Genomic DNA, 83,231 nt, shown 5'->3' on the forward strand with positions numbered 1-83,231 from the left:
AGCAACCTGGCGAACGTGTACACGACCAACGCGTACAGCGGTCAGTACGACTTCGTCAACCTGGGCCTGAAGTCCACGAAGTAAACCCGGCACACCCGCCGAACGGCACGAAAGGCAGGTGAAGGCCGGCGCGGCGTGACCGCGGGCCACCGGACAACCTCCGGTGGCCCGCGGTCCGCGGCGGGCCGTAAGCCGTGTTCACTTACCTCATCAGGCGGCTGATCGCCGCCGCAGTGATGCTCGTGGTCATCATCCTGGTGGTCTTCAGCATCTTCTTCCTTGTCCCGAAGTGGGCGGGCGTCGACATCGCCACGAGCTTCGTGGGCAAGCAGGCCGACCCTGCCGCCGTCGAGGCCGTGCGGGAGAAGCTGGGTCTGAGCCACCCGATCTACATCCAGGTCTGGGACTTCTTCAAGGGCATCTTCGTAGGCCGCACCTACTCGGGCGGCGGTGACGTCACCCACTGCGCCGCGCCGTGCTTCGGCTACTCCTTCCGCAGCGAACAGGCCGTCTGGCCGGTGCTCACCGACCGATTCCCGGTGACCCTGGGTCTCGCGCTCGGTGCCGCCGTGCTGTGGCTGGTCTTCGGTGTCGCGGCGGGTGTCCTGTCCGCGCTCAAGCGGGGCAGCCTGTGGGACCGCAGCGCGATGGTCGTCGCCCTCGCCGGTGTCTCGCTCCCCATCTACTTCACCGGTCTGCTCAGCCTTGCGATCTTCAGCTACGGACTGGGCTGGATCGACGCCCAGTACGTGCCCCTCTCGCAGAGCTTCACCGGCTGGCTGGGCGGCATGATCCTGCCGTGGATCACCCTCGCCTTCCTCTACGCGGCGATGTACGCACGCATCACCCGCGCCACCATGCTGGAGATCCTGGGTGAGGACTACATCCGCACGGCCCGAGCGAAGGGTCTCAAGGAGCCGGTCGTCATCGGCAAGCACGCCATGCGTTCGACCATGACGCCCATCCTCACCATGCTGGGCATGGACCTCGGCGCCCTCATCGGCGGCGCGGTCCTGACCGAGACCACGTTCAGCCTCCCCGGCCTCGGCCAGAAGGTGCTGGACGCGATCAAGAACCAGGACCTCCCCTTCATCCTGGGCGTCACCCTGATCACCTCGCTCGCGGTGATCGTCGCCAACCTCGTGGTGGACTTCCTGTACGCCGTGATCGACCCCCGAGTGAGGCTCGCATGACCGAACTCAGCAAGACCGGAGCCGTGGGCGAGCCCACGGACGCTTCGCCGGCCCCGTCCGCCTTCCTGGAAGTGCGCGACCTGAAGGTGCACTTCCCGACGGACGACGGCCTGGTCAAGTCCGTCGACGGGCTCAGCTTCCAGCTGGAGAAGGGCAAGACCCTCGGCATCGTGGGCGAGTCGGGTTCCGGCAAGTCGGTGACGTCGCTCGGCATCATGGGTCTGCACACCGCCGGCCAGTACGGCAAGCGCAAGGCGCAGATATCCGGTGAGATCTGGCTGAACGGCACCGAGCTGCTGTCGGCCGATCCCGACCATGTGCGCAAGTTGCGCGGCCGCGACATGGCGATGATCTTCCAGGACCCGCTGTCCGCGCTGCACCCGTACTACACGATCGGTCAGCAGATCGTGGAGGCGTACCGCATCCACCACGACGTCGACAAGAAGACCGCCCGCAAGCGGGCGATCGAGATGCTCGACCGGGTGGGCATCCCGCAGCCGGACAAGCGTGTGGACAACTACCCGCACGAGTTCTCCGGCGGTATGCGCCAGCGCGCGATGATCGCGATGTCGCTGGTGAACAACCCCGAACTGCTCATCGCGGACGAGCCGACCACCGCCCTCGACGTGACCGTCCAGGCGCAGATCCTCGACCTCATCCGTGATCTGCAGAAGGAGTTCGGCTCCGCGGTCATCATCATCACCCACGACCTGGGCGTCGTTGCCGAGCTGGCCGACGACATCCTGGTGATGTACGGCGGCCGCTGCGTGGAGCGCGGTCCGGCGGAGAAGGTGTTCTACGAGCCCCGGCACCCCTACACCTGGGGCCTGCTCGGCTCGATGCCGCGCCTGGACCGTGAGCAGCAGGAGCGACTCATCCCGGTCAAGGGCTCGCCGCCCTCCCTGATCAACGTCCCGTCCGGCTGCGCCTTCAACCCCCGCTGCCCGTACGCGGACATCCCCAAGGACGACGTCACCCGCACGGTCCGCCCCGAGCTGACCGAGGTCGGCAGCCGGCACTGGGCCGCCTGCCATATGAGCCAGGAGCAGCGGGAGCGTATCTGGACCGAAGAGATTGCGCCGAAGCTGTGAGCGAGAACCCCAAGGACGCAGCGGTGACCATCCCCGCGCAGAGCGGCGGTGCCACCCTCAACAAGGACGCCGCCCCCGGCGAGACCCTGCTGAAGGTGACCGGGCTCCAGAAGCACTTCCCGATCAAGAAGGGCCTGCTCCAGCGGCAGGTCGGTGCGGTGCGCGCGGTCGACGGCATCGACTTCGAGGTCAAGTCCGGTGAGACCTTGGGCGTCGTGGGCGAGTCGGGCTGCGGCAAGTCGACGATGGGCCGGCTGATCACCCGGCTGCTGGAGCCGACCGCCGGAACGATCGAGTTCGAGGGTAAGGACATCACGCACCTCGGGGTGAGCGGGATGCGCCCGCTGCGCCGCGATGTGCAGATGATCTTCCAGGACCCGTACTCGTCGCTCAACCCGCGCCACACCATCGGCACCATCGTCGGCGCTCCCTTCCGGCTCCAGGGCGTTACGTCCGAGGGCGGCATCAAGAAGGAAGTGCAGCGGCTGCTGTCGGTCGTGGGTCTCAACCCCGAGCACTACAACCGCTATCCGCACGAGTTCTCCGGCGGTCAGCGCCAGCGCATCGGCATCGCCCGCGCGCTCGCGCTCAACCCGAAGCTCGTCGTGGCGGACGAGCCGGTCTCCGCGCTCGACGTGTCGATCCAGGCGCAGGTCGTCAACCTGCTCGACGACCTCCAGCAGGAGCTGGGCCTGACGTACGTGATCATCGCGCACGACCTGTCGGTCGTCCGGCACGTCTCGGACCGGATCGCGGTGATGTACCTCGGCAAGATCGTGGAGCTGGCCGACCGCGAGTCGCTGTACAAGGCGCCGATGCACCCGTACACCAAGGCGCTGATGTCGGCGGTGCCGATCCCGGACCCGAAGCGCAAGTCGGCGAAGAGCGAGCGCATCCTGCTCAAGGGCGACGTGCCCTCGCCGATTTCGCCGCCGAGCGGCTGCCGCTTCCACACGCGGTGCTGGAAGGCGACGGAGATCTGCAAGACCACCGAGCCGCAGCTGCTGGAGCTGAAGCCGGGCCAGCGGGTGGCCTGCCACCACCCGGAGAACTTCGAGGACCAGGCCCCGCAGGACACGGTCCTGCTGAGCGTGGCCAAGGAGGCGGCCGAACTGGTCGCCGACGAGGTGCTGGCGGAGTCGGCGGAGACGTCGGCGGCGGTGGCCGCGGAGGTGCAGGCGGAGGCGGAGGCGGCCGAGGCCGCATCTGCGGAGACCACCGAGGCTGCCGAGGCTGCTTCCGAGGAGCCGGACGCGTCGGGGGAGTCGGAAACCGACGCTCAGAAGTAAAGAGAAGAACTCACCGCGGCGTTGCCCCGGTGACCGGATCTCCGGTCACCGGGGCAACGCAGTTGGTGCGTCCCTCGGACCGACGAACCGTCAGGAGTCAATCAGCCGGTAACACATGACAAGTTGGTAAAGTCATGTGCATGACTGAACGGGGGAGCGCAGAGTCGGGCGTGTCCGCTTGATCGGCAGCACGCTCGAAGGGACGACTCATGGCACTCTCCCGTTCGGCACGATTAGGGGTCCTCGTCACCGCGGCGGCCTCCTTCCTGGTCATCGCCGCCTCCTCCGCCCCGTCCCCAGGCGCCGACGGCATCGGCGACTCCTACTTCCCGCAACTGGGCAACGGCGGTTTCGACGCCCGCCACTACGCCCTGGACGTGGCGTACAACCCGGACACCGCCCGCCTCGACGGCCGTACGACGATCACGGCGCGGGCCACCCAGAGCCTCACCTCCTTCGACCTCGACCTGCAGAAGCTGGAGGTCACGAAGATCGAGGTGAACGGCAGACGCGCGGCCTTCACGCGCTCGGGCGACGAGATCCGTATCACCCCGCGCGGCATCCTCCCCAAGGGCAGGGACTTCACGGTCACGGTCACCTACGGCGGCATACCCGAACCCCTCGGCGGGCCCATCGTCTTCGGCTCCAAATACGGGTGGATGAAGACATCCGACGGTGTCTTCGTCGCCTGTGAGCCCAACGCCGCCTCCACCTGGTTCCCGTCCAGCGACCACCCCTCCGACAAGGCCACCTACGACATCCGCATCAAGGCCCCCAAGGGCCTGACCGCCGTCTCCAACGGCCGCCTGATATCGACGTACGACAAGGGCGACCAGACCGTGACCCACTGGCGGGAGTCAAAGCCGATGGCGACGTACCTGGCGACGGCGACCATCGGCAAGTTCGACGTGCGGACCGGGAAGACCCCGTCGGGGATCCCGATCTACGTCGCCATCGACCCGGTGCTCGCGAACAGCAACAGCGTCGACGTGTACGCCGTCACCGCCGAGGCCACCGACTACTGGTCGCAGGTCTTCGGCCCGTATCCCTTCGAGGAGACCGGCGCCATCGTGGACGACATGCCCGAGGCCGGCTTCTCGCTGGAGGTCCAGTCGAAGCCCGCGTACTCGGCCGTCCGCTCCGAGACGACCATCGTGCACGAACTGGCCCACCAGTGGTTCGGCGACTCGGTCTCGGTGGAGCGCTGGAAGGACATCTGGCTCAACGAGGGCTTCGCGTCCTACGCCCAGTGGCTGTGGGCCGAGCACAAGGGCACCCGCTCGGCGCACGACTCCTTCCTCGCGGCGTACAACGCCCGCCCCGCCGACAACGCCTTCTGGCAGATCGAGGTGGCCGACCCGCAGCGCGACACCATGTTCGCCTCCGCGGTCTATCAGCGCGGTGCGATGACGCTCCAGGCGCTGCGCGAGCGCATCGGCGACACCGCGTTCTTCAAGCTCCTGCCCGCCTGGACGAAGCTCCACAGGTACGGGAACGCCAACACCGAGGACTTCATCCGGCTCGCGGAGAAGGTCTCGGGGCAGAAGCTGGACGACCTCTTCCAGAAATGGATCTTCACCACCGGGAAGCCCGCACTGTAACCTCGGCGTTTCAAGGCCGATGCCTTGCTTTGTAAGGTGCACACCCTTCAATGGGTGAGAATGTAAGGGTGCTCCAGCAACTGTTCAGCCCCTCCGTCCAGCACACGCTCGATCTCGTGGGCATCTTCGTCTTCGCGATCTCCGGCGCTCTGCTGGCCGTCCGCAAGAACTTCGACGTCTTCGGCATCGCCGTGCTCGCCGAGGTCACCGCGCTGGGCGGAGGGGTGTTCCGCGATCTGGTCATCGGTGCTGTGCCGCCTGCCGCGTTCACCGACCTGGGGTACTTCCTGACCCCGCTGCTCGCCGCCCTCCTGGTCTTCTTCCTCCACCCGCAGGTGGAGCGCATCCAGGTCGCCGTCAACGTCTTCGATGCGGCCGGCCTCGGCCTGTTCTGCGTCGCCGGGACGACGAAGGCGTACGACTACGGGCTGGGCCTGACGGCGTCCGCCGCCCTCGGCCTCGGTACGGCCGTGGGCGGCGGTGTCCTGCGTGACATCCTCGCCAACGAGGTGCCCTCGCTGCTGCGCTGGGACCGCGACCTGTACGCGGTACCGGCGATCGTCGGCGCCACGATGGTGGTTCTCTGCATCCGCTACGACGCGCTGACCCCGCTCACCTCGGGGCTCGCGGTCGTCACCGCTTTCGTACTACGCCTGATGGCGATGAGGTTCCACTGGCGAGCTCCGCGCGCTTGGAACCGGCGGTCCAATGTGGCTGAGGAAGACTCCCCGTCGACTGGCCGGTCATCTGCTGGGTCAGCCAGGTGAACACCGTGGGGATCTGCGGCCGCCACAGGGCCATGCTGTGGCCGCCGGCGCTGCGCGGGATCAGCACCGCGCGCACGACCGTCGGCGGCTTGGCGATCGACTCCAGCGCCTCGGCCGCCTGGTAGCCGTCGCCGTTCTCGCCGGACAGGTAGAGCGAGATACGGGGCGGGGTGTGGTAGCCCCTCAGCAGGAAGTAGGGGTTGTTGGCCCGACGCATCGCGACGCTCTTCGCCGCGAGCGAGTTGCGCTCGCCGATCGGGTCGTTGTAGCCGGACAGGCTGATCGCGGCCCGGTAGCGGTCGGGGTGCGCGGTCACGAGCTTCGCCGCGCAGTGCGCTCCCGCGGAGTAACCGGCGGCCGCCCAGCCGTTCGGAGCGGACTCGGCGCGGAAGTTGTCCGTCACCATCTTGGGTACGTCGATGCTGAGCCAGGTGTCGGCGTTCACGGCGCCCGGGACGTTCGCGCAGCCCGTGTCGACCTTGGCGATCAGGTTGGTGCGCGGGGACACCAGGATGAACGGCGCCACCTGCCCGCTCTTCATCAGCGGCAGCAGCTGCTCGTGCACCTTCAGTGACCCGAACCACGCCTTCGCCGAGCCCGGGTAGCCCGACAGCAGCTCCACCACCGGGAACTTCTTGTCCTTGTAGGCGGGGTCGTTGTACTGCGGCGGCAGCCAGACATAGACCTCGGCCTCGACGCCCGACACCCGCCCCTTGAGCTGGGTGACCTGCACCCCGCCCGCCGCGTGCATCCCCGGCCCGTCAGCCGGGGTGAAGTTCTGGTGGACCTTCGGCAGGGCCTTGACCTGGATGCCGCCGGTACCGTCCTTGCCGAGGTCGGCGGCCTGCTCCACATGGTTGCCCGTGCCGAGCAGATCGGACCAGTTGTCGTAGAGGCTGTTGGCGTTGTTCACCAGGACGAAGACCAGGGTGACCGCCGTGACCTGTGCGAACAGCAGCATGGCGACCCGGACGGCGTTGCGCAGGATCAGCGGGCCGCGGACCCGGGACCACAGGAACAGCGGCAGGATGAGGGCGATCACCAAGAGGACGATCGACGTGATGAGGAACGGCGTCCCAGTCAGGCTCATCGGCGTATCCGGCTCTTCCTGTGAACGGAGGAAACAAGCTGTACGTCTTCTGAGAGGGGACAGGGGGGCTCTCGGTCACGGACGAGTGCGGACACTTACCGAGAAATTGCCAAAACCTCACCTATGGATGGCTGGATTCCTGCAGGTGTTCGCAGGTCTGTGCCGAGGTCCGCGCAAGCGTTCAGGGGAACGTCATACAGCGGAAACACCCAAAGCTACTGCTTAGTAATTTCTTGTTGTACCGTTCAGCCATGCCAGAAGCAGCTACCGCACAGGCCACGCGGGCCACGATCGGCGACAGCGAGTTCGACCGCGACACCGCGGTCACCCTCCGGGAACCCGGCGTCTACGACATCGACCTCTCCGCCGGCTGGACGATCATCAGTGCCGTCAACGGCGGCTATCTGCTGGCCGTGCTGGGCCGCGCCCTCGCGGACGCCCTGCCGCACCGCGACCCGTTCACGATCTCCGCGCACTACCTCACGGCGTCCCAGCCGGGTCCCGCGGTGATCCGCGCGGACGTCGTCCGCACCGGCCGTACTCTCTCCACGGGCCAGGCCTCTCTCTTCCAGTATGACGACGAGGGCAACGAGGTCGAACGGATTCGCGTCCTCGCCTCTTACGGTGACCTGGACTCCCTGCCCGACGACGTCCGTACGAGCGCGCAGCCGCCCGTCCTCCCGCCGATGGACCAGTGCTTCGGGCCCGAAGACGGCCCCACACCGGTCGACGGCAGCTCGGCCATCACCGAGCGGCTGATGCTCAAGCTCGACCCCGCCACGCTGGGCTGGGCGCTCGGGGCGCCGTCCGGGAAGGGCGAGATGCGGGCCTGGTTCGGGCTCGCCGACGGCCGCGACGCGGACCCGCTCTCGCTGCTCCTCGCGGTGGACGCGCTGCCGCCCACCGCCTTCGAACTCGGTATCTCCGGCTGGGTGCCGACCGTCGAGCTGACCGTGCACGTACGGTCCCGTCCGGCGCCGGGACCGCTGCGGGTGTCGATCACCACACGCAACCTCGCAGGCGGCTTCCTGGAGGAGGACGCGGAGGTCTGGGACAGCGCGAACCGCCTGGTCGCCCAGTCCCGGCAGCTGGCGCGGGTCAGGCTGCGCTGAGCGCCGTCCGGCCCAGCCAGGCCGCCAGACGGCCGTAGGCGTCGGCCTCTTCGGGGGCCGGACGGACCGGACCGAAGGGCGTCTGGTCGTCGCGCCCCTCGGCGGGCAGTACGCGCCGGGCCACGGCGAACGCGAACTCGGCCAGTTCCGTGTCGAGTCCGTGCGGATGGCCCAGGGCCTCGGAGAGGTCCCAGGTGTGCGTGACGAGCTCCATCACATAACCGGAGAGCGCAGCGTGCCCCGGGACCTCCCCCCACGGCACGCGTACCGCCGCCGTCATCCGGTCGTCGCCCTCCCAGGCCCCGAGGACCCGCGCCCGCACCTCGTCGTAGGCGCCGGCCCAGCCGTCGTCCTCGACCCCGTCGGCGAACGGGTGTACGGCCATCCCGTCGCCGCCCTCGCCGACGACCGCGATACGGCGGGTGCCGCCCACGATGTGGCTCAGCAGCGCACGGACGTCGAACTCGGTACAGGGCGTGGGATCGGTCAGCTGCTCCGGCCGTACTGTCTTGATCAGCGCGGCCGCCTGCTCGGTGGCGCGGGCGTACACGGGGCGGGGATCGATGTTCATGGCGGTCCTCTCGGTGAGTGGGTGCCATGAGAGTCCCCTCATAACCTGACAGTTTCCGTCAACATTTGCGCGGTCCCTCGCGGCACCGCGATTCTGGGCCGGTGAAGTCCGACCGCCTGCTCTCGATCCTCCTGCTGCTCCAGACCCGGGGCCGCGTCCCCGCCCATGAACTCGCCGAGCGGCTGGAGGTGTCGGTGCGCACCATCTACCGCGACATCGAGGCCCTGTCGGCCTCCGGCGTCCCGGTGTACGCGGAGCGCGGACGGCACGGCGGCATCGAACTGCTCGCCGGTTTCCGTACGGACGTCACGGGACTGACCGCCGACGAGTCCCGCGCCCTGTTCATCCTGGCCGCGCAAGGCGCGCACGCGGCCCTGGGCCTGGATGCGGCCCTCGGCTCCGCGCTGCGCAAGGTGATGGCTGCGATGCCCGCCCCGCACCGGCCCGCCGCCGAGGCCACCAGCCGCCGCATCCTGGTCGACGCCACGCGATGGAAGGGCGGACCGCAGCGCGCCGTCGACCTGGACACCCTCCAGGACGCGGTCTTCGCCGACCGCCGGCTGCGGCTGCGCTACCGGCACAGCGGCGAGCGCGAGGCGCGGACGTACACCGTCGACCCGTACGGGCTCGTCTCGAAGGCCGGGGTCTGGTACCTGGTCGCCGACCGGCGTGCGAAACCCCAGCTCTTCCGCGCCGACCGGGTGCAGTCCGCCACGCTCCTGGACGATCCCGTGAAGCGGCGGCCGGGCGTAGAGCTCGCCGACGCCTGGGAGGTGGTGCGCCGCCAGGTGGAGGAGCGCCCCGGCGGACTCGACGTCACCGTACGGGTCCGGCGGGACCGCCTCGACATGTTCCTGCGCATCATGGCCTCGGCGCTGGTCGGACTTCCTGATGACGACGGCGAGAGCGAGTGGGTGACCGCGCGGCTGTCGTACGGCTTTGTCCGCGAGGTCCGTCAACTGCTCGCGTTCTCCGACCGGGTGGAGGTGCTCTCCCCGCCGGAAGCGCGCGAGGAACTGGCGGCCGCCGCCGCTTCTGTCACGAGGCTGTACCAGCCAGTCGCCGAGGGGCGTTCCTGAAGTCCCCGGTCAGTGCGGTCTCTTGGGGTGCGCTTTACCCGACGCACAGGCCGGGGACAGAAGGGTCCCAAGGAAGCCCCAGGCGCCGTTGATTGAGTGCCCGCCTCAGGAATCCTCATCTTCCTTGGAGTTGTTTCTCATGAAGCGTGTGCGTCTCGTCCCCGCGGTGGCCCTGCTGGCGCTCTCGCCCCTCGTCCTGACGGCGTGCGGCTCCGGCGGCTCGTCGTCCTCGAACGGCGGCAACTCCGGGCAGCAGCAGGCCTGTCAGGCCCCGTCCGGTATGCCGACCGGCGGCGCCTCCGGCCGGCCGAGCGGCGCCCCGTCGGGTGCCCCCTCGGGCGCGCCCACGGGTGCGGCGGCGTCGGGCAGGCCCACCGGCAAGCCGACGTGCACCCCTTCGGGCATGCCGTCCGGCGCGCCCGGCGGCGGCCAGGGCGGCGGCCAGGGCGGTCCCGGCGGCGGGCAGGGCGGCGGCTGCGGCGGACCGGGCGGCGGGCAGCCGGGCGGTCAGGGGCAGCAGCAGGCGCAGCAGGGCTGACCCCGGACTGCGTACGAACGAACTGCTTACGACAGGGGCGGCGCGCTCGGTGGACGGGCGCGCCGCCCCTGTGCGTTTCCCGGTCAGTCCATCCAGTGGTGGCGGCCGATGCTGATCAGCCGCATCCGCTGGACCGCCATCCGGGTCACCCGGTCCCGCTCCTCGGCGGAACCCTCCAGCGCCTCCAGGAACTGGGAGGCCGTCATCAGCATCTGGTCGACGTAGAGGCCGGCCAGCATCAGCAGGTCCTCGTCGCTCCACTCCTCGGCCTCGGGGTGCTCGGCCAGTGCGACGCTCACCTCCTCGGCGAACCGGGCCAGTTGCCGCCGGATCGCCTCCCGCACGGGCTGGACGCCGCCGTGCCGCTCGCGCGCGATGAACCGTACGTGTGCAGGGTGCGCGTCCACATGACGTGCGATCAGGTCGACGGCGCGCGCGATGCGTTCGTCGCTGTCCCCGGCCGCGGAGACGGTGGACTCGATCATCGGGTGCAGGCTGCCGAGGGCCTCCTCGACCAGTTCCACGCCGAGGTCCGCGGTCGAGCGGAAGTGCCGGTAAAAGGCGGTCGGGGCGACGCCGACCGCGCGGGTGACCTCGCGCAGGCCCAGGCTGCTCAGGCTCTGCTCCTCCAACAGTCCGAGTGCCGCGTCCAGGAGCGCCTGCCGGGTCTTCTGCTTCTGGGCCTGTCGGATGCCGAGGGTGTGACTCATGCCATGCAGTTAACAACTGTTCTCTGGAATTTAAAAGCCGTCGGACGCGCTAGACTCAGAAGTCAGTGAACAAGTGTAACCACAACCGTTCACCGAAACCTCACCAGAGGTATCTCGGAGGGGGACCTCATCCCATGTTGTTCTTCGTTGCCGCACTTCTGCTGCTGGGCGCCGTCCTGGGCACCGTGGCCCATGCGCCGCTCTCCTTCACCCTCGTCGCCGCGGCCGTCATCGGCGCCTGGCTCGTGGTCTTCGCGGTCCGCGAGCGGCACGGGCGCCGGCGCCACCCGTCGGCGCACTGATCCGCCGTACCCCAACCGACCTGTCGGGAGCTGACCGTCATGCAACTCACCGCCGCACGAACCGAGGACACCGCCGCACCGGCCCGCCGCACCGGAGAGCGCGACGCGGACGGCATGGCCGTCGCGTCCTTCATCCTGGGCCTGCTCGGCCTTCTCGTGCTGAACATCTTCCTGGGCCCGATCGCCATCGCCCTGGCGGCAGTGGCCCTGTGGCGCGGCACGAACCGCCGGGGCCGCGCCTTCCTGGGCATGGGTCTGGGCATCGCGGACCTGGTCGTCCTGGTGACCTTCATACAGCTGGACAACACGGTGTCCTGGAGCTTCTAGGGGGCATCGCCGCGGGCGCGGTTGCCCCTGGGTCCGGCTGCACGCAGGGCGAGAGGAGGTCGGCCCTAGAATTGGGCCCACCATGGCTTACCTCGACCACGCCGCGACCACCCCGATGCTCCCCGAGGCTGCAGAGGCGCTCACCGCGCACCTCGGCATCACCGGCAACGCCTCCTCGCTGCACGCATCCGGCCGTCGGGCGAGGCGAACCGTGGAAGAGGCCCGCGAGACCCTTGCCGAAGCGCTGGGCGCCCGCCCCAGCGAGGTCGTCTTCACCTCCGGCGGCACGGAGGCCGACAATCTCGCCGTGAAGGGCCTGTACTGGTCCCGCCGCGACGCCGACCCGGCCCGCACCCGCGTTCTTGCGAGCCCCGTCGAACACCACGCGGTCCTCGACGCCGTCGACTGGCTCGGCGAACACGAGGGCGCCACGGTCGAGTACCTGCCCGTCGACTCCTACGGCCGCGTCCACCCGGAGGCCCTGCGCGAGGCGATCGCCCGCAACCCCGAGGACGTGGCCCTGGCCACCGTGATGTGGGCGAACAACGAGATCGGCACGGTCATGCCGGTCCGCGAACTGGCCGATGTGGCAGGGGAGTTCGGCGTACCGCTGCACTCCGACGCGGTCCAGGCCTTCGGCCAGGTCCCGGTCGACTTCGAGGCCTCGGGCCTCGCCGCCATGACCGTCTCCGGCCACAAGATCGGCGGCCCGTACGGCATCGGCGCGCTGCTCCTCGGCCGCGAGTACAGCCCCGTACCGGTGCTGCACGGCGGCGGCCAGGAACGTCATGTGCGCTCCGGCACCCTCGATGTGCCGGCCGTCGCCTCCTTCGCGGTCGCCGGACGGCTCGCCGCCGAGCAGCGCGAGTGGTTCGCCCGTGAGATCGGCGCCCTGCGCGACGACCTCATCACCGCGGTCCGTGCGGCCGTCCCGGACGCGATCCTCGGCGGAGACCCGGTGGACCGGCTCCCGGCCAACGCCCACTTCACGTTCCCGGGCTGCGAGGGCGACTCCCTGCTCCTGCTGCTGGACGCGCAGGGCATCGAGTGCTCCACGGGCTCCGCCTGCACGGCCGGAGTCGCCCAGCCGAGCCATGTCCTTCTCGCCACCGGCACCGATCCGGACCTCGCCCGCGGCACCCTGCGCTTCTCCTTCGGCCACACGTCCACGGAGGCCGACGTCGAGGCGGTCGCCAAGGCGATCGGCCCCGCGGTGGAGCGGGCCCGCACGGCCGGCCTGACCTAGGAGTACCAGGCCCGGTCGTCGAACTCGATACGACCTGGCGGCGCTCGCGCCGGCGCGCGGTTCTGCGCGCGCCCTGCCGGGCCCCAGGCCGCGGCGGACACTCCGGACCGTGAACGTCGTCACTCAGGTCTTCGCTGCGATCGCGGCCCTGACGCATATCGCCGTGGGCACGCTGGAGCGCTTCTTCTACGACCGGCCGGCCGTCCGCGTCTTCCTCACGACCTCCACCGCCGACGCACCCGAAGTCACCCTGTGGCGCTCCGGGGTGGCCGTCTACAACGTCCTGCTCTGCCTGGGCCTTGTCGCCGGGGTCGTCGCGCTGCACACCGGCGCCCCGGCGGCCGGCCGCACCCTGATCCTCTACGTCTGCGCGTTCCTGATCGCGTCCGCGCTCGCCTTCGTCGCCACCTTCCCGCGTCTGTGGCGCGGTGCCCTGGGCCAGGGAGGGGCTGCCGCCGGCGGTCGCCCTGCCGGCGGCAGCCCTGTACTGACCGGGGCCGGTGCGTGCTAGCTCTCCGTCACCATGAGGGAGGCCATCATGCCCTCGTCCTCGTGCTGAAGGAGATGACAGTGCAGCATGTACATGTACGTGTCATCGGAGAAGTCGGTGAACTCCATGGCGATCTCGATGGATCCGCCGCCGACCACCTCGTACGTGTCGTACCAGCCGAGCTCGACGCCGGTGGGATCCTCGCCGTTGATGGAGATCAGCTGATACGGCACGTCATGCAGATGGAACGAGTGTTCCAGCTGGGTGTTGTTCTTGATCGTCCAGATCTCCTTGGAACCCAGCGTGGTGCTGATCATGGCCATGGAACTCATGCTGGTGCCGGCCGAACCGTTGATCAGCATGGTCGTGCCGCTCTGGCCGAGCGTGATCGTCCGGGCCGTGAAGTCGCTGGTGTCGTACCGGTCGATGGTGTTCAGGGTGCTGGGCAGGCTGTCCGGGGTGTCGGAGCCGCTCGCGGTCACGGTCAGGAAGTCGTACGTGCCGCTGCCGCCCCGGACCCATCCGGTGGTGACGACCGCCTGGAGGGTGACGTCGGCACTGAGGTCCATGACCATCTCGGCGCGGGCACCGGCCACCAGGCGGATGCTGGTCACTTCGGCCGCCTCGGCGAGATAACCCTGATCGGTGGCGATCTGGGTCATCGGGCCGCCGTCGCTGCGCTGCACCGTGATGATGTCGGACGGCGAGGCGTTGAGGAGCCGGAACCGGGTGCGGGTCTTTGTCGCGGTGAACGAGAGCGTGGTGTCGTCGACGTTCGTGCCGTTGCACAGCACCGGGTAGCTCAGCCCGCTGCTGAGGTAGCCGGTCAGGTTGTACTTGATGTCCCCGGAGCTGTCGGCCGCCAGGCACTGCAGGATGATCGGGATGTCGTCCACGCCGTAGTCGCTGGGCAGCGCGGCGGACGTGGTCGAGTCGTCCTCCACGATGATCATGCCCGCCAGGCCGTGCACGGCCTGCTCGGCCGTGGTGCCGAGGGCGTGCGGGTGGTACCAGAGCGTCTTGGCGTCGTCCTTGACCGTGAAGGTCGGGGACCAGGTCTTCCCGTCGGCGAACGCGACCTGGGGACCGCCGTCCATCTTGGCGGGGACGTGGGCGCCGTGGAAGTGGACCGTGGTGTCCGCCCCCAGGCTGTTGGTGATGTTGAGCAGGACGGTGTCGCCCCTGGTCCACTTCATGGTGGGGCCGAGGAACGACTGGTTGTAGCCCATGGTGCTGCTGGTGACGCCGGAGATCACCTCGGCGGTGCCGGTCCTGGCCTCCAGCGTGAACGTGGTCGTACCGTCCGAGGTCGTGCCCTCCAGGAGGTCGGGGATGGTGAGCGTGGTGGTGGCCGCGCCGGCCTTCTGCTTGCCCGCGTCGGTCAGGAACGCGATCGCCGTGCCGCCCGCCGCCGTTGCCGCCAGGCCTGCTCCGAGCATGCCGCCGAGGAACTTGCGCCGGTGCAGGCCTTTGCCCCTGCCCGCTCTGGGTGCGGGCTCTGTGGTGTGAGTCATGGCCGGGGATGCTGGCCATAAGGGCTGTGCAAAGGCTGGGGCCAACTTAGGGGGACGTCGTGGACGCTGTGCGGCCGCAGTGAGTGTGTCGGGCACTCAACTTGCTTGAAAAAAAGCCAAGTTGAAGCGTCCCCGATCGGGTGAAGGGTGTGGAACGGATCGGACACATGCTTCTCGAAGGCCGCTCACAATGTCACTGGCGAGTGATCTGAGTCACATTCGACTGTGACTGTGTCCGCGCTCCGTAAGCGCTCTCCACGCGCTGTGCCCCTGCTGTCCGAGCCCTGCGGACAAGCCCCATGTACCGGTCCCAGTCCCAGTGCGGCCCCGGATCCGTGTGGTCCGTCCCCGGCACCTCCACATGTCCGATGATGTGCCCCCGGTCGACCGGTATGCCGTACCGCCCGCATATCCCGGCCGTCAGCCGCGCCGACGCCTCGTACATCGCGTCCGTGAAGGAGGAAGCGCGCTCCACGAAGCCCTCGTGCTCGATGCCGACGCTCCGTTCGTTGTACTCCCGGTTGCCCGCGTGGAACGCCACGTCCAGCTCCCGGATCATCTGTGTGATCCGGCCGTCCCTGCGCACGATGTAGTGCGCCGCCGCGCCGTGCGCCGGGTCCTGGAACGCCTTCACCGCGCTGCGGTAGCCGCCCTGGGTGACATGGATGATCACGCGGTCTATGCCGTAGTCGTCGGGCCGGTCCGCGCGCCGCAGGTTGGCCGGTGACGCGGCCACCCACTGCGCGCCCCGGAAGTCGACCGCGCCCTCCACACGCGGCTTCTCCACGCCGGGCAGCCGCCACCACAGATGCGCCAGCTCCCTGCGCGCCAGCGCGGCCGTGCCCACCGCGGCCGCCGTGCCGCCGACGATCAGCGCCCGCCGCCCGAGCCGCCCGTCGCCGTCCCTCACCGCTTTCCGATCCCCCATGTGATCGTCAACGGATACTCACGGGCCGCGGTTCCCTTCGGCCCCGTACTCTTGAAGGGCTATGACTGACACCCCGCAGCGCCCTCTCCGTGTCCTCGCCGCCATGTCCGGTGGGGTCGACTCCGCCGTCGCCGCCGCCCGCGCCGCCGAAGTGGGCCATGACGTGACCGGCGTCCACCTCGCGCTGTCCGCGAACCCGCAGTCGTTCCGCACGGGCGCACGCGGCTGTTGCACCATCGAGGACTCGCGCGACGCCCGTCGCGCCGCGGATGTCATCGGCATCCCGTTCTATGTCTGGGATCTCGCGGAACGGTTCCGTGAGGACGTGGTCGAGGACTTCATCGCCGAGTACGAGGCCGGGCGCACCCCCAACCCCTGCCTGCGCTGCAACGAGAAGATCAAATTCGCCGCGCTGCTGGACAAGGCGCTCGCTCTCGGCTTCGACGCGGTCTGCACAGGCCACTACGCCAAGATCGTCACCCTCGACGACGGCACGCGCGAGCTGCACCGCGCCTCCGACATGGCCAAGGACCAGTCGTACGTCCTCGGTGTCCTCGACGAGAAGCAGCTGGCGCACGCACTGTTCCCCCTCGGCGACACGGTCACCACGAAGGACGAGATCCGCGCGGAGGCCGAGCGCCGGGGCCTCGCGGTAGCCAAGAAGCCCGACTCGCACGACATCTGCTTCATCGCCGACGGCGACACCCAGGGCTTCCTGGCCTCCCGTTTGGGCAAGACGGAGGGCGACATCGTCGACGAGTCCGGCGCGAAGCTGGGCACGCACGAGGGCGCGTACGGCTACACGATCGGCCAGCGCAAGGGCCTGCGGATCGGCACCCCGGCCCCCGACGGCAAGCCGCGCTACGTGCTGGACATCTCCCCGGTGAACAACACCGTGACGGTCGGACCCGCCGCCGCCCTGGACGTCACCGCCCTGACCGCCATCAAGCCCCGCTGGTGCGGCACGGCCCCGGCCGGCCCCGGCACATACACGGCCCAGCTCCGCGCCCACGGCGGCGAGACGGAGGTGACGGCGGAACTCGTCGACGGCGAACTGCGGGTGCGCTTCACCGAGCCGGTCCGCGGAGTGGCCCCAGGCCAGGCGATCGTCCTCTACGACGGCACGCGCGTCGTGGGCTCGGCGACGATCGCGTCGACCACGCGCGCGACGACCGCAGTGGTGTGACGGCCCGGGCCCCGCTAACCCGCGAAGAACTCCGCGAGGACCGGCGCGAGCACCTCGGGATCCACCATGTGGGTCTGGCCCTCCAGAGCGCGGTACGTGCCCTGGGGGGCCGCCTCCGCGACCGCCCTGGTCGCCCTGCGCAGCCACTCGGGGCTCGCACCGCCCGCGACGGCCAGGACCGGGACGGTGATCGAGGCTAGCCGCTCCCGGGGCACCAGGCCGTCGCCCATCGCGGCGTCGTCGTAGGCGAGAGTCGGTGCGATCGCCTCCATGGCGGCCCACATGGGGGACTGGCGGGCGTTCGCGATCATCTGCGGCGCCATACCGGTGAGCCTGAGGAACAGCTCGACCGCGTCCCCGCGCCTGCCCTGCGCGAGCGCCTCGGTGAGATTCCGGGTGTACTCCGCGCGCTCCTGCACCCCGCCCCCGTAGTCCGCGAACGGTGTCTCGTAGACGGCGACCTCACGGACCGGCAGTCCGCTCGCCGCCGCCCGAAGCGCCAGCGCGCCGCCCGACGAGATGCCGTACAGCGCCGCCTCGCCGCCCGCCGCCTCGATGAGCTCCGCGAGGTCCTCGACCTCGCGGGCCACCGTGTACGGCGCCGTGTCACCGCTCCCGCCACGGCCCCGGCGGTCGTACACGACGACGCTGAAGCGGTCCGAGAGGCGCGCGGCCAGGGGCGCCACCGTGGCGCCCGTGGACATCGCGCCGCTCACGAGGACGACGGCCGGGCCCTGTCCGGTGCGTTGGTACGCGATGGGCGTGCCGTCGCGCGAGATGGTCTGCTGGTCCATGTCTGTGAAGACTGCCGCAGACCGTGGCATTAATCGGTCACGACACTTCTGCTTCGTAGAAGCAGAAGTGGTCCTTGATGGGGGCGACGTCCGGCTTGGGGTCCGGATACGCCCATACGAGGTCCGCCGCGTCCGGCAGGGACCAGTAGGAGGCGGTGCCCTTGAAGGGGCAGACGGTGTGGGTGTCCGACGGGGTCAGCAGGTCGAGGCGTACGTCCTCGGCGGGGATGTAGTACCGCGGGGGACAGCCGGTCTCGCGCAGGACGAGGGGGCGGTCGCTCTCCGCCAGGACCTGTCCTCCGTGCACCACGCGCACGTGCTGGTCGCCTTGCTCGATGGTGATGGTGTGTCCTTCGGTCATACCGGAAAAGCGCTCGCGGGGCCCCGGTTGTTCCCGCGTACGGTTGCGGCATGAAAATCTGCGTCTTCCTCTCCGCCGCCGACCTCGCCGACCACTACACACGACCCGCCCGGGAATTCGCGGCACTGCTGGGCAAGGGCGGGCACACGCTTGTATGGGGCGGCTCAGACGTCGGCCTCATGAAGGTCGTGGCCGACGGGGTGCAGGAGGCGGGCGGAAGGCTGCTGGGCGTCTCCGTGGAGTTCCTGGCCGCCAAGGCCCGGGCGGGAGCCGACGAGATGGTGATCGCGAAGGACCTCGCCGAGCGCAAGAGGCTGCTGCTGGAGAACGCCGACGCTGTCGTCATCATGGTCGGCGGGACCGGGACGCTCGACGAGGCGACGGAGATCCTGGAGCTGAAGAAGCACGGGCACACCGACAAGCCGGTGGTGCTCCTGAACACGGCGGGCTTCTACGACGGACTCAAGGAGCAGTTCCGGCGCATGGAGGACGAGGGCTTCCTGCCGCGGCCGCTCGCGGACCTGGTGTTCTTCGCCCAGGAGCCGGTGGGGGCGCTGGCGTATCTGGAGGAGTCGCTCGGGATCCGCTAGGGCGGTGATGCGAGCATGGCCGACATGGCTACTCATGTGATCACCGGGGCGGGTTCCGGTATCGGCGCGGCCGTGGCCCGCCGCCTGCACGCGCGCGGGGACGACCTCGTGCTGCACGCGCGCGACGCGGGGCGGGCCAAGGAGCTGGCGGCAGAGTTCCCCGGGGCGAAGACCCTGGTGGGCGACCTCGCCGACCCCGACAGGCTGTCCTGGGCGTTCTCGCACCAGAGCCTGCCGGACCGGGTGGACTCCCTTCTGCACATCGCGGGCGTGGTCGACCTGGGCCCGGTGGGCGAGCTGACCCCGAAGGCCTGGCGCCACCAGCTCAACGTCAACCTGATCGCGCCCGCCGAGCTGACCCGCCACTTCCTGCCCCAACTGCGCACCGCACGCGGTCACGTGGTGTTCGTGAACTCGGGGGCGGGCCTGAACGCGCACGCGGACTGGTCGGCGTACGCGGCCTCCAAGCACGGCCTGAAGGCGCTCGCGGACTCCCTGCGCCACGAGGAGCACGCCAACGGCGTCCGGGTCACCTCGGTCTACCCCGGCCGCACGGCGAGCCCGATGCAGGCCAAGGTCCACCAGCAGGAGGGCAAGCAGTACGACCCCTCCCTGTGGATCGACCCCGAGTCGGTGGCGACGGCGATCCTGATGTGCCTGGACCTGCCGAGGGACGCGGAGGTCAACGACCTGACGGTGCGGCCGGGGCGATGAGCCTGGAGTGGCTGGACGACGTGGCGAGCGGTGACGAGATCCGCATCTGGCTGGACGAGGTCTGGGGGCGTACCGAGGCAGCACTGGTCCTGGAGGGCGGGGACGACGGCGGACCGCTCGCCGAGCGCCCGGTCCTGGGTGAGGTCTGCGATCCGGAGGAGCTGGCGGAGCTGCGGGCTCTGACCACGGCCGGTGACTTCCTGGACGACATCTGCCGCTGCTACGGCAGCCTGACGCTCGCCCTGCTGGACGCCGAAGGCGAGTTCATCGGGAGCGGCAGCTACCACGGCCGTACCGACATCGCCTGGGAGCGCGGCCGCTTCCGCAACAACCTCCAGGTCGCCGACCCGGCGGGGCTGCTCGACTTTCTGGAGCGGCGCGGGGCGTACCGGCGTTGAGGCCTTTCCCGGACGGTGTGACAACCAGCCCGTCCGGCGCTTGAGGACGAGGCCTGCGTCAGGCCGATGGGGGTCTGGGGGCGCAACCCCCCGGGACGGCAGCAACACCACCGGGCGCTTCCCAGCAGACGGCGCCCCGGCCGACCCCACCCCCGGAGGGCCTAGGCTGCGGGGGTGAGTGAAAACAGCCAGATCAGGTTCGGTGCCGCCACCGGCGTCGGGTCCATGCCCGGTGGGGACGCGCGGGAGGCGGCCAAGACCGTCACTGGGAGCTTCGAGGACTTCCCGTTTCTGGCCGAAATGCCGGCCCGGGGGCCCGGTGCGGACATGATCGGGCGGACCGCCGGGATGCTCGTCGACCTGTACGCGCGCGTGGAGCCCAGCGGCTGGAGGTTCGGGGACCGGCCGGGGCGGGACACCAAGCGGGCACGGTCGTGGCTCGGCGAGGACCTGGACGCCCTGGAGGAGTTCACCCAGGAGTACGAGGGGCCGCTGAAGGTGCAGGCGGTGGGGCCCTGGACGCTGGCCGCCGCGCTGGAGCTGAGGAACGGCGAGGCGGCGCTCTCCGACGTCGGCGCCTGCCGCGATCTCGCCGGGTCGCTGGCCGAGGGGCTGCGGCTCCACCTCGACGAGGTACGGCGGCGCGTGCCCGGTGCCCGGCTCGTGCTGCAGCTCGACGAGCCGTCGCTCACCTCAGTACTGCGTGGGCAGGTGAGGACCGCGAGCGGCTATCGCACCCACCGGGCCGTGGACCGGCAGGTCGTCGAAGCGACGCTGCGGGACGTCATCGGGGTTCACGCCGACGGCCCGGTCGTGGTCCACTCGTGCGCACCGGACGTCCCGTTCGCCCTCCTGCGCAGGGCGGGCGTGGCCGGGGTCTCCTTCGACTTCTCGCTCCTCACCGAGCGTGACGACGACGCGATCGGAGAGGCGGTGGAAGGGGGGACCCGGCTCTTCGTCGGCGTCGTACCGGGCACGGACGGCCCATTGTCAGACCCTGCCGGTAGCGTCATGGGTGTCAGGACGTTGTGGCGCAGGCTGGGGCTGCGTCCGGGGCTTCTCGCGGACGCGGTGACGGTCACGCCGGCGTGCGGGCTCGCGGGTGCTTCCCCGGACTACGCACGCAGGGCGCTCGCCCACTGCGTCCGGGCGGCGAGATCCCTCGCGGACAACCCAGAGTAACGGGAGGACAACACGGTGGCCGGCGACAAGCAAGCGGAGACGACGGTGCCCGCCGAGGCGCGGGAGCAGCACGCGCAGCTCGCTGAGCAGATCGAGGAGCACCGCTTCCGGTACTACGTGAAGGACGCTCCCGTCATCAGCGACGCGGAGTTCGACCGGCTCCTGCGCTCCCTGGAGGCGCTGGAGGAGGAGTATCCCGGGCTGCGCACCCCCGACTCGCCGACCCAGAAGGTCGCGGGGGCGTACGAGACGGAGTTCACTGCCGTCGAGCACCGCGAACGCATGCTCTCCCTCGACAACGCCTTCGACGACGAGGAGCTCGCCGCCTGGGCCGACCGCGTCGCCAGGGAGGTGGGCACCTCCGAGTACCACTTCCTGTGCGAGCTGAAGGTCGACGGCCTCGCGGTCAACCTCACCTATGAGCACGGCCGCCTCACGCGCGCGGCGACCCGCGGCGACGGTCGCACCGGCGAGGACATCACCCCCAATGTCCGTACGATCGCGGATATTCCGGACCGCCTGAAGGGCGACCGTGTCCCGGACCTCGTGGAGATCCGCGGCGAGGTCTACTTCCCGATGGAGAAGTTCGAGGAGCTGAACGCCCGCCTGGTGGAGGGCGGCGACAAGCCCTTCGCCAACCCGCGCAACGCGGCGGCGGGTTCCCTGCGTCAGAAGGACCCGCGCATCACGGCCACCCGCCCGCTGCACATGGTCGTCCACGGCATCGGCGCCCTGGAGGGCTTCGAAGGCCTCACCCGCCTCTCCGAGGCGTACGACCTGCTGCACACCTGGGGCCTGCCCACCGCCAAGCACAACAGGGTGGTCGACGACCTCGACGGGGTACGGGAGTTCATCGCGTACTACGGCGAGCACCGTCACTCCGTGGAGCACGAGATCGACGGGGTGGTGGTGAAGCTCGACGAGATCCCGCTCCAGGGCCGCCTGGGCTCCACCTCACGCGCCCCGCGCTGGGCGATCGCGTACAAGTACGCGCCCGAGGAGGTCAACACCAAGCTCATCAACATCCGCGTGGGCGTGGGCCGTACGGGCAGGGTCACGCCGTACGCGCAGGTCGAGCCGGTCACGGTCGCGGGCTCGGAGGTCGAGTTCGCCACCCTGCACAATCAGGACGTGGTCAAGGCCAAGGGCGTGCTCATCGGCGACACGGTGGTGCTGCGCAAGGCCGGTGATGTCATCCCGGAGATCCTCGGCCCGGTCGTCGACCTGCGGGACGGCACGGAGCGCGAGTTCGTGATGCCGGCCGAGTGCCCCGAGTGCGGTACACCGCTGCGGCCCATGAAGGAGGGCGACGTCGACCTCCGCTGCCCGAACGCGCGTACGTGCCCGGCTCAGTTGCGTGAGCGCCTGTTCTACCTCGCGGGCCGCAAGTCGCTGGACATCGAGCACTTCGGATACGTGGCCGCCGCGGCCCTCACCAAGCCGTTGGAGCCCTCCGAGCCGCCGCTCAAGGATGAGGGCGACCTGTTCGACCTCACCGTCGAACAGCTGCTGCCCATCAAGGCGTACGTCCTGGACCAGGACAGCGGCCTGCCCAAGCGCGACCCGAAGACCGGCGAGGAGAAGATCGTCACGGTCTTCGCCAACCAGCAGGGCGAGCCCAAGAAGAACGCGATCGCGATGCTGGACAACATCGCGGCAGCCAAGGAACGCCCGCTCGCACGCATGCTCACCGGCCTGTCGATCCGTCACGTCGGCCCGGTGGCGGCGGAGGCGTTGGCCCGCGAGTTCCGCTCCATCGAGCGTATCGATCAGGCGACCGAGGAGGAGCTCAAGGACACCGACGGAGTCGGCCCGATCGTGGCCGCCGCGGTCAAGCAGTGGTTCGCCGAGGACTGGCACCGCGAAATCATCCGAAAGTGGAAGGCCGCGGGCGTCCGTATGGAGGAGGAGGGCTCCGCGGAGGACGAGGGACCGCGTCCGCTGGAGGGGCTCACGGTCGTCGTCACCGGCACCCTTGAACACTTCACTCGCGACGGCGCCAAAGAGGCGCTGCAGAGCCAGGGCGCGAAAGTGACCGGTTCGGTTTCGAAGAAGACATCGTTCGTCGTTGTGGGTGACAATCCCGGATCCAAATACGACAAAGCGATGCAGCTCAAGGTGCCTGTTCTCAACGAGGACGGTTTCGGTGTCCTGCTCGAGCAGGGACCGGAGGCGGCGGCCGAAGTCGCCCTTCCGATCGGGGAGTAGCGGTTGAAGGCCACCCGTTTGGCGCATACCAGATGCATACGGGTGGCCGGGGCGTATTCGGGCAACCGTCGACGACCGCTGCCCGTGGAAGCCTTCTGCGGCCTACTGTTGAGGTGTGCGCCTGCCGTGCCCGAACGCGTGGTGGGTTTTCAGACGCGGTGCCGTTGACGGTCTGTCGGGCATCGGGCCGCGTGGCGTGGGCACCGCCGGCTGTGAGAGGGACGGGAATGGAACCGACCGAGAGCGCCGCCCCGGACTCACGGCTGCGCCTGCGCCGGATATCCGGCGCCTGGCGTGCGGGCCGCCGGACAGCGCATTCGTCGGCGCGCGCGGGCGTGGACGACCGGAGCGCCGTGCCGGGGGCCCTTTCCGGCATGATGCCCGCGCCGGGAGGCGTCCCCGGCATTCCGGGCGCACCGAGGAGTGTCCCGGGCATCGGACCGGTACCGGGGGCCGCCCCCGGAGCCGGTCCGCTCGTCTCCGGGCCCGCCGCCCTGCTGACCGGCCCTGACAGCGAGCGGCACATGTCCTGGCCGGCGCTGCCCGCGGCGGTCGTCGCGGGCGCCGGGTTCGTCCTCGGCGCGGGCTTCTATCACGCGTTCGGCGGACACCACGCGCTCTTCCCGTCCGGCACCGTCGGCTGGTCCCTGGCCGTGCTCACCGGCATCATCGTCGGCCACCTCGTCGCGCTCGGCCGCGCCCGCTGGTGGGGCGGCACGGGCTCGGGCGCCGCTCTCACCCTCGCCGTCCTGCTGCTCTACGGCTGGGTGCCCGCCGGAATGGTCAGCCTCACCGTCGTCGTGCTGGTGGGCATAGCCCGGCTCGGCCGCTGGCGGCAGGGCATACTGCACGGCGCGGTCGACATCCTCGGCATCGGCGCCGCAGCGCTCGTCCTGGCCGTCTTCGGACGCGTCCCGACCGTCGAGGCGCCCTGGAATCCGCAGAGCTGGACCCTCTACGCCGCACCTCAGGTCGTTCTCGTCGCCACCGCGTATCTCGCGGTGACCCGGCTGCTGCTGTGGTACCTGCATGCGCCCCGCGCCGGCGGGCTGCCCACCGTCGCCCGTACGGCCCTGGTCCGGCACGGACTCGTCGCCGTCGCGCTGCTCGGTATCGCGCCGCTGGTCTGCGTGGTCGCCGCGGCCAAGCCCATCCTGCTGCCGCTGTTCTCCATCCCGCTCATCGCTCTCGACTCCACCCTGTGGATAGCCCGCGCCCGGGCCGAGGAGCAGTTGCGTGACCCGCTGACCGGGCTGCCCAACCGGCAGTGGCTGCTGGAGCGCACCTGGGCGGCGCTCGACGACGCCGAGCGGATCGGGGCGCGGTCCGCCCTGATGCTGATAGACCTCGACCGCTTCCGGTCGGTGAACGACACGCTCGGCCATCTCGCCGGGGACCGGCTGCTCCTGCAGATAGCAGAGCGGCTGAAGCTGGCGCTGCCGCGCGGGGCGGAGGCCGCGCGGCTCGGGGGCGACGAGTTCGCCGTGTTACTGCCCGTCGCGGACTCCACGACGTCCGCGTCCCGGGCGGCGCGCAACCTGGTCGCCGCGCTCAGCTCACCTCTTGACCTGGACGGGCTCACGCTCGTCCTGGAGGCCAGCGCCGGGGTCGCCGTCTTCCCCGACCACGCGCTCGACGCGGAGGGGCTGCTGCGGCGGGCGGACGTCGCGATGTACCAGGCGAAGCGGGACCGTACGGGCGTCGAGGTGTACGAGTCCAAGCGGGACTCGAACACGCCGGACCGGCTCGGGCTGCTGGGGGATCTGCGGCGCGCGCTGGATGCGCACGAGGTGGAGCTGCACTACCAGCCGAAGGTCCGCTTCGACGGACAGGTCGCCGGGCTGGAGGCGCTCGTACGGTGGGTGCATCCCGAGCGCGGGAAGGTTCCGCCGGACGAGTTCATCGCGATCGCGGAGTCGTCCGGGCTGATGCCGCACCTGACGGAGTACGTGCTGGAGACGGCGCTCGGGCAGGTGGCGCAGTGGCGGGCCCAGGGGCTGCGGGTGCCGGTGGCCGTGAACGTCTCGCCGCGGGACGTGCACACGCCGGGCTTCGCGGGGGCGGTGGCCGCGCGGCTGGCGCGGCACGGGGTGCCCGCGGGAGCGCTGCAGCTGGAGATAACGGAGCATGTGCTGCTGGAGGATCCGCAGCGGGCCGCGGACACGCTGGCCGGGCTGGCCGGGCACGGCGTGAAGATGTCGCTGGACGACTTCGGCACGGGGTACTCGTCGCTGGTGCATCTGCGACGGCTGCCGGTGAGCGAGCTGAAGATCGACCGCTCGTTCGTGGCGCGGCTGGCGGTGGACGCGGAGGACGCGGAGATCGTGCGCTGCACAGTGGACCTCGCGCACTCGCTGGGGCTGCTCGTCGTCGCGGAGGGGGTCGAGGACGACGAGACGTGGGAGCGCTTGCGCGACCTGGGGTGCGACGCGGTGCAGGGCTGGCTGGTCGCCGCGGCGATGCCTCCGGAGGAGACGACGGCGTGGCTGCGGGCACGGGGGGCGCGGGGGTGGCAGAGGTCCCGGGCGGCCTTGCCTGCGGCATCGGCCGAGGAGTAGTTCACGGCCGTGGCCGTCGGTCGGCTGCGGCCGGGTGGGCGGCTCATTTTTCCCACCCGCCCACGCGTGCGAGCCGTCCGTCGGGTGCGGGCCTTCCCGCGGGGGTGCACCGCCGTCGGCGACTGACCGTGCACGGCCCGACACGCCTGCGGCGCGTTGCCGCGCGACGGTTCGATGCGCTTGCGGCGGGGTTCCGGTGGGTCAGAGGCGCCGGGGCGGGTTTTCGTGGCGGTCGTGCTTGCGGTGGGTTCCCGCGGCGGTCTGACGTGCTTGCGGTGGGTTCCCGCGGGGCGGTCTGTCCTGCCTGCGGCTGGGTTCCTGCTCGGTGGCCCGATGCGCCTGCGGCGCGTTGCCGCGCGACGGTTCGATGCGCCTGCGGCGGGGTCCCGGTGGGTCAGAGGCGCCGCGGCGGGTTTTCGTGGCGGTCTGACGTGCTTGCGGTGGGTTCCCACGGCGCGGTCTGACATGCCTGCGGCGGGTTCCTGTGGGGAGGTCCGACGCGCCCGTGGCGGGTTCCCGCGGGGCGGTCCGATGCGCCTGCGCGGGTTCCCGCAGCGGTCTGACGCGCCTGCGGTGGGTTCCTGTGGGGTGGTCCGACGCGCCCGTGGCGGGTTCCCGCGGGGCGGTCCGATGCGCCTGCGCGGGTTCCCGCAGCGGTCTGACGCGCCTGCGGCGGGCTGTCGCGCGGCGGTCCGATGCACCTGTGGCGGGTTCCCGCGGAGCGGTCCGATCTGCCTGCTGCGCGTTTCCGCGGAGCAGTCCGAAGCGCTGCTGCGCGTTCCCGCGGAGCAGTCCGACGCGCGGCTGCGCGATCCCGGGCGTTGTGATTCCCCTGCTCACGCGCCCGAACCCGTGCCGGCCCAGCGGGGCCGTCCCGGTGTCCCGTTGGAGACCGTCCTGGCTCTCCCCGGAGCCCGAGGGTCCTGCCCTCGGAGCCCGTGGGGCGGGCGGCGACCGGCAAACCCAGGCGCAGGCATCCGCGGTCGCGCCATAGGATTGGGCGCAAACGACACACACTCACCCCAGAGGATCGCTGCATGCCTGGCATCACGCGCGAGGAGGTCGCCCACCTCGCCCGGCTGGCGCGTCTGGAGCTGAAGCCCGAAGAGCTCGAGCACTTCGCAGGCCAGCTCGACGACATCATCGGCGCGGTCGCCCGCGTCAGCGAGGTCGCCGACCAAGACGTACCGCCGACCTCTCACCCGCTGCCGCTGACCAATGTCATGCGCCAGGACGAGGTCCGTCCGTCGCTCACCCCCGAGCAGGCGCTGTCCGGCGCCCCGGCCCAGGAGCAGCAGCGTTTCAAGGTGCCGCAGATCCTGGGGGAGGAGTAGCCCGCCATGACGGACAAGAACAGCATCATCCGGCTCACCGCCGCCGAGACCGCCGAGAAGATCGCCTCCGGTGAGCTCACCGCCGTCGAGGTCACCGAGGCGCACCTCGCCCGGATCGAGGCCGTCGACGAGAAGGTGCACGCCTTCCTGCACGTCGACCGCGAGGGCGCGCTCGCCCAGGCCCGCGCCGTCGACGAGAAGCGGGAGCGCGGTGAGAAGCTCGGCCCGCTGGCCGGCGTACCGCTCGCGCTCAAGGACATCTTCACCACCGAGGGGATCCCGACCACCGTCGGTTCCAAGATCCTCGAGGGCTGGATCCCGCCGTACGACGCGACCCTCACCAAGAAGCTGAAGGCCGCCGACGTCGTCATTCTCGGCAAGACCAACATGGACGAGTTCGCCATGGGGTCCAGCACCGAGAACAGTGCGTTCGGGCCGACGGGCAACCCGTGGGACCTCACCCGCATCCCCGGCGGCTCCGGCGGCGGGTCCTCCGCCGCGCTCGCCTCCTTCCAGGCGCCCCTCGCCATCGGCACCGACACCGGCGGCTCCATCCGCCAGCCGGCCGCCGTCACCGGCACGGTCGGCGTCAAGCCGACGTACGGCGGTGTCTCCCGCTTCGGCATGGTCGCCTTCAGCAGCAGCCTCGACCAGGGCGGGCCCTGCGCCCGTACGGTCCTCGACGCGGCTCTGCTGCACGAGGTCATCGCCGGGCACGACCCGCTGGACTCCACCTCCATCGACGCGCCCGTACCGCCCGTTGTCGAGGCCGCCCGCAACGGCTCCGTCGAGGGCTTGCGCGTCGGTGTCGTCAAGCAGTTCCGCGGCGAGGGCTACCAGGCCGGTGTCCTGCAGCGCTTCGACGAGTCCGTCGCCCTCCTCAAGGAGCTGGGCGCCGAGATCGTCGAGCTGGACTGCCCCTCCTTCGACCTCGCGCTCGCCGCGTACTACCTGATCGCCCCGAGCGAGTGTTCGAGCAACCTCGCCCGCTTCGACGGTCTCCGCTACGGCCTGCGCGACGGCGACGACGGCTCGCACTCCGCCGAGGAGGTCACCTCCCTCACCCGTGCGGCGGGCTTCGGCCCCGAGGTCAAGCGCCGCATCATGCTCGGCACGTACGCGCTCAGCTCCGGCTACTACGACGCGTACTACGGCTCCGCCCAGAAGGTCCGTACGCTCATCACCCGCGACTTCGAGAAGTCGTTCGAGCAGGTGGATGTGATCGTGTCGCCCACGACCCCCACCACCGCCTTCCCGATCGGCGAGCGTGCCGACGACCCGATGGCGATGTACCTCGCGGACCTGTGCACCATCCCGGTCAACCTGGCCGGCAACGCCGCCATGTCACTGCCCTGCGGCCTTGCTCCGGAGGACAACCTCCCGGTCGGCCTGCAGATCATCGCCCCGGCGATGAAGGACGACCGGCTCTACAAGGTGGGCGCCGCCGTCGAGGCCGCCTTCGTGGAAAAGTGGGGCCACCCGCTGCTCGAGGAGGCTCCGTCGCTGTGAGTAAGGCACTGTCCAAGGCCAAGGGCTTCAAGAAGTCCAAGTCCGGTACGTACCTGTCCATCGCCACCACCGCGTTCGGTGCGATCGGTGTCGCGAAGCAGGTCAAGAAGGCCCGCCTCGAAAACGACACGCTGCGCCTGATCGACGCCGCGGTGTCCGCCGCCGCCATCGTCACCGGGCTCGCCATCCTCGTCCGGGAGCTGAAGCGGCTGGGCGACGACGACGTCCTGCTGGGCTGAGAGGGAAGTTTCACCGTGACCACTACGACCGACCTGGTGTCGTACGAGGACGCGCTGGCGTCGTACGACCCCGTCATGGGCCTCGAGGTCCATGTCGAACTCGGCACCAAGACCAAGATGTTCTGCGGCTGTTCCACGGCGCTCGGCGCCGAGCCGAACTCGCAGACCTGCCCCACCTGCCTCGGCCTGCCCGGCTCGCTCCCGGTCGTCAACGCGACCGGTGTGGAGTCCGCGGTCAGGATCGGTCTCGCCCTGAACTGCGAGATCGCCGAGTGGTGCCGCTTCGCCCGGAAGAACTACTTCTATCCGGACATGCCGAAGAACTTCCAGACCTCCCAGTACGACGAGCCGATCGCCTACAACGGCTACCTCGACGTGCAGCTGGAGGACGGCGAGACCTTCCGCGTGGAGATCGAGCGCGCCCACATGGAGGAGGACACCGGCAAGTCGACGCACGTCGGCGGTGCCACCGGCCGTATCCACGGCGCGCAGCACTCGCTGCTCGACTACAACCGCGCCGGCATCCCGCTGATCGAGATCGTCACCAAGCCGATCGTCGGTGCCGGCGAGCGCGCTCCCGAGGTGGCGAAGGCGTACGTCCGTGAGCTGCGCGAGCTCATCCGGGCGCTCGGCGTCTCCGAGGCCCGTATGGAGATGGGCCAGATGCGCTGCGACGTGAACCTGTCGCTGATGCCCAGGGGCAGCGACAAGTTCGGCACGCGGAGCGAGACCAAGAACGTCAACTCGCTGCGCTCGGTGGAGCGAGCGGCCCGCTTCGAGATCCAGCGCCACGCCGCCGTGCTCAGCGGCGGCGGCACGGTGATCCAGGAGACCCGTCACTTCCACGAGGACACGGGTTCGACGACCTCGGGCAGGGTGAAGGAAGAGGCCGAGGACTACCGGTACTTCCCCGAGCCGGACCTGGTGCCGGTCGCGCCCTCGCGCGAGTGGGTCGAGGAGTTGCGCGCCGGTCTGCCGGAGCTGCCCCTCGTGCGCCGCACCCGGCTGCTCGGGGAGTGGGGGATCTCCGCCACCGACATGCAGGCGATCCTCAACGCCGGTGCCCTGGACCCGATCGTCGCCACCATCGAGGCGGGTGCCGACGCGGCCTCCGCCCGCAAGTGGTGGATGGGCGAACTCGCCCGTAGCGCCAACGAGTCGGGCAAGGCCCTGGACGAGCTGGCCATCACGCCGGAACAGGTCGCCCGGGTCACCAGGCTGGTGGCCTCCGGCGATCTGAACGACAAGCTGGCCCGCCAGGTCATCGAGGGTGTTCTCGCGGGCGAGGGCACCCCGGACGAGGTCGTCGAGAAGCGCGGTCTGAAGGTTGTCTCCGACGAGGGCGCCCTGACCGCCGCCGTCGACGAGGCCATCGCCGGCAACCCGGCCATCGCGGACAAGATCCGCGGCGGCAAGGTCGCCGCGGCCGGCGCCCTGGTCGGCGCGGTCATGAAGGCCACCCGCGGCCAGGCCGACGCCGCCCGCGTCAAGGAGCTGATCCTGGAGAAGCTGGGCGTCGGCGAGGGCTGAGGAAAACCGTAAGGCCGAATGGAAAAACGGCCCCCAGGGGCGGTACATCGGAGGCGATGTACCGCCCCTGGGGGCATTTACATAAATCTTATGGGGCGACAGAGTTGCTGGGATTGTCCTGTGAATTGGATCCCACTCCTGTGAACAACCCCACGAAAGCGGCAAACGATCTTTTCCGGCTGCGAGAGTGTCAGGGATTGCTCATGCGTTCTTTGCGGGCTGTTCAGTTCCATTAGCGGCTGTTCCCGGTCAAAGATCCACGAATACCCCAGGGAGCACGTCCGTGGCAGCCCTTGCACGCTGGTGTGTCCGCCACCGCCTCGTCGCGGTACTGCTCTGGCTGATCGCCTTCGGCGGTGTCACTGCCGCCGCGGCCGTCACGGGCTCCGCGTACTCCAACAACTACGAGGCCCCCGGCACCGAGTCCGGCCGCGCCACCCAGCTGCTCCAGAAGGGCTTCCCCGGCCTCGCCGGCGACAGCGACACCGTCGTCTGGCACACCACCCCGGGCACCGTGCGCGCCGCCGACGTCGAGCAGACGATGACCCGCACCCTGGACCGGATCGCGAACCTGCGGGGCGTCGCCTCCGTCACCAGCCCCTACGAGGGCAGCCACAACGGCCAGATCAGCGGCGACGGCCGCACCGCGTACGCCACGGTCACCTTCAAGGAGCAGGCCGAGAACATCGGCAAGAGCGAGGCCCGGGCCGTCGTCGACACCGCCAAGGCCGCCGAGACCAAAGGGCTCAAAGTCGAGCTGGGCGGCAGCGCCATCGGCCTCACCGAGTCGCAGAGCGGGCACCTCGCCGAGGCCGTCGGCGTGATCGTCGCCGCCGTGGTCCTCTTCCTCGCCTTCGGCTCGCTCGCCGCCTCCCTGCTGCCGATCGCGACCGCGCTGATCGGAGTCGGCACCGCGTACTCCGGTATCGAACTGCTCGGGCACGCGATGACCGTCGCCGATTTCGCGCCCATGCTCGGCATGCTGATCGGGCTCGGCGTCGGCATCGACTACGCGCTGTTCATCGTGACCCGGCACCGCCGCAGTCTGAAACGCGGGGTACCGGTGACGGAGGCCGCCGTGGGCGCCGTCGCCACCACCGGACGGGCCGTGGTCTTCGCGGGCGCGACCGTGTGCATCGCGCTGCTCGGCATGCTGATCCTGCGGCTCGGCTTCCTCAACGGTGTCGCGATCGCCGCCTGCCTGACCGTCATCCTCACCGTCGCCGCCTCCGTGACCCTGCTGCCGGCCCTGCTCTCCTTCATCGGCCCGCGCGCCCTCAGCAGGCGCGAACGGCGCCGGCTGGCCGAGCACGGGCCGGAACCCGAGCTGCCGACCGGGCTCGCCGCGCGGTGGTCCGCGTTCGTGGAGCGCCATCCCAAGAAACTCGGCGCCGTCGCCCTGGCCGTCATGGCCCTGCTCGCGCTGCCCACGCTGTCGCTGCACCTGGGCACCTCCGACCAGGGCAACGACCCGAAGTCGTCGACCACCCGGCAGGCCTACGACCTCCTCGCCGACGGCTTGGGGCCCGGCGTCAACGGCCCGCTCACCCTCGTCACCCGCGTCGGCGGTGCCGAGGACAAGCTCGCGCTCGACAACCTCGACACAACGCTCGCGGCCACCAAGGGCGTCGCGTCGGTGACGCCGGTGACGTACGACAGCAGCGGCCAGACCGCCTACCTCACCGTCGTACCGGACTCCGCCCCGCAGTCCCAGCACACCAGCGACCTCGTGGACCGGCTGCGCTCCGAGGTGCTGCCGCGCGCCGAGCAGGGCACCACGCTCGACCTGTACGTCGGCGGGGTCACTGCCAGCTACGACGACTTCGCCGCCGTGATCGTCGGCAAGCTGCCGCTGTTCGTCGGCGTCGTGATCGGGCTGGGCTGTGTGCTGCTCCTGCTCGCCTTCCGGTCCCTCGGCATCCCGCTGAAGGCCGCCGCGATGAACGTCGCCGCTGTCGCCTCCGCCTTCGGCGTGGTCGTCGCGATCTTCCAGTGGGGCTGGGGGAGTGAGCTGCTGGGCCTCGGCCGGGCCGGGCCGATCGAGCCCTTCCTTCCCGTGATCATGGTTTCGGTGCTCTTCGGGCTGTCCATGGACTACCAGGTGTTCCTGGTCAGCCGCATGTACGAGGAGTGGCTGGAGACCGGCGACAACCGGCGGGCCGTCCGTGTCGGCCTCGCCGAGACCAGCCGGGTGATCAACTCGGCGGCCGTCATCATGATCTCCGTCTTCCTCGCCTTCGTGCTCAGCGGCGACCGTGTGATCGCCATGTTCGGCATCGCGCTCGCCTCGGCCGTCGCCCTCGACGCCTTCGTCCTGCGCACGCTCCTCGTCCCCGCCCTGATGCACATGCTCGGCGGCGCCAACTGGTGGCTGCCGTCCTGGCTGGAGCGCCGGCTGCCGCGGATCAGCATCGAGCCGCCCGAGTGCCGTGCGACGATTCCGGGGCAGGGCGCGACCGAGGACGCGCTGGTGGACGTACTGGTGAAGGAGCGGCAGCAGGATGTACGCGATATCCCTGGGTGACGACGGAGCCGAACTGCGTTCGCTGGAGCCGTGGCACGCCGAGGAGTTCCTGGCACACCTGGACCGCGGGCGGGACTTCATCACCGTGCACATCCCGTTCGGGGCGAACGCCACGGACGCCGACTCCGCCCGGGCGATCCTCCAGAGCTACGCCGACAAGCGCGCCGCGGACAACGGCAGCCTGCACGGGCTGTGGCTGGACGGGAAGCTGGTCGGCGGGGTGCTCTTCCGCGTCTTCGACGCCGAGGGCGGCAACTGTGAGGTCGGCTGCTGGCTGGAGCCCGCGGCGACCGGGCGGGGACTGATCACACGCGCGATGCGGGTCCTGATCGACTGGGCAATTGACGAGCGCGGCATCCACCGTGTGGAGTGGCACGCGTCGTCCGCCAACGAACCGAGCATCAAAGTGGCGCGGCGGCTGGGCATGAGCCGCGACGGCGTACTGCGGGAGAGCTATCTCTACCGCGGCGTGCGCCAGGACACCGAGGTGTGGTCGGTGCTCGCGCCCGAATGGCGGGCGGCACGCGCGCGTAGCGCCCGCGACGATCATTAAGAGACCTTTCAGACAGCGTCCGTACGGTGCGAGGCATGGAAACCAAGACAGTTGACAAGGCCGGGGCCGAGACCGGTGCCGAGGCGAAGAACGACGACGAGAAGGTGGAGGTCACCGAGGTCGAGGAGGCGGGCGAGGAGATCCTGGCCGGCGGCGGGTCCGACGAGACCGCGGAGGGTCCGTCCGGAGTGGGCCAGGGAGCCGGGGCGGTCGTCTCCGCCGGGCTCGGCGTCATCTCGCTGACCGGCAGCTGGGTCGGCACCGTGGCCTCCGCGCGCGAGACCCTCGTGGGCCAGCTGCAGACCTCGTCCACGGCGAGCGTCGCCAAGCAGATCAAGGCGGTGTACGGAGACGCCTGGCACACCACCGCGCTGTGGGGCGGCCTGTTCGCGCTGGCCGCGCTGATCGTGGGCGTCGTGGTGCTGGCCCGCCCGGCGTTCGGGGCACCCGGCAAGCCGCAGGCCGCGTGGATCAAGTCGGTCGCGTGGGGCGGTGTCGCGCTGGGCGTCATCGGCCTGCTGCTGGCCGCCCTCAAGTACACCGACATCCTGCTCGGGCTGCCGTCCGCCAGCTGACGCGGCGCAGGTCCTGAGGGTCTCAGGGCTTCCGGAGGATCCCTACGGAAGCCCTGAGACCCCCTCCGCGCGTCCAAGGCCCCGCCGGCCGCGGAAGATGCGGAACTCTCCCGATTTGACCTCCTCCGCCGCATTGAGGGCGTGGATTTTCCGCCTGTCGGTGGTCGCCATGAGTGGCGGACCACCGGCTTCGGGTGGGTTCCTGCTTCCTCCCCACCTCGGATGGGGGTTGTGCGCGCTGCCGGGCCTCCGCCCGGTCTTACGCCAGCTGCCGCCTGCGCGGGGCTGCCTTGTACTCGCAGAACGACAGGAACCGGGCGCAACCCGCGTCGTGCATGCTCTTGGCCGGAGGGCCGCGCGCCATGCCTCGCACGTTCAGGGTCTCCACGAGGACGGCTCGGTCCTCGCGCCGGCCCGGGCGGTCCTTGAGCGGCGTCACCGAAGAGGGTGCCGACGGCAGGTCGCGGCTCGTCCTTCGGGCCGGGCCGCTTACCGGCCTTCGAGTCCTCGTGCGCCTTCCACGCCTTGTCCAGGTCCCGCAGGGTCTGCTTGCCCAGCTCGGCGGCCTTGACTGAGCGTCCGGGCGGCTACTTCACTTCCACCTCCAGGATCCGGTCGTCGCTCCTCTGCGGCTTGCCCCGGCCGTCGGTGTTGCTCGTCGTCAGCCACAGCTTGTTCCCGCCGACCGAGACCACCGTACGGAGACGGCCGTAGGTGTCCGTCAGGAACGACTGCGGGGGCGCGGAAGCCTCGGTGCCCTTCAGGGGGATCCGCCACAGCTGCCGGCCGCGCAGGCCCGCCATCCAGATCGAGCCCCTGGCGTAGGCGATACCGCTGGGGGAGGCCTCGTCGGTGTGCCACTGGGCGATGGGGTTCTGGTATCTGGGGTCGGAAGACTTCCCCTCGGCGTCAGGCCAGCCGTAGTTGCCGCCCGGCTTGATCGCGTTCAGCTCGTCCCAGGTGTTCTGGCCGAACTCCGCCGCGAACAGCCGCTGTTTGTCGTCCCAGGCCAGGCCCTGGACGTTGCGGTGGCCGTAGGAGTACACGGGCGAGTTGCCGAAGGGGTTTCCGGGGGCCGGCTCGCCGTCGGGGGTGATACGCAGGATCTTGCCGCCGAGCGAGCCGCGGTCCTGGGCCAGAGCGCCATTGCCCGACTCGCCCGTGCCCGCGTACAGCATCCCGTCGGGGCCGAACGCGATCCGGCCGCCGTTGTGGATCATGCCCTTGGGGATGCCCCTGAAGACCGTGTCCGGAGCGCCCAGCTGCTCGCCGGCCGGCTTCTTCGCGTCGTACAGCATGCGGACGATGCGGTTGTCGGAATCCGTGGTGAGGTACGCGTAGACCAGATGGTCCGAGGCGTAGTCGGGGGAGAGGGCGATGCCCAGCAGGCCGCCCTCACCGGCGGCCGAGACACCGGGCACTCGGCCCAACTCCGTCTTCTGCCCGGTGTTCTCGTCGATCCGCGTGATCGTCCCGTCGTCCCGGGAGGAGACCAGCAGCCCGCCTTCGGGCAGCGGTGCGAGGCCCCAGGGCGTCTTGAGGTCCTGGGCGACCGTACGCACCACCCGGACCGATCCCTTGGCGGGCGGAGTCGGTTCGGCCGCCTGCCTGGAGGACGAGCCTCCTGGCGCCGCGCCGCTCACCGAGACGCTCCGGCCGCTGCCCGGCGCGTCCCCGCCGACCGAGGAGCAGCCGGCCGTCAGCACAAGGGCGGCCGCGGCCAACACGGACGTCACAGCTCGACGTGGCACGATCCAGGTCCCTTCGATGCGGGGCTTCTTCCCTTCCTACACCGCCCGAACCCGAGGGCCCGTGATCGACGACCGGGATTCCGCCGACCCAGGGCTTCCGGACCGGCCTGCGGCTCCCGAACCGGCCTGCGGTTTCCGGACCGGCCTACGGCTCCCGGACCGGCCTATGGCTTTCGACCGGCCTGCGGTTTCCGGACCGGCGTGTGGCTCCCGGACCGGCCTGCGGTTTCCGGACCGGCCTGCGGTTTCCGGACCGGCGTGTGGCTCCAGGACCGGCGTGTGGCTCCCGGACCGGCCTGCGGTTTCCGGACCGGCCTACGGCTCCCGGACCGGCCTATGGCTTTCGACCGGCCTGCGGTTTCCGGACCGGCCTACGGCTTTCAGGCCGGGACCGGCGGCCCGGAACCACCCCGCGCTCAGTCCCACGACCCCTGCGCCACCGGCAGTCCCGCCAGTTCCCTCAGGTCGTCCGGGGTCAGCCGGACTGCGGGCGCGCCCGCGTTCTCCGTGACCCAGCGCTCCCGCTTGGCGCCCGGTACCGGGACCACCTGACGTCCCTGTGCCAGGACCCAGGCCAGCGCCACCTGAGCGGGCGTGACGTCCTCGCCGTGCCGCCGGGCCACCCGGCGCAGTCCGGCCACGATCGGCTGGTTCGCCGCCATCATCTCGGCCGTGAAGCGAGGGTGGCGGGCGCGCAGGTCGTCCCGTTCGAAGCCCTCGCCCGGCGTCAGCGTGCCGGTCAGAAAGCCGTTGCCGAGCGGCATCGCCGCCAGGAAGCCGACCCCGCGCGCCGCGCACCACGGCAGCAGCACGTCCAGCGCCTCCGTCGACCACACCGACAGCTCGGCCTCCACCGCGCTCACGGGGAACACCTGTTGCACCCGCTCCAGCTGCCGAATCGTTGCGTCGTACAGCCGTGCCCCGGACCGCCGTGCGCCCCGTACGCCCATCGCGCACAGCCCCAGCGCCCGTACCTTCCCCGCCCGCACCAGCTCCGCCATCGCGCCCCAGGTCTCCTCGACGGGGACCTCCGGGTCCGCGCGGTGCAGCTGGTAGAGGTCGATGACGTCCGTCTGCAACCGGCGCAGCGAGGCGTCACAGGCGCGCTTCACATAGCCCGGGCGGCCGTTGGCCACGATGTGCTGGTCGCCCACCAGCAGACCGACCTTGGTCGACACGAACGCCTCGTCGCGCCGCTCCTTCAACACCCGGCCCACCAACAGCTCATTGGTGAACGGCCCGTACATATCGGCCGTGTCGAGCAGTGTCGCCCCCAGGTCGAGCGCCCGGTGCACCGTCCGCAGCGACTCGTCGCCCCGCTGCCGTAACCCGGAGTACGCCCAGCTCATCGGCATGCATCCGAGTCCTATGGCCCCCACTTCGAGCGTTGCCGCGCCGATCGTCCTGCGCTCCACCTGGCCGTATCCTCCCTTTCCTGGCACCCCAAACTAACCAATGCGGCGCCGGATCCTTCGCATAGCCTCCTGGCCATGACTGACGAGGTGTGGCTTCCGTTCCGTCCCGACCAGATAGAAGGCCTTCCAGAGGGCCTCGGTTACCGATTCTGGGACGGGGACCAGGAGTTCCCCGCGGACCCCGCGGACTGTGCGTTCTATGTAGTGCCCTATATGAAGAGCAGTGAGATCGCGGTGCGCCCCATGTCCGCGATGACGTCCGTCCGGGTCGTGCAGACGCTCTCCGCCGGTGTCGACCATGTCCAGCCGGGCCTCGGACTGCTGCCCCCGGGCGTGCGGTTGTGCAACGCGCGCGGGGTGCACGACGCGAGCACCGCCGAACACGCGCTGACCCTGATCCTCGCCTCCCTGCGCGGCATCCCCGACTTCGTCCGGGGACAGGAGCGCGAGGAGTGGCGCTCCGGGTTCCGTCCGGCGCTCGCCGACAAGTCCGTCCTCATCGTCGGATACGGGTCCGTGGGCGCCGCCATCGAGGACCGGCTCGCGCCGTTCGAGCTCGCGCGGGTGGCGCGCGTCGCGCGCCATGAGCGGGACACGGCGCGCGGCCTTGTGCATCCCGTCTCCCGATTGTCGGAACTTCTTCCCGGCGCCGATGTCGTGGTGCTCGTCACACCGCTCACACAGGAGACGAAAGGCCTGGTCAACGCGGACTTCCTGACCCGGATGAAGGACGGGGCGCTGCTCGTCAACGTGGCGCGCGGCGGGGTCGTCGACACCAAGGCGCTGCTGGCCGAGCTGGAGACCGGTCGTATCAGGGCCGCCCTGGATGTCACCGACCCCGAACCGCTGCCCGCGGGACACCCCCTGTGGCATGCGCCGGGTGTGTTGATCAGCCCTCATGTCGGCGGTCCCACCTCGGCGTTCTGGCCCCGCGCCAAGCGCCTCCTGAGCGCCCAGCTGAACCGTTTCGCGCTGGGAGAACCGATGGAGAACGTGATACTGACGACCGGCGCACCCTAGCCGCAGGGGGCGCGCGCGGCGGGGAAGGGCCACTTGCGCGGGAGGCCCCCAGGGCACACGATTCGAGCCAACCCCGCCGCCCGCGTACGCGTCCAAAGGGGGTCGCACAACCGGCGCGCGTGTCGTCTCCCGTTTGCTCCCAATCCGCTTCCGGCACACTCCGCAGTCCCTCGTAAGCGCTACGTGCCCACATCTGCGCTGGTCGTCACGGAGCGTAGAGGAACTATGTCCCTGAGTGACGAGACTGGTGTATCGTCCCGACAGGGGCAGCGCCGCGCACCGTTCGGCGCCGGGGATGGAACTTTCAGACATGCGAGGGGGGCGACGGGCGATGCACGGCCTATGGACGAACGATCCGACGCGGCGGGGCCGCGGGCGGCGACCCTGGCGAACCGCGACGCGCAGACGCGGCCATGGCGATCATGGCGGCCATGGCGGTCAGTCCGGTCATCACCACCGCCGGCACAGCGGCCGCAAGAGGCATGCGCACCCAGCGCGCCGGGCCCAGCGGGACCCGGCAGCGCCCCGGACCGGGAGGGCCCGGTGAGCTCCCCCGGAGCGCTGTCGGCCCGCCGTCCGGTGTCCGGCGGCAGGACGAGCCTGGTTCCGCAGATCGTCCTGGCCCTGGTGTGCGGGGGATATGTCGTCGGTTCCGCGCTCGGCTGGGGCTCGCGGAGCGTCGCCCTCTTCATGGGTGACTTCGGACTGAGCGGCGCGGCGGGTACCGCGGCGGTCTCCTGCCTGCTCTACGCGCGCAGCCGACGCACCCGCTTTCGACCCGCCTGGCTGCTGTTCGCCCTCTCCTCCGCCATGGCGGCGCTGGGCAACGGGGTCTGGGGCTGGTACGAGATCGTCCTCGACCGTCCCGTCCCGTCGCCGAGCTGCGCCGACCTTTTCTTCCTCTGCTTCGCTCCGCCCGCCATCGTAGGACTGCTCGTGCTCGCCAAAAGGCCCGTCACCAAGGCGGGTTGGGTATGCCTCGCGCTCGACGCGTGGCTCATCGGCGGCTCACTGCTCACACTGTCGTGGAGTCTCGCGCTCGCCCAGGCCGCCAAGTTCGACGGGCCGAGCGTCGCGCACACCGCGCTCTCGCTCGCGTACCCGCTCCTGGACATCGCCCTGATCAGCATGGTGCTGGCACTGCACTTCCGGCGCTCGGCAGTGAACCGCTCCGCGGTCAACACCGCCGTCGGCGCGCTCGCGCTGACCGTGATGTGCGATGCCCTGTTCACCTCACCGATGCTGCACAACAGCTACCACTCGGGCCAGCTGCTGGACGCGGGCTGGTTCTCCGGCTCGCTGCTGCTCGCGTACGCCCCCTGGGTCGGGCCCAAGAACGGGCAGCCGGGCGAGGACGGGCACGCGCGCGTGGTGCACGAACACGTACCGGCGCAGCGGCAGCCGGAACCACAGGGAACGGCCCACGAGGGAGGGCACGCGCACGTGCTCGCCCCGGACCAGGCCCCCGGGCTCCCGCAGCAGCCGGCCCACGACCGTCACCCGGCCGGACTGCAGGACACCGACCGCGACCGGTACCCGGCCACGCGCCCGATCTCCGGGTCCCTGGCCGCGCTCACCCCCTACCTGGCCGCCGCCGTCTGCACGCTGGGGATCCTCTACAACGTCCTCAACGGCCACAGCGTCGACCGCGTGGTGCTCATCACCGCGGGCGCCGTGGTGCTCGCGCTCGTCGTGCGCCAGGGCATCATGCTGCTCGACAACATCACCCTCACCCAGGAACTCGCACAGAAGGAGAACCACTTCCGTTCCCTGGTGCAGGGCTCCAGCGACGTCATCATGATCGCCGCGCCCAACGGCATCCTCAGGTACGTCTCCCCGGCCGCCGTCGGCGTCTACGGGCGGCCCGCCGAGGAGCTCGTCGGATCCGAACTCGCCGCGCTCATCCACCCGGAGGACCTGGGCTGCGTGGTGCACGAAGTGCGCCGCTTCCTCGCCGCCAGCCACACCGAGGAACCCACCACCCGCATCGAGTGCCGCTTCCGGTCCGGCGACGGCGGCTGGCTCAACGTCGAGTCCACCGTCAACCGCCACCACGGCGGTCTCATCTTCAACAGCCGGGACGTCACCGAACGGGTGCGCCTGCAGGCACAGCTGCAGCACAACGCCGAGCACGACCCGCTCACCGACCTGCCCAACCGCGCCCTGTTCACCAAGCGCGTACAGCAGGCGCTGTCCGGCCGTCGTGCCTCCGACCGCGGTGCCGCCCTCCGTGGCACGGCCGTCCTCTTCATCGACCTCGACGGCTTCAAGGCCGTCAACGACACGATCGGGCATCAGGCCGGGGACGAGCTTCTTGTCCAGGCCGCCCGCAGACTGCAGGACTCGGTCCGGCAGGGCGACACCGCCGCCCGCCTGGGCGGTGACGAGTTCGCGGCCCTGATCGTCGGCGACGGCACCCGTGACCGCACCGCGCGCGAGGGCCACATCCTGGAGCTCGCCGACCGCCTCCGGATCACCCTCTCGCAGCCGTACGACATCGACGGCAACGATGTCCGGGTGGCCGCATCCATTGGAGTGGCCTTCGCCGAACCGGGCCTGGGCGCCGGCGAGCTGCTGCGCAACGCCGACCTTGCCATGTACAGAGCCAAGGCTGCGGGCAAGGGCCGCGTCGAGCTGTACGCCCCCCAGATGCAGCAGGACGTCGTACGGAAGACCGAGCTGGCCACCCGGCTGCGGGCCGCACTGCACGACGGCGAGTTCACCCTGCTGCACCAACCCGTGGTGTCACTGGAGGATGGCCGGATCGCATCGGTCAGCGCCCAGGCCCGCTGGCGCTCCTCCCAGGGCGTGCTCTTCACACCCACGGAGTTCCTGAGGGTCTCCGAGGACAGCGACAAGGCCGCGGAGCTGGGCCGCTGGATGCTGGAGGAGGCCGTCGAACAGGCCGCCGAGCGCGCCGCGGCCGGACTCGCCGTGTCCGTCGCCGTCCGGATGAGCGCCCGCCGGCTTCTGGACCGCTCGGGGCCCCTCGGCTCCGTCGAGGCCCTGCTCACCCGGCACGGCCTGGCCTCGGGCGCCTTGATGATCGAGCTGTCCGACACCGACCCGCGGGTCTCCCTGGACGAGCTGGAGCGCAGACTCAGCGCCCTGCACAGGATCGGAGTCCGTATCGCCCTGGACGGCCTCGGCAGCGGCTACGCGGCCATCACGGCGCTGCGCCGGCTCCCCGTCGACGTACTGAAACTCGACCGAAGTCTTGTCGAGGGGGTCGTCGAGTCCGCACGGTTGCATAAGATCACCAGTGGGCTGCTGCGCATCGCCACCGATCTGGGCCTGCAGTCGGTCGCCGACGGCGTGGACCTGCCCGAGCAGGTCGTCGCCCTGCGTGCGATGGGCTGCACCCACGGCCAGGGCATGGCATTCTCCGGGCCGCTCGACGAATACCGGCTGCGCCGGGCGCTGACTTCCGGCCAATATCCGGTTCCGCACGGCCCGGTCGAGCCGGCGTTCGCGGGCGGCGGCGCGGGGGTGTACACCAGTGGCGTGCCTGCCGTTTTCGGAGGCGGAACGGCCCTACGCTCACATAATGAGACTCCCGTCCCACCCACTTGACAGTGATGGCGTGCCGGGGGGAGGGTCAGTGCCATGCGCACCCGAATTCTCGTACTTGGACAGCGCGTCGGCTGAAGCTGGGACCCACCGGAAATGGACCGGAACCCTCAGCGAACCCCACCGGCGCGCTCCCCTCGCTTGCCTTACGGCACGAGGGGTTTTTTGTTGCACGGGCACGAGCCGTCCTCGGCCTGAGCACGAACCGAACGCCGTACAAACCTCGCATAAACCCTCAGCATCGAGAAGAGAATGCCGATGACCGAGCAGGCCACCGGGGCCCACCATCCGCAGCCGCGGCCCCGATCCGGAGGACAGCAGTCCGCGCCCGAACACGTCACGGGTGCGCAGTCCCTCATCCGCTCTCTCGAGGAGGTCGGCGCCGAGACGGTATTCGGGATTCCCGGCGGTGCGATCCTTCCGGCGTACGACCCTCTGATGGACTCCACCAGGGTCCGCCATGTGCTGGTGCGGCACGAGCAGGGCGCGGGCCACGCGGCCACCGGCTACGCGCAGGCCACCGGCAAGGTCGGCGTCTGCATGGCGACGTCGGGCCCCGGAGCCACCAACCTGGTGACCCCGATCGCCGACGCCCACATGGACTCGGTGCCGCTGGTCGCGATCACCGGTCAGGTCGCCTCCAAGGCGATCGGCACGGACGCCTTCCAGGAGGCGGACATCGTCGGCATCACCATGCCGATCACCAAGCACAACTTCCTGGTGACCAAGGCCGAGGACATCCCCCGGACGATCGCGGAGGCCTTCCACATCGCCTCCACCGGCCGCCCGGGCCCGGTCCTCGTCGACATCGCCAAGGACGCCCTCCAGGCGCAGACCACCTTCAGCTGGCCGCCCGTCACGGACCTGCCCGGCTACCGCCCGGTGACCAAGCCGCACGCCAAGCAGATCCGCGAGGCCGCCAAGCTGATCACCGCTGCCAAGAGGCCCGTCCTCTACGTCGGAGGCGGCGTCCTCAAGGCGCACGCCACCGCCGAGCTGAAGGTCCTCGCGGAACTCACCGGAGCGCCCGTCACCACCACCCTGATGGCGCTCGGCGCATTCCCCGACAGCCACCCGCTCCACGTGGGAATGCCGGGCATGCACGGTTCGGTCACCGCCGTCACCGCGCTGCAGAAGGCCGACCTGATCGTCGCCCTCGGAGCCCGCTTCGACGACCGCGTCACGGGCAAGCTGGACAGCTTCGCCCCCTACGCCAAGATCGTCCACGCCGATATCGACCCGGCCGAGATCGGCAAGAACCGCGCCGCCGACGTGCCGATCGTCGGTGACGCCCGCGAGGTCATCGCCGACCTGATCCAGGCCGTGCAGAAGGAACACAGCGAGGGCCACAAGGGCGATTACACCGCCTGGTGGAACGACCTGAACCGCTGGCGCGAGACCTACCCCCTGGGCTACGACCTGCCCGAGGACGGCACGCTCTCCCCGCAGCAGGTCATCGAGCGCATCGGACAGCTCGCGCCCGCGAGCACGATCTTCGCGGCGGGCGTCGGCCAGCACCAGATGTGGGCCGCGCACTTCATCCAATACGAGAAGCCTGCCACCTGGCTGAACTCCGGCGGCGCCGGAACCATGGGCTACGCGGTTCCGGCCGCGATGGGCGCGAAGGCCGGCGCCCCGGACCGTACGGTCTGGGCGATCGACGGCGACGGCTGCTTCCAGATGACCAACCAGGAACTGACCACCTGCGCCCTGAACAACATCCCGATCAAGGTCGCCATCATCAACAACGGCGCCCTCGGGATGGTCCGCCAGTGGCAGACCCTCTTCTACAACCAGCGGTACTCCAACACCGTGCTGCACTCGGGCCCCGAGGCGGACGGCAAGCAACCGAGCGCCGGTACCCGCGTCCCCGACTTCGTGAAGCTGTCGGAGGCCATGGGCTGCTACGCGATCCGCTGCGAGTCGCCGGACGACCTCGACAAGGTCATCGAAGAGGCGAACTCCATCAACGACCGCCCGGTCGTCATCGACTTCATCGTGCACGAGGACGCGATGGTGTGGCCGATGGTCGCCGCCGGCACCTCCAACGACGAGATCATGGCCGCCCGGGACGTCCGCCCCGACTTCGGCGACAACGAAGACGACTGAGAGAGCTGAGTGAGAACCATGTCCAAGCACACCCTCTCGGTCCTCGTCGAGAACACGCCCGGCATCCTCGCCCGGATCGCCGCCCTGTTCTCCCGCCGCGGCTTCAACATCGACTCGCTCGCGGTCGGTGTCACCGAGCACCCCGACATCTCCCGCATCACCATCGTGGTGAACGTCGAGGACCTGCCGCTCGAACAGGTCACCAAGCAGCTCAACAAGCTCGTCAATGTGCTGAAGATCGTCGAGCTGGAGCCGGCGCAGGCCGTTCAGCGGGAACTCGTTCTGGTGAAGGTCCGAGCCGACAACGAGACGCGCTCCCAGATCGTCGAGATCGTCCAGCTGTTCCGCGCCAAGACCGTCGACGTCTCCCCGGAGGCCGTCACCATCGAGGCCACCGGCAGCAGCGACAAGCTTTCGGCCATGCTCAAGATGCTGGAGCCGTTCGGCATCAAGGAGCTGGTGCAGTCCGGCACGATCGCGATCGGCCGCGGCGCCCGTTCGATCACGGACCGCTCCCTGCGCGCCCTCGACCGGTCCGCGTAGCGCACGTAGTAGGACTCGTAGAGATTCCGAACGACCGGAAACGGGCGGCCGGTCACCGGCCGGCCGCCCGAATTCCGAGACCCCGAGACTTCCCTTCCCCTCACCGTCATACGGTGGGACGCAACACCGCACACCAAGGAGAGAACCCAAAGTGGCCGAGCTGTTCTACGACGCTGACGCCGACCTGTCCATCATCCAGGGCCGCAAGGTCGCGGTCATCGGCTACGGCAGCCAGGGCCACGCCCACGCGCTGTCGCTGCGTGACTCGGGCGTCGACGTGCGCGTCGGTCTGCACGAGGGCTCCAAGTCCAAGGCGAAGGCCGAGGAGCAGGGTCTGCGCGTGGTGAGCCCGGCGGAGGCCGCCGCCGAGGCCGACGTCATCATGATCCTCATCCCGGACCCCATCCAGGCCCAGGTCTACGAGGAGTCCATCGCCCCGAACCTGAAGGACGGCGACGCGCTGTTCTTCGCCCACGGCTTCAACATCCGCTTCGGCTTCATCAAGCCCCCGGCCGGCGCGGACGTCGCCCTGGTCGCCCCGAAGGGCCCGGGCCACCTGGTTCGCCGCCAGTACGAGGAGGGCCGCGGCGTTCCGGCGATCGCCGCCGTCGAGCAGGACGCCACGGGCAACGCCTTCGCGCTGGCCCTGTCGTACGCCAAGGCCATCGGCGGTACCCGCGCCGGCGTCATCAAGACGACCTTCACCGAGGAGACCGAGACCGACCTCTTCGGCGAGCAGGCCGTGCTGTGCGGTGGCACCTCCGCGCTGGTCAAGGCCGGCTTCGAGACCCTGGTCGAGGCGGGCTACCAGCCGGAGATCGCCTACTTCGAGTGCCTGCACGAGCTGAAGCTGATCGTCGACCTCATGTACGAGGGCGGCCTGGAGAAGATGCGCTGGTCCGTCTCCGAGACCGCCGAGTGGGGCGACTACGTCACCGGCCCGCGCATCATCACGGACGCCACCAAGGCCGAGATGAAGCAGGTCCTCGCGGAGATCCAGGACGGCACGTTCGCCCAGAACTGGATGGACGAGTACCACGGCGGTCTGAAGAAGTACAACGAGTACAAGCAGCAGGACTCCGAGCACCTGCTGGAGACCACCGGCAAGCAGCTGCGCAAGCTGATGAGCTGGGTCAACGAGGAGGCGTAAGCCTTATGGTCGAGGGGCCGGAGCGTTTCGTTCCGGCCCCTTCGGCGAACCGTGGGTAACGCCAGGAAGCAGGCGTTGTCCAGCCCGTCCACCACGGACGGGTGATCCTTCCGCAGCGGCGTAAAACGATACGCGCGACGCCACTACACTGCTGCACAACAATCGCGTCAGGCCCACAGCGTCGTGCGTCTTCCACGCGGCTAGCAACCCTCCACCGCCTGCGGCCGTCGGGACGGCCGTCCGCATTGGACTTGTGAGGACTCACGTGAGCTCGTACCCCAGTCGAAAAGCCACGGTACTCATCGCTGAGGAGCTGTCGCCCGCGACCGTCGACGCCCTTGGCCCGGACTTCGAGATCCGGCACTGCAACGGCGCGGACCGCGCCGAGCTGCTGCCCGCGATCGCCGATGTCGACGCCATCCTGATCCGCTCCGCGACGAAGATCGACGCCGAGGCCGTCGCCGCCGCGAACAAGCTGAAGGTCGTCGCACGGGCCGGCGTGGGCCTGGACAACGTGGACGTCTCCGCCGCCACCAAGGCCGGCGTGATGGTCGTCAACGCCCCCACCTCGAACATCGTGACCGCCGCCGAGCTGGCCTGCGGTCTGCTCCTCTCCACCGCCCGCAACATCCCGCAGGCCAACGCCGCGCTGAAGAACGGCGAGTGGAAGCGCAGCAAGTACACCGGCGTCGAGCTGGCCGAGAAGACCCTCGGTGTCGTGGGTCTGGGCCGCATCGGCGCGCTCGTCGCGCAGCGCATGTCCGCGTTCGGCATGAAGGTCGTCGCCTACGACCCCTACGTCCAGCCTGCCCGGGCCGCGCAGATGGGCGTGAAGGTGCTGTCGCTGGACGAGCTGCTCGAGGTCTCCGACTTCATCACCGTCCACCTGCCGAAGACCCCCGAGACGCTCGGCCTGATCGGCGACGAGGCGCTGCACAAGGTCAAGCCGTCGGTCCGTATCGTCAACGCCGCGCGCGGCGGGATCGTCGACGAGGAGGCGCTGTACTCGGCGCTCAAGGAGGGCCGGGTCGCCGGTGCCGGCCTGGACGTGTACGCGAAGGAGCCGTGCACGGACTCGCCGCTGTTCGAGCTGGACCAGGTCGTCTGCACCCCGCACCTGGGTGCCTCGACGGACGAGGCGCAGGAGAAGGCGGGCATCGCCGTCGCCAGGTCCGTGCGTCTCGCGCTCGCCGGTGAGCTGGTCCCGGACGCGGTGAACGTCCAGGGCGGTGTCATCGCCGAGGACGTCAAGCCGGGTCTGCCGCTCGCCGAGAAGCTCGGCCGCATCTTCACCGCGCTCGCGGGTGAGGTCGCGGTCCGTCTCGACGTCGAGGTGTACGGCGAGATCACCCAGCACGATGTGAAGGTGCTCGAACTGTCCGCGCTCAAGGGCGTGTTCGAGGACGTCGTGGACGAGACGGTCTCGTACGTCAACGCCCCGCTGTTCGCCCAGGAGCGCGGTGTCGAGGTGCGCCTGACCACCAGCTCGGAGGCCACGGACCACCGCAACGTCGTCACCGTGCGCGGCACGCTCGCCGGTGGCGAGGAGGTCTCGGTGTCCGGCACGCTGGCCGGTCCGAAGCACCACCAGAAGATCGTGGCGGTGGGCGACTACGACGTGGACCTGGCGCTGGCGGACCACATGGTCGTGCTGCGCTACACCGACCGCCCGGGCGTGGTCGGCACGCTCGGCCGCATCCTCGGCGAGGCCGGCATCAACATCGCGGGCATGCAGGTGTCCCGCGACATCGCCGGCGGCGAGGCCCTTGCGGTCCTCACGGTCGACGACACGGTGCCGCAGAACGTCCTCACCGAGGTGGCCGAGGAGATCGGCGCGACGTCCGCCCGCTCGGTGAACCTGGTCTGAGGTAACCGTTCGTTTTGAGGTGACCGTCGGCTGAAGTCGCCGTCCCTGGGGGCTGCCGCCCCCAGACCCCCGCTTCGGCCTTGACGGCCTCGTCCTCAAACGCCGGGCGGGCTGAAAAATTCAGCCCGCCCGGCGTTTTTCTGTACGGGGAGTGTCAGACAGCGACCTCCTCCGCCTCCGGCTCCCGAACCTGCACCCGGCGCAGTGTCGCCGCCGCTGCGACCGCGGCCCCCGCCAGCAGCACCGCCCCCGCGATCGCCGCTCCCTGCATCCCGCTGGTGAACGCCTCCCGGGCCGCCGTCGCCAGTGCGTCGCCCGCGCCTGACGGGAGCCGGCCGGCGACGGCCAGCGCGCCGCCCAGCGTCTCGTGGGCCGGAGCCGGGGCCGAGGACGGAATGTCGTGGCGGTAGATCGCCGTACCGATGGAGCCGAGGACCGCCATACCGAGGGCGCCGCCGAACTCCGCACCCGTCTCCAGGAGCGAGGACGCCGCACCCGCCCGCTCGGCCGGGGCCGCCCCCATGGCCAGGTCCGTCATCTGCGAGATGACCATGACGATCCCGGAGGCGAGGACGCCGCACGCGACCAGCACCAGCCAGAGGGAGTCCGTGCCGGCCAGGGCGAGCATTCCGTATCCGGCGGCTGCGATGGCGAAGCCGGCGGTGACGACGTAGGCCCGGTTGACGCCCTTCTGGACCAGCTGGGTCGCGATCGGGGCCGTCATACCGATCGGCACCGAGGGGAGCAGCGCCCACAGGGCCGCCTCCAGCGCGCTCTTGCCGAGCACCGACTCCAGGTACTGCGTGGTGAAGAAGGCCGAGCCCATCATCCCGAACGAGGAGACCAGGTTCAGTACGACGGCGGGGGCGAAGCCACGGCCTCGGAACAGGGCCGGGGAGATCATCGGGGAGACCGCCGTGCGCTGGCGATGGACGAAGAGCGCGGCGAAGAGCAGGCCGACGGTGATCGAGACGACGTACTGGACGTGCCAGCCCTCCGACGGGATCTCCTTCAGTCCGTAGATCACGGGGAGCACCGAGGCCATCGACAGCGGGACGCTCAGCCAGTCGAAGCGGCCGGGCTCGGGGTCCCTGGACTCGGGCAGCAGGAGCGGGCCGAGGACCAGGAGCAGGGCCATCGCCGGCAGGTTGACCAGGAAGACCGAGCCCCACCAGAAGTACTGGACCAGGAGGCCGCTCATCACCGAGCCGAGCGCGATGCCGGCCGTCATCACCCCGGACCACACGCCGATCGCCTTCGCGCGCTCGGCGGGGTTCGTGAACATCGTGCGGATCAGCGCCATCGTCGAGGGCATCAGGGTCGCGCCGCCGATGCCGAGAACCGCGCGGGCCGCGATCAGGGTCTCGGCGCTGTTGGCGTAGGCCGCGACCAGCGAGGCGGCGCCGAAGGCGGCCGCGCCGATCAGCAGCAGCCTGCGACGGCCTATGCGGTCGCCGAGCGAGCCCATCGTCATCAGCAGGCCGGCGAGGACGAAGGCGTAGATGTCGAAGATCCACAGCTGCTGGGTCCCGCTCGGCCTGAGGTCCGCGCTGATCGCCGGGATCGCGAAGTAGAGGACCGAGACGTCCATCGAGACCAGCAGCAGCGGAAGCATCAGGACGCCGAGCGCGGTCCATGCGCGGCGGCCGGCGCGGGCGCCGTCGGCGCCCGGGGTGGTGGTCGTGCTCGTCGGGTTCGTCATGCCAAGGACTGTACGGGCGTCTTAAACGCTTGTCTAGTACGTTTGTTTAATACGTTCGTATGGGACGGATGTCTGAATCGGGGTAGAGTGGCGGCATGGGACACCGTGAGGATCTGCTCGAAGGCGCCAAGCGCTGCCTGCTGGAGAAGGGGTTCGTGCGCACCACGGCCCGTGACATCGTCAAGGAGTCGGGGACCAACCTGGCGTCGATCGGCTACCACTACGGGTCGAAGGACGCGCTGCTGGTGCAGGCGTATGTCTCGCTGGTCGAGGAGACGGGGCACCGCTTCGAGCCCGGTGGGGAAGGGCTCGAGGCGTTCTCGGCGCCGGCCGGGTCGCTGAAGCGCTTCGGGGAGGTGTGGACGTACATCATCCGTGCCCTGCCCGAGTCGCGCGCCATTTGGCTGCTGAGCTTCGAGCTGATCCTCCAGGGCGACCGGCTTCCGGAGGTGCGCCGCATGCTCGTCGAGGCACAGAAGCAGGCGCTCTCCGGGCTCGTGCCCCTGTTCAGCGACGTCCCGGAGGCGGAGCTCGACGAGGAGACCATCAACAGCGAGGGCCGCCTCTACCAGACCCTCCTTCAGGGGCTCATGGTGCAGTGGGTCTTCGACCCGGACACCGCGACCGACGCGGACCAGCTCACCGAGGGACTGCGCCGGGTGATCGCCGGCGCCACGAAGGCTCCCGACGCCCCTTAGGGCCTGTTCTGAGTTCCCCGCCTGCGCCCCGACGCCCGGCACGCACTCCCACTCTCGGCTTCTCCCCCACTCTCGGCTTCGCTCGAGCGGGGGGACCCCCATGAGCGGGGGAGTGCGTGCCGAACGCCGCTGCGCCCGCGCTCCGCGCGGACGACGCGGAACTCAGAACAGGCCCTGGAGCCGCGCCCCCTTCAGCGCCATGTGCAGCAGCAGCCGGTCCTCCCCGTCGTCCAGGTCCAGGCCGGTGAGCTGTTCGACGCGGGACAGGCGGTAGTACAGGGTCTGGCGGTGGATGCCCAGTTCGGCGGCCGTGCGGCCCGCCTGGCCCGCACAGTCCAGGAACACCTCGGCCGTGCGGGCGAGTTCGCGGTGGGTGGGGGACAGCAGGGCCTGTACGGCCGGGTCATGGGCCGCCTGGGGCGGGAGCGACGTCAGCAGGCGGTACGGCCCGATGGCCGACCACTGTGCGACCGGGCCGAACCGTGACTCCGCCAGGGCCGCGCGGGCGGCCCCCGACGCCTCCTGCCAGGCGGTGCCCAACTCCGCGAGGCCGTGGCGCGCACCGGCCACGCCGGCCGCCCGCCCCGCGCCCCACGTGCCCTCCGCCTCCCGCAGCAGCCGCGTGGCCGCCGTCAGCGCCGGGGTCAGGACATCCGCCGAGCGCAGCCGCACCAGCAGCGCAAGGCTCTGGCCCTCCCCCACTGCCTCAAGGGCGTGGGAGGTACCCCCCCCACCCCAGGGCACCGTGCACAGGGCGGTGGCCGCGGGCAGCGTACGGACCGAGGGGGCATCGTCCGGGTCGGCCGAGGGCCAGGGGGCGACGCACACCACCGTGTGCAGACCGTCGGCCCGCGCGCCCAGCGCCGTATGCAGCTCGGCCACTGCCATGTCCTGCTGCCAGCCGGGCTCCGCCGTGAGGACCGCGCGCAGTTCGCGCGTCAGGTCCGCGCCCGCCTGCGCCTCGTCCGCGAGCAGGTCACCGATGCGCGCGGCGATCTCCATCGCGGCGGACAACTGTGCCTCGGAGGGCCCGGGCTCGTCGGCCAGCAGCCACACATACCCGAGGACGACACTCCGATGGCGTACCGGCAGACAGATCCGTCCCCGGTAGACGCCCGCCTCCGGAGTGGGCGGGATGCGTACGGGCCCGGTGGCCCGCGCGATGCCGAAGCCCTCGAACCACTTGCGCACCGCTGCCGTGGAGCGGCGCGTGAGGATCGAGCGGGTGCGCACGGGGTCGAGGGACGCCTCGTCGAACTCGCCGTCGCTGTCGTAAGCGGCGAAAGCGATCAGCTCGAAGTCCCGGTTCTCCAGGGTCGCCGGAGCGCCGAGCAGCGCCGAGATCTCGTCGACGAGCTCCTGGTAATCGCCTCGGCCGGCCTTGAAAACATCCGCCACACGGGCATTCTCCCGCATTTTTTCACCCTCCTCATACAGATGTCTGAGATCCAGGGCACGGATGCGTGACAGCTGTCGATGGCCGACGATCGGAGGGATCCTTAGGTTTCACGGTGGTTCTCCGTGCCGTACCCGAATGGTCGGGATTCGGCCTCCTGTTGCCCTTGTGGAGGTGCCCCGTGCTGGGTCCCGTGATTCTCGCCGCGTCGCGCAGCGACCGGATCCGCCGTCTGATCTCGGCGGCCCCGGTGACCAAGCAGGTCGTCGACCGCTTCATCCCCGGCGAGACCGTCGACGAGATCGTCCCGGTCATCGAGGACCTCACCGCCCGGGGTCTCGAGCTCACCATGGACGTCGTCGGCGAGGACATCACGACCCCCGAGCAGGCCAGGGCCGCGCGCGACGCGTACCTGGAGCTGATCGACCGCCTCAAGGAGCTGGACCTCGGCACGAGGGCCGAGCTGTCGGTGAAGCTCTCGATGTTCGGCCAGTCCCTTCCCGGTGGGCACGAGCTGGCGCTCGCCAATGTCCGCCCGGTCGTCGAGGCCGCCGCCGCGATCGGTACGACGGTCACGCTGGACGCCGAGGACCACACCACCCTCGACTCGATGTTCGCCATCCACGAGGAGCTGCGGAAGGACGTCCCGGGGACCGGCTGCGTCATCCAGGCCTACCTTTTCCGCACCGAGGCCGACGCCCGCCGCCTCGCCGCGAGCGGCAGCCGCGTGCGTATCGTGAAGGGGGCGTACAAGGAGCCCGCGTCGGTCGCGTACCAGGACAAGCACGAGATCGACAAGGCGTACGTCCGCATCCTGAAGACCCTCATGGAGGGCGAGGGATACCCGATGATCGGCTCCCACGACCCGCGGCTCATCTCCATCGCGCAGGAACTCGCCCGGCGCACCGGGCGCAAGCTCGACGAGTACGAGTTCCAGATGCTGTACGGCATCCGCAGCGAGGAGCACCTGCGGCTGGCCGCCGAGGGCCACCGCATGCGCGTCTACACCGCTTACGGCACCGACTGGTACGGCTACTTCATGCGCCGTCTCGCGGAGAAGCCGGCCAACCTGCGCTTTTTCGTCCGCTCGATGATCAGCAAGGGGTGATGCGTCGGATGAGCCGCGGCTGTCGGTGTCCGAGGAGCTTCGGAGGCCAACAGCCGCCGTGCCGCGGCCGGCTGAGCCGGACCCGGATCCGTGGAAAGGAGTTACGGATCTCGTGACTCCGCCCCCGAGGGGGCTTCTCACGGGCTCGCCGCAGCGAGTTCGTGACGGTCAAGCCCTGACCGCTGCTCACCATACGCAATCGCTTCAGCTCCCCCGGGCTGGAGCCCGGGAATCACTCGGAAGAGGTACCCCATGGACGCTGTGACCCAGGTCCCCACCCCCGTCAACGAGCCGGTGCACGGCTACGCCCCCGGGTCGTCCGAGCGCGCCCGGCTGGAGGCCAGGCTCAAGGAGCTGGCCGAGAACCCGATCGACCTGCCGATGACCATCGGCGGCGAGAAGCGGATGGGCGGCGGCGAGCCGTTCCAGGTCGTGCAGCCGCACAATCACAAGGCGGTTCTCGGCACCTTCCGCAACGCCACCCAGCAGGACGCGCAGGACGCCATCGACGCGGCCCTGGCCGCGGCGCCCGCCTGGCGCGCGATGTCCTTCGACGACCGCGCGGCGATCATCCTGCGCGCGGCCGAGCTGCTGGCCGGTCCCTGGCGCGAGACCATCGCCGCCTCCACCATGCTCGGCCAGTCGAAGACCGCCCAGCAGGCGGAGATCGACGCGCCCTGCGAACTGATCGACTTCTGGCGCTTCAACGTCCACTACGCCCGCCAGATCCTGGCCGAGCAGCCCCCGGCCAACTCCCCGGGCGTCTGGAACCGACTGGACCACCGCCCGCTGGAGGGCTTCGTCTACGCGATCACCCCCTTCAACTTCTCGGCGATCGCGGGCAACCTGCCCACCGCCCCGGCTCTCATGGGCAACGTCGTCGTCTGGAAGCCGTCCCCGACGCAGACCCACGCGGCCGTTCTCCTCATGCAGCTGCTGGAGGAGGCGGGCCTGCCGAAGGGCGTCATCAACCTCGTCACCGGTGACGGTATCGAGGTCTCCAAGGTCGCCCTGGTCCACCGCGACCTCGCAGGCATCCACTTCACCGGCTCGACCAAGACCTTCCAGTACCTGTGGAAGACGGTCGGCAACAACATCGACAAGTACCGCTCGTACCCGCGCCTGGTCGGCGAGACCGGCGGCAAGGACTTCCTGGTCGCCCACCCGAGCGCGGACCGCGCGGTCCTGAAGACGGCGCTCACCCGCGGTGCCTTCGAGTACCAGGGCCAGAAGTGCAGCGCGACCTCCCGGGCGTACATCCCGGCGTCGATCTGGAACTCCGGCTTCAAGGAGGAGTTCGCGGCCGAGGTCGACTACCTCACCATGGGTGACGTCACCGACCTGTCGAACTTCATCGGCGCCGTCATCGACGAGCGTGCCTTCGCCAAGAACAAGGCCGCGATCGACCGCGCCAAGGAGGACCCGACCTGCGCGATCGTCGCGGGCGGCTCCTACGACGACTCGGTGGGCTACTTCGTGCGCCCGACCGTCATCGAGTGCACCGACCCGGAGAACGAGGTCTTCAGGACCGAGTACTTCGGCCCGGTCCTCGGTGTGCACGTCTACGAGGACGACAAGTACGACGAGATGCTGGAGCAGATGGAGTCGGTCTCCGACTACGCCCTGACCGGCTCGGTCATCGCGAACGACCGTGCCGCTGCGGCGTACACGATGGAGAAGCTCCGCTACGCGGCGGGCAACTTCTACATCAACGACAAGTCGACCGGCGCCGTCGTCGGCCAGCAGCCCTTCGGCGGCGGCCGCGCCTCCGGCACCAACGACAAGGCGGGCGCCCCGCAGAACCTGCTGCGCTGGACGCTGACCCGCGCCATCAAGGAGACGCTGGTCCCGCCGACGGACTACACGTACCCGCACATGGGCTGAGCCTCTGCCCCTTGAGGTTCCGGGCCAGGAAGTCGTCCATCGGGGCGGCGACCTGGCCCGCGTGCGTTTCCAGAGCGAAGTGGCCGGTGGGGAGGAGATGGGTCTCGGCGTTCGGCAGGTCCCGAGGGAAGGCGAGGGCGCCCGCCGGGACGAAGATCTCGTCGTGGCCGCCCCACTGCATCATGTACGCGCCCGTCGGTGCCGTCGCGGCCGACTCATGGCGCATAAAGGGCAGTTCGTTGTCGGCGCGGCGGGCGCCCGGGAGGGCGCTTGCACCCGCGGGGAGGGTGAAGGCGGAGGTCTCGCGCAGGACGTCGCCCTCGTACTGCGGCAGGACATAGCGGGGGCGACGCTGTCCCGGGCGTCCCGGGCGTCCCGGGCGTCCCGGGCGTCCCGGGCGACCAGGTCGAGCCGGGCGCCCGTCGCCGTACGGAAGCGGAAGCGGGACCCGGTCATGCGGACAACGCGCAGACGGGACTTGCCTGTTGGCATCGTGTACCGCTCGGAGACGGTCCGGCCGCTGCGGCCGATCAGGCTCAACCCTTTGGAGGGGTCCGTGCGGAGCACAGCGTCAGGACGGTGGCGCGGAGTCGTGGGGCGATACTGGTCGGATGACCACCCGACTCCGTACCGCCCACACCGCGGACCTCGCCCCTGCCGAACTCCGCGCCGCCCGCGCCCTGTTGGACGAGGCCTTCGAAGGCGGCTTCAGTGACGAGGACTGGGAGCACGGACTGGGCGGGATGCATGTGCTCGTCGAGGACGGACGGGGGCTTGCCGCGCACGGGTCGGTCGTTCAGCGGCGCGTCGGGTATGGCGGTCGCTGGCTGCGCGTCGGGTACGTCGAGGCCGTGGGTGTCCGTGGCGATGTGCGCCGTACGGGACTCGGCGGCCGTGTGATGGCCGAGCTGGAGCGGATCGTGGACGGGGCCTACGACCTGGGTGCGCTCTCCGCGAGCGCCGCCGGTGCCCCCCTGTACACCGCCCGCGGCTGGCAGCTCTGGCCCGGCCGCGTCTGCGCCCTCGGCCCCGACGGCGTTGTGCACCTCCCCGACGAGGAGGGCTCCACCTTCGTGCGCCCCGCTGCCGCGGGCCCCCTCGATCCGGTGCATGAGGTGGTCTTCGACTGGCGGGACGGGGACGTGCTCTGACCGTCGCCGCTGGCGTATCGGAATGTCCGCAGGTCGCGGGCGTGTGACCCAATCCACCGTCTCAGATAGTAGGAAGTCCGAGTAATTGTGGAGACAGATGCCCGGTCCTCGCTTAGCTTTGTAGAAGCCGAACGTCTCGCTCGATCAAGCGAATGGCGGTCGAGAGCCGGGCCCCGTGCAGGCAACCCCTGCGGCACCGCTCCCCGCCCTCCGGCGTCTCGTAACCCCTTTTTCCGCACTCCCGGATCATCGAAGGAGTCGATCCCCCATGGCCGAGACGACCGCCCGCCGCCGAGTCCGTCACCTTTCCCGTACGAGCGAGTCCGACCGGAAGAACGCCGCCGCCGCGCTCCAGCGCGCCCTCGACCGCAGGGACAACGGCGGAGAGACCGGCCACTGAGCCGCAGCTTCAGCCGGTCACCGAGCCGCAGCATCACCCATAAGGCCGCCGTGTCCCCCGCAAGGGGCCGGCGTCACCCATTCAGCCGGGAGCCGCACCCGCACGGGGTGCGGCGCGGTCGGGCGCCCCGCGTCACGTTCCGCGCCGCACCTCGAAATGGTCGATCCGCTCTCCGCTCTGGGCGAGTGCCGACACCGTCAGCCTCGGAGCCGTACCGCTGACCGCCTCCACCGAGAGGAACGAGAAACCGGCATACCGGACGCGCGACCACTCCACGGTCTCCGCCTTCCGCTTCCGCGATCTCGTCCAGTGGAAGCTGTCCACCGACTCGCGGTCGTCGACGTGCCCCTCGTAGCTGTCCTTGACGCCCGCGGGAAAGCCGTAGAGGTCCTTCCCGCCGCCGCCCGCGGTGACGTAGACGATTCCGTCCCGGGTCGGATCGGTCGACGCGCCGATCGGCAGCGGCCTGCCGACGGCCCCGTCCTTGACGGCGTCGGTCCGCTCGTACACATGGTTGTGCCCGTTGATCACCAGATCCACCTGGTGCTTGGCGAACAGCGGCAGCCATTCGGCGCGTACGCCGCCGTCGGACGCGTGCGTGGACGTCGAGTACGCGCAGTGATGGAAGAAGACGACGACGAAGTCGACCGCCTTGTCCGCCCGCAGTTCACCGAGCCGCCTGTCCAGCCATTTCGTCTGCTTCCCGTCCGTGTGGCCGAAGTTGGCGGGGATCTCGTACGAGACGTCGTTCGCGTCGAGGGCGACGACGCCCACGTTGCCGTAGACGAACGAATAGACCCCCGGCGCCTTCGCCGGGTCGAAGCCGCTGTCCGGGAGCGACCAGCGGGCCACCTGACCGCCGTACCCGTCCGGGGAGTACCAGGCCTCCATGTCGTGGTTCCCGGTCGTCACCATCCACGGCACGGACTTCGCCACCGACTCGGTCTGCGCCAGGAACGTGTCCCAGGAGACCGGGTCGTAGGCGTCCGACTTCCTGCCCGTGCCGCTCGTGTCCGCGTAGCAGATGTCACCCGCGTGGAGGTGGAAGGCGGGGTTCTGACGCAGCAGCACCTGGTCGTTGGTGCGCGCGCTCGGGCCGATGCCCTGGTCGCCGAAGGCGGTGAACACGAAGCGGTCGGTGCTCATGGGCGCCGTACGGAAGGACCCGATGGTCGACCTGTACTGCGGGGAGGCGGGGTCGAAGCCGTCGTGGCCGACGCCGTAGTAGTACGTCGTGCCGGGCCGAAGGCCGTCCAGCGCCGCGTGCAGGTAGTACTGCTCGACCGCCGGCCGTTCCCCCGCAATACCCGGGGTGTGCAGATCGCGCACCTCGGCCTCGATCTTCCGGCTCAGCTCGTCGGGCCTCGGTCCCACCCGCACATACGGCTTCTTCACCGCGAACGGCACCTGCCAGGAGATCCGCATCTGGGTCTTCGGGTCCGCGCCGAAGGCGAGATGACGGCCCACTGGGGTGACGGCCGAGCCGTGCACCCGGGACGTCGCGGAGGGCGGGCCCGCGCTCGTGCGGCGCGCGCCCGGGACGGAGCAGCCGGTCAGTAGCCCGCCTGCCACCGCGCCCGCGGTCACCAGCGCGCCGCGCCGGGACAGCCGCGAGCGCAGGAACTCGTGCTGCTCCGCCATGCTCAAACGGCGTGCGAGGTGCGGCGGAATGCCGACATCGGGGGTGTCCATGGGAAAGTACTTCCCATGGACACCCCAACACCCGCCACACGTACGGGTGAACGCGCCGTGACGCGGTGATGCCGCCTGTCCGTATCCCGGACAGCCCGTGTCATTCCATGGGACAAGGAGTACGGTGCCGTCATGTCTCGCAGCATCAATCTCGCAGTGATTCCCGGTGACGGCATCGGCCAGGAGGTCGTGGCCCAGGGGCTGAAGGTCCTCTCCGCCGTCCTTCCGCAGGATGTGAAGCTGGAGACCAAGGAGTACGACTTCGGCGCCCGGCGCTACCACGCCACCGGTGAGACCCTCACCGACGCCGACCTGGAGCAGCTCAAGCAGCACGACGCGATCCTGCTCGGCGCCATCGGCGACCCCTCGGTCCCCTCCGGCGTCCTGGAGCGCGGCTTCCTGCTCAAGCTCCGCTTCGCCTTCGACCACCACGTCAACCTGCGGCCCTCCAAGCTGCTCCCGGGCGTCGAGACCCCGCTCGCGGGCCAGCCCGAGATCGACTTCGTCGTGGTCCGCGAGGGCACCGAAGGCCCGTACACGGGCAACGGTGGGACCATCCGCACCGGCACCCCGCACGCGGTCGCCACCGAGGTCTCGCTGAACACCGCCTTCGGCATCGAGCGTGTCGTGCGCGACGCCTACGCACGCGCGCAGGCCCGCCCCCGCAAGAAGCTGGCCCTCGTCCACAAGAACAACGTGCTGGTGCACGCCGGTCATCTGTGGACGGACATCTTCAACAAGGTGGGCGAGGAGTTCCCCGAGGTCACCACCGAGTACATGCACGTGGACGCGGCGACGATCTATCTCGTCACGCAGCCCGAGCGTTTCGACGTGATCGTCACCGACAACCTCTTCGGCGACATCATCACCGACCTGGCCGCCGCCATCTCCGGCGGAATCGGGGTCGCGGCCTCCGGCAACATCAACCCGTCCGGCGAGTTCCCGTCGATGTTCGAGCCCGTGCACGGCTCGGCGCCCGACATCGCGGGCCAGGGCAAGGCCGACCCGTCGGCCACCGTCCTGTCCGTCGCCCTCCTGCTGCGCCACCTCGGCTACGAGTCCGAGGCCGCCCGCATCGAGGAGGCCGTCTCCGCCGACCTCGCGGAGCGCGTGGGCAAGCCCGCCCGCAGCACCGACGAGATCGGTGACGCGCTCGCCGTACGAGTAGCCGGCTGACCCTTCCCCAAGCTCTCGGCTTCGCTCGAGCAGGGGAGACCCCAAGCCCCTCACACCTCTTGAGTAAGGCCGCCGGGTCGCAATCGCGCCCGGCGGCTTTTCCATGCCCCCCGCCGGGTGTCACCATCTATTCACCCCTGGGCAAGCCCAAGGGCCGCATTCAGACCGCTATGTCCACGGTCCCCCGCTTGCGATAATCGGACGCGGAGCCGCGGAATGAGGGAATGCTCGGACGTCCTAACACTGGCCACTGGCAGTGCGGACGTGAGCGCGGCCCGTCACGACAACCGGTGAAGGACAACCACACATGACGACGCCCACGATCGAGCTGAAGCCCTCCTCCAACCCGCTGTCCGACGCGGAGCGGGAGGCGATCCTGGCCAACCCCGGGTTCGGCCGCCACTTCACCGACCACATGGTGACGATCAAGTGGACCGAGGGACGGGGCTGGCACGACGGCCAGCTCGTTCCGTACGGCCCGCTCTCCCTGGACCCCGCGAACATGACCCTGCACTACGCGCAGGAGATCTTCGAGGGCCTCAAGGCGTACCGCCGGCCCGACGGCTCGGTCGCCACCTTCCGCCCGGAGATGAACGCCCGTCGCTTCCAGCGCTCCGCCCACCGCCTGGGGATGCCCGAACTGCCGGTCGAGACCTTCATCGAGGCCTGCGACGTCCTCGTCCAGCAGGACATGGCGTGGGTCCCGGCGCACGGCGGTGAGGAATCCCTCTACCTGCGCCCCTTCATGATCGCCACCGAGGTCGGCCTCGGTGTGAAGCCGGCCAACGAGTACCTCTTCCTCGTCATCGCCTCCCCGGCCGGCGCCTACTTCGCGGGCGGCGTGAAGCCCGTCTCCATCTGGCTCTCCGAGGACCGTGTCCGCGCGGTCCCCGGCGGTATGGGCGACGCCAAGACGGGCGGCAACTACGCGGCATCCCTGCTCGCCCAGGCCGAGGCGGCGGCCAAGGGCTGCGACCAGGTCTGCTACCTCGACGCCGTGGAGCACAAGTGGGTCGAGGAACTGGGCGGGATGAACCTGTACTTCGTGTACGGGAACAAGATCGTCACGCCCTCGCTCACCGGCTCGATCCTGGAGGGCGTCACGCGTGACTCGCTGCTGACGGTCGCCCGCGACCTCGGCTACGAGGCCGAGGAGGGCCGCGTCTCCATCGACCAGTGGCAGGCCGACGCCGAGAGCGGCACCCTCACCGAGGTCTTCGCCTGCGGCACCGCGGCGGTCATCACCCCGGTCGGCACGGTCAAGCGCACCGGCGCCGAGTGGAAGCAGTCGGGCGGCGAGCCGGGCGAGGTCACGCTCAAGCTCCGCGAGGCCCTCCTCGACATCCAGCGCGGCACACGCGAGGACAGCCACGGCTGGATGCACAGGCTCGGCTGATCCTCGGGCACGTTCAGGGCCGCTCCGGACTCCGCGTCCGGAGCGGCCCTTTTGTACGCCCCGCTTTGAGTGACACTCAATAAATGCTTCCATTCCTGATGGAAACCGTGACTTTCACGTGCCTTGCATTTAGAGTGATGCTCTAAGAAAGCAATGTTGCGAGGAGGTGCCGCCCCGTGAGACTCACCCCCACGGAACGCGACCGGCTGCTGCTCTTCGGAGCCGCCGAGCTGGCCCGTGCCCGCCGGGCGCGCGGTCTGCGGCTCAACGTGCCGGAGGCCACCGCCCTGATCGCCGACACGGTGTGCGAGGCGGCCCGCGACGGAGTCCGGCTCGCGGAGGCCGTCGAACGCGCCCGGGCCGTGCTCGGCCCGGACGACGTCCTGCCGGGTGTCGCGGACGTGGTCACGGAGGTGCACGTCGAGGCCGTCTTCGACGACGGCTCACGACTCGCGGTCGTCAGCGACCCCATCGGGACAGGGCTGGGGGACCGGGCCCCGGGCGCACTGCTGCCGGGGCCGGAGCACGCCGAGCCCGAGGCGGTGCTCCGGCTGACGGTCACGAACACCGCGGCCGTCCCCGTCTCCGTCACCTCCCACTTCCACTTCTTCGAGGCCAACCCGCGGCTCGACTTCGACCGCGAGAAGGCCTACGGCATGCGGCCGGCGGTGCCCGCCGGGTCGTCGGTGCGGTTCGGGCCCGGCGAGCGCGTCGAGGTCGGGCTTCTGCCGATCGGGGGCGACCGCATCGCGATCGGCTTCGCCGGGCTCGTCGACGGGCCGCTCGACATGCCGGGGGCGAAGGAGGAGGCCCTGCGCCGGGCCGCCGCCTGCGGATATCTGGGAGTCGGCCGATGAATCCGTACGAGTACGCCGCCACCCACGGACCCCGCGCCGGTGACCGCATCCGGCTCGGCGACTCCGGGCTGGTCGTGCGGATCGAGTCCGACGCACAGAAGTACGGCGACGAATTCCTCGCCGGCTTCGGCAAGACGGCCCGCGACGGGCTGCACCTCAAGGCCGCGGCCGTGCGCGAGACGTGTGACATCGTCATCAGCAACGTGGTCGTGATCGACGCGGTCCAGGGGATCAGGAAGGTCTCCATCGGGATCCGGGAGGGCCGGATCCATGCGATCGGGCGCGCGGGGAACCCCGACACGCTCGACGGGGTCGACGTCGTGGTCGGGACAGGTACGTCGATCGTGTCCGGCGAAGGGCTGATCGCCACCGCCGGCGCCGTCGACACACATGTGCATCTGCTGTCGCCGCGGATCATGGAGGCCTCGCTGGCCTCCGGCGTGACCACGATCATCGGTCAGGAGTTCGGGCCGGTGTGGGGCGTCGGCGTCAACTCGCCGTGGGCGCTGCGGCACGCGTTCAACGCGTTCGACGCCTGGCCGGTCAACATCGGTTTCCTGGGCCGGGGTTCGTCGTCCGGTCCCGCACCCCTCGTCGAAGCGCTGGCCGAGGGCGGCGCCTGCGGGTTCAAGGTGCACGAGGACATGGGCGCCCACACCCGCGCCCTGGACACCGCCCTGCGTGTCGCCGAGGAGCACGACGTGCAGGTCGCCCTGCACAGCGACGGTCTGAACGAATGCCTGACCGTCGAGGACACGCTCCGCGTCCTCGATGGCCGCACCATCCACGCCTTCCACATCGAGGGCTGCGGCGGCGGTCATGTGCCGAACGTGCTGAAGATGGCAGGTGTGCCGAACGTCATCGGCTCCTCCACCAACCCCACCCTGCCCTTCGGCCGGGACGCCGTCGCCGAGCACTACGGCATGATCGTCTCCGTCCATGATCTGAAGACCGACCTGCCGGGCGACGCCGCCATGGCCCGCGACCGCATACGCGCCGGGACCATGGGCGCCGAGGACGTGCTGCACGACCTGGGCGCGATCGGCATCACCTCGTCGGACGCCCAGGGAATGGGCCGCGCGGGCGAGACCGTACGGCGTACCTTCGCGATGGCCGGGAAGATGAAGGCCGAGTTCGGCGCACCCGAGGACCATGACAACGAACGGGTCCTGCGCTACATCGCCAAGCTGACCATCAACCCCTCCATCGCGCACGGCCTCTCCCACGAGGTCGGCTCCATCGAGGCCGGCAAACTTGCCGACATCGTGCTGTGGCGCCCGGAGTACTTCGGCGCCAAGCCGCAGCTCGTGCTGAAGGCCGGCTTCCCGGCGTACGGAGTGGTGGGCGACCCCAATGCGGCCACCGACACCTGCGAACCCCTGGTGCTGGGCCCGCAGTTCGGCGCGCACGGCGCGACCCCGGCCGACATCTCGGTCGCGTTCGTCGCGCGGGCGGCCCTGGACCAGGGCCACGACACGATGCCGACCCGTCGTCGCAGGGTCGCCGTCCACGGCACCCGCGGCATCGGCCCCGCCGATCTGCGCCACAACTCCCGTACCGGAGCGGTCGACGTGGACCGGCGCACCGGTCTGGTCACCCTCGACGGCGAGCCGATCCGTTCCGAGCCCGCCGACTCGGTGTCCCTCAACCGCCTGTACTTCCTCTGAGGACCCATCATGTCTGCTGCCGCCGACGGCTTCCGCATGCCCGCCGAATGGACCCCGCACGAGCGCACCTGGATGGCGTGGCCGGGCCCCAACCAGACCTTCGACGACCCCGACGGCCTCGCCGCCGCCCGCGCGGCCTGGGCCTCCGTCGCCCGGGCGGTCCGCCGCTTCGAACCGGTCACCGTGGTCTGCGGCCCCGGCCGGTCCGCCGGGGCGCGGACCCTGCTGGGTGACGGCATCGACACCGTCGAACGGGACCTCGACGACGCCTGGATGCGCGACATCGGCCCGACCTTCCTCACCAACGGGAGTGAACTCGCCGCCGTGAACTGGACGTTCAACGGCTGGGGCGCCCAGGACTGGGCCCGCTGGGAGCACGACGCGAAGATCGCCGCGCATGTCTCGGACCTCGCGGGCGCGCGCACGTACGCCTCGCGGCTCGTCAACGAGGGCGGCGCGATCCATGTCGACGGCGAGGGGACCGTCCTGCTCACGGAGACCGTGCAGCTCGGCCCCGAGCGGAACCCCGGCTGGTCGCGGGAGCAGGTCGAGGCGGAGATACATGCCCACCTCGGCACCCGCAAAGCGATCTGGCTGCCGCGCGGACTGACCGCCGACTATCCCCCGTACGGCTTCGGCACCCTCGGCCATGTCGACATCGTCGCCGCCTTCGCCCGCCCGGGGGTCGTGGTCGCCCACCACCAGCCGGACCCGGCGCACCCCGACCACGAGGTGACGAAGGAGGTCATAGGAACCCTGAAATCCGCCACCGACGCCCGCGGCCGTCGCCTGGAGGTCGTCGAGGTACCCGCCCCGACGGTCCTGGAGGCGGACGGCCACTGGGCCGACTACTCCTACATCAACCACTACCTCTGCAACGGCGGCGTCGTACTGTGCGGCTTCGACGACCCACGGGACGAGATCGCGGCCGGTATATTCCGTCGCCTGTTCCCCGAGCGGACGGTGACGCTGGTGGACGCCCGTACGGTCTTCGCGGCCGGGGGCGGCATCCACTGCATCACCCAGCAGCAGCCGAAGATCTAGGAGTCAGGGATGGCCGGTGCGCGGAAGAACGCGCCGCCCCGCGAGGACGTCCTCGCCGCCGCCATGGAGATGATCGCCGAGCTCGGTCTGGAGAAGCTCACCATGGCGGCGCTCGGCCGGGAGGTCGGGATGAGCAGCGGCCATCTCCTCTACTACTTCCACTCCAAGGACGAACTGCTCCTGCAGACCCTGGAGTGGAGCGAGGGCCGGCTGGGCGCCGAGCGCGGACGCCTTCTCAGCCGGCCGGTCCCGGCGCGCGAGCGGCTCGATGCGTACGTCGACCTGTACGTGCCCGACGGTCATCGCGACCCGCACTGGACGCTCTGGCTGGAGGTCTGGAACCGCTCGCAGAACGCCGACGAAGACGCCCGCGACCGCCAGGCCGCCATCGAGGGCGCCTGGCACCGCGACCTGGTGGCGCTGCTCGCCGAGGGCGTGTCGAGGGGGGAGTTCCGGGCGGTCGACCCGGACCGGTTCGCCACCCGGTTGCGCGCCCTCCTCGACGGATTCTCCATCCACGTGGCCATCGGCCTGCGCGGCACGGACCGGGAGCAGGTCCTTGGCCACGTAAGGGAGTTTCTGGACGAGTCCCTGGGCTGACCACCGACCCCCGCGCTCGCGGACACGCGATCATCCGCCCGGGTTGTACGTAATCGAACGCATTGACCCGAGGTGCGTGGTGCGGCTGCAATCGGACGAGCCCTCGGCGCAGGGCCGGGGGACAGGGGGAAGACAGGATTCCAGGGGGAAATCATGTCCATTGCGGTACCTGCGTCCTTGGGCGCCACCGCCCCACGGCACCCGGGCCGACGGTGCCTCCACGGCCGCCGGAGTCACCCCGAACGGCCGCTTCGTCGCCTTCCGCTCCTCGGCGACCAACCTGGTGCCCGAAGGCATCACGCATCCGGGAACCTTCGCGTATGTGCGTGACCTGCGCACCGGCCGCGTCCAGCATCTCCCGGGCGCGGCGGCCCGCGCCGTCGGCCCCGACGGGCGCCGCCTCCTCTACGCCGACCCGCAGTCCGCCCTGCATCTGCACGATCTGCGTACCGGAGCCGACCGCGTCGTCGCCGACGCGTCGGACGCGGCGAGCGCCCTCGCCGGCGCGGTGAGCGACAGCGGCGCGGTCTTCTCCTCGGCCGCGGCCGACCTCGTCTCCGGCGACACCGACGGCGTCTCGGACGTCTTCGTCCGCCGCACCCGCTGAACCCACGCCTCACACAGTGCGCTTCACACCCCTTGGGGGACATCCATGGCATCCGTACACCGCACCACCCTGCGCACGGCCTGCACCGGCGCCCTGGCCGCCCTGCTCGGCGCCACCGCCTTCCTCGGTACCGCGAACGCCCGGCCCCATGCGCCCCGCATCGAGCGGGTCAGCCTCACGGCCGACTTGAAGGAGGCGGACGGCCCCTCGTCCGGCGGCGCGATCAGCGACAACGGGCGCCTCGTGGCGTTCGTGTCCGCGGCGGACAACCTGGGCTGCAGCACCTATATGCGCTGCATGCAGGTCAGAGACCTGGCCACCGGAGCGGTGACCACCGTCAAGGAGGGCGGCGGCCTCTGGACCGGGCCGACGATGAGCGGCGACGGCCGGCACATCGGCTACTCGGCGGGCAACCGCTACCCCGCTCCCTACCTCTACGACCGCACGACCGGACAGTCCCAGCGCATCTGGCCCGCCACCGCACCGGGGGACGTCGAACTGGGCGAGGTACAGGCGATCAGCCGGCACGGCGACCACATCGTGTACACGCTCGGCAACCGCCACGGGCCCGCCTTCACCCGCTACCTGTTCGTCCGCGACACGGCCACCGGCACGGACGAACTGCTCTCGGGCGCCGACGAGCCGCCGAAGTCGTGGGCGGCGTCGATCAGCGCGGACGGCACCGTAGTGGCGTACATGACGCTCTCCACCAGCGACGAACCCGCGGACACCGCGCATGTCTTCGTCGTCGACCGCACCACCGGCCGCAAGGTCCAGGCCGACGCCGGGATCGGCCAGGGGCAACTGGTCCAGTTGAGCGACAACGGGCGGTACGTGGTCTTCACCGCCCGGGGCGGCACGTACGTCCGCGACCTCCACACCGGACACCTGCGCCGCGTCGCCGACGCCCCCGCGCAGTCGGCGAGCCGCGACACCCGTTACCTGCTGCTGTCCGGCACCGACGGGCTGCGTCTGTTCGACCGGCACACCGGCCGGACCGTGGGCGTGGGCCCGGCCGGGTCCCAGTCCGTGCCCGGAGCCGTGAGCGCCGGCGGACGGGCGGTGGTCTTCGGTTCGGCCGCCGCCGACCTCGTACCGGACGACACGAACGGCGTAGCGGACGTGTTCGTACGCCTACTGCGGTGAGATACCGGTCATCTGCCGTTCCGTCATGAACGCAATGAACGAAACCCGAGGCGCTCTTGTCGCACCCGCGAACGCCCGGCACGTTACGGCTCATGGGACGAGAGCATTGGAAGAGGATCTGGATCGCGTCGGCCGGCAACATGGTGGAGTGGTACGACTGGTTCGTCTACGCGAGCTTCGCCACCTACTTCGCCGGGGCCTTCTTCCCCGACGGGAACCCCACGGCCCAACTCATGAACACCGCAGGCATCTTCGCGGTCGGCTTCTTCATGCGCCCGGTCGGCGGCTGGCTGCTCGGCCGGGTCGGTGACCGCAAGGGCCGCAAGGCGGCGCTGACCCTCACGGTCATGTTGATGTCCGCCTCGGCGATTCTCATCACGATCGCGCCGACGTACGCCGTCGCGGGGTACGGCGGCGCGTTCGTGCTGCTCGTCGCCCGCCTGCTGCAAGGCCTGTCGGTGGGCGGCGAGTACGCGGCCAGCGCGACGTATCTGACGGAGGCGTCCGACCCTCGTCGGCGCGGCTTCGCCTCCAGCTTCCAGTACGTCTCGATGACCGCGGGCCAGATCGTCGGCCTCGGCCTGCAGATCGTCCTCCAGCGCACGATGTCCGACGACGCACTGCACAGCTACGGCTGGCGCATCCCGTTCGTGGTGGGCGCGCTCGGCGCGGCGGTGGTCTTCTACCTGCGGCGGAACATGCTGGAGACGGAGGTGTACGAGGCCGACGAGAGCGGCGGCGAGGAGCGCGGCACCCTGCGCGCGCTGTGGCAGCACAAGCGCGAGGCCTTCCTGGTGATCGCCCTGACCATGGGCGGCACGGTCGCGTACTACACGTACACCACCTATCTCACCAAGTACCTGTCGAACTCCGCGGGCCTCTCCAAACAGACCGCGACCCTTGTCTCCTTCACCGCGCTGATCGTCTTCGCCTGCCTCCAGCCGCTCGCGGGCCGGCTCTCCGACCGGATCGGCCGCCGCCCGCTGCTGATCACCTTCGCGGTCGGCTCGACCTTCCTCACGGTCCCGATCATGACGATGCTGAAGCACGCGGGCAGTTACTGGCCCGCCCTCGGCCTCTCGCTCCTGGCCCTGGTCGTGGTCACCGGCTACACCTCGATCAACGCATGCGTGAAGGCGGAGCTGTTCCCGACGGGCATCCGTGCCCTGGGTGTCGCCCTTCCCTATGCCATCGCCAACGCCCTCTTCGGCGGCACGGCGGAATACGTGGCGCTGTGGTTCAAGAACGCGGGTGCCGAGTCCGGCTTCTACTGGTACGTGGCGGGCTGCGCGGCCGTGTCCCTCGTCGTGTACGTCACCATGCCGGAGACCAGGGACCTGGACCTGACCCGGATGAAGGACACGGATCCGACGTCCCTGACGCCCGCATCCTGAGACAGTCGTGAGCGCGGGGGGCGGAATGTGCCAGACTGCCCCCGTGCTCTCGTTCGCCATGATTATTGGCAGCAGGCGCGCCGGTCCGCAGTGACCGCCATGTACGACCAGGTACGGGCGGCCATCGTCGTCCTCGACCCGCGCGCAGACCTCTCGCACCCGCGAGAGGTTTTTCTTTTTCCTGGCCCATCTTCAGCCGGGAGGGGAGCGCGAGGGACCATGGGGGGACGGTGGAGCCGGTCATTCCGGTAGACCGAGATCCAATACAGGAGCCTTGACACCATGAGGGAAACCAGCGAGCTCGACGACTCGTTCCACGTCTTCGACACGACGCTGCGCGACGGCGCGCAGCGCGAGGGCATCAACCTCACCGTCGCGGACAAGCTGGCCATCGCACGGCACCTGGACGACTTCGGCGTGGGCTTCATCGAGGGCGGCTGGCCCGGCGCCAACCCGCGGGACACCGAGTTCTTCGCCCGCGCCCAGCAGGAGATCGACTTCAAGAACGCCCAGCTGGTCGCCTTCGGCGCCACGCGCCGGGCGGGTGGCAAGGCGGCGGAGGACCCGCAGGTCAAGGCGCTGCTGGACTCGGGCGCGCCGGTGATCACCCTGGTCGCGAAGTCCCACGACCGCCATGTCGAGCTGGCGCTGCGCACGACGCTGGACGAGAACCTGGAAATGATCCGGGACACGGTGTCCCACCTCCGGGCGGAGGGCCGCCGGGTCTTCGTCGACTGCGAGCACTTCTTCGACGGCTACCGGGCGAACCCCCAGTACGCGAAGTCGGTCGTCCGCGCGGCGTCGGAGGCCGGCGCGGACGTGGTCATCCTCTGTGACACGAACGGCGGCATGCTGCCGGCGCAGGTCCAGGCCGTCGTCTCGACGGTCCTGGCGGACACGGGAGCGCGCCTGGGCATCCACGCCCAGGACGACACGGGCTGTGCGGTCGCGAACACCCTCGCCGCGGTGGACGCGGGCGCCACGCATGTGCAGTGCACGGCGAACGGCTACGGTGAGCGGGTGGGCAACGCCAACCTGTTCCCGGTGGTGGCGGCCCTGGAGCTGAAGTACGGCAAGAAGGTGCTGCCCGAGGGCCGGCTCCGCGAGATGACGCGTATCTCGCACGCGATCGCGGAGGTCGTGAACCTGACCCCCTCCACCCACCAGCCCTACGTCGGCGTCTCGGCCTTCGCCCACAAGGCGGGCCTGCACGCGTCCGCGATCAAGGTGGACCCGGACCTGTACCAGCACATCGACCCCGAACTGGTCGGCAACACCATGCGGATGCTGGTCTCCGACATGGCGGGCCGCGCGTCGGTGGAGCTCAAGGGCAAGGAACTGGGCGTGGACCTGGGCGGCGACCGGGAGCTGGTCGGCCGGGTCGTGGAGCGCGTGAAGGAGCGCGAACTCAAGGGCTACACCTACGAGGCGGCGGACGCGAGCTTCGAGCTGCTGCTGCGCGAGGAGGTCGCCGGGAAGCCGTTGCGCTACTTCCGCACGGAGTCCTGGCGGGCGATCGTCGAGGACCGCCCCGACGGCACCCACGCCAACGAGGCGACGGTCAAGCTCTGGGCGAAGAGCGAACGCATCGTCGCCACGGCGGAGGGCAACGGCCCGGTGAACGCACTGGACCGCGCGCTCCGCGTAGCGCTCGAAAAGATCTACCCCCAGCTTGCCAAGCTCGACCTCGTCGACTACAAGGTCCGCATCCTCGAGGGCGTCCACGGCACCCAGTCCACGACCAGGGTCCTCATCTCCACCTCCGACGGCTCCGGCGAGTGGTCCACGGTGGGCGTGGCCGAGAACGTCATCGCCGCCTCCTGGCAGGCCCTGGAGGACGCGTACACGTACGGTCTGCTGCGCGCGGGCGTGGAACCGGCGGAGTAGTCCCGAGCAGGGGCTCTGCCCTCTGGGGAATGCGCCCCAGAGGGTGGAGCCCCTGGGCGCTACTGCAACCGCCACTTCTGGTTGGCCGCCCCCGTGCACGACCAGATCTGCGCCCGCGCCCCGTTCGCCGACGCGTTGTCCGTCACGTCCAGGCACTTGTTCGCCGCACTGTTGACCACATCACCCGTCGACGAGTTGTACGACCACTGCTGAGCTCCGGTCCCATTGCAGTCGTACAACTGCACCTTCGCCCCGTCCGCCGTCGAACCCCCCGACACATCAAGGCACTTGCCCAGCGCCTGGATCGACCCGTCGGACGTCACCGTCCACTGCTGGGCGGCCGTCCCGTTGCAGTCGTAGAGCTGCACCGCCGTCCCGTTGGTGGTCGATGCCCCGGCCACGTCCAGGCACTTGCCCGCGAGGCCCACGAACGCTCCCGACCGGTCACCGCCGCCCGACTGCGTGCCCGACCATGTGAACGTCGCCGACGTCTTTGCCGGCAGCGAGTACGTGGCATGCTGCGAACCCCAGTTGACCGTCACGGTCTGCGCCGACGACGCGTCGTTGTACGCGATCAGCGCCTTCGAACCGTCCGGGTTGCGCCATGCCACGTTCGGCACCGCCGAGCTCGCCGTCGACGCGATGCGCTGCGCGCCCGGCCGTACGAACTTCGTCAGGTGGCCCATCGTGTAGTACTCGATCGTGTAGTCCACCGTCCCGCTCGCACCGTCCCCGTTGTGGACCGTGATCAGCCCCGTGCAGGTGCCGCATCCGCCGTTGTGCGGACCCATGTTCTGGTCCACCGCGAGCGACCACTTCGTCACCAACTTCGCCCAGTTCCGCGTGTAGTCGACGATGTTGAGCATGTCCTCGCGCTGCTGGTTCGCGATCCAGGTGCCGCCCGAGTGCTCCGTGCCGAACGCGTCCAGCTGCGGGTACTGGTTGTGGACGGTCGTCTGCTTCGTCACGTCACCGCCGTACCCGTGCCATGCGATCCCCCCGAAGTTCGGGTGCGAACGGATCGCCGCGTCGTCCACCGTCCCGGCCGCGTACGCGTCGTAGGTGTCCCAGTTCCAGTCGTGCGCCAGCACCTTCGTCGAAAGGCCCGCCGCCTGCAGCTTCGGCAGCAGTTCGTTCTTCGTGAAGTATGCGAGCCCGGAGGCGTTCCAGCTCATCGACGGATAGCCCGAGCAGCACGTGGGCTCGTTCTGGGCCGTGACATAGGAGACGGGGACGCCCTGGTCCCGGTAGGCCTGGAGGTACTTCACAAAGTACGACGCGTACGCCCCGTAGTCCTCCGCCTTCAGCCAGCCCCCGTTGAGCTGCCCGCTGTCCTTCATCCAGGCCGGCGCCGTCCAGGGGGTGGCCATCACCGTCAGCGAGGGGTTGAGCTGGAGCGCCTGCTTCGTCAACGGCACCACGTCCGCCAGGTCGTGCGCGATCGAGAACCGGGTGAGGTCCGGGTCCGTCTGGCCCGCCGGCACGTCGTCGTACGTGTAGCCGTAGCGCGCCAGGTCCGACGCGCCCATCGGATTGCGCAGGAACGACAGCCCGATCCCGTCCGTCGGAGAGAACAGCTTGCGCATCGTCGCGTCCCGCGTCGTCTGCGACAGCGCCCCGCTGCTGTTCATCAGCCAGGCCGCGGTGTCCGTGAAGGACGCGCCGCCGCCGGTGAAGGTCTGGTAGCGGGTGTTCTCGTCGACCGTGATGTTCTCGCCGCTGCCGCCGGTGCCGGACTGGAAGGTGAACGGGGTCTGCGCCTGGAGCCCGCGGACGACATGGCGTCCGCCGGCGTCGTCGGTCGTGGTCAGCCAGGCCGTGATCTGTTCGCCGGCGGCATGCGCGGGCAAGGTGCCCGCCGCGGTCAGTCCGGCGGTGGTCAGCAGCCCGGCAAGGACCAGCCGAACCGCGCGCAGAGGTCTTCTCATGGTGCGCCGCCCTTCTGGGGTGGGGGATGGGAGGCGTGCGAGGCGTGAGTAAATGACGGCTGCGTGACCACGTCAAGGGGGTGCGCGTTCACTTTCCGAAGCAACAACCTCCCTGATCCAGCCGGGATTTGAGTCTGTACCCGTTCTGACGTGAAGTCTTGACGGCTCCGCGGTACGCCAGTTAACTCACGCCGTGATCTAAGTCGTAAGTCGATTCGGGCGATCGCCAAGTGATCGCCAGTGGACTACGAGAGCCAAAGGGAAGGTCCATGCGAAGAACCGCCCTGCTCGCCTCTGCCACCCTGCTCACCGCTCTGCTTCCGCTCACCGTCGTCGGGAGCGCCTCAGGCGCCGACGACCCGGCCCCCGTCCCCATCGACCGCTTCGAGGGTGAGGTGCCCTTCGCGAACCAGCCCGCCGAGGGCATCTTCACCTGGGGAAGCGACGCCGACGACCCGCCCGCGCTCCAGCTCACCGAGCGCGCGGACGCCCCCGAGGGCGCCAAGGTCCTCACCGGCACCTATGACATCAGCGGCTACGGCGGCTTCACCCACGACTTCGCCGCCGACCGGCCCGCCCACGACTGGTCGGCCCACAAGGGCATCCGGTTCTGGTGGGACGGCCAGGACAACGGCAAGAAGATCGCCTTCGAGATCAAGGACGGCGGTGCGAACGGCGAGGCGTCGGAGCTCTGGACGACCTCCTTCACCGATGACTGGACCGGCTGGAAACAGGTGGAGATCCCCTTCACCGACTTCGCCTACCGCACGGACTACCAGCCCGTCGGCGGCATCGACCACGTCCTGGGCCTCACACAGATGTGGGGGTACGCCGTCACGCTTCCCGTGGGCGTCAAGGGGCACTTCGCCATGGACGACGTCGAGTTGTACGGCAGGGCCGACCAGTCCCTGCGCGCCTCCGTCACCACGGACTCGGCCGTCTACCCGGTCAAGCAGGGCGCGACGGCGGCCGTCAAGGTCTCCGTCACCACCACCGGGTCCGCCCCCGTCGACGAACCGGTCACCGTCACGTACGAGACGGCCGGCGGCACCGCCGAGTCCGGCAAGGACTACACCCCCGTCCGGGGAACCCTCACCTTCCCGGCCGGTACGGCATCCGGAAGCACGCAGACCATCCAGGTCCCCACCCTCAAGGACAAGGCCGCCGAGCCGGCCGAGACCATCCCGCTGAAGCTGACCGTCACCGGCGCCAAGGCCCCCGCCGAGACCCCGCAGGTCGTCATCGACGCCCACGGACTTCCGTACCTCGACAGCAGGCTGCCGGTGAGGAAGCGGGTCGCGGACCTGGTCTCCCGTATGTCCCTGGAGGAGAAGGCCGGCCAGATGACCCAGGCCGAGCGCGCGGCGCTCTCCACCCCGGGGGACATCGCCGCGTACGACCTCGGCTCGCTCCTCTCCGGCGGCGGCTCGACCCCCACGCCCAACACCCCTGAGGCGTGGGCGAAGATGATCGACTCCTTCCAGCTCCGGACACAGGCGACCCGGTTCCAGATCCCGCTGATCTACGGAGTCGACGCGGTCCACGGCCACAACAACCTGGTCGGCTCCACGATCATGCCGCACAACATCGGCATCGGGGCGACGAGGGATCCCCAACTCGCCGAGAAAACAGGTGCCGTGACGGCCAGTGAGGTCCGCTCCACCGGTGTCCCCTGGGACTTCGCACCCTGCCTGTGCGTCTCGCGCGACGAGCGCTGGGGCCGCAGCTACGAGTCCTTCGGTGAGGATCCGGCCCTCGTCCAGTCCATGGAGACGATCATCCAGGGCCTCCAGGGGCGCGCGAACGGCAAGGACCTGAACCACAACGACAAGGTGCTCGCCACCGCCAAGCACTTCGTCGGCGACGGCGGCACCGAGTACGGCTCGTCGACCACGGGGTCGTACAAGATCGACCAGGGCGTCACCAAGGTCACCCGGCAGCAGCTGGAGGCCATCCACCTGGCGCCGTACCGGACCGCCGTGGACCGCGGCATCGGCTCGGTCATGCCGTCGTACTCGTCCCTCGACATCCTCGGCGACGGCCGGGGCCCGGTGAAGATGCACGCCCGCGCCGACATGATCAACGGTGTCCTCAAGGACCGTATGGGCTTCGACGGGTTCGTCATCAGCGACTGGAACGCCATCGACCAGCTCCCCGGCGACTACGCGTCCCACGTCCGCACGTCGGTCGACGCGGGCGTCGACATGATGATGGTGCCGTACGGCTACAAGGACTTCACCACGACCCTGATCGCCGAGGTGAACGCGGGCCGCATCAGCGAGAAGCGGATCGACGACGCCGTCTCCCGCATCCTCACCCAGAAGTTCCGGCTGGGTCTGTTCGAGCACCCGTACGCCGACACCACCGGCGCCGCCGAGATCGGCTCCGCCGCGCACCGGGCCGTGGCACGGCAGGCGGCCGCCGAGTCCCAGGTACTGCTGAAGAACGCGGGCGGCGTGCTGCCGCTGAAGACGAACCAGAAGGTGTACGTCGCCGGGTCCAACGCCGACGACCTCGGCAACCAGACCGGCGGCTGGACCATCACCTGGCAGGGCGCATCCGGTACCCACACCCAGGGGACGACCATCCTCCAGGGCATGCGGAAGGCCGCCCCGGACGCGACGATCACCTACTCCAAGGACGCCTCGGCGCCCACGTCCGGCTACGACGTCGGCGTGGTCGTCGTCGGCGAGACCCCGTACGCCGAGGGCGTCGGCGACGTCGGCAACGGCCATGACCTTCAGCTGTCCGCCGCCGACAAGGCCGCCGTCGACAGGGTGTGCGGCGCCATGAAGTGCGCGGTGCTGATCGTCTCCGGGCGCCCGCAGATCATCGGCGACCGGCTCGGCGCCATCGACGCGCTCGTGGCCTCCTGGCTGCCGGGCACCGAGGGCGACGGCGTGGCGGACGTCCTCTACGGCAGGCGCCCGTTCACGGGTCAGCTCCCGGTCACCTGGCCGAAGTCCGAGGCCCAGCTGCCGATCAACGTCGGCGACGCGTCCTACGATCCGCAGTTCCCGTACGGGTGGGGCCTGACCACGCTCACCAAGGTCCCGCAGGGCGGTGCGGCAACGCTGAAGGCGCTCGGGCGCGCGGCCGCCGTGGCCGAGAAGACGGGTTCCGCGCGGGCGGGACGCGAGATCGTCACCAAGGCGCGGCTGCTCGTCCAGCAGAAGGTGGGCTCCGCGATCACGGCGGCGGTCGCGGGGCCGTTCGCGGACGCGGACCATCTGCTGCTGACCGGGAAGTACGCGGCGGCGGTGGCCAGGTTGACGGAGGCGTACCGGGCGGCGTGACGGCCCGGCGGCTCCCGGTGGGCGGTGCGCCATGCGGCACGCACCGCCCACCGGGCACGCAGGGCATCATCCGTCCATGTCCCCACCCGTTCGGACGCCCGGTTCCGGGTACCTTCGGGTAGCTTCGAAGTATGAAGGCCGTGCTGATCCGAGGACTCGCCGTGCCGCTGATCGCCCTGGTCATGGTGGCCCTGACAGCCCTGTTCGCCGGTGTGCCCCATGCGCACGCGGCCACCGGCGTCTCGGCCGTCGCCGAGGCACTGCGCAAGGGTCCGGTGTACGTCGATCCGGCGGCCTCCGGGCAGTTGTCCACCACGGATGCGGACGCGCTCGCGAAGAAGATCAAGGACGCGGACAAGCCGGTCTTCATCACGGTCCTGCCCGCCGGCTACCCCACGAAGAACCTGTTCTCCGACCTGCGTACGGCCACCGGCATCACCGGCCTGTACGCCATCCGCCTCGGTGACCGCTTCGACGCCCGGGCCGACTCCTCGGTCATGCCCCGTACCGCCGTGCAGAACCTGGTCACCAGCGTCCGGGGCGAGACCGCCAAGGCCCAGCTGAACGACTTCACCGACCGCGCCCTCCTCAACGTGCGCGGCCACGCCCCGTCGACGTGGGGCACCTCGGGCGGGGGCCCCGGGTTCTCGGCCGGCGGGCTGATCACGGTCGCCGTGGTGCTCGTGGCCGCGGGCGCGGGCGCGTACACGCTGGTACGCCGGACCCGGCGCCGCCGGGAGGAGGAGCAGCGGGCCGCGCTGGAGAAGCTGCGGGTGGTGGTCGACGAGGACATCACCGCCTTCGGCGAGGAGCTGGACCGCCTCGATTTCCACCCGGCGGAGCCCGGCGCGGACGACGCGATGCGGGCGGACTACGAGCGCGCGCTGGACGCGTACGAGCAGGCGAAGTCGGCCATGGCGGCGGCGCAGCGGCCCGAGGACGTGAAGTCCGTGACCCAGGCCCTGGCGGACGGCCGCTTCTCGCTCGCGCAGCTCGCCGCCCGCCGTGAGGGCCGCCCTCTGCCCGAACGCAGACCACCCTGTTTCTTCGACCCGCGCCACGGCCCCTCCGTCGCCGACGTGACCTGGACGCCCCTGGGCGGCGCACCCCGCGAGGTCCCGGTCTGCGCGGCGGACCAGGCCCGGCTGGCCGACGGCCGCGATCCCATGATCCGCGAGGTGGAGACGGACTACGGCCGCCGCCCGTACTGGGACGCCGGCCCCGCCTACGGCCCCTGGGCGGGCGGCTACTTCGGCGGCGGCATCCTGCCCGGCCTGCTGGTCGGCACGCTGCTCGGCAGCATGATGGCCACCCCGTCGTACGCGGCCGACTACGGCAGCGGATACGGCGACTTCGGTGGCTACGACGGCTACGAGGGGGGAGATGTCTCGGGTGCCGACTTCGACCCCGGAGACTTCGGCGGCGGTTTCGGTGACGGCGGGGGAGGGGACTTCGGCGGAGGCGGCGGGGACTTCGGCGGGGGGTTCTGAAGGGGCCGGTGGTTCAAGGGCCTTCGACGGGTGCTTGCGCTGACGCGTCTTCGACGGGTACGTCCGCGTCCGCGAGCCGCTCCATCGACGCGCCCGCCGGCGTCAGCACCCCGCGTTCCGTCTCGCTCAGCGACGCGAGAGCGGCCGGGCGTCGCGCCGGGCCATGTCCCGCTGGAGCGCCCGGCGCCCCTCCTCGGTGAGCGTCAGCATGGACTGACGCCGGTCGACGGGACCCGGTTCGCGGGGATCAGCCCCTCGCCCTCCAGCTCGGCGAAGACCCGAGTGAGCGACTGCGGCCGCTGCCGCTCGGCCGCCGCGATCTCGCCGGGCGTCGCGGGCCCGTGCCGGTGCAGTTGCCCGAGTACGCCGAGCTGATGGGGACTGAGACTCCCGGCCGACATGACCACCGCCCTGTCCCTCCTCCTCGGCTACTTCGGCCAGGACGCCCAGAGCCTGCTGCCCACCCGGCTGGAGGCGATCGCCGTGGGCGCGGTGCTGTCGGTGGCGGCGGCCTGGTGGCTGCTGCCGGTGCCGAAGCGACGGACGGTGCGCGCGGCAGGGTCAGCCGTGACGCTTCACGACGCGTGACGCCCTGGCGGCGTAGCGCTCTCCGGCCGCATGCCACCAGGCCGGCGGCGAGGGCCCGTCGACCGTGGCGGTCGGCTGACTGGGATGCAGCCCGAGGCGCCACAGGGCACGCGCATCCACATACACGATGATCGACCCGTACCAGTGCCCATCGGCCCGTCGCCCGCACATGAGATCGCACCGGACCTCGTCCTTGACGAACGGCATCCAGTCGATCCCGCGCTCCCGCAGTCAAGCGCGCAGGGCGGCCACGGGGTGCGGGCGTCCGTCCGTGTTCTCGTACGCGGCGACGACGATCCAGTCGGTCGGCTCAGCGGGCGACGCGGTCAAGGAACTTGCTCCAGGTGGCGGGGGAGACGGTGAGGACGGGTCCGTCGGGGGTCTTGGAGTCGCGGATGTGGATGGTGGCGGGGGTGGGGGCGACTTCGAGGCAGTTGCCGCCTTCGTTACTGCTGTAGCTGGACTTGAACCACGCCAGCTCGTCCGAGCGGTTCTGCTGCCGTGCTGCGGTGTTCATGAGTCTCCTAGCAGTCTGTTCAAGAGACGCACGCTGTCGTCGGGAGAGAGCGCCTGTGACCGCAGCATTCCATACTTGAGGTGATAGTCGCTGACCTCGTCGGGATCGTCGATGAGGAAGCTGGCGCGCTGCACTTCCAGGTAGACGAGACGGTCGTGTTCGGGCGTTTCCAGCAGCGTCATCGGGCCTGCGAGCCCGGCGTGCGGCATCCGGTCCATGGGCATGATCTGCACGCTCATATGGACGGGTTCGGTGTACTCGAGGATCTGGCGGACCTGCTCCCTCATGACCTCCGAGCCGCCGACCTGCCGCCGCAGAATGCTCTCCTCGATGACGAAGTGACCTACGGGCGGGCGGTTCCGTTGCCAGATCAACTGCCGTTCCATACGCGCGTTCACCCACTGCTCGGCAGTCTCGCTCCCTAGCGAGGGATAACGGGAGTCGAAAGCGGCGAGGCAGTACTCCCGGGTCTGGAGCAGCCCCGGCACCATCTGGGTCTCGTACGCCAGAATGCACACCGCTTCCTGCTCGTGATCCACAAGCCCCTGCGCGAACTGAACGATCCGCTCCCGAACCGGCAGTTTGGTCACCAGCACCGCCAACGCTCCACCCGTGCCCAGCAGTTCGTCAAATTGCTCGGCCCGATCCGGCTGGAGCGCCAGCCTCCCCTGCTCGATCGACCCCACTGTGTCCACATGAATGCTCGCCAACTCGGCGAACTGTTCTTGCGTGAGACGCGCCTTTTTCCTGTAGTGCGCTACGAGCGCACCAACCGCGTGCCACGAACCGACCTTCTTGGGCCTGCTTGCCACGTGCATGGCTGTCCCCTTCCCCCGCAGACGCCCGAAGTCCTCGTAGTGGACTCGTAGCAATCAGGTCTACGACTTCACACACTGCTCCACTCTAGTGACACCCTGTGACATTCGGAGCGTGAACGAACAACCCCAACACCCCCACACCCGCGAGGCGTTCTACCGTCGAGACCGCAGATCGGTCCGCCTGGCCCGGGAGTTCACCCGCGCCGCGCTCATCGACTGGGAGGCCGGCTCGCGTTCAGACGACGTACTGCTCTGCGTGAGCGAACTCGCCACCAACGCATTGCTCCACGGCGTACCACCCGGCCGAGGCTTCGGCCTGCGCCTGACCCTGCACCCCGACGGCGTCCTCCGCATCGAGATTCACGACAGCGGCCCGGGTGAGGTCGGACTCCCGGACGACCTGCCACCGGAGTCGGAACACGGCCGCGGCCTCCTGTTGGTCGCCGCGCTCGCGGACAAGTGGGGCGTCGGGGAGCGGGAGCCGGGAAAGATCGTGTGGTGCGAATTCGCGTGATCGATCAGGGCGGAGCCCGTCAAGCGCTCCGGGACCGCTCTGGAGCCGGTCCCGGAGCGCGCGGTTCATGCCGGCGGTTCCGAGTACTCCTGCACGTACGCCCGGTCGAGGTCGTCCCACGAGTGGTCGCAGTACTTCTTGGACGTGCTGTATCCGCCGACCCACGGACCGTGCTTCTTGTACTGGACGTTGGCCGGTGTGAGGCAGACGAGCACGATGCGATGAGTCCACATGGCCCGGGGAGGACTGCACTGGGAGTACGCGCCGTTACTGCCGACGTAGTGCGCTTTGCAGATCGTGCTGATGTGTGGCGTGTTCTGCGCCGCTTGGGCACTGCCGGTCAGGCCGGCGATGCCCGTGCCCGCCACCAGTGCCAAAGTGCCTGCGTACAGCGAGATACGCTTCCGTATGGTCATGGCTGGGAATTCCTTCCTGAGGTTCGGCCCACGGGGCTGGGAGCGATGGCGGCTAAAAGCCTGCGCAATCCCATCCGCGATTCGCCGCGTAGACGAGCGCCGACCAGGTTTTGGGCCCCACGATGCCGTCAACCTCCACGTGGGGGTACTGCGTTACGTTCACGCACTTTTGGAAGCTGCGCACCGCCGAGGTTGTCTTCGGCCCGTACTTGCCATCGATGCCACCCGTGCTGAGATCGACTTCGTTGAGGTAGCACTGCGCGAGCTTGACCGCGCGCCCTTGGCTCCCGTACCGCAGCGTCACGTGCTGGGTGGCGTACTCCGAGCACACGTCCGAGGACCTGGCCGCGGCCGGGTGTTGTGCCGTGACGGGCTCCGCGGTCGCCGGGCTGACGCCCAGGGCCAGACTGGCGGCCGTGACCAACCCGGATATCAGATATGCCCTCTTGGACGCGATGGTCGATGCCATCACTTCACCTGCCTTCCTGTGTCGAACGCGGCCCGTGGACGGACCGGTCGCGGGGCGGTGAAGCGATCGTGCCTGGCGGGACATGGGCGAAGACAGGGCATCGAGGCATGATGGGCAAAGGCGGGACACAGCGGCTGTGACCTGCGGGTTTTCGATGACCGCTGACGCGTTTCTGGGACGCGGGACCGGGACGCCCGGGGCGACGACCCGGCACGGCTGCGGGCGTCAAAGAACTTCAGCGCCGCGGACGGGCGGATGCGGCCCTGCGGGCCGCCGAAGTCGTGGCGGCCAGGGAGGCGGGGCCGGAACGGCGGCTCACAAGGCGGTCGGCTGAGTCAGAGGCGCCGGGCCGCAACGCCGAGCGCCCGCCCTCCGTGTACGGGGGATTGGAGGGCGGGCGCGCTCAGGGGGCCGCGTGAGGTGGGGGCTCGCGCGGCGGTTGGGTGAGGGTTACGCCTGCTTGATCGCCGAGATGTCGAACACCAGCTTGATCTTGTCCGAGACCAGCACGCCGCCCGTCTCCAGCGCGGCGTTCCAGGTCAGGCCCCACTCCGAGCGCACGAGCTCCGCCTTGCCCTCGAAGCCCACGCGCTCGTTGCCGAACGGGTCCTTGGCCGAGCCGTTGAACTCCAGGTCGATGCTGATCGGCTTGGTGGTGCCCAGGATCGTGAGGTCGCCGGTGATCCGGTAGTCGTCACCGCCCAGGGCCTCGGCCTTGGTGGAGCGGAACGTCATCGTCGGGAACTCGTCGATCTTGAAGAAGTCCGAGCTGCGCAGGTGGTTGTCGCGGTCCGCCGAGCCCGTGTGGATGCTGTCCATCGTGACGTCGATCGAGGCCGTGGACTGCGACGGGTCCGCGCCGTCCAGGTGCAGCGTGCCGGTGAAGTCCTTGAAGTTGCCCTTGACGTTCGTGACCATCGCGTGCCGCGCCACGAAGCCGATCGTGCTGTGCGACGGGTCGATCGAGTACTCACCGGTCAGCGCGGCGAGGTCGGGGTTCACCGCCGCGGCCGGGGTGGTCTCGGTGTCGGTGCTCTTGCGGCCGAAGATGCCCATGACGTGCTCCTTGGGGGACGGGTTCGCGGTCTCCTTCAGAGGCCGCGGCTGAAGCTGTTTAATCTTCAACGAGGTCAACACAAGCGACCGTAGACCTATTCCATTCAAGTTTCAACATCATCGGATACGTGTCGCCGTTATTACGTTCCGTGGTCGACGGTGTGGGAGTATGCCGCGTCGTGACGTCCGACCGTTCGTACTTTCCTCATCGCGGCCCTGGCGGCCACCGCCATCCCGTCCGTCACTCCCGCATACGGCCAAGTCCCGTACGCCGTCGCTGTACGGTGGAGGGGCTGACCGCGTCGGCCGACGCCGGTGTGCTCGTACGGCCCCGGGGCCGAACGGCGGCGCTCTGCGTGAGTGAGTCGCGCAGTACGGGGAAGCCTCTGGAGATCGTCTGGGGCCGGCCGGTCCGGGCCGTCGTACGCGCCGACCCGACCGTCGAGGTGCTGTCGTGGGGCCGCCGTTCGGGGATCGGAGTCACTCCGGGGATGGCATGTGCGACCCATCAATGCGAGGTGGCTCGCGCCTGACGTCCTTGTTGGACCCCTACAACCCCCAGGCCCTCTGAACAGTCAGATGGGCTGCATGGGGATCGGAATCTGTTCAGGGGTACCAGTAAAACGGGCCGGAGACTGTACGGAGTCGACGGCCCGCTTTCCTTGGTGGACTTCGTAAGGTCGCTACATGACCGTTTTGGACGAGGCTGTAGATTCCGGGAGCGAGCCCACGGACGCGCGCGGGCGAGTCGCCGAACTGCACGAGATCCGTGCCCTGGCGATGGCCGGCCCGAGCAAGAAGGCGACCGAGGCGCAGCACGCCAAGGGCAAGCTGACCGCCCGGGAACGCATCGAGCTCCTCCTGGACCCGGGGTCCTTCCGCGAGGTCGAGCAGCTGCGCCGGCACCGGGCGTCCGGGTTCGGCCTGGAGGCCAAGAAGCCGTACACCGACGGTGTGATCACCGGCTGGGGCACGGTGGAGGGCCGTACGGTCTTCGTCTACGCCCATGACTTCCGTATCTTCGGCGGCGCGCTGGGCGAGGCCCACGCCACCAAGATCCACAAGATCATGGACATGGCCATCGCGGCCGGTGCGCCGCTGGTCTCGCTGAACGACGGCGCGGGCGCCCGTATCCAGGAGGGCGTCAGCGCGCTCGCCGGGTACGGCGGCATCTTCCAGCGCAACACCAGGGCGAGCGGTGTCATCCCGCAGATCTCGGTGATGCTCGGCCCGTGCGCGGGTGGCGCGGCCTACTCTCCGGCGCTGACGGACTTCGTGTTCATGGTCCGCGAGACGTCGCAGATGTTCATCACCGGCCCGGACGTGGTCAAGGCCGTGACGGGCGAGGAGATCACCCAGAACGGCCTGGGCGGCGCCGATGTGCACGCCGAGACCTCCGGTGTCTGCCACTTCGCCTACGACGACGAGGAGACGTGCATCGCCGAGGTGCGCTACCTCCTCTCGCTGCTCCCGCAGAACAACCGGGAGAACCCGCCGCGGGTCGAGTGCACGGACGCGGCGGACCGTCGCAGCGACGTCCTGCTGGACCTGGTCCCGGCGGACGGCAACCGGCCGTACGACATGGCCAAGGTCATCGAGGAGATCGTCGACGACGGCGAATACCTGGAGGTCCACGAGCGCTGGGCGCGCAACATCATCTGCGCGCTGGCCCGCCTGGACGGCCAGGTGGTGGGCATCATCGCCAACCAGCCGCAGACCCTCGCCGGCGTCCTGGACATCGAGGCTTCGGAAAAAGCTGCACGTTTTGTCCAGATGTGTGACGCTTTTAACATTCCGCTCGTGACGTTCCTGGACGTTCCCGGGTTCCTCCCGGGTGTCGACCAGGAGCACGGAGGAATCATCCGCCACGGCGCGAAGCTGCTGTACGCGTACTGCAACGCGACCGTGCCGCGGATCTCGCTGATCCTGCGCAAGGCGTACGGAGGTGCGTACATCGTGATGGACAGCCAGTCCATCGGGGCGGACCTCACCTATGCCTGGCCGACCAACGAGATCGCCGTGATGGGCGCGGACGGCGCCGCCAACGTCATCTTCCGTCGGCAGATCGCGGACGCGGAGGACCCGGAGGCCATGCGGGCGCGGATGGTCAAGGAGTACAAGTCCGAGCTGATGCATCCCTACTACGCGGCGGAGCGAGGCCTGGTCGACGACGTCATCGACCCCGCCGAGACGCGCGAGGTCCTGATCAGGTCGCTCGCGATGCTCCAGTCGAAGCACGCGGACCTGCCCTCCCGCAAGCACGGCAACCCCCCGCAGTAACCGAGCGGACCCATCGCGGCAACCCCGCGGACCTCTCTCTCACGGAGACTGACACCCATGAGCAACCCTGACATCCGCGTCGAGAAGGGCCACGCCGAGCCCGAGGAAGTGGCCGCCATCACGGCCATCCTCCTGGCCCGCGCAGCGGCCCAGTCGCCCAACACGACCTCGGCCCACCGGGGCCGCGCAAAGGCGGGCTGGCGCCGCCTGGAGCGCGAGCCGGGCTTCCGGGCGCCGCACAGCTGGCACGGCTGAGCTGCGCAGGCTGAGCCGCTTTTTGAGGGGCTCCTCCGCTATGGAGGGGCCCTTCTTGCTGTGCAGGCACAGGGTGGCTTCCCGCCGTGCAGGCACAAGGTGGCTCTGGCCGGTTCGGCACCGCCGGACAACCCCGTCCCGCCTCTCGCCGTCGCGGCGGAAAGCAGAGTCGGGGGGGGGGGGGGGGGGGGGGGGGGGGGCGGGGGGGGGGGGGGGGGGGACACCTAAAAAACATCGCGCCAAAAAAAGCTGGTCTACAGGTGTGTGATAG

The 83,231-nt window shown here is 69.9% G+C and carries 73 protein-coding genes and 2 pseudogenes (1 of these 75 only partly in view); 54 read left to right on the plus strand and 21 right to left on the minus strand.

What is annotated here, in order from left to right; genetic code table 11:
* The 6 genes from ABT186_RS10380 to ABT186_RS10405 form a co-directional block, all read left to right on the plus strand.
* A protein-coding gene (locus tag ABT186_RS10380) for an ABC transporter substrate-binding protein (RefSeq protein ID WP_351231932.1) crosses the window boundary here: on the plus strand, positions 1-84 show its 3' portion. Its footprint begins 1,710 nt before the window's first position; 84 of the gene's 1,794 nt are visible here — the last part of the coding sequence; its start codon lies off the left edge, out of view; its stop codon occupies positions 82-84.
* Positions 85-194: 110 nt separating this feature from the next.
* A complete protein-coding gene (locus ABT186_RS10385) occupies positions 195-1,193 on the plus strand; it encodes an ABC transporter permease (RefSeq protein WP_351237502.1) in 999 nt (332 codons plus the stop codon).
* On the plus strand, positions 1,190-2,284 hold the full coding sequence (locus tag ABT186_RS10390; protein ID WP_351237500.1) for an ABC transporter ATP-binding protein: 1,095 nt from the start codon (positions 1,190-1,192) through the stop codon (positions 2,282-2,284). The genes ABT186_RS10385 and ABT186_RS10390 overlap by 4 nt, the downstream gene beginning before the upstream one ends.
* On the plus strand, positions 2,281-3,573 hold the full coding sequence (locus tag ABT186_RS10395; RefSeq protein WP_351924485.1) for an ABC transporter ATP-binding protein: 1,293 nt from the start codon (positions 2,281-2,283) through the stop codon (positions 3,571-3,573). Before ABT186_RS10390 ends, ABT186_RS10395 begins: the two co-directional genes overlap by 4 nt.
* Before the next feature lie 209 nt (positions 3,574-3,782).
* Positions 3,783-5,174, plus strand: a complete 1,392-nt coding sequence (locus tag ABT186_RS10400; protein ID WP_351237496.1) for a M1 family metallopeptidase — start codon at positions 3,783-3,785, stop codon at positions 5,172-5,174.
* A 68-nt stretch (positions 5,175-5,242) separates the two neighbouring features.
* Positions 5,243-5,941 carry a trimeric intracellular cation channel family protein gene (locus ABT186_RS10405; RefSeq protein ID WP_351924541.1) on the plus strand — a complete coding sequence of 233 codons (699 nt, stop codon included), beginning with the start codon at positions 5,243-5,245 and terminating at the stop codon, positions 5,939-5,941.
* 286 nt (positions 5,942-6,227) lie between these two features.
* Here ABT186_RS10405 and ABT186_RS10410 read toward each other — a convergent pair.
* Positions 6,228-7,031 (minus strand): annotated as a pseudogene (locus ABT186_RS10410) (alpha/beta hydrolase); the annotation flags it as partial.
* 251 nt (positions 7,032-7,282) lie between these two features.
* Here ABT186_RS10410 and ABT186_RS10415 point away from each other — a divergent pair.
* Entirely contained in the window at positions 7,283-8,143 is an 861-nt protein-coding gene (locus tag ABT186_RS10415) for a thioesterase family protein (RefSeq protein WP_351228257.1), read from the plus strand.
* On the opposite strand, the gene ABT186_RS10420 is transcribed toward ABT186_RS10415, so the two are convergent.
* A complete protein-coding gene (locus tag ABT186_RS10420; protein ID WP_351228255.1) occupies positions 8,130-8,714 on the minus strand; it encodes a TIGR03086 family metal-binding protein in 585 nt (194 codons plus the stop codon). The two genes, ABT186_RS10415 and ABT186_RS10420, sit on opposite strands and share 14 nt — an antisense overlap.
* A gap of 101 nt (positions 8,715-8,815) precedes the next feature.
* Between ABT186_RS10420 and ABT186_RS10425 the strand changes: the two genes are divergently transcribed.
* Positions 8,816-9,793 carry a helix-turn-helix transcriptional regulator gene (locus ABT186_RS10425; RefSeq protein ID WP_351228253.1) on the plus strand — a complete coding sequence of 326 codons (978 nt, stop codon included), beginning with the start codon at positions 8,816-8,818 and terminating at the stop codon, positions 9,791-9,793.
* 139 nt (positions 9,794-9,932) lie between these two features.
* Entirely contained in the window at positions 9,933-10,331 is a 399-nt protein-coding gene (locus ABT186_RS10430) for a hypothetical protein (RefSeq protein ID WP_351924487.1), read from the plus strand.
* Positions 10,332-10,414: 83 nt separating this feature from the next.
* On the opposite strand, the gene ABT186_RS10435 is transcribed toward ABT186_RS10430, so the two are convergent.
* Entirely contained in the window at positions 10,415-11,041 is a 627-nt protein-coding gene (locus ABT186_RS10435) for a TetR family transcriptional regulator (protein ID WP_351924489.1), read from the minus strand.
* Between the two features lie 134 nt (positions 11,042-11,175).
* Between ABT186_RS10435 and ABT186_RS10440 the strand changes: the two genes are divergently transcribed.
* The 4 genes from ABT186_RS10440 to ABT186_RS10455 all read left to right on the plus strand — a co-directional run bounded on the left by ABT186_RS10440 (position 11,176) and on the right by ABT186_RS10455 (position 13,427).
* Entirely contained in the window at positions 11,176-11,343 is a 168-nt protein-coding gene (locus ABT186_RS10440) for a hypothetical protein (RefSeq protein WP_351228247.1), read from the plus strand.
* A 39-nt stretch (positions 11,344-11,382) separates the two neighbouring features.
* Positions 11,383-11,670: a DUF4190 domain-containing protein gene (locus ABT186_RS10445; protein WP_351228245.1), complete on the plus strand. Its 288-nt coding sequence runs from the start codon at positions 11,383-11,385 to the stop codon at positions 11,668-11,670.
* Between the two features lie 82 nt (positions 11,671-11,752).
* Positions 11,753-12,916, plus strand: coding sequence for a cysteine desulfurase family protein (locus ABT186_RS10450; RefSeq protein WP_351228244.1), 1,164 nt, complete (start codon positions 11,753-11,755; stop codon positions 12,914-12,916).
* A 109-nt stretch (positions 12,917-13,025) separates the two neighbouring features.
* Positions 13,026-13,427 (plus strand): DUF1304 family protein, encoded by a 402-nt coding sequence (locus tag ABT186_RS10455; protein ID WP_351228243.1) that lies wholly within the window; start codon positions 13,026-13,028, stop codon positions 13,425-13,427.
* Here ABT186_RS10455 and ABT186_RS10460 read toward each other — a convergent pair.
* Entirely contained in the window at positions 13,424-14,920 is a 1,497-nt protein-coding gene (locus tag ABT186_RS10460; RefSeq protein ID WP_351924491.1) for a multicopper oxidase family protein, read from the minus strand. The genes ABT186_RS10455 and ABT186_RS10460 overlap by 4 nt on opposite strands.
* 193 nt (positions 14,921-15,113) lie before the next feature.
* Positions 15,114-15,848 (minus strand): N-acetylmuramoyl-L-alanine amidase, encoded by a 735-nt coding sequence (locus ABT186_RS10465; protein WP_351228239.1) that lies wholly within the window; start codon positions 15,846-15,848, stop codon positions 15,114-15,116.
* A gap of 61 nt (positions 15,849-15,909) precedes the next feature.
* On the opposite strand from ABT186_RS10465, the gene mnmA reads away from it, so the two are divergent.
* The gene (gene mnmA, locus ABT186_RS10470) at positions 15,910-17,034 is read left to right on the plus strand and encodes a tRNA 2-thiouridine(34) synthase MnmA (RefSeq protein WP_351228237.1); all 1,125 of its coding nucleotides are present in this window, start codon (positions 15,910-15,912) and stop codon (positions 17,032-17,034) included.
* 14 nt (positions 17,035-17,048) lie between these two features.
* Here mnmA and ABT186_RS10475 read toward each other — a convergent pair whose 3' ends face one another.
* Positions 17,049-17,828 (minus strand): alpha/beta fold hydrolase, encoded by a 780-nt coding sequence (locus ABT186_RS10475; RefSeq protein WP_351924493.1) that lies wholly within the window; start codon positions 17,826-17,828, stop codon positions 17,049-17,051.
* Positions 17,829-17,865: 37 nt separating this feature from the next.
* A complete protein-coding gene (locus tag ABT186_RS10480; protein ID WP_351228233.1) occupies positions 17,866-18,189 on the minus strand; it encodes a DUF427 domain-containing protein in 324 nt (107 codons plus the stop codon).
* 50 nt (positions 18,190-18,239) lie between these two features.
* On the opposite strand from ABT186_RS10480, the gene ABT186_RS10485 reads away from it, so the two are divergent.
* From ABT186_RS10485 to ABT186_RS10545, 13 genes are all read left to right on the plus strand, one after another.
* Positions 18,240-18,779 (plus strand): LOG family protein, encoded by a 540-nt coding sequence (locus ABT186_RS10485; protein WP_351228231.1) that lies wholly within the window; start codon positions 18,240-18,242, stop codon positions 18,777-18,779.
* Positions 18,780-18,794: 15 nt separating this feature from the next.
* The gene (locus ABT186_RS10490) at positions 18,795-19,493 is read left to right on the plus strand and encodes an SDR family oxidoreductase (RefSeq protein ID WP_351228229.1); all 699 of its coding nucleotides are present in this window, start codon (positions 18,795-18,797) and stop codon (positions 19,491-19,493) included.
* The gene (locus ABT186_RS10495; RefSeq protein WP_351924495.1) at positions 19,490-19,891 is read left to right on the plus strand and encodes a hypothetical protein; all 402 of its coding nucleotides are present in this window, start codon (positions 19,490-19,492) and stop codon (positions 19,889-19,891) included. The genes ABT186_RS10490 and ABT186_RS10495 overlap by 4 nt, the downstream gene beginning before the upstream one ends.
* A gap of 174 nt (positions 19,892-20,065) precedes the next feature.
* Positions 20,066-21,073 (plus strand): methionine synthase, encoded by a 1,008-nt coding sequence (locus ABT186_RS10500; protein WP_351924497.1) that lies wholly within the window; start codon positions 20,066-20,068, stop codon positions 21,071-21,073.
* Positions 21,074-21,088: 15 nt separating this feature from the next.
* A complete protein-coding gene (gene ligA, locus ABT186_RS10505; RefSeq protein WP_351924499.1) occupies positions 21,089-23,281 on the plus strand; it encodes an NAD-dependent DNA ligase LigA in 2,193 nt (730 codons plus the stop codon).
* A 227-nt stretch (positions 23,282-23,508) separates the two neighbouring features.
* The gene (locus ABT186_RS10510; RefSeq protein ID WP_351228221.1) at positions 23,509-25,839 is read left to right on the plus strand and encodes a putative bifunctional diguanylate cyclase/phosphodiesterase; all 2,331 of its coding nucleotides are present in this window, start codon (positions 23,509-23,511) and stop codon (positions 25,837-25,839) included.
* 1,037 nt (positions 25,840-26,876) lie between these two features.
* Positions 26,877-27,173 carry an Asp-tRNA(Asn)/Glu-tRNA(Gln) amidotransferase subunit GatC gene (gatC, locus tag ABT186_RS10515; RefSeq protein WP_351228219.1) on the plus strand — a complete coding sequence of 99 codons (297 nt, stop codon included), beginning with the start codon at positions 26,877-26,879 and terminating at the stop codon, positions 27,171-27,173.
* 6 nt (positions 27,174-27,179) lie between these two features.
* Positions 27,180-28,682, plus strand: a complete 1,503-nt coding sequence (gatA, locus tag ABT186_RS10520; RefSeq protein WP_351228217.1) for an Asp-tRNA(Asn)/Glu-tRNA(Gln) amidotransferase subunit GatA — start codon at positions 27,180-27,182, stop codon at positions 28,680-28,682.
* Complete coding sequence (locus ABT186_RS10525; RefSeq protein ID WP_351228215.1) at positions 28,679-28,921, plus strand: hypothetical protein; 243 nt, start codon at positions 28,679-28,681, stop codon at positions 28,919-28,921. Before gatA ends, ABT186_RS10525 begins: the two co-directional genes overlap by 4 nt.
* A 15-nt stretch (positions 28,922-28,936) precedes the next feature.
* Complete coding sequence (gatB, locus tag ABT186_RS10530; RefSeq protein ID WP_351228213.1) at positions 28,937-30,451, plus strand: Asp-tRNA(Asn)/Glu-tRNA(Gln) amidotransferase subunit GatB; 1,515 nt, start codon at positions 28,937-28,939, stop codon at positions 30,449-30,451.
* Positions 30,452-30,734: 283 nt separating this feature from the next.
* On the plus strand, positions 30,735-32,975 hold the full coding sequence (locus ABT186_RS10535) for an MMPL family transporter (RefSeq protein ID WP_351924501.1): 2,241 nt from the start codon (positions 30,735-30,737) through the stop codon (positions 32,973-32,975).
* Positions 32,953-33,528 carry a GNAT family N-acetyltransferase gene (locus ABT186_RS10540; RefSeq protein WP_351228209.1) on the plus strand — a complete coding sequence of 192 codons (576 nt, stop codon included), beginning with the start codon at positions 32,953-32,955 and terminating at the stop codon, positions 33,526-33,528. The genes ABT186_RS10535 and ABT186_RS10540 overlap by 23 nt, the downstream gene beginning before the upstream one ends.
* A 35-nt stretch (positions 33,529-33,563) precedes the next feature.
* Positions 33,564-34,103: a hypothetical protein gene (locus tag ABT186_RS10545; protein ID WP_351228207.1), complete on the plus strand. Its 540-nt coding sequence runs from the start codon at positions 33,564-33,566 to the stop codon at positions 34,101-34,103.
* 259 nt (positions 34,104-34,362) lie between these two features.
* On the opposite strand, the gene ABT186_RS10550 is transcribed toward ABT186_RS10545, so the two are convergent.
* From ABT186_RS10550 to ABT186_RS10560, 3 genes are all read right to left on the minus strand, one after another.
* Positions 34,363-34,542 carry a hypothetical protein gene (locus tag ABT186_RS10550; RefSeq protein WP_351228206.1) on the minus strand — a complete coding sequence of 60 codons (180 nt, stop codon included), beginning with the start codon at positions 34,540-34,542 and terminating at the stop codon, positions 34,363-34,365.
* Positions 34,543-34,690: 148 nt separating this feature from the next.
* Entirely contained in the window at positions 34,691-35,839 is a 1,149-nt protein-coding gene (locus ABT186_RS10555) for a PQQ-dependent sugar dehydrogenase (RefSeq protein ID WP_351924503.1), read from the minus strand.
* 431 nt (positions 35,840-36,270) lie between these two features.
* A complete protein-coding gene (locus ABT186_RS10560) occupies positions 36,271-37,269 on the minus strand; it encodes an aldo/keto reductase (RefSeq protein WP_351924505.1) in 999 nt (332 codons plus the stop codon).
* Positions 37,270-37,344: 75 nt separating this feature from the next.
* Here ABT186_RS10560 and ABT186_RS10565 point away from each other — a divergent pair, with 75 nt between their 5' ends.
* From ABT186_RS10565 to serA, 6 genes are all read left to right on the plus strand, one after another.
* Entirely contained in the window at positions 37,345-38,289 is a 945-nt protein-coding gene (locus tag ABT186_RS10565) for a 2-hydroxyacid dehydrogenase (RefSeq protein WP_351228200.1), read from the plus strand.
* A gap of 543 nt (positions 38,290-38,832) precedes the next feature.
* Positions 38,833-41,862 (plus strand): putative bifunctional diguanylate cyclase/phosphodiesterase, encoded by a 3,030-nt coding sequence (locus ABT186_RS10570; protein ID WP_351924507.1) that lies wholly within the window; start codon positions 38,833-38,835, stop codon positions 41,860-41,862.
* 249 nt (positions 41,863-42,111) lie between these two features.
* Positions 42,112-43,968: an acetolactate synthase large subunit gene (locus tag ABT186_RS10575; RefSeq protein ID WP_351228196.1), complete on the plus strand. Its 1,857-nt coding sequence runs from the start codon at positions 42,112-42,114 to the stop codon at positions 43,966-43,968.
* An 18-nt stretch (positions 43,969-43,986) separates the two neighbouring features.
* Complete coding sequence (gene ilvN, locus ABT186_RS10580) at positions 43,987-44,511, plus strand: acetolactate synthase small subunit (RefSeq protein ID WP_046582646.1); 525 nt, start codon at positions 43,987-43,989, stop codon at positions 44,509-44,511.
* 151 nt (positions 44,512-44,662) lie between these two features.
* A complete protein-coding gene (gene ilvC / locus ABT186_RS10585) occupies positions 44,663-45,661 on the plus strand; it encodes a ketol-acid reductoisomerase (RefSeq protein WP_351228194.1) in 999 nt (332 codons plus the stop codon).
* A gap of 265 nt (positions 45,662-45,926) precedes the next feature.
* Entirely contained in the window at positions 45,927-47,528 is a 1,602-nt protein-coding gene (gene serA, locus ABT186_RS10590; RefSeq protein WP_351228192.1) for a phosphoglycerate dehydrogenase, read from the plus strand.
* A 154-nt stretch (positions 47,529-47,682) separates the two neighbouring features.
* Here serA and ABT186_RS10595 read toward each other — a convergent pair whose 3' ends face one another.
* Complete coding sequence (locus ABT186_RS10595) at positions 47,683-49,230, minus strand: MFS transporter (protein WP_351924509.1); 1,548 nt, start codon at positions 49,228-49,230, stop codon at positions 47,683-47,685.
* Between the two features lie 95 nt (positions 49,231-49,325).
* Between ABT186_RS10595 and ABT186_RS10600 the strand changes: the two genes are divergently transcribed.
* Positions 49,326-49,928 (plus strand): TetR/AcrR family transcriptional regulator, encoded by a 603-nt coding sequence (locus tag ABT186_RS10600; protein WP_351237905.1) that lies wholly within the window; start codon positions 49,326-49,328, stop codon positions 49,926-49,928.
* Positions 49,929-50,090: 162 nt separating this feature from the next.
* On the opposite strand, the gene ABT186_RS10605 is transcribed toward ABT186_RS10600, so the two are convergent.
* Positions 50,091-51,344: a PucR family transcriptional regulator gene (locus ABT186_RS10605; protein ID WP_351924511.1), complete on the minus strand. Its 1,254-nt coding sequence runs from the start codon at positions 51,342-51,344 to the stop codon at positions 50,091-50,093.
* A gap of 161 nt (positions 51,345-51,505) precedes the next feature.
* Between ABT186_RS10605 and ABT186_RS10610 the strand changes: the two genes are divergently transcribed.
* Together ABT186_RS10610 and pruA are read left to right on the plus strand one after the other, a co-directional pair.
* Positions 51,506-52,432 (plus strand): proline dehydrogenase family protein, encoded by a 927-nt coding sequence (locus tag ABT186_RS10610; protein ID WP_351230554.1) that lies wholly within the window; start codon positions 51,506-51,508, stop codon positions 52,430-52,432.
* A gap of 252 nt (positions 52,433-52,684) precedes the next feature.
* Positions 52,685-54,316 (plus strand): L-glutamate gamma-semialdehyde dehydrogenase, encoded by a 1,632-nt coding sequence (pruA, locus tag ABT186_RS10615; protein ID WP_351924513.1) that lies wholly within the window; start codon positions 52,685-52,687, stop codon positions 54,314-54,316.
* Here pruA and ABT186_RS10620 read toward each other — a convergent pair.
* Positions 54,264-54,491 (minus strand): annotated as a pseudogene (locus ABT186_RS10620) (alpha/beta fold hydrolase); the annotation flags it as partial. The gene pruA and the pseudogene ABT186_RS10620 overlap by 53 nt on opposite strands.
* Before the next feature lie 436 nt (positions 54,492-54,927).
* On the opposite strand from ABT186_RS10620, the gene ABT186_RS10625 reads away from it, so the two are divergent.
* Positions 54,928-55,467, plus strand: a complete 540-nt coding sequence (locus ABT186_RS10625) for a GNAT family N-acetyltransferase (RefSeq protein WP_351924515.1) — start codon at positions 54,928-54,930, stop codon at positions 55,465-55,467.
* Between the two features lie 268 nt (positions 55,468-55,735).
* Positions 55,736-55,867 (plus strand): hypothetical protein, encoded by a 132-nt coding sequence (locus tag ABT186_RS10630; protein ID WP_137303871.1) that lies wholly within the window; start codon positions 55,736-55,738, stop codon positions 55,865-55,867.
* 132 nt (positions 55,868-55,999) lie between these two features.
* Here ABT186_RS10630 and ABT186_RS10635 read toward each other — a convergent pair whose 3' ends face one another.
* Positions 56,000-57,559, minus strand: a complete 1,560-nt coding sequence (locus ABT186_RS10635; RefSeq protein ID WP_351230549.1) for a purple acid phosphatase family protein — start codon at positions 57,557-57,559, stop codon at positions 56,000-56,002.
* A gap of 132 nt (positions 57,560-57,691) precedes the next feature.
* On the opposite strand from ABT186_RS10635, the gene ABT186_RS10640 reads away from it, so the two are divergent.
* The 10 genes from ABT186_RS10640 (at position 57,692) to cimA (ending at position 69,333) form a co-directional block, all read left to right on the plus strand.
* The gene (locus tag ABT186_RS10640) at positions 57,692-58,735 is read left to right on the plus strand and encodes a 3-isopropylmalate dehydrogenase (RefSeq protein WP_351230548.1); all 1,044 of its coding nucleotides are present in this window, start codon (positions 57,692-57,694) and stop codon (positions 58,733-58,735) included.
* A gap of 307 nt (positions 58,736-59,042) precedes the next feature.
* Complete coding sequence (locus tag ABT186_RS10645; protein ID WP_351230546.1) at positions 59,043-60,131, plus strand: branched-chain amino acid aminotransferase; 1,089 nt, start codon at positions 59,043-59,045, stop codon at positions 60,129-60,131.
* A gap of 176 nt (positions 60,132-60,307) precedes the next feature.
* The gene (gene ureA / locus ABT186_RS10650; RefSeq protein ID WP_351924517.1) at positions 60,308-60,988 is read left to right on the plus strand and encodes an urease subunit gamma; all 681 of its coding nucleotides are present in this window, start codon (positions 60,308-60,310) and stop codon (positions 60,986-60,988) included.
* A complete protein-coding gene (locus ABT186_RS10655) occupies positions 60,985-62,655 on the plus strand; it encodes an urease subunit alpha (protein WP_351924519.1) in 1,671 nt (556 codons plus the stop codon). The genes ureA and ABT186_RS10655 overlap by 4 nt, the downstream gene beginning before the upstream one ends.
* Before the next feature lie 9 nt (positions 62,656-62,664).
* Positions 62,665-63,699, plus strand: a complete 1,035-nt coding sequence (locus ABT186_RS10660) for an agmatine deiminase family protein (RefSeq protein ID WP_351230540.1) — start codon at positions 62,665-62,667, stop codon at positions 63,697-63,699.
* A gap of 9 nt (positions 63,700-63,708) precedes the next feature.
* Complete coding sequence (locus ABT186_RS10665) at positions 63,709-64,299, plus strand: TetR/AcrR family transcriptional regulator (protein ID WP_351924521.1); 591 nt, start codon at positions 63,709-63,711, stop codon at positions 64,297-64,299.
* Between the two features lie 160 nt (positions 64,300-64,459).
* On the plus strand, positions 64,460-64,906 hold the full coding sequence (locus ABT186_RS10670) for a hypothetical protein (protein WP_351230536.1): 447 nt from the start codon (positions 64,460-64,462) through the stop codon (positions 64,904-64,906).
* A 45-nt stretch (positions 64,907-64,951) separates the two neighbouring features.
* Positions 64,952-66,052 carry a hypothetical protein gene (locus ABT186_RS10675; RefSeq protein WP_351924523.1) on the plus strand — a complete coding sequence of 367 codons (1,101 nt, stop codon included), beginning with the start codon at positions 64,952-64,954 and terminating at the stop codon, positions 66,050-66,052.
* Between the two features lie 92 nt (positions 66,053-66,144).
* The gene (locus ABT186_RS10680; protein ID WP_351924525.1) at positions 66,145-67,446 is read left to right on the plus strand and encodes an MFS transporter; all 1,302 of its coding nucleotides are present in this window, start codon (positions 66,145-66,147) and stop codon (positions 67,444-67,446) included.
* Positions 67,447-67,728: 282 nt separating this feature from the next.
* The gene (gene cimA, locus ABT186_RS10685; RefSeq protein WP_351230531.1) at positions 67,729-69,333 is read left to right on the plus strand and encodes a citramalate synthase; all 1,605 of its coding nucleotides are present in this window, start codon (positions 67,729-67,731) and stop codon (positions 69,331-69,333) included.
* A gap of 59 nt (positions 69,334-69,392) precedes the next feature.
* Here cimA and ABT186_RS10690 read toward each other — a convergent pair whose 3' ends face one another.
* The gene (locus ABT186_RS10690; RefSeq protein ID WP_351924527.1) at positions 69,393-71,261 is read right to left on the minus strand and encodes a ricin-type beta-trefoil lectin domain protein; all 1,869 of its coding nucleotides are present in this window, start codon (positions 71,259-71,261) and stop codon (positions 69,393-69,395) included.
* A gap of 269 nt (positions 71,262-71,530) precedes the next feature.
* On the opposite strand from ABT186_RS10690, the gene ABT186_RS10695 reads away from it, so the two are divergent.
* Positions 71,531-74,557 carry a glycoside hydrolase family 3 protein gene (locus tag ABT186_RS10695; RefSeq protein ID WP_351924529.1) on the plus strand — a complete coding sequence of 1,009 codons (3,027 nt, stop codon included), beginning with the start codon at positions 71,531-71,533 and terminating at the stop codon, positions 74,555-74,557.
* A 131-nt stretch (positions 74,558-74,688) separates the two neighbouring features.
* Positions 74,689-76,047, plus strand: a complete 1,359-nt coding sequence (locus ABT186_RS10700) for a hypothetical protein (RefSeq protein ID WP_351230525.1) — start codon at positions 74,689-74,691, stop codon at positions 76,045-76,047.
* 203 nt (positions 76,048-76,250) lie between these two features.
* Here ABT186_RS10700 and ABT186_RS10705 read toward each other — a convergent pair whose 3' ends face one another.
* Entirely contained in the window at positions 76,251-76,448 is a 198-nt protein-coding gene (locus ABT186_RS10705; RefSeq protein ID WP_351924531.1) for a MarR family transcriptional regulator, read from the minus strand.
* On the opposite strand from ABT186_RS10705, the gene ABT186_RS10710 reads away from it, so the two are divergent.
* Positions 76,447-76,635 (plus strand): hypothetical protein, encoded by a 189-nt coding sequence (locus tag ABT186_RS10710; RefSeq protein WP_351230521.1) that lies wholly within the window; start codon positions 76,447-76,449, stop codon positions 76,633-76,635. The genes ABT186_RS10705 and ABT186_RS10710 overlap by 2 nt on opposite strands.
* A 310-nt stretch (positions 76,636-76,945) precedes the next feature.
* On the opposite strand, the gene ABT186_RS10715 is transcribed toward ABT186_RS10710, so the two are convergent.
* Positions 76,946-77,152 (minus strand): DUF397 domain-containing protein, encoded by a 207-nt coding sequence (locus ABT186_RS10715; protein WP_351924533.1) that lies wholly within the window; start codon positions 77,150-77,152, stop codon positions 76,946-76,948.
* Positions 77,149-77,970, minus strand: a complete 822-nt coding sequence (locus tag ABT186_RS10720; protein ID WP_351924535.1) for a helix-turn-helix domain-containing protein — start codon at positions 77,968-77,970, stop codon at positions 77,149-77,151. The genes ABT186_RS10715 and ABT186_RS10720 overlap by 4 nt, the downstream gene beginning before the upstream one ends.
* A 112-nt stretch (positions 77,971-78,082) precedes the next feature.
* Between ABT186_RS10720 and ABT186_RS10725 the strand changes: the two genes are divergently transcribed.
* On the plus strand, positions 78,083-78,484 hold the full coding sequence (locus ABT186_RS10725) for an ATP-binding protein (RefSeq protein ID WP_351924537.1): 402 nt from the start codon (positions 78,083-78,085) through the stop codon (positions 78,482-78,484).
* A 65-nt stretch (positions 78,485-78,549) separates the two neighbouring features.
* Here ABT186_RS10725 and ABT186_RS10730 read toward each other — a convergent pair whose 3' ends face one another.
* The 3 genes from ABT186_RS10730 to ABT186_RS10740 form a co-directional block, all read right to left on the minus strand.
* Complete coding sequence (locus ABT186_RS10730) at positions 78,550-78,900, minus strand: hypothetical protein (protein ID WP_351230513.1); 351 nt, start codon at positions 78,898-78,900, stop codon at positions 78,550-78,552.
* A gap of 52 nt (positions 78,901-78,952) precedes the next feature.
* On the minus strand, positions 78,953-79,369 hold the full coding sequence (locus tag ABT186_RS10735; RefSeq protein WP_351230511.1) for a peptidoglycan-binding domain-containing protein: 417 nt from the start codon (positions 79,367-79,369) through the stop codon (positions 78,953-78,955).
* A gap of 450 nt (positions 79,370-79,819) precedes the next feature.
* Positions 79,820-80,425, minus strand: a complete 606-nt coding sequence (locus tag ABT186_RS10740) for a YceI family protein (protein WP_351230509.1) — start codon at positions 80,423-80,425, stop codon at positions 79,820-79,822.
* 687 nt (positions 80,426-81,112) lie between these two features.
* Here ABT186_RS10740 and ABT186_RS10750 point away from each other — a divergent pair.
* Positions 81,113-82,705 carry an acyl-CoA carboxylase subunit beta gene (locus ABT186_RS10750; RefSeq protein WP_351230507.1) on the plus strand — a complete coding sequence of 531 codons (1,593 nt, stop codon included), beginning with the start codon at positions 81,113-81,115 and terminating at the stop codon, positions 82,703-82,705.
* A gap of 57 nt (positions 82,706-82,762) precedes the next feature.
* Complete coding sequence (locus ABT186_RS10755; RefSeq protein WP_351230505.1) at positions 82,763-82,960, plus strand: acyl-CoA carboxylase subunit epsilon; 198 nt, start codon at positions 82,763-82,765, stop codon at positions 82,958-82,960.
* Positions 82,961-83,231: the final 271 nt, after the last annotated feature.

Origin of the sequence: Streptomyces sp. NPDC001634 (genome assembly GCF_040298185.1) — a bacterium.
In the GTDB taxonomy this organism is placed as follows: domain Bacteria; phylum Actinomycetota; class Actinomycetes; order Streptomycetales; family Streptomycetaceae; genus Streptomyces.

What these genes read in the sequence shown, in the direction of transcription:
- ABT186_RS10490 (WP_351228229.1), top strand. Translation starts at nt 18,795, where the DNA reads ATGGCCGACATGGCTACTCATGTGATCACCGGGGCGGGTTCCGGTATC.
- cimA (WP_351230531.1), top strand. Translation starts at nt 67,729, where the DNA reads ATGAGGGAAACCAGCGAGCTCGACGACTCGTTCCACGTCTTCGACACG.
- ABT186_RS10495 (WP_351924495.1), top strand. Translation starts at nt 19,490, where the DNA reads ATGAGCCTGGAGTGGCTGGACGACGTGGCGAGCGGTGACGAGATCCGC.
- ABT186_RS10695 (WP_351924529.1), top strand. Translation starts at nt 71,531, where the DNA reads ATGCGAAGAACCGCCCTGCTCGCCTCTGCCACCCTGCTCACCGCTCTG.
- mnmA (WP_351228237.1), top strand. Translation starts at nt 15,910, where the DNA reads ATGACTGACACCCCGCAGCGCCCTCTCCGTGTCCTCGCCGCCATGTCC.
- ABT186_RS10710 (WP_351230521.1), top strand. Translation starts at nt 76,447, where the DNA reads ATGACCACCGCCCTGTCCCTCCTCCTCGGCTACTTCGGCCAGGACGCC.
- ABT186_RS10435 (WP_351924489.1), bottom strand. Translation starts at nt 11,041, where the DNA reads ATGAGTCACACCCTCGGCATCCGACAGGCCCAGAAGCAGAAGACCCGG.
- ABT186_RS10575 (WP_351228196.1), top strand. Translation starts at nt 42,112, where the DNA reads ATGCCGATGACCGAGCAGGCCACCGGGGCCCACCATCCGCAGCCGCGG.
- ABT186_RS10680 (WP_351924525.1), top strand. Translation starts at nt 66,145, where the DNA reads ATGGGACGAGAGCATTGGAAGAGGATCTGGATCGCGTCGGCCGGCAAC.
- ABT186_RS10430 (WP_351924487.1), top strand. Translation starts at nt 9,933, where the DNA reads ATGAAGCGTGTGCGTCTCGTCCCCGCGGTGGCCCTGCTGGCGCTCTCG.
- pruA (WP_351924513.1), top strand. Translation starts at nt 52,685, where the DNA reads ATGGACGCTGTGACCCAGGTCCCCACCCCCGTCAACGAGCCGGTGCAC.
- ABT186_RS10660 (WP_351230540.1), top strand. Translation starts at nt 62,665, where the DNA reads ATGTCTGCTGCCGCCGACGGCTTCCGCATGCCCGCCGAATGGACCCCG.
- ABT186_RS10630 (WP_137303871.1), top strand. Translation starts at nt 55,736, where the DNA reads ATGGCCGAGACGACCGCCCGCCGCCGAGTCCGTCACCTTTCCCGTACG.
- ABT186_RS10540 (WP_351228209.1), top strand. Translation starts at nt 32,953, where the DNA reads ATGTACGCGATATCCCTGGGTGACGACGGAGCCGAACTGCGTTCGCTG.
- gatC (WP_351228219.1), top strand. Translation starts at nt 26,877, where the DNA reads ATGCCTGGCATCACGCGCGAGGAGGTCGCCCACCTCGCCCGGCTGGCG.
- ABT186_RS10475 (WP_351924493.1), bottom strand. Translation starts at nt 17,828, where the DNA reads ATGGACCAGCAGACCATCTCGCGCGACGGCACGCCCATCGCGTACCAA.
- ABT186_RS10465 (WP_351228239.1), bottom strand. Translation starts at nt 15,848, where the DNA reads ATGGGGGATCGGAAAGCGGTGAGGGACGGCGACGGGCGGCTCGGGCGG.
- gatA (WP_351228217.1), top strand. Translation starts at nt 27,180, where the DNA reads ATGACGGACAAGAACAGCATCATCCGGCTCACCGCCGCCGAGACCGCC.
- ABT186_RS10700 (WP_351230525.1), top strand. Translation starts at nt 74,689, where the DNA reads ATGAAGGCCGTGCTGATCCGAGGACTCGCCGTGCCGCTGATCGCCCTG.
- ABT186_RS10420 (WP_351228255.1), bottom strand. Translation starts at nt 8,714, where the DNA reads ATGAACATCGATCCCCGCCCCGTGTACGCCCGCGCCACCGAGCAGGCG.
- ilvN (WP_046582646.1), top strand. Translation starts at nt 43,987, where the DNA reads ATGTCCAAGCACACCCTCTCGGTCCTCGTCGAGAACACGCCCGGCATC.
- ABT186_RS10510 (WP_351228221.1), top strand. Translation starts at nt 23,509, where the DNA reads ATGGAACCGACCGAGAGCGCCGCCCCGGACTCACGGCTGCGCCTGCGC.
- ABT186_RS10665 (WP_351924521.1), top strand. Translation starts at nt 63,709, where the DNA reads ATGGCCGGTGCGCGGAAGAACGCGCCGCCCCGCGAGGACGTCCTCGCC.
- ABT186_RS10450 (WP_351228244.1), top strand. Translation starts at nt 11,753, where the DNA reads ATGGCTTACCTCGACCACGCCGCGACCACCCCGATGCTCCCCGAGGCT.
- ABT186_RS10625 (WP_351924515.1), top strand. Translation starts at nt 54,928, where the DNA reads ATGACCACCCGACTCCGTACCGCCCACACCGCGGACCTCGCCCCTGCC.
- ABT186_RS10750 (WP_351230507.1), top strand. Translation starts at nt 81,113, where the DNA reads ATGACCGTTTTGGACGAGGCTGTAGATTCCGGGAGCGAGCCCACGGAC.
- ABT186_RS10415 (WP_351228257.1), top strand. Translation starts at nt 7,283, where the DNA reads ATGCCAGAAGCAGCTACCGCACAGGCCACGCGGGCCACGATCGGCGAC.
- ABT186_RS10675 (WP_351924523.1), top strand. Translation starts at nt 64,952, where the DNA reads ATGGCATCCGTACACCGCACCACCCTGCGCACGGCCTGCACCGGCGCC.
- ABT186_RS10720 (WP_351924535.1), bottom strand. Translation starts at nt 77,970, where the DNA reads ATGCACGTGGCAAGCAGGCCCAAGAAGGTCGGTTCGTGGCACGCGGTT.
- ABT186_RS10715 (WP_351924533.1), bottom strand. Translation starts at nt 77,152, where the DNA reads ATGAACACCGCAGCACGGCAGCAGAACCGCTCGGACGAGCTGGCGTGG.
- ABT186_RS10400 (WP_351237496.1), top strand. Translation starts at nt 3,783, where the DNA reads ATGGCACTCTCCCGTTCGGCACGATTAGGGGTCCTCGTCACCGCGGCG.
- ABT186_RS10605 (WP_351924511.1), bottom strand. Translation starts at nt 51,344, where the DNA reads ATGCGGGAGAATGCCCGTGTGGCGGATGTTTTCAAGGCCGGCCGAGGC.
- ABT186_RS10705 (WP_351924531.1), bottom strand. Translation starts at nt 76,448, where the DNA reads ATGTCGGCCGGGAGTCTCAGTCCCCATCAGCTCGGCGTACTCGGGCAA.
- ABT186_RS10755 (WP_351230505.1), top strand. Translation starts at nt 82,763, where the DNA reads ATGAGCAACCCTGACATCCGCGTCGAGAAGGGCCACGCCGAGCCCGAG.
- ABT186_RS10390 (WP_351237500.1), top strand. Translation starts at nt 1,190, where the DNA reads ATGACCGAACTCAGCAAGACCGGAGCCGTGGGCGAGCCCACGGACGCT.
- ABT186_RS10635 (WP_351230549.1), bottom strand. Translation starts at nt 57,559, where the DNA reads ATGGACACCCCCGATGTCGGCATTCCGCCGCACCTCGCACGCCGTTTG.
- ABT186_RS10445 (WP_351228245.1), top strand. Translation starts at nt 11,383, where the DNA reads ATGCAACTCACCGCCGCACGAACCGAGGACACCGCCGCACCGGCCCGC.
- ABT186_RS10485 (WP_351228231.1), top strand. Translation starts at nt 18,240, where the DNA reads ATGAAAATCTGCGTCTTCCTCTCCGCCGCCGACCTCGCCGACCACTAC.
- ABT186_RS10735 (WP_351230511.1), bottom strand. Translation starts at nt 79,369, where the DNA reads ATGGCATCGACCATCGCGTCCAAGAGGGCATATCTGATATCCGGGTTG.
- ABT186_RS10440 (WP_351228247.1), top strand. Translation starts at nt 11,176, where the DNA reads ATGTTGTTCTTCGTTGCCGCACTTCTGCTGCTGGGCGCCGTCCTGGGC.
- ABT186_RS10460 (WP_351924491.1), bottom strand. Translation starts at nt 14,920, where the DNA reads ATGACTCACACCACAGAGCCCGCACCCAGAGCGGGCAGGGGCAAAGGC.
- ABT186_RS10565 (WP_351228200.1), top strand. Translation starts at nt 37,345, where the DNA reads ATGACTGACGAGGTGTGGCTTCCGTTCCGTCCCGACCAGATAGAAGGC.
- ABT186_RS10480 (WP_351228233.1), bottom strand. Translation starts at nt 18,189, where the DNA reads ATGACCGAAGGACACACCATCACCATCGAGCAAGGCGACCAGCACGTG.
- ABT186_RS10600 (WP_351237905.1), top strand. Translation starts at nt 49,326, where the DNA reads ATGGGACACCGTGAGGATCTGCTCGAAGGCGCCAAGCGCTGCCTGCTG.
- ABT186_RS10595 (WP_351924509.1), bottom strand. Translation starts at nt 49,230, where the DNA reads ATGACGAACCCGACGAGCACGACCACCACCCCGGGCGCCGACGGCGCC.
- ABT186_RS10655 (WP_351924519.1), top strand. Translation starts at nt 60,985, where the DNA reads ATGAATCCGTACGAGTACGCCGCCACCCACGGACCCCGCGCCGGTGAC.
- ABT186_RS10640 (WP_351230548.1), top strand. Translation starts at nt 57,692, where the DNA reads ATGTCTCGCAGCATCAATCTCGCAGTGATTCCCGGTGACGGCATCGGC.
- ABT186_RS10740 (WP_351230509.1), bottom strand. Translation starts at nt 80,425, where the DNA reads ATGGGCATCTTCGGCCGCAAGAGCACCGACACCGAGACCACCCCGGCC.
- ABT186_RS10645 (WP_351230546.1), top strand. Translation starts at nt 59,043, where the DNA reads ATGACGACGCCCACGATCGAGCTGAAGCCCTCCTCCAACCCGCTGTCC.
- ABT186_RS10545 (WP_351228207.1), top strand. Translation starts at nt 33,564, where the DNA reads ATGGAAACCAAGACAGTTGACAAGGCCGGGGCCGAGACCGGTGCCGAG.
- ABT186_RS10730 (WP_351230513.1), bottom strand. Translation starts at nt 78,900, where the DNA reads ATGACCATACGGAAGCGTATCTCGCTGTACGCAGGCACTTTGGCACTG.
- ABT186_RS10690 (WP_351924527.1), bottom strand. Translation starts at nt 71,261, where the DNA reads ATGAGAAGACCTCTGCGCGCGGTTCGGCTGGTCCTTGCCGGGCTGCTG.